The sequence below is a fragment of the Bacteroidota bacterium genome, from assembly GCA_036522515.1.
Classification (GTDB): Bacteria; Bacteroidota; Ignavibacteria; order UBA10030; family SZUA-254; genus VBOC01.
In genome coordinates, this window is sequence record DATDFQ010000049.1 from 1 (window position 1) to 115343 (window position 115343).

Sequence of the window (115343 nt, forward strand, 5' to 3'; positions counted from 1 at the left end):
CCATCACGTCACGCGACCTGAAGGTCGCGCCTACCGATGCCTCGGGCGTGGTAGGCGCAGGCTTTAGCCTGCGTTAGTGTCCCAGTTTCATCTGATCGTCATCCTGAGGGAGCAGAGCGATAAATGTCATTCTGAGCTGAACGAAGTGAAGCGAAGAATCTCCGTTCCCGAGAGTATGAGATCCTTCGCTTCGCTCAGGATGACAAATAAACGCTCAGGATCACAACGCCGAAAGGAGACAGTACGGTCGCGCCGGGGGTGCGGAGGGTCACCCGCCGAGCATATAGATCTGCCACAAATCCCGATTGCTCATGTGAAGGACCGGCGAGAGAGCCATCTGGCCCGTTTTTCCGATACTCTTCTGAAGATACTTCAGTTCGTCGAACTTCTCCTTGACATCGGGACCCAGCGGGGCTTCAAAGCCGGCGCTTCTCATCATGAGGATCCCTTTGGCGCGGATCGCCAGCTCCGTGTGGAGGCGCACCAGGCAAATCATGTCCGCGATGATCTCTCCCTGAAACTGCTGCTGCAGGGTGAGGAAGTATTGGCCGATCTTCGTGAGCGCCATGTCTCCGCCGGTGATCATTTCCAGCAACTGCATATCGGTATCCATCCCTACGCCCAGCCACTTTTTCGTCGATTTTTCACTTTGATGGAACACGACCGGAAGCAGCACCAGCAACACGGCGGTCGGCACCAGCGGGGAGAGGACGAAATGATTATAGAAGGAGTGCATGACGATCGCGACCCCGAGCCCGGGGAGCATGAGGGAGAGCCGGAGATTCGACGCCCGGTCGGTGATGCTCTTGGTGATGAGCGCGAACATCGCGGTCGTCCCTCCGTGCATCACGGCGGTTCCCAGCCCGCGGCTTACCCAGAGCAGGAGATGCTGGTCCGGAAGCGACTCCAGATAATAGAGGTTTTCGATGAACGAGAACCCCGCCCCGACGGCGAATCCGTAGATTGCGGCATCGACCACAAATCCGATCCGCTTCCTCCGCAGGAGGTAGACGACATAGACGGATTTAAGCGCCTCCTCGAGGACCGGGGCGCCGTAGCGGGCCAGTGTAAGCGGATCGACCCCGATCCGGTCGAGGGCGAGGATGTTGAGCAGAAAGGCCGGAACCGTCACGACGCACCCGGCAAGAATCGTCACCAGCACCGACCGGATCGGAACGAGTTTGTAGCTGTCCAGAAAGATCAGCGCCCCGAGGAAGAGAAACACGGGGAGAACGCTCACCAGGATGCTCAGCACGGCGCGCCCCCGGTCAGGAATGGTCGGAGGATTGCGGGGGGCTCACAGGATGGCCGCCGCGCGTCAAAGTATTTTCAGGGAGAACATAAACTCCCTCGTGGTCCGCTGGTCGCGTTCGAAGGCGGCCGCGTAGCCGAATGAGAGGGTCGATTCCAGCCGGGAGAAGACGACCAGCTTGAAATCGATCTGGCCGCCGGCATTCAGCAGCGTCTGTCCTTCCTCCGGCCTGTCCAGGTTCGTGCCGATCGCCGAGGTGAAGAGCGAGAGCTGGGACCAGTTGCAGTAGAGGCTGAGAAACCCGAGCCGCCGGAACCGGAGCGGCGGGAGCACCCATTCGAGCGTCGCTTTCCCGTAGTTCGACCCTCCGATCGAGTTCAGCTCTGTTCCGGGGAAACTGTACGACTCACGGTATCGTTTGACCTCCTGAAAATCGACCCAGTTGTTTCCGAACCCGCCGAAGAAGAAATTCGCGAATGAATTGTCCCGGTCCCCCGTCGACGCCCCCGCGGATCCGCGGAACCAGAGCGATGAATGGTCGAGCGGAAGGAGAAATCCGCAGTCAAGATTGAGGTTCCCGCGGAGAAAGTCGCTTCTGTTGACATAGGTATTCAGGGCATTGAGCTGGATCCGGATCCCCTGCTCCGCTTCCACCCCGCCGAGAGAGCGGCGAAGATACCGGTATGCGAGTTTTCCGCCGAGGGTCGCGAAACGGTCGAAGGAGGCGGCGACATTCTGGAAGTCGGGGAGCCGCTCCAGGTTTCCATACCCGTTGGCGCTGAGGGTGTAATCCAGAACGCGCGGGTTGTCGCTCAGGAGGATCCCGGTATACTGGACTCCGAGCGAGTAGCCCTTGCGACTCTCTTTTGTCGGGCCGAACAGGTCGTAGAAGTCGGCTTTGTTCAGGCTCGCGCTGACCTTCCACTGCCAGAATCGATAGGTCAGGGAGAGGTGAAGCCTCTCGTTCTCGGGCAGCCCCGGACTGGGTGAATAGGTGGCGGTCAGGTCGAGATCGTGGTAGAAGAGCGGATCGAGAAAGTTTAATCGCGGACCGATCGAGGTATAATCTTTATACCCTTCCACGACGGGGTACCCCGAGGTTAATCTGAGGCTCGCCAGTCCGTTATAGGAACCGGAGTCGGTCGCGATCGTATCGAGTTTGACCGTCAGCGGAGACGGCAGGGTCCAGCTCTTCAACACGTCGTACTTGTCGACGACATCCTGGCCGAGGTAGCGGACCGGGCTGACATCCTCGGTCGTCCTGTTCGCGAGCATGACGGGAACAAACCCTTTTCCGGTGTAACGGAACGCGGCGATCGAATCGGCCGAAATCTGGACCGGCCGGAAAAAACCCGTCTCGCAGTTCGAGACCGCCTCCATTTTCTTCTTCTCGAGGTCGTAGCGAAAGACGTTCGAGACCCCCGTGTAGTAGGAGGTGCCGAACAGATATTTCCCATCCCTGGAAAAGACGAAGTTTTCCGGGGAATTATTGACGAACTCGTAGCACACCTCGTAAGCGCTGTTCCCCTTCATCAGCTCATCGATCGGCATCCTGATCAACTGCTGCTTGCCGCTCACCTCGATCGTCGAGGCGCTCAGGGTCGAACCGTCCGGCGAGACGTCGATATCGAACATGTCCCTCCCGTAGGGGAGGTGGAGGACTTCGGACCAGTGATCGTACGGGGGGGCGAACCGGACGAGCGTCGAGAGCCCGTTATGGTGCTGGATGCCCCAGATCGATTTACGCGGGACATCGAACGCCAGATCGCCCGTCCTCGCGCGCCGGAGGAGGACGCGGGATTCATGGGTGTTCACGTTGACCGCGTTCAAGTCCCGCCAGTCCTTGCTGTTGTGGGTCGTATAAAAAAGATCCCCCGTCGCAGGGTCGTAGGCCAGCGCGCAGACGTAGTACATCGCCGGCGACGGCAGATCGCAGATTTGTTCGATCGATCCGTCGTCGATGTTGATCGCGGAGATGTGCGCGAGCTGCCCGGGAAAGTTCGTCGCGGCGTAGAGCCGCCGGGAGCTCGAGTCATAGTAGGCGCGTGAGATCGCGCCGAGGGCGCCCTGGACGATCCGCCGGTACGGGGTGAGCGGGTAGTGCCGGACCGAATCGAGATTCGCCGCCTGCCACCCGTGTTCCCATTCGATCCACCGGGACCATTCGTCATCGAGCGACACCCCGTACACCTGTTCGAACTGCGAGGCAAAATACTGCTTGCTGTCGTCGGTCCGGTTGAACCACGCAAGGAGCTTGTCGATCCCGTACTGATCGGCGAGATACGTGACAAACCGGGTGCCGTACAGGTACGAATTCTGCCCCGTTTGAAAATCGATCGTGGTTCCCTCCGACTCCAGGCCCACCACGTCGAAGAAGTAGCTGCTGTCCCGCACCATCGTTCTGAAGACCATCTCGTCGTAACCTCCGAGCACCCTTCCGATTCCGCCCGCCATCCAGGTCTCCATGAAGACGGCGATTCCTTCATGGTACCAGCGGGGCGAATACTTCCTGGGCACGGTCAGGAAACTGTAAAACATCGAGATCGGGTTGTCGGAGGACGGAGGCACCTTTCCGAGGAAGATCGACCTGTAGAGCCTGTCGGTGTGCGAGGGCTTGTCGGTGGCGACGACGTGCATGAGCTCGTGGCTCATCACCCAATTGAGCCGCTCATTGGTCGGGGAGGTTTCATACACGTACTCATACGGCTCGATTCCGAGGATCATGTAGTTGAACGGGAGGCCTGTCGCCCCGGCGTACCCGTAGTCGTCAAAATCCTGGAGCAGGATCGTGACCTTCTCCGACGGGGTATACCCGTAGGTGCGCCGGTGGAACGCGAGCGAATTTTCGAAGCACCGGCGAAGATGGGGGATGACATAGGCGTGTTGCTCGTCGTAATAGAGCAGGCGCAGATTCGCGGATTCAAGCCGGTGGAACTGGGCGGCCGAGTCCGCGCACGCAAGCAGAGACATCGAACAGAGGAGAGCCGCCCAGAGGCGGTGCGGTCCCCGTGCGGCCGTCAACCTACGATTCATAAATCTCCAGGAGGTTCAATTGATGCGGTGAGCAAGCGAGGCAGTGTAAACACCGAGAGGAGACGGTGTTGCCCGTCTCCTCTCTTTCCTATCATTTCGGCCTCTACGTGTTAGGTCAAACCCGATGAAGCCAACCGCTCTATTGCTGGTCGGAATTCGTCCGTTGATCCTGCGGTACGTTGGTCCGGCTCTCGATGTTATTGAGTCTCGATTCGAGGTTGTTCGTTCTCGAATCCGGGGGGATGTTCAGCCGGCTTTCAAGATTATTGATTCTCGATTCCAGTATCGCGGTCCGAGCTTCCACGGTGGAGCCGATCCTGGATTCCAGATTGTCTATCCGCTGTTCGGCGGGCAGGCTGGCCGTTCTCTGCGATACATACGCTTCAACCTGCTGCAGTCTCGATTCGATCGTCGACGCCGTCCGGTATTCCTGCGGCACGCCGATTCTGCTCTCGAGGTTATTGAGACGCTGTTCCAACGAGCCGGAGGTTCGCTGGTCAGTCGCAGGGGCGGTGCGCTGGTCAGTCGCAGGGGCGGTGCGCTGGTCGGTCGCAGGGGCCGTGCGCTGTTCGGTCACAGGGGCCGTGCGCTGTTCGGTCCACGAGGCTGTCCGCTGTTCGATATTCGCAAGGCGCGCTTCGGCCGGCAAACCTGCTGACCGTTGCATTTCCTGTGCCTCGACCTGTTGGAGCCTGGCTTCGACGGTCGGAGCCGTGCGGGCCTCAACCGGGACGTTCAGGCGGCTCTCAATATTGCTCACCCGTTCCTGGATCACCGGTGTCGCGCGTTGCTCGGCGGGAATCGACAGGCGGGATTCGATGTTGTTTACCCGCTGATCGATCGGGAGGGCCGCTGTCCGTGAAAGTTCGGCCGTTTCCACCTGCTGCAACCTTGAATCGATGGTGTTTGCACGGAACTCCTGGGGGACATTGAGCCGGCTCTCGATGTTGTTCAGCCGCTGCTCGACTGTCGAACCTGTGCGCTGTTCCGCCGGGATCGAAAGCCGTGCTTCCAGGTTGTCTATCCGTTGCTCGGCGGGAAGCGTCGCAGACCTCGCCAGAATCTCGGCTTCGGCCTGTTGAATCCTGCCCTCGATCGTCTCGTTTGGCACCGATCCGGGGGTCTGCGAGATCCGGCTATCGATGTAATCGATTCTCGCCTCTATGATCGAAGTGCGTGCGTCGGGAGCCAATCTTCCTTCCATCGTCTTGATTCGATTCTCAAGCACCGAGAATTGATCCGTGGCGATGTCTGACCCGCCGAGTTTCACGTCCTTATCGGTGAGCTGGCCGGCGTTGTACTTCTTGACGCCGCCGATCGTTCCCTGAATCTGGTCGCCGACCGGCCAGGGATAGAGAAAGGCGAAGTAGACGAGTGCCACCGAGACGGCGGCCAGGACACCAACTTTGACAGCTTTGCTATGCATGGAACCCTCCTGGTTGAGTGATGTTGTGAAAAATCTCGCAACGTTCCGGAACCTGCCCGTTCGTGCTGCTGGCGGCCGGTGAAACTGGATGGAGTTGATAATGGTATTCTTAAGATATCGCGGGGGTTCCACGGGCTTCACCGACTTGAGGATCGATCCCAGCCTGGCCAGATCGTCATACAGTTCCTGTGCCTGAGGATCCATCGCAAGACGCTCCCGGAGAAGAGCACTCTCTTCCGGGGAATTCAACCCGTCAATTTCCCTGTGAATGAGCTCGTTTGTCTGATCGTTCATCATTTAATCCCCTGCCTGCTGAGAAGTTTGTTTTTCAGCGCCTGCCTCGCTGAATAAAGTCTCGACTTCACCGTCTTGTCCGGAATATCGAGCACATAGCCGATCTCCGTGTAGGAGAGATCCTGAAAATGGCTCAAGACGAGAATAATCCGGTCTTCAAGCTTCAATTGCATGAGTCCATCCTCGACGATTCTCTCGAGCCTCTGCCCGTCGATGAGCTGTTCGGTTGTTTGGTCATCGGAGACAATTTCGTGGTCGAGTTCTTCATATCGCTTCTGGTGGTTTCGAAGATTCAAGGACTCGTTGACGGCGATCCGGTACATCCAGCTGAAGAACTTGTAAGAAGGGTTGTACTCGGAGAGGCGCTCGTACGCCTTCAGGAAAACCGTTTGCGTCACATCCTCGGCATCTGCAGCACGGTTGCCGATTCGGATTGCAACGTTGTACACAACCCTGTGGTACTTTTCGACTATCGATTCGAATGCCGCCCTGTTCCCTGCCAGCGTTTCCCGGACCAACAGCCGATCATCGTCAACTATCATAAGTACAAAGCAATCCTCAGAAAGTTGGTTTCAACGGCCCCCTGGAATGGATTAAATCCTGAAAACTCCCCCTCACCCCCGAAAATCAGCGAATTTCGAAGACCCTGTCGAAGCCTGCGTACCCGAAAATATCCTTGATGTGCTTATTCAGGTTGACCAGGGCGAGTTTATGGCCGGATTCGCTCAGCCTTTTTTGGGTCGCCAGGAGCACCCCCATGCCTGCGCTCGATATATACTCCAGTTCCCGGAAATCGATGACGCTGGAGGTGCTGATTTTGTCCAGAACCTCTTTCGCAGCGGCAACCTGCGAGGCGTCGAATCTCCCGACCAGCTGGACCTCGTTGTTGCTTCCAACCTTAGCGCTGAACATCGTCCCGCCCCAAATTCTTCGTGATAATTATTCTCCCCACCCGGTCGGAATACTCGTACCGCATGCCATCCACCATTTTGCGGACAAGGTGAACCCCGAGCCCGCCGATTTTTCTCTCCTCGAGAGGCAGGTCGACCTTTGCATCGGGAACCTTTGTCACATCGAATTCATCGACATCGAAATCCGTCAACTGCACGACGATCGAATCCTGATCCTTGTGGAGGCTCACCGCGATCTCGCTCCGCCCCCCGCGGTTGTACTTCATCAGGTTTGTGAACAGCTCCTCGATGACGAATTGCAACGAATATGCCTCGGAGTTGTCGATCCCGTTCTGGGACATGAATTCCGTGATGTACTCGAACACGGAATCCAACGATGCCATTTCTCTCGGGAAGTGCTTTTCCATTCAAGATCGGGTCGTGCCCGGACCCGTGGGGGCCTGGCGGCCGGCGGTCCCATATCCTGCCAGGGCATGCTCCATCGTGTCGTGAAAATCGAACACCCGTATCAGCTGGGTCATTTCGAACAGGCTCCGGACTCCCGGGTTTGCACAAGCCAGTCGCAAATCCCCCCCGGCCTTGCGCAGCGTCGTCAGCGTGGAGACCAGAGATCCGAGTCCGGAACTGTTGATATGGTGGACTGCCCGGAGATCGACGACAAACCAACGGTTCCCGTCTGCCAGAAGATCCTGAACGTTCGAGGAAAGGTTCGAGCGGTCCATTTCGCCGATGAAATCCCCCTCGAGCGATAAGACCGCGACGCCACTCTGGACCTGCCGGCTAATCTTCATGCTCTACTCGCGATCCCTCGAAAGATTTGGGAATAGTATGAAGATTTACGCGGAAAGTCAAATGATTTGGAAACCGGTGGAAACAACGATTCCCGTTCGTTTTCGGGAGTTTACTCCGCGGTCCCGAACATCCGGTCGCCGGCATCCCCGAGGCCGGGAAGGATATACCCGCGGCCGTTGAGCTGCCTGTCGAGGGCGCACGTATAGACCTTCACATCGGGATGCTTCTTCGAAAGAAGCCGGACCCCCTCCGGTGCCGCGACGAGACTCACAAAACGGATCCGCTTCGCGCCTTTCTTCTTCAGAAGGGTTACCGCCGTAACCGCACTCCCCCCGGTGGCGAGCATGGGATCCAGAACAAGAACGAGAGCATCCCTCAATTTGCGGGGGAACTTCAGATAATAATCGATCGGCTTGAGGGTCGCCTCATCCCTGTAGAGTCCGATGTGTCCCACCCGGGCATCGGGCAGGACTTCGACGAACCCTCCGACCAGCCCGAGGCCGGCGCGGAGGATCGGGACGAGGATCACGGCGTCCGAAACGACATGGCCGGTGGACCGTTCAAGTGGAGTCGCGACGCTCACACGCCGGACCCGCAGGTCGCGCGTCACTTCGAACGCGATCAGGCTGGCTGCCCGCCTGAGAATCGAGCGGAACAGATTGCTCGGTGTGCGTACGTCGCGCAGCAACGTGAGATCCCGCTTTATCAGCGGGTGTTCGATGAACGTCAGGTTCTTCATCGCGTGGGAGAGAGTAGTTGATGGACGCTGTCAGTTGTCGTCATGAATCTTTTTCTTCGCCTGGTTGGCCGCGACGAGGATGGGATCCCAGAGCGGCGCGAAGGGCGGAGCATAGATCAAATCGAGGCCGGCGAGGTCATCCACGGTGAGCTTATGCTGAATCGCGGTCCCGATCGTATTGGCGCGCAGGACCGAACCCTCGGCGCCGTACAGGTTTGCCCCGAGGAGCCTGCCCGACCGCCGGTCCAGGATCAGGCGCACCGTCACCTTCCCGGATCCGGGCATGAGCGCGACCTTCCCGAACGCGGTGATCGATTCGCTGACCGCGTCAAACCCGGCCGCAACCGCCTCCTCGGTGCTCAGCCCGACCTGGGCGACTTCGAGCGAAAACACTTTCACCGCGATTGCGCGGATCGCCCCCTTGAACGACGCGCGGCCCCCCGCGGCGTTTTCGCCCGCCACCCATGCGGCGCGGCTCGCGACGGTCGCGAGGGGGAGATACATGCGCTTTCCGGATACGATGTTCCTGACCTCGCAGCAATCGCCGGCGGCATAGATGGAATCGACATTCGTCTGCTGCATCTCGTCCGTCATGATACCCAGGTGTTCGCCCACGGCGATCCGCGCCCCCTGTGCGAGCCGGACGTTCGGCGCGACCCCGAGGCAGAGGATGACGATATCGGATTCAAACGAGCCGCGGTTGGTGTGAATGTGCCGGACCCGCGTCTCCTTGTCCTGGAGCAACGCCTCGACGGCGACGTTGGTGACAAAATGCACTCCGTTCCGCTCGAGCTCCCCGAGGATCCGCTCCCGGGTTTCCAGCTCGAGGCCCGCCATGGGGAGCCGGCCCCGGTGAAGGAGCGTCACGTCCAGCCCCCGCAGACGCAGGGCCTCGGACATCTCCATGCCGATATACCCGCCGCCGATGATGACCGCGCGTTGCGGCGATTCGGTTTCGAGAGAGGAGAGAATTCTTCGGGTATCGTCGCGGGAGCTGACATGGAAGACGTTCCGCCCTTCCTCCCCCGGCACGTTCAATCGCAGGGGGGTCGCGCCGGTCGCGACGATCAGCTTGTCATACTCGACGTCGGACACGGTCCGGTTCCGGATGTCCCGCACCGAGATCCGGTGTCTGGAGGGATTGATCCCTTCGACGCGGTGAAGGGTCTTTACCCCGAACCCTTTCTCGTCCCGGAGGCGCTCGGGGGTGTAAGAGACGAGCTTCTCCTCGTCCCCGATCACTCCCCCGATCGCGTAGGGAGATTCGCAGATACCGTACGAAACCGTCTCGGTGGCTTCAAAGAGCGTGACCTCCGCGCGAGGGTTTGTCCGGGCCGCCTTTGCCGCCGCACTGGGACCGGCGGCGAGTCCGCCGACCACGAGGATGCGCCGTGTCTTCATCGATAGGGGCCGGATTCCATCAGATATCCTTCATCGAAAAGCCGATCAGCGATTCTTCCGGAAGTAGACCGACACGGGGACGCCGGCGAAGGAAAAGTGTTCCCGCAGTCTTCTCTCCAGAAATCTCCGGTACTTTTCCTGGACTAATTTCGGCTCGTTCGTGAAAAAGGCGAACGCGGCGTGGTCGCTCTTCACCTGGGTGATGTATTTGATCCTGATCTCCTTCCCCGACGAGGATGAAGGCGGCGTTTTTTCAATGTCCTTGAGAAGCAGGTCGTTCAGCTTCTTTGTCGGTATATGCTTCCGCTGTTCGGTGAGGACCGCCTTCGCAACGTCCATCAATTTGTGGATCCGCTGCTTCTCCAGGGCGGAAACGAAGACGATGGGGGCATAATCGTAAATGCGCAGGAGCGCACGGAGCGACCGTTCGTACGCGAGAGCGGTCTGGTCGTTTTTCTCCACAAGGTCCCACTTGTTCGCCGCGATGACCGTCCCCCGGTGCCGTTCCGCGATCCCTTCCATGATGCGGAGGTCCTGCCGGTCCACCCCCGCTTCGGCGTCGACCACCAGAATCGCGACATCGCACCGCTCGATACATTTCAATGACCGGATCGTGCCGAAGAATTCGACGTTTTCCGTGATGCGGCTCCGTCGCCGCAAACCGGCGGTGTCGATCAGGACGATCTCCTCCTTCTGATACCGCAGAACCGTGTCGATGGAGTCGCGGGTCGTCCCCGGAATATTCGTCACGATCTGTCTCGGTTTCCCGATCAGCGCATTCACGATTGACGATTTGCCTACGTTGGGCTTTCCGAGGATCGCAATTTTGAGCCGTTTGTCTTTTTCCTGCTCCTCCCCGTTCTCACCGAGGCCGGAGGTGATCTGATCGAGAAAATCGCCGATCTTTCTCCCCGCGAGCGCAGAGATGGCGATAGGTTCTCCGAGCCCCAGCCGGTAAAACTCCGCGGCATCAGGCTCCCGGAGAGCGCTGTCGACCTTGTTGACCACCAGATAAACCTTTTTCAGGGATTTCCTGAGGATGCGCGCGATCTCTCCGTCGATCGGCGTAATGCCCGAAACGGCGTCGACGAGAAATATGACCGCGTTCGCCTCGCCGAGCGCGATTTCGGCCTGCTCGCGAATCGCCTTCTCAAACAGATCCTCGGAGTTCGGGACGTATCCGCCCGTGTCGATGATCGTGAACCTCTTGCCCGTCCATTCCGCGGTTCCGTAATGGCGGTCGCGCGTCACGCCGGGCTTGTCGTCGACGATCGCCTCCCTCGCACCGAGAATCCGGTTGAAGAGCGTGGACTTCCCGACGTTCGGGCGGCCTATGATGACGACGATGTGGGACATGGTTGATTTCAGGTCACATGACACAAATTTCGGCGCAGAGATTCAAAGCGTTTGAGGCCGCCGGGCGTACTGCGCCACCGATCCGATTTCGGAGTTGAACTTGTCGAAGCCGCCCGACTTGCTGATGTAGGCGACGGCGCCGGTCTGAAACGCGTAGGTGACATCCTCTTCGCGGTCGGACGTGCTCACGATGACGACGGGGATATCCTTGAGGGAAGCATCCTCTTTGATGATCTTCAACACTTCCCTCCCGTCCCGTTTTGGAATGTTCAGGTCGAGGAGAATCAGGTCCGGAACGGGAGATGAAGCCGGATCCCGGTACTTCCGCTCGCGGTAGAGATAATCGAGGGCCTCCTGCCCGTCCCGCACCACGATGAACTTCCCCCCGACGTTGTTCCGCTTCAGGGCATATTCGGTGATCTTCTGGTGCTCGAGATTGTCTTCGACGATGAGGATATGAATGGGGGGAGTTTCCAAACCGGGGGAACTTATCTGTTTGTCGGGGCGACTGGATTTGAACCAGCGACCTCTTGGTCCCGAACCAAGCGCTCTAGCCGGGCTGAGCCACGCCCCGTTGCGAATTGTCGTACTCTATACGAGATAAGCCTCCGTGATCCTTTCTCATTCCATCCGGCGGCAATTCCCCCGATTCGACATAAGATACGAAAAGGGCGCCATTTATCAAAACGATTTAAGCCCCCTCCGAAAAAAACGACGCGATGCGCCCTGCTACGAGTGGAAGGTCCTCTTCGCGCGCCACTTCAAACCACCGGATTCGTTCGTCCCGGCGGAACCAGGTGAGCTGGCGTTTCGCGTACCGGCGGCTGTTCCGTTTGATCAACGGAACCATCTCGTCGAGCGTCAGTTCGCCGGCGAGGTACGCGAAGACTTCCTGGTATCCGGTGGTCTTGAGGGCGTTCGCGCCGAAAGGGCTGCCCGCGGCGATCAGCGCCTTCACCTCCTCGACCAACCCGTTTGCGATCATCGAGTCGACCCGGCGGTTGATCCGCGCGTAGAGTTCCTTCCGGTTCCACTGCAACCCCGCGAAGACCGGCACGAAGGGTATCGCGGCCCTCGACTTCTGAAGCTCGGAGATCGGCGTCCCGGTCAATTTATAGACCTCCAGTGCGCGGATGATCCGCCGGGTATTGGAGGGGAGCATGCGTGATGCGGCCGCGGGATCGATCTTCCTCAATTCCTCGAGGAGCGTTTGCGCCCCCTCGTCTCTGAGGCGGTCGGAGAGCCCGCTCCTGAGCTCGGGATCGGCCGGGACCACCCCCTCGAAGAACCCGTCGACCAGCGCCCGCACGTAGAGCCCCGATCCGCCGACGACCAGAGGCACCTTCCCGCGGAGGAACAGCTTCCCGATCAGCTCCCTCCCCCGGACTCCATATTCTCCGGCGTTGAACTCTTCGCCCGGATTCAACGTATCGACGAAATGATGGTGCACGCGGGCGCGGTCGGCAAGGGAGGGTTTCGCCGTACCGATATCCATGCACCTGAACACCTGGCGGGAATCCGCGGAGATGATTTCGGCGCCGAGCTGCGCGGCGATGAGGAGGGAAACCGAAGTTTTGCCCGATGCCGTCGGGCCGACCAGGACGGGTACCCGGCGGGAAGGATCGCGCGCGGCCGTCACTGCGCGGACCGGATCACTTCCACCCTTTCTTCCCGATGAGCGGAACAAATTTGAACCCCGAAACCACGCGGGTCTCGTAGCGGTCCTTCGTCCGGGTCACGACATGAAGGTGCTGGACATCCAGATCGCCGATCGGGATGACGAGCCTGCCGCCGTCGGCCAGCTGTTCCAGGAGAGGCTGGGGAATGTCGGGCGCGCCGGCCGTCACAAGCACGCCGTCGAACGGGGCGAACTCCTTCCATCCGATCGTGCCGTCGCCGCATTTCGACGCGATGTCATACCCGAGTTTTTCGATGATCCCCCGCGCGCCGGTCAGGAGCGCCATGTGCCTCTCGATGGAGAAGACCCGCGCTCCCATCTCGGCCAGGATCGCCGCCTGGTACCCCGACCCGGTCCCCACCTCCAGCACCTTCTCCCCTTCCCGGAGATCGAGGCACTCCGTCATGAACGCGACGGTGTAGGGCTGCGAGATCGTCTGGGAGCTGCCGATCGGGAGGGCCGAATCGTCGTAGGCGCGGTTGATGAAGGGGTCGGGGACGAACTGCTGCCGGTCGACGACCGACATCGACCGGAGCAACCGCTCGTCGCGGATTCCGCGCTGGCGGAGCAGCTCGATCATTTCGTCCCTCTCCAGATCGAATCTTCGGGAGGGTTTCCGGGCCGCCGGGTCGTCCGGGGATTTCGCGAAGCGGGGCCGGCTATCCATGCGCCCTCAGTATTTTCCAGACCGAGCGCGCCGACTGCGGGGCGGTGACGGTCAGCCGCGACCGCAATTCCGCCCTCAGCTGCTGGGGAGAAAGACCGCGGATCAGAATTCCGTTATCCGCGAGGGAAATCATGCCCGTCTCCTCGGAGACGATGACCGAAACGACGTCCGCCTGTTCCGAGATCCCGAGCCCGGCGCGGTGCCGCATGCCGAGCACGGCGTCCCCGATTCTCGTCGTCTGGGAGAGGGGAAGCGTGACCCGCGCCGCCTCGATCACCCGGTCACGGACGACGACGGCGCCGTCGTGAAGCGGCGCCCGCGGATTAAAGATGGAGACAAGGAGGGGACGGCTGATCCTTGCCTGCAGCGTCAGGCCCGTCTCGACAAAGGTGCGCAGGCCGGTTGCTCGAACCACCACGACGAGCATTCCATGGTGCTTCCGCGCGAGCTCGGAGGCCGCGCTCGCGATCTCCTCGATCGACTCCTCCACGTCAAGCCGGAGAAACATCCGGACGATCCGGTTGCGTCCGACCAGAACGAGAAGGCGGCGGAGTTCCGGCTGAAAGAGGACGATGAACGCGATCACCCAGATGTCGGTGAGGGTGCTCAGGATCCAGTTCATCGCCTTGAAATTGAACGCCTGGGTCACGAATGAAAACGCGATGATCAGCACCAGTCCGACAAAGATCTGGGCCGCGACCGTCCCTCGCATCGCCATGTATAACTTGTAGAAGATAAACGAGACAAGCACGATGTCGATCACGTCGATGAGCCTGACCGGAAGGAATCCTATGTTGAAGAGTTCCACGGGAGGGCTCAGAGGGAGAGAGTCGGGTGGATGATTGCGTCGACGGTCATCGCGACGCGTTTCATTTGCCGCAGATCATGCACACGGACGACGTGGGCTCCGTTCATGATCGCGGCGGCGACGGCGGCTGCGGTTCCTTCCAGCCGTTCGTCGGCGGGAAGATCGAGAATCTTCCCGATAAACGATTTTCGGGAGGGGCCGATCAGGACCGGGTACCCGAGCTCCTGCAGCTCGGCCAGGCGGCGGATGATCTCGGTGTTGTGCGCGACGCTCTTTCCGAAGCCGATGCCGGGGTCGACCAGAATCTGCTCTATCCCCTTCTGCCCGGCCACCCGTGTTTGTTCCCTCAGAAACTCCACGATCGACGCCATCACGTCGACATATTCGGGGTGTTCCTGCATCGTTTTCGGAGTGCCCCCCATGTGCATCAGGACGAGCGAGGCTTGATTCCGTGCAACCACATCTGCGAGGAGGGGATCGAAACGGAGCCCGGAAACGTCGTTGACGACGAGCGCACCGGCATCGAGGGCGCGAGAAGCGACCGCGGACTTCGTGGTGTCGATGGAAATCGGGATGCCGGTCGATTTGGCAAGACTCTCGATCACCGGGATCGTCCGGCGAATCTCCTCCTCGACCGGAACCGGATCCGAGCCGGGTCTGGTCGATTCGCCTCCGACATCGATGAAGTCGGCCCCTTCTTCGACCATCTCGAGCCCTCTCCGTACGGCGAGTTCATGATTGTAGTATTTCCCGCCGTCGGAAAAGGAATCGGGGGTGACGTTGAGGATTCCCATCAGGTGCGTTCGGGCGCCGAGATCGTACTGGACCGACCCAAACCGGTAGGACGATTTGAGGGAAGGGGCCATGCGCAGGTTTTCTTACTTCTTCTTTGCCGCAGCGCGCCCGGCTTTGTTCCTGGCCCTGATTCTGCGGGCGGACTTGCGGTGTTTCTTTTGAACGTTTCTCAGTTTTTTGTTCATGGCATCAGTCCTGGATCTCTCGATTGTTAGAAACCATAATACAAGAATTCCGGTTGGGAATCAATTTTCAGTATCGCTGGGATCGCTGAGTCCGGGCGGGAGAGGCGGGCCTGATGATGGAGGAAAGGAGGTCCGGCCGCGATTCGATCCGCACCAGATGCGGGTACCGCGCGCCGAGGTGGTAGTCGACCATGTACGTCTTGTAGAACTCGCCGTTTGAGGCGAGGAATTCGAGCGGGGACGTGTTCCGAACGCTTTCCCTGATGGCGTCCAGCAGGAGCGCCTTCGAGTATTTCCGGCCTCCGACAGCGATCAGTTTCATGCCCGGTGCGAGCCCGGCCCGGGCCGCGGGTGAATTCGGGATGACGTCCAGCATCCCTCCCTCGAGGTCGAACTGAACGCCGATCGAGAAGCGGAGATCGAACGTCTTCCGGGCGGCCTCTTCGGACTTCTCGAACGGGGTGGGAGTATCGGAATAGACCAATTTCCACCCGGACGATTCGATTCCCCCGAGAGGGGCATGGGATTCGAGGGACTTCAACCTCCCCGTCAGGAACGCCCTCCAGTCAAGCGGGGCGACTCCGTTGAGGGTGGCAACGACATCTTCGAAAGTGTACGGATTCACAGAAGGCCCCGTGTTCTTTCCGCCATGAAAGATACGGCAGAAATCATCCAGCGATTTTCTCCCCTTCGATTCCCTTCGAATCATCACATCCGCTTCGAGCCATATCAGGTCGCTTTCATCGTAGAAATCGACGCCGCGACGGTACGATTCCCAGTCGCTGCGCGCGCCATAGAGCAGCTGCGCCTCGTCGGCGGCATCCTGCAAGGGGCGCCACTGCCGCCCGGGGCGGACATCCAGCCGGGCGGCAAGCAATGCCAGATCTTCGCGGTACACCTCCGGACTCCGGAGGCCCGACCGGGCGGCGAGAACCTTCCCGAGATATTGGGTCAACCCTTCGTAAACCCAGAGGAGATCGCCTTTCATCGGCGTCGAATAGTCTCCCGTGGCGAGTCCCGACGGGCGGCGGTACTTGCCGTTCCACGAATGCACGAATTCATGGGGCAGGAGGCCGGAAGCCATTTTCTTCAGATCGTCGTCCACGAGGGAGCGCTCGGCGACGCGGTTGTCGCTCGATTGGTGGTGTTCCAATCCGAAATGCGCCACCTGATCGCTCAACGTGAGGAGAAAATCGTAATGATTGTAATGGTGGGCACCGAACAGGCTGTTCGCCTCGGCGACAAGATTCCGGTACTGTTCGAGGAGCTGGTCGTCCATCTCGAGAGTCGGTTCTCCGTCGCTTGCGATGTCAAGATAATGGGCAGCCCCGCCTGCGCTTCCAAGCTCGATACGCCGGAAGTGCATTCCGGCCAACACCGGAGAGTCGATCAATTTGGCGAGAGAGACCGGCTTGAAATCTATTGTGTTTCCGGACTGGCGGTCGACTTCCAGCGCGCCCCCGAATTTCCAGCTCTCAGGAAGCTGAAGATTCGCATTGACGATGAGGCTGTCCGGGCTGGCCTCCATGGGATAGAGGACGACCTGATTCCAGCTCAGCACGAGGAGCCGCGCTGTCGATGAGGCCCCCGAGGAGAACCCTGCTGCGTCCGCCGGAAGGACAAAATCGAACGTCAGCTCGGCCCGGTCCTGTCCCCCCGGGAGATCACAATGAATCTCATACATCTCCGAGAGATCGCGGCGCCAGCTCACCGGCGCGCCTCCGGCGGTGATCTTCAGTCCGACAAGATCCAAAACCGGCCCGGTCGGGCCATGCTCGCCCGGAATCCACTTGGGATAAAACAGGGTGAGCGGCCCCGGCGGGTGAGGGATGGACTCTCTTACGTGAAGTATCTTCCCCGCCGCATCGCGCGCATCGACGGCAAGCGAAAGAGTCCGGGGAACTCCCTGTGCGAACGTCGCCCACGCGCAGGAGGCGAGAAGCACGGACAATGCCGGGACGGAACGGAAGAAACGTCCTCGTATCATGGGATTCACTTCGCGGCGAATCGTTTTGCCGCCTCGTCCCAGTTCACGACGTTCCAGAATGCCGCAAGGTAGTCGGCCCTCCGGTTCTGGTACTTCAGGTAATAGGCGTGCTCCCACACGTCGATTCCGAGGATCGGAGTCCCCTTGACATCGGCGATATCCATCATCGGATTATCCTGATTCGGAGTCGAGGTGACGGCAAGCTTGCCGCCCTGCTTGATCAGCCACGCCCAGCCCGATCCGAAGCGGGTCATGCCGGCGGCGGAAAGTTGCTCCTTGAATTTATCGAAGGAGCCGAAATCCCGTGTAATCGCATCGCCGAGGTCTCCCGAAGGAACCCCTCCTCCTTTCGGCTTCATCCAGTTCCAGAACATCGAGTGGTTATAATGCCCGCCTCCGTTGTTGCGGACGGCCACCGGGAGCGTCGAGATGTTGGCAAGGATTTGTTCGATGGTTTTATTTTCCCACTCCGTCCCTTCGATGGCTTTGTTCAGGTTCGTGACATACGCCCCGTGATGCTTGCCGTGATGGATTTCCATCGTCGTCTTGTCGATGTGGGGCTCGAGGGCGTCGTGTGGATAAGGGAGATTGGGCAGTGTGAATGGCATGGTATGTGGCTCCTTAATTGATCTGATCAGTTAGGTTAGGAAATAATTCTGAGGGGCCTCCCGATGAGTAGAGAGGATGCATAGCCGCCGGGACCGAGATGTGCTTTTTCACGCCGGCACCTCCAATCTGTGTGTCGGTAAGGGTCGGGCTAGACTCCGAACGAGCTCCCGCATCCGCAGGTTTTCGTCGCCTGGGGATTGTTGAAGACGAATCCCTTGCCGTTCAGCCCGTCCTGAAAATCGAGCTGGGTTCCCGAGAGGTAGAAGAGGCTCTTCGGATCGATGAAGACCGTAATTCCATGCATCTCGAACACCTTGTCACCCGGTTTCGACTCGGCGTCAAATCCGAGAACATAGCTGAGGCCGGAGCACCCTCCCCCCTTGACTCCGAGGCGCAAGCCGTGACTCTCGGGGATATTGTTCTGTTTTCGGATCGTCGCGATCTGCTCGGCCGCCTTCGCGGTCAACGTGATCTCTTCGTTCAATTTCGGCTTCGTAGCGATTTCCAGTTCAGGCACGTTCGTTCCTTCCTAAGGATTAAAACATTCCAAGTTCCAGTTTTGCCGCCTCGGACATCATGGAGGGGTTCCAGGGCGGATCCCACACCACTTCCACCTTCGCACCCGTCACTCCGGGGACGTTTTTCACTCTCCCTTCCACTTCGGGAGGGAGAGATTGCGCCGCCGGGCAATGGGGGGATGTGAGCGTCATCTTCACGTCCACCAGGCCGTTCTCGTCGATGGCGACCCCGTAAATCAATCCGAGCTCATAAATATTGACGGGAATCTCCGGATCGAAACAGGCCCGCAGGGCTTCGATGACTTGCGCCTCGATAACGCTTTTTTCAATGCTATTTAGCACGGGAGAATCCATTGGTAACCGGAAAATATATAGTCAATTTCCACTTTTGTTGCAAGCCCTCCGGGTAATGGGTGAATTTCAACCCCCGGGCCGAAAACCCGCAGCCTAACGGCTGCGGCTACCAAGCCCGAGAGATCGGTAGCGGACCGGTAGGCAACGAAATTCAGCCAGTACCGCCCAACGGGCGGGGTGCGCCCCTACTCGGTCGAAACGACCGCTTCCTTCGAAGCGAGGGCCGCGTGAAGCGTGTGCCAGGCGAGCATCGCACATTTCACCCGGGCCGGAAATTCTGAGACACCGGAAAATGCGGCAAGCTTTCCGAGATTCTCGAGATGATCGCTCCCATCGAGGGCCCCGGTGACGAGCTTCTGAAATTTATCAAAGAGCAGCTCCGCTTCGGACTTCGACTTCCCTTTCACAGCCTGGCTCATCACGGATGCGGAGGCCTTGGAGATCGCGCATCCGGTCCCTTCAAAGCTCACGTCGGCGATGACGCCCTCTTCCAGCTTCAGGAACACCGTATAGTGATCTCCGCAGAGGGGATTATACCCCTCGACGGTGCGGTTCGCATCCTCCATCTTGCGGAAGTTCCTCGGGCTCTTGTTGTGATCGAGTATGACTTCCTGGTAGAGTTCCCGGAGCGCCGACATCAGATTAACACCTTCCGCACCGAATGAATTCCGCGGACGAGCGCATCGACTTCCCCGAGCGTGTTGTAAAACGCAAAGGAGGCGCGCGCAGTTGCGGGAATCCCGAAACGCTGCATGACCGGCTGGGCGCAGTGATGCCCTGTGCGGATCGCGATTCCGTCGTCGTCGAGGATCGTTCCGATGTCGTGCGGGTGTATGCCGTCGAGGACGAATGAGAGAACGCCCGCTTTTCTCTTCGCCGTCCCGACGATGCGCAGGCCCTCGATTCCCGAGAGGGCCGCGGTCGCATACTTCAGCAGATCCCGTTCATGGGCCATCGCTCCCTCAAAATCGATGCCGTTCAGGTAATCGACGGCGGCGCCGAGCCCGACACCCCCCGATATGTTCGGCGTCCCCGCCTCGAACTTATGGGGAAGGTCGTTATAGGTCGTTTTCTCGAACGTGACCGACCTGATCATGTCTCCGCCCCCCTGGTAGGGAGGAAGCTCCTCGAGGTGCTTTCGTTTTCCGTACAGGATTCCGATCCCCGTCGGGCCGAACATCTTGTGCCCGGAAAAGGCGTAGAAGTCGCAATCGAGCGCGCGCACGTCGACCCGCATATGGGGAACCGCCTGGGCACCGTCGACCAGAACCGGAACGCCGCGGGAGTGGGCCGTCTTGATCATCTCTTCGATGGGATTGATCGTCCCCAGCGCATTCGAGACATGTCCGATCGCGACGAGCTTCGTCCGTTCATTAAGAAGTTTGTCGTACGCTCCGAGATCGAGCTCACCCGCGTCATTGATGGGGATGATTCGGAGCCGGGCGCCCCGTTCGGCGCAAATCAGTTGCCACGGCACGATGTTGGAGTGGTGCTCCATCGCCGAGATGATGACCTCGTCCCCCTCGCGCAAATGCGAGGAGCCGTAACTGCGCGCGACGAGGTTGATCCCCTCGGTCGTACTTCTGACGAAAATAATTTCCCTCCGGTCGGACGCGTTTATAAACTTCTGGATCCGGACACGGGCGTCCTCGTAGGATTGCGTCGCCTTGTCGCTCAGCGTGTGCACTCCGCGGTGGATGTTCGAATTCTCCTCGAGATAGAACCGGTTCATCGCGTCGATGACCGCCTGGGGCTTCTGGCTTGTCGCGGCGTTGTCCAGGTAAACGAGCGGCTTGCCGTTGACCTGCTGTTTCAAAATCGGAAAGTCGGCTCTGATTCTCGCCACATCGAACGAGGTGCCGGCCGGGTGCGGGATCACGATATCGTCCAGGGCTCTCATTTTCGCTCCCGGGTCTTGCGGCCGGTTTCGAGCCGCAGGTGAATGATTTCGTGGAGCCGGTCCCGGACCGGAAGAATCTTGATCCGGTCGACCACATCGCCGGCGAAGGCGTCGATCAGCATGTCGCGGGCATGGTCGCCGCCGATGCCTCGCGACCGGAGATAGAAGACCGCCTCCTCGTCCAGCTGCCCGATCGTCGCGCCGTGTGTGCATTTCACGTCGCTCGCGAAGATTTCAAGCTGGGGCTTGGTGTCGATCGACGCGCCGTCGGAAAGAACGAGGTTCTTGTTCGTTTGCTTCGCGTCGGTTTTTTGCGCGTCTTTGCGAACCATGATTTTCCCGTTGAACACGCCCCTGGAGGTTCCGTCCAGGATCCCTTTGTACAGTTCGTGGCTGTTGCAATGCGGTTTTGCGTGATCGATCAGCGTGTGGTTGTCGACATGCTGGTTTCCGGTCGTCAGGTACAAACCGTTCAGGGTGCACTCCGCGCCCTCGCCGTCCAGCACCGCGACGATGTTGTTCCGGACCAGCGACCCGCCGAGCGAAATCGAGTGGGAGATGAAATTGCTGTTCCGTTCCTGGTGCGCGTGCGTCATCCCGACATGGTAGGACAGGTCGCGCTCGTCCTGGAGCTGGTGGTATTCGAGGACGGAATTTTCCCCGAGCCGGATCTCGCTCACCCCGTTCGTAAAACATGCGCCCGGCGTGAGACTCCTGTGGCTCTCCAGGATGGAAAGCTGGCAATTCCGCCCGATCAGAAAAAGATTTCGGGGGTGAGAAACCATCGGGCCGCCGGCATCCGACGAAACGAAGAGGAGGTGAATCGGATCTTCAAGAACCGTCCCGTCGGGGACCGAGACGAGAGCGCCGTCCTGGAAAAAGGCGGTGCTCAGGGCGGTAAACGCGTTGTCCTGATACGATGCGTACTTCCCGAGGTGCGCCGTCAATTCCGCTCCGCCGCTTTTCATGGCCGCTGCCAGGCTTTCCACCCTGACGCCGTTCGCGGGAGTTCGTGCGAGGACGGAGTGCCTGCCCGAAAAATGACCGTTGATCCAGACCAGCGTGTTCGGCGAAGAGCTTCCGAACAGGAAAGGTTCGAGTTGCTCCGGCGTGACCGAATCAAGTCCGGACGGGGAGGGGAGCCGGAACCGGACGGCGGCCAGCGATGAGACATCGGTATATTTCCACTCCTCGTCATGGGTTGTCGGAAAACCCAGCGCCGCGAAGCGGGCGATCGCCGCCCGCCGGATGGCATGGATGCCCGAGGAGGCTTCCCCGTTGAGCCCCTTCTCGAACGCCTCGAAGGCGGAGAGATACCAGCTCTTTGCGGCCGCCCCGCCGGAAACACGATCTGAAGCCCGCCGGATCGAATCCGGATTCTCCCCGCTCATCTTGCCCTGATTGTTGACTGGTTGGCTCATCGGTCAGCGGCTCTCCTGCGCGGCAAGTTCCACCTTCGACGCTTCGTCCTTTACCCAGTCGTACCCCTTTTCTTCCAGCTCCAGTGCGAGGTCCTTGGTTCCCGATTTGACGATCCGGCCGTCCACCAGAACGTGCACGAAATCCGGAACGACATAGTCGAGGAGGCGCTGATAGTGGGTCACGACGATGATCGAGTTGTCCTTCGCCCGCAATTTGTTGATCCCGGCGGCGACCATTCTGAGAGCGTCGATATCGAGCCCCGAGTCGGTCTCGTCGAGAACCGCGAGTTTCGGTTCAAGCACGGCCATCTGGAATATCTCGTTCCGTTTCTTTTCTCCGCCGGAGAACCCCTGGTTCACCGGACGGTTCAACAGGGTTTCGTCCATGTCGACCGATTTCGCCTTCTCCCTCACGAGCTTGAGAAACTCCATCGCATCGAGCTCTTCAAGACCGCGGTGTTTCCGCACGGCGTTGAGGGCGGCTTTGAGGAAGTAGGTGTTGTTCACGCCGGGTATCTCCACCGGATACTGGAAGGCCATGAAGACCCCTTCCCGCGCCCTGTCTTCCGGTTTCATCGCCAGAAGGTCCTTCCCCAGGTAGAGGACTTCCCCGGCATTCACGCCGTACGTTTCTCTTCCGGCGAGGACCTGCGCGAGCGTGCTCTTGCCCGAGCCGTTCGGGCCCATGATTGCATGCACTTCGCCGAGGCCGACGTTCAAATCCACGCCTCGAAGTATCTCATTCCCCTGGATCCCCGCGTGGAGGTTCTTGATCTCAAGCAGGGGCTGTTTCACGTTGTTGATCATTGGTTGTTCTTTTCCTGTTCGTAGTGTATAAGTTCCATGAACCGTATTACCCGACGCTTCCCTCCAGGCTGATGCCGAGAAGTTTTTGCGCTTCGACGGCAAACTCCATCGGAAGCTCGCGAAACACCTCTCTGCAAAAACCGTTGACGATCATGTTGACGGCGTCCTCGGTCGAAAGCCCCCTCTGCCGGCAGTAAAAGATCTGATCCTCGCCGATTTTGGACGTCGACGCCTCGTGCTCGATTCTCGAAGAGGTGTTTTTCACCTCCATGTAGGGAAAGGTGTGAGCGCCGCAAAGATCGCCGATTAACAGCGAGTCGCACTGCGAAAAATTGCGCGCGCCTGTCGCGTTCTTGGCTATTCTCACGAGCCCCCGGTACGAGTTCTGGGCGCGCCCCGCCGAAATCCCCTTCGAGACGATCGTGCTCCGCGTGTTCTTCCCCAGGTGGATCATTTTCGTTCCCGTGTCGGCCTGCTGGAAGTTATTCACCACCGCCACCGAATAGAACTCGCCGACGGAATTGTCGCCCTGGAGAATGCACCCGGGGTATTTCCAGGTGATCGCGGCGCCCGTCTCGACCTGGGTCCAGGTGATTTTCGAGTTGGCGCCCGCACACTTTCCGCGCTTTGTCACAAAATTGTAGATCCCCCCCTTTCCCTCCTTGTCGCCGGGATACCAGTTCTGGATCGTGGAGTACTTGATGGTGGCATTGTCGTGCGCGACCAGCTCGACGACCGCGGCGTGGAGCTGATTCTCATCCCGCATGGGCGCGGTGCACCCCTCGAGGTAGCTGACCGAGGCGCCTTCATCGGCGATGATGAGCGTGCGCTCGAACTGACCGGTGTTCCGCGCGTTGATGCGGAAATAGGTGGAGAGCTCCATGGGGCAGCGCACGCCCTTTGGAATGTAGGCGAACGACCCGTCGGTGAAGACGGCGGCGTTCAGCGCGGCGAAGAAATTGTCGGTGTAGGGGACCACCGAACCGAGGTATTTCTGCACGAGCGCCGGGTGCTCCCTGATCGCATCCGTCATCGAGCAAAAGATGATCCCGAGTTCTGCCAGCTTTACGCGAAACGTCGTTGCCACGGAAACGCTGTCGAAGACCGCGTCCACCGCCACCCCGGAGAGCAGTTTTTGCTCTTCGAGGGGAATCCCCAGCCGCTCGAACGTGCGGCGGACCTCCGGATCGATCTGGTCGAGGCTCTCGAGCTTGGGCATTTTTTTCGGAGCCGAGTAGTAGCAGATCTTCTGATAGTCGATGGGACCGTAGTGGATGTTCGCCCAGCCGGGCTCTCCGTCCGTTTGTTCGAGCTTCGACCAGTGGCGGTAAGCCTTCAGTCTGAGCTCGAGCATCCAGTCGGGCTCGCCCTTCCGGCGCCAGAGCTCCGTGATGATCTCCTCGTTGAGGCCGCTGGGAACGGAATCATACTCCACCGCCGTCTCGAAACCGTACTTGTAGTCCTGTGTGGCAAGCGACTCTATGGTCTTCTGTTCAGTAGTCATGATGATTGTTTTTCAATGCCGGGTTCTTGATGGATGATTTCGGGTCACTGCGCCGCCGCCGGGGCCTTCTTTTCGACGCGGGGAAGCGCGAATTCCGGATACGTCAGCAGCCACGATTGATGGTCGATCTTTTTGAAGATTCCCTTCCGTTCGAACGCGGCAGCCGCTTCGGCGGCCACCTTTTCGGCGTCGTGATACTTCAGTTTGATCCCCTTCTCCCGGAGAAAGGTCATCACGCCGTAATGAAAATCCCGGAAGAAGATGTTCGACAGGTGGATCAGCGTGAACTTATTCTTCAGGAACTTCAGGAACTCCGATTCGTTCCCGGTGATCACTTCAAGAGATTTCATGCCCGTTCTCCGTTCAAGTATTGTTCAGTTCGATTCGACATTCTGGCGCGCGGTCCGGTAGGCGCCGGAACGCCTTCGCAACTCGTTCACATGCTCCACGACCCGCGCGACGACGTACTCCACTTCTTCTTTGGTGGTGAAGCGGCCGAGCCCGAACCGGATCGCCGAGTGGAGGCGTTCCCCAGGAAGACGGAGCGCCTTCAGCACATGGGACGGCTCCGGATCGGCTGTGCTGCAAGCCGACCCGGTCGACACCGCGACGTCTTTCATGCTCATCATCAGCGCATTGTCGTCGACGGAGAGGAAGCTGATGTTCAGGTTGTTCGGCAGCCGTTTCTCCGGGTGGCCGTTGAGGCAGACTCCCTCCAGTTGCGACGCGAGCGCATCCAGCATGCCGTCCCGCAGGGCCGAGAGCCGGGCGGATTCTTCGTGCAGCGAGGCCAGACAGAGTTCGACGGCCTTCGCCATCCCCACGATTCCGGGCACATTGAGAGTGCCGGATCGCATCCCCCGCTCATGCCCTCCGCCATCCATCTGGCTTACGAGCCTGATACGGGGAGTCGAGCTCCTGACGAATAACACCCCGATCCCCTTCGGCCCGTAGATCTTGTGGGAGGAACAGGAGAGAAGATCGATATGCTGATCCCTCACATGGAGGGGAATCTTTCCGATGGCCTGTGTCGCATCGGTGTGAAAGAGGATCCCCTGCTGGTGACAAATCTTTCCGATCTCGCCGATCTCCTGGATCGTCCCGATTTCGTTATTGGCGGCCATGACCGAAACGAGAATCGTCTTTGGCGTCAGGGCGCCTCGCAACTGTCCGAGGTCCACCACCCCCTGTCCGTCGACCGGAAGGCAGGTCACCCGGTACCCGAGTTTTTCGAGCTTCCTGCAGGAATCGAGCACGGAGCGATGTTCGGTCTGAACCGTCACGATGTGGTCGCCTTTTTGTCTCAGCGCTTCGGCGGCACCCTTGAGAGCCAGATTGTTCGCCTCCGTCGCGCCAGCGGTGAAGATGATTTCCCCCGCATCTGCGCCGATCGATTTTGCGATCATGCTCCGGGAAGATTCTACCGCCTCTTCCGCGACCCATCCGAAGCGGTGCTGCCGGCTTGCCGGGTTTCCGAAGAGATCCGTGAAGTAGGGAAGCATTGCATCCAGAACGCGGGGATCGACCGGAGTGGTGGCGTGGTAGTCCATGTAGACGGGCAGCTTCATCAGACCATCTCCATAATCGTCAAATTCTCGAACACGCTGTTGATCCTGTTCTGAAGCTTCACGAGGGGGTCCTTGATGGTGCAGGTGTGGTGGATGATGCAATCTTCGGGACCATCCGCTTCACACTGAATGATGGTCACCGTGGGCCTCTCCTCGATCGCATTAATGATCGCCGAGACCTTCAGTTCGCAGGGATTCCGGGTGAGAATATATCCGCCGTGGACCCCCTGGTAGGAGGTGATATACCCCTTCCGAACCAGCTTTTGCATCACTTTCGCCAACAATTCGAACGGGATCTGGTATGCATCCGCGATTTCTTTGGCGGTGTGGATCTGCCCCGGGGAACCGGCCGCGATGTGCCGGATCGCGATCAGACCGTATTCAACTTTCTTCGACAGTTGAAACATCTTCTCCTCGTGTAAATCCGACCGGATTAGTCTTGATTACAACCAAAAAAAGATTCCGAACACCGGAATCTTTACCTGACTATAAAATAAGCAAAATAGACTGCGAAATCAAGCGCAGGAGATTCAGTTCATGCTGATTTTCATCCGCTTGTTATCGGCAGTTGACGGGCCATGGAGGCTGACTTCCACTTTATCAAGGTCGATGTGGACGACTTCCTCGCAATAGGCGCAGACCTTCGTCACCTGGCGGTCGAAGTTGATCGGATTTCCACAGCAGGGACAGCTGGTAATGACAATGCCAATGACTTTTGCTTTCTGCTTCACGATTCTCAATCCTTTCGCGTATGCTCGAAACCGTTGATTTTCAAGGATTTGGTAGGGTAGCGGGTTACAATATAGTAACTTTTCCCCGAAAAGCAATCCCCAACCGAAATTAAATTTTTTTCATAGCTTAGCTCTGACAGGACCCTTACATACTCTAACACCGGTTGCCTTCCGATCGTTCAGTCAGCTCCCCCCGGTTGTGTTTGTGCCCTTTTCTGAGTAACTTTAGCCGAGGTTTTATGAATATCGGCATATCTTGCTACCCTACATATGGCGGAAGCGGCGTCATCGCGGCAGAGCTCGGGAAAGCCCTGGCTCAGCGGGGCCATAAGATCCATTTTATCAGTTATGCGGTCCCGATACGGCTCGACGGATTTGTGGGGAATATCCTCTACCACGAGGTCGAAATTTCCACATATCCGCTCTTCGATTTCCCCCTCTACACCCCCGCTCTGGCGAGCAAAATCGTCGAAGTTGCGAAATTCGAAAAACTGGACATCGTCCATGCGCACTATGCCATCCCGCATGCGATCAGCGCCTATCTCGCGAAACAGATCCTGGGGGCCACCGGCCCGAAGATCGTTACCACGCTTCACGGCACCGATATCACGCTGGTCGGGCTCGAACCGAGCTACCTCCCCGTGATGAAATTCAGCATCGAGAAGAGCGATGGCGTCACCGCCGTCTCCCGCTCGCTCAAGGAGAAGACCCTCACGAACTACCATATCGACAAAGAGATCCAGGTCATACCGAATTTTGTCGATACCGAGAAATATCGCCGGATCGATGCCGCCAAGGTCCGGAAAGCCCTCGCCCCGTCAGGGGAAAAGGTGGTCGTCCATGTCTCCAACTTCAGGATGGTCAAGAGGGTGCAGGACGTCGTACGGATTTTCGAAATCGTCCGCCGGAAGATCCCGGCAAAGTTGCTCCTGGTCGGAGACGGGCCCGACCGGTCGAGTTGCGAGCAACTCGTGCGCGAGCTCGGGCTTGTCGAAGATGTGCGGTTCCTGGGCAAACAGATCGAGCTGGTCGAACTCCTCTCCGCTTCAGACCTGTTTCTCATTCCCAGCCAGTCCGAGAGTTTCGGACTCTCCGCGCTTGAGGCGATGGCCTGCGAACTGCCGGTCGTCGGATCGAGCGTCGGCGGGCTTCCCGAGCTCATCGTCCATGGCGAGACCGGCTACATCGCCGAAATCGGGGATGTTGAGCGCATGGCAAAGTATGCGATCGAGCTTCTCACAAACGATGCAAGGTACAAGATCTTCTCCTCGGCAAGCCGGCGCAGAGCAGTCGACACATTCAGGGCGGAAAAGATCATCGACCAGTACGAATCTTACTACGAGCAGGTTCTTGCCGAGAAATCCGCTCTCGTTCTTTAACCACCCCCGGGTTGCGGGCGGGGCATGCGCCGCCCCTGCGACATCTATTATCCGGTTCAGTACCGCCGTCCTCTTCACCCTCACGTTTTCGACTTCCTTCGCGCGCACAGAGCCTCTGGGGGAGCCTCCGGGGCAGCAGCCGGGACGAAACCCGACAGTCGAACGGATCGTTTCGGAGATTTCCGCCGACACTCTCCGCGCGACCATCGACCGCCTCGTGGGGTTCAAGACACGCCACACTCTCTCCGATACGACGAGCGATTCCCGAGGCATCGGTGCGGCGCGCCGCTGGATCAAGGGGGAGTTCCTTCGTCATGCGGGGGCGAGCCACGGGCGCATGACGGTGGAATTCCAGGAGTCGATCGCCCCCCTTTCCAGGCGTGTTCCCCGTCCGGTGAACATCGTGAATGTGATCGCGACTCTCCGGCCCGCCGTTTCGCAGGCCCCGGAAAGGATTTTTCTCATTTCAGGCCACTACGATTCCCGGATCAGCGACGCGCTCGATTCAACGGGCGAGGCGCCGGGTGCGGACGACGACGGCAGCGGCACCGCTCTGGTCCTCGAACTCGCCAGGGTCATGAGCAAGTATCAATTCAGGGCAACGATCGTCTTCGCCGCGTTCGCGGGCGAGGAACAGGGCCTGCTCGGCTCGACCGAGGCGGCAAGGGCCGCCTCATCGGGCGGATGGCGGCTCGAAGGTGTCCTGAATAACGACATCGTCGGAAGCAGCCGGGGAGGAGACGGAAGGATTGAGAGCACGTCGGTCCGGATTTTTTCGGAGGCCTACAGCCCGGCCGATACGGGTGCGGCGTTCCGCCGGCGGAATCAGCTCGGCCTGGAAAATGACGGCGGGTCGCGGGCGCTCGCGCGGTATGTCAAGGAGACAGGGGAACTTTTTGTCCCGAATTTTGCGGTCACGATGATCTACCGGGGGGACCGTTTTCTCCGCGGCGGAGACCATTCGTCCTTCCATGCACGGGGATTTCCCGCCGTCCGGTTGACCGAATCGGCCGAGAATTTCGATCATCAGCACCAGAACGTACGGTCGGAGAGGGACCGTGCCTACGGCGATCTGCCCGAATTTGTCGACGCGGGATATTGCGCACGCGTGGCCAGGGTGAACGCCGCCGCGCTCGCCTCCCTCGCGCTTGCGCCCTCCGCTCCCGACAGTGTTGAGATGGTGACACGCGACCTCGGGTACGACACCCAATTGCGATGGCGAAGGAACAGGGAACCGGACCTCGCCGGCTATGCGATCCGGTACCGGGAGACCACCGCCCCCGTCTGGCAACACAGCCTGTTCACGAAGGACACCACCGCCCTCCTGCCGGTTTCAAAAGACGATTTCATCTTCGGAGTCCAGTCGGTGGACGCCGGTGGAAACCAGAGTATTGTCGTCACCCCGCGCCCGGCCAACCGTTGAACCCCCGGCGCGAGAGCGGGATGGGACGGGGTTTCATCCTGATATTGTCATCCTGGGTCCTCCCATGTCATCCTGAGCGAAGCGAAGGATCTTCCCGGCCGAACGAACGGGATCCTTCGGTCGCTACGCTCCCTCAGGATGACAAGTTCGCCCGGATTGAGGCACGACGCGCGATGGGGGATGTTTTGATTCGAATGGATTTTTTACTATACTTTCCGAATTGTTCCGGTCCCGGTCGGCTCACGATTGAATCACGACTTTCTTGAAAAGGAGTATCTCCATGCGTCCATTGTTCAGGCTCGGTAGCGCCACTCTCCCGCCGGCATCCCTCCGGTTCATGTTCCTCTTAGCGGCGGCGGTCGCCCTTGTGGGGATTCCCGCTTTGCCCGGATGCGGCGGAGGCGGAGGCGACCAGGAGATCCGGATCGGCGAGTATTCCTCGCTCACCGGCACCGCGGCGACATTCGGAACATCGACGGACAAGGGGGCGAAGCTCGTCGTCGAGGAGACGAACGCGGCAGGCGGGGTGCTCGGCAAACAGATCAAGCTGATTGTGGAAGACGACCAATCGAAACCCGAAGAGGCGGCGACGGTCGTGACCAAGCTGATCACACGGGACGGCGTCAAGGCCGTCGTCGGTGAAGTCGCTTCCAGCCGGAGCCTGGCGGCGGCTCCGATCTGCCAGTCGAACGGCGTGCCGATGGTCTCTCCCTCCTCCACCAATCCGAAAGTCACCCAGGTCGGGGATTACATTTTCCGTTGCTGTTTCATCGACGAATTCCAGGGAGATGTCATCGCCCGGTTTGTCAGCGGCAGCATGAAGATGAAAAAGGCGGCGATTCTGAAAGATGTGAAAAACGAGTACAGCGTCGGTCTCGCGCAGTATTTTACCAAGAGTTTTACCAACATGGGCGGCGAGGTCGTGGCCGAACAGGCCTATAGCGAAGGGGACGCCGATTTCAAGGCGCAGCTGACGGCCCTCAAGGCCGCTAAACCCGATATCATCGTCGTGCCGGGTTACTACAACGAAGCTGCTCTGATCGTCAAGCAGGCGCGTGAACTGAATATCACCGTGCCGTTCATGGGAGGGGACGGGTGGGACTCCGCGAAGCTGCTCGAGATCGGCGGGGCGGCGATGGAAGGGACGTTCTATGCCAACCATTACAGCACCGAAGATACACGCGAGGTTGTCCAGAATTTTGTGAAGAAATTCCGCGCCAAGTACAACGAAACTCCCGATGCCATTGCCGCGCTCAGCTACGACGCGGCTAGGATCCTGATCGAGGCGATCCGGCGCGCCGGGACGACCGACGGCCCCAAACTGCGCGATGCGATCGCCGCGACCAAGGACTACGACGGAGTCACCGGAACGATTACGCTGAACAGCGAGCGCAATGCGACGAAATCGGCCGTCATCCTGACGATCAAGGACGGCAAGCTGGTCCTCAAAGAGACGATCCGGCCCTGACCATCCGACTCCGTAACGATCACCGTTCCCGGCGCGCATGAGCGAACTGCTCCAGCAGGTCATCAACGGCATTTCCCTCGGCAGCATCTATGCGCTTATCGCACTCGGCTACACGATGGTCTATGGGGTGTTGCGCTTCATCAATTTCGCGCACGGCGACGTCTTCATGGTGGGCGCGTTCGTAGGGTATTACGCCGCCCCCCACATCATCCCCCTCGTAGGGGGTTCGCTTTTTCTGGCCGGGCCGCTCACCCTTCTTCTCGCCATGCTCGTCTGCTCGATCCTCGGAGTCACGATCGAAAAACTGGCGTATAAGCCTCTCCGGTTCAGGCCGAAGCTCACCATCCTGATCACGGCCATCGGCGTGTCGCTCTTTCTCGAGTTCGGCGGGCAGCTCGTGTTCGGACCGGATCCAAAATCATTCCCCACCCTCCTCCCCTCGACGGTGCTCATTAATACGCCGAACCTCGTCCTGAACTCGACTCCCGTGATCGTGATCGGAACGGCGGTCGTTCTCATGATCCTCCTCCGGTTTGTCGTGCAAAAAACAAGGATGGGGACCGCGATGCGGGCGGTCTCCTACAACCAGACCGCGGCAAGCCTGATGGGAATCAATATCAGCACGGTAATTTCCTTCACGTTCATGCTGGGATCGAGTCTCGCCGCTGCGGCGGGAATCCTCTGCGGGAGCCTCTACCCGAGCATCAATCCCCTCATGGGAGTCTTTCCCGGACTCAAGGCGTTTATCGCCGCCGTCCTCGGGGGGATCGGCAATATCCCGGGCGCAGCCCTGGGTGGATTCATCATCGGGCTGCTTGAGACATTCGTGACCGGATACCTCTCCCCCACCTACAGGGACGCGATCGCGTTCGGGATCCTCATCCTGATTCTTCTCTTCAGGCCTTCAGGCATCTTCGGCCGGTACGAAGCCGAAAAGGTCTGACGATGAAAGACCATTCGACGAAGGCGCTGCTTCTCGGTGCGATAGTCCTCAGCTTCATCATTTCGCTCTACCAGTCCCAGATCAACCCCTATTTCCTGCAGATCATCGTTTACATCGGCATCAATATCATCCTTGCCACGAGCCTCAACCTTATCAACGGATTCACGGGACAGTTTTCACTCGGACACGCCGGGTTCATGGCGATCGGGGGGTACACGGCCGCGCTCATCTCGACGACGCTCGGCGCCTCCCCCGGGGAGGGCGCAAGCCTGGCGATTCTGCCGCTCGCGCTGATCGCAGGCGGTGTGACGGCTGCCCTCGCCGGATTGACGGTCGGAATCCCGAGCCTTCGGCTCCGCGGCGATTATCTCGCCATCACGACGCTCGGCTTCGGGGAGATCATCCGCGTCGTCATTCAAAATCTTGATTTCCTGGGGGGCGCCCGGGGGTTCACGGGGATCCCGAAACTGAGTAATTTTTTCTGGGTCTACGGCGGAGTCGCCCTGGTGGTCTTCATCATTTCAAACCTGGTGAATTCCTCCTACGGGAAGGGGTTCCTCGCGGTCCGGGACGACGAAATCGCCGCGCAGGCGATGGGGATCAACACCACAAAGTACAAGGTGATCGCCTTCGTCACCGGGGCGTTTTTCGCGGGGATCGCCGGCGGCCTCTACGCCCACTTCGTTTCCTACATCAATCCCCAGCAGTTCAGTTTCCTCCGTTCGATCGAAATCGTCGTGATGGTGATCGTCGGGGGAATGGGCAACACCATCGGCGTGATCATCGCCGCAGTCCTGCTGACAATCCTTCCGGAAGCCCTCCGCTCCATCGCGGAGTACCGGATGGTGATTTATTCCCTTTCCCTGATCATCATCATGATCACCCGGCCGCAGGGGCTCTTCGGGAAGCGCCTTTCCCTGAAGAACCTGGTCCGGCGGTTCCGGAAGAGGACCGTTCCCGCGTAACGATGGCTCCGGATGAACATTCTTGAACTGAAAACCTGTTCCATGAAGTTCGGAGGCCTGACCGCGGTCTCCGTCCTGGATATCGCCATCGGCCCGAGGGACCTTTTGGGAATGATCGGCCCCAACGGCGCCGGGAAAACCACGGTCTTTAACATGATCACGGGAGTCTACCGGCCGACCTCCGGGAGCCTGACGTTCGACGGGAAGGACATCGCCGGCCTGAAACCGTACCAGATCGCATCGATCGGCATCGGAAGGACCTTCCAGAACATCCGTCTCTTTCCGAGTTTGACCGTGCTTCAGAACATTCAGGTTTCCCTCGTCAAGAATCTCCGGCACGGATTCCGCGACTCCATCCTGCAGTTGAAGAGTTTTCATGAGGAGGAGCGGGCGATACGCGAGTACATTACGGAGATCCTCGAGCTCTTCAACCTCCGCTCGGTCATGAACGAGCCTGCGACCTCCCTCCCCTACGGCGACCAGCGGCGGGCGGAGATCGTCCGGGCGCTCGCCACCAAGCCGAAACTCCTGCTGCTCGACGAACCGGCCGCGGGGATGAATGCCACGGAAAAAATCGACCTCATGAGGCTCATCCGGCTTGTGAAGGAGCGGTACGATATCGCCATCCTTCTGATCGAGCACGACATGAAGGTCGTGATGGGCATTTGCGAACACATCATCGTGCTCGACTACGGGGTCAAGATCGCGGAGGGGAGTCCGGATGAGATCAGAAAGAATCCGGCCGTGATCGAGGCGTACCTCGGGGAGCAGGTCGATTCATGAGCTCTCTCCCGGCTCCTGGGGATCCCTATGCTGCATATTGAAAAGCTTCACGTCCATTACGGCGCGATTCATGCGATCAAGGGGATCTCGCTCTCGATCGGCAAGGGTCAGATCGTCACGATGCTCGGCGCAAACGGGGCGGGGAAGACCACCACGCTCCGCACGATCTCCGGTCTTGTCAGGGCGTCCGGAGGGGCGGTACGGTTCGAAGATTCCGACGTCACGAACAAACCCCCTCATGAAATCGTCATTCTCGGGATCGGGCACGCTCCGGAAGGAAGGATGATTTTTGCCAACCTGACGGTGAAGGAGAATCTGGAAATGGGGGCGTACCTCCGGCGAGACCGGGCGGAAATTCAGAAGGACATCGATTACGTGTTCTCGATATTTCCGCGCCTGAAGGAGCGACTCAAGCAGGCCGGGGGGACTCTTTCCGGCGGGGAACAGCAGATGCTCGCCATCGGCAGGGCGCTGATGACACGGCCCCGGCTTCTCCTGCTCGACGAACCCTCCCTCGGCATCGCCCCGATCCTCGTCAAGACGATTTTCGAGAGGATCGTCGAGATCAACCGCGAACTCGGAATGACGATCCTTCTCGTCGAGCAGAACGCGCACCTTGCGCTCCAGATAGCCCACTACGCCTACGTGATCGAAACGGGACAGGTCGTGATCGAGGGAAAAGCGGCCGATATCGCGAAGAACGAGGAAGTCCGGAAGGCCTACCTCGGCGAAACGTAACCTCCCTGCTTTGTCGTCCCGGCAAGGAGTCGGTAGCCGCAGCCTTTAGGCTGCGTCCATGACACCGCGATCTGAAGATCGCGGCTACCAATACCTCGAGCGAACCGGGATCCTTCGTCGCTACGCTCCTCAGGATGACACTAGAGTGAATCCTTTCGAAGCAGGCTCTTCTTGAATCCGTAGAGGAAGTAGATCACCATCCCGATTGCCAGCCAGATGAGGAAGCGCATGATCGTGATGGTGGGCAAACCGAGCACAAGGTAGAGGCAGGAAAGGATCCCCAGGATCGGTATGACCGGAACCCATGGGGTCCGGAATCCTCTCGGCCTGTGCGGATCCCGCACGCGCAGTATCAGAATCCCGACACAGACCAGGATAAACGCGAACAGCGTCCCGATATTCGTCAGGTCGACCATCTCGTCGATACTGGTGAACATCGCGCAGACCCCCACGGCGACGCCGGTGAGGATCGTTGTGACGTGAGGGGTCCGGTATTTCGGGTGCACCTTTGCGAACGTGGGGGGAAGGAGCCCGTCGCGCGCCATGGAGAAGAAAATTCTCGGCTGCCCGAGTTGGAACACGAGGAGCACCGCCGTATGCGCGACGACGGAACCGAACGCGACGATCCCCACAATCAGACTCTCCCAGTTTTCGATGTGCGCATACCGGAGCGCAAGGATCAGCGGCTCGGCCTGCTGCGTCGCGAGGGTCTTCACCAGTGCGGGATACGGAATGATTCCGGTGAAGACTGCGGCGACGATGATGTAGATCACCGTACAGACGATCAGCGAACCGATGATGCCGATCGGAAGGTCGCGCTTGGGGTTGCGGACCTCCTCCGCCACCGTCGAAACGGCGTCGAAGCCGATATACGCGAAAAAAACCACAGCCGCACCCGCCTGAACCCCTTCCCAGCCGTTCGGAGCGAACGGATGCCAGTTTTCGGGCTTCACATACTTCCATCCGACCAGGACGAAAAATCCGAGGACGAGCAGCTTCAGGAGAACCATGCCGGTATTGGCCCTCGCGCTCTCCCGTATCCCGATGACGAGGACGATCGTGATGGCGGCCACGATTCCAAACGCGAGGATGTTGAAGACGATCGGGATGCCGAAGACATGGGGGGCGTTCTCGAACAGGCCCGGAATTCTCGCAGCCGTCCGGTAGTCGGTCGACAGCCAATCCGGGACGAGGAGTCCGAAGCCGCCGATAAAGGTCTTGAAATAATTGGCCCAGCTGATGGCGACCGCGACATTTCCCACGGCATATTCGATGATCAGGTCCCAGCCGATGATCCAGGCGATGAATTCGCCGAGAGTCAGATACGAATAGGTGTAGGCGCTTCCGGAGATGGGAACCATCGCGGCAAATTCGGCGTAGCATAATGCCGCGAATCCGCAGGCGACAGCGGTGAGGACGAACGACAGCATAAGCGCCGGGCCCGCCCCGAGCCGGGCGGCGTCTCCCGCCGCCGCAGTGCCGACGGTCGCAAAGATGCCCGCTCCGATAATCGCCCCGATGCCGAGCATCACCACGTCGAAGGCGCCAAGCGCCCGCTTCAGCTGATGCTGAGGGGTCTCGCTCTCGTGGAGAAGCGCGTCGAGGCCCTTCCTCCGGAACAGTTGTTTAAGCATCGGCGATGCCGGGGATCGGTGACACGGGGAGGCGGTTCCGTCCGGGAGTGGGTTAGAGGGGGGGTTGAGTGTCGGTCGGCTCGGTTGCCTGATCGTTCAGGACGGCCTGAGCCTCGACGAGGTGTTTTTCGTCCACCAGGACCTGGATCCCCTCGCTCTCCTGGAGGGAAGGGAGCATCCCGCCGATATCTTCGAATTTCAGGAACGACTCGATACCCGCAGCGGCCAGAGTAGCCTGTGCGAGTTCCGCTTCGACTTCATTCACGAATGTCGCCGCTGCAACGTAGCGATCCATGGTAAGACCCGTCCTGGTGAGGTTAAAATCCGAACTTGCGACAACTTAGTAAAGTCCTGCGACAGATGCAACGCCTGGTACTGCCCCAATTTCACCCAACATGTCATCCTGAGGGAGCGTAGCGACCGAAGGATCTCGTCTTTCCGACCTGCAAGATCCTTCGCTTCGCTCAGGATGACAAAATAAGACCCTACCCAACCCCCCCCTCCGCAAGACTCAATCTTCAGTCGTCGTTCCCGCGACTTCCTCCGTCGTCGTGATCCCCTTTCGCAACAGGTCGAACGCGGCGTCCCGGAGCGTCTTCATCCCCTCCTGCATTGCGGTCTGCCTGATCGCGCCCTCGTTGATCGTGTTCCCGGCTTCGAGTATCAGGCGCCGGATTTCAGGCGTGAAGTAGAGCACTTCATGGATGGCGATGCGGCCCTTGTAGCCGCCATGGCAATGGATGCAGCCCACGGGCCGGAAAAATACTGTGGACTCGATATCAGCCTTCGGAAAACCGAGCTTCTCGAGGCTGATCGGCAGCACCTCCCTGTCGACAAGTTTGCATCGGTCACAAAGCTTTCTGAGGAGCCGCTGGGCCACGATAATGTTGAGGGAGTAGGCGAGGAGGAACGGTTCAAGCCCCATCTTGTACAACCGGGCGATCGCGCTCGGCGCGTCGTTTGTGTGAAGGGTCGAGAAGGTAAGGTGGCCGGTATTGGCAAGTTTGATCGCCATGTCGGCCGTCGTCTTGTCGCGGATCTCCCCTACCATCACGATATCCGGATCGTGGCGCAGGATCGCCCTCAGGGCTCCTTCGAAATCGAGCTTGGGGTTCAGCTTCACCTGGCGGGCACCGTCGATGAAGTATTCCACCGGGTCCTCCACGGTGATGACATTCAGCGTCGGATCCATCACCGCCCTGATCGCCGCCAGAAGCGTCGTGCTCTTGCCGCTGCCGGTCGGGCCGGTCAGGATCACAATCCCGTACGGTTTGTCGATCGCCTTCTTGAACCGCTCGAGGGCCTCCGGCTGGAATCCGATGTTGTCGACGGTGATCGACGCTTCCGGGTCGCGGAGCACCCGGATGACGATCGACTCAAACTTGACGCGCAATTCCTTCCCGACCATCGGGATGATCGACACGCGGAAGCGGACGATCTTATTGTCGATCGTCTTCTGGATGAAGCCGTCCTGAGCCATGTTTCGCTCGAACCGGTCGGTCCCTTTCGCCACGTCCTTGATCACGGCGGATACGGCGTCCGCGCGCAGATCGTCGATCGTCTGCCAGAGGGTCAAATGGCCGTCGATCCGGAAGTGGACTTCCGTCTTCCGCGCGGCCCTCGGAATGACGTGGAGGTCGCTCGCATTGATGCGAACGGCATCGGCAAGGAGGTTATCGACCAGCTCGCCGAGGTGGCCCTTGCGGATCTCCTCCTCGAGCTCGTCGATGACGTTTTGCTGGTCTTCGTCGATGTAATCGACCGATTTCTCGCTCGGGCGACTCTGCTGCTCGACAATGAGCTGCCTGGCCAGTTCCTCGAAATCGTTCGAGGGAACGTAATAGATCTCATACTTCGAGTAGGGAAATCCGCGGGCAATCTGGGAAATATCGGCATTGGCCGGATTCGGGGTGATGACCTGGAGTTTGGAGGGGTCCCCTTCCGCCACCTGAAGCGGAAGAACCTTGTTCGCCGTCGCGGATTCCCGGAGCCTCTGGGGAAGCTGCTCGAGCGTCCGGTTGATGAACAGGAGCTTGTCTCCGTCGATCCCGAGCGCGGAGAGGTCGATCCGCTTGAAGGAATAGTACCTCGCGAACTCGTCGTAGACCCGTTCACGGTCGGCCGCGAAATCCTCGATGAGAACCTGAAACAGCCGGCGCTTGTCCGTATCGCCCTGCAGCTTCTTCCTCGTCAGGGCGTCGTTGACCATTTTTCGGGAGACGATTCCCTTGTTGACAAGAGACTCCACGAATCCGGAAACCCCCTGGGCCGTGCTCGCTATGCGGGCTTCCCTCTGGCTCTCAATCTTGTCCGTGCCCGGCTTCCCCTCCTCTCCGGTGGGGATGCGGTTGTCCTGCTCAGGGTGAGATGGCTTGTGAGAATCCATGGTGTTCTTAAAACGTACGAATTTTCCGCTTTGCAATCAAGACTCAGATAATCCTGAGCCGGGCGTACTTCAGGAGAAGGTTTTTCCTCCCGACCGACTGGAACCGGATGACCGCCTTGAGAGAATCGCCCGACCCTGACAGCCCCTCCACCCGGCCCCTGCCGAACACTTCATGATCCACCAGGCCTCCGACCCTCAGGGGGAGGGCGTCGTCTCCTCCGCCGGCGCCGAAACCGCCCGGCTCCGGGGCCGCCGGATCAGGCCCGGGAGGATCCGGAAAGAAGCGGTCGCCCTCATCGGCGGCATCGTTCCGCGAAAAACGGTCGCGCGCAGCGCGGTTCCGGAAACCGGCCGGATGCGGAACCCTGTACCCCCCGCCGTGAACAATTTCGAGCAAAGCGGGGTCGACCTCCTCGAGAAACCGGGAAGGCGACTGCGAGGACGCCTCGCCGAACCTGAAACGGACCCTGGCATGACTCAGGTAAAGCTTGCGCATCGCCCGCGTCACGCCGACATAATAGAGCCGCCGCTCTTCCTCGATCTCTTTTCTGTCCGATGTCGGGCTGTAGAACGGAAGCAGCCCCTCCTCGAGCCCCGTGATGAACACGACGGGGAACTCAAGGCCCTTCGCGCTGTGGAGCGTCAGGAGCGTGACGGCGTTGTGCGAATCGTCCCACTGGTCGATGTCCGAGAGGAGGGAGACCTCCTGCAGGAATTCCTCGAGTGAACGCTTCCCTCCGGCGCCGAACTCGGTGATCGCGGAAAGGAGCTCCTGCACGTTCTCCCACCGGGCCATCGCTTCCGGAGTTCCCTCCGCCTTGAGGAGCGGCAGGATCCCCAGTTCGTCGATCATCGAGCGGACGAGCTCGCTCGGGGAGATTTCCTGCTTGAGTCCGGCGTACTTCCGGAAGAGGGCTGCGACTCCCGCCATCGCCGCCCGGGCGGAAGCGGAAAGTCCGGAAATTTCTCCCGCCCTCGCCGCGGCCCCAAGAAGTCCGATCCCGGCGGCCTTCGCAAACTCGACCAGCCGCTTCACGGCGACGTCGCCAAGCCCCCTGGCGGGGTAGTTGAGGATTCGCAGCAGGCTGTCGTTATCGGAGGCGTTGACCAGGACCCGGAGGTATGCCAGGACGTCCTTGATCTCCTTCCTCTGGTAAAACTCCACCCCGCCGACGATGACGTACGGGATGCTGTTCCGCCGGAGCGCGTCTTCGAGGGAACGGGATTGGGCGTTTGTCCGGTACATGACCGCTACCTGGGAGAGGTCGGCCTTCGACTTCCGGCATTCCCCGACGATCGAGGAGGCGACCGCCGCGGCCTCGTGGCGGTCGTCTTCGCATTCCAGGACCGTGATCAATTCGCCGGCGGGGTTCGCGGTCCAGAGGTCCTTTGACAACTGGTCGACATTCTTTTTGATGATCTGGTCCGCCGCCGCCAGGATGGTCTTTGTCGAGCGGTAGTTTTGTTCGAGGCGGATGATTTTGGCCTCCGGATAATCCCGTCCGAAATCGAGGATATTGCGGATGTCGGCGCCGCGGAAGGCGTAAATGCTCTGCGCGTCGTCCCCGACGGCGCAGACGTTCCTGTGGCGCTCGCCGAGTTGCTTCACCAGCGAGTACTGGGCATGGTTCGTATCCTGGTACTCGTCGACGAGGATGAACCGGAACCGGTCCTGGTACTTCAGCAGGGTCTTGCGATGGCCGCTGAATAACTCGATCGGACGCACGAGCAGGTCGTCGAAGTCCATGGCGTTATTGCGCTTCAACCCGGCCTGGTACTCCTCATAGACGGACGCGGTGTTCTCCTCGAAGACGTCCGAGGCGAGACGCCGGTACTCCACGGGGGAAATGAACTCGTTCTTGGCCCCGCTGATTCGCGACCTGATCGCCTGGGGGTTGAATTGTTGCGAGGGAATCCCCAGCGAGTTCATGATGCGCTTGATCAGCGCCTGGCTGTCCTGGGAATCGTAAATAGTGAAGTTGCTGGTGAATCCGATCTGTTCGCATTCGATTCGCAGCAGCCGCGCGAGGAGGGAATGAAACGTCCCCATCCAGAGCTGGGCGCTCTTCGCCCCGACCAGCCTCGTGATCCGCTCTTTCATCTCGCTCGCGGCCTTGTTGGTGAACGTGAGCGCAAGAATCGAATAGGCGGGGACTCCCATGCCGATCAAATGGGCGATCCTGTAGGAGAGGACGCGCGTCTTGCCGCTTCCGGGGCCCGCGACAACCATGAGGGGACCTTCGACGGTTCTGACAGCCTCCTGCTGCCTCGGATTCAACTCGTCAAGCGGGATCGTCATCGTGTTGAGCTACGGGGGATGGTGTACCGGAAGACCGGCGTTGTGAAGAGGAGGACGGACGGGATGGACGGTACGGCCGTGCGGGCGGCGGACGCCGTGCGCGTCACGAGGCCGGGCCCCTACAGGATAATCGCGCCCTCCAGGCGAAGGAGGAACTCCTTGGTTTTGATCCCGCACGAGTAACCGACAAGCGCCCCATCCGTGCCGAGGACCCGGTGGCACGGTACGATGATCGGGAGCGGGTTTGCTCCGTTCGCCCGGCCCACCGCCTGAAAGGCCTTCGGAGCGCTGACCCGTTTTGCAAGGTGTTTATAGGTGATCGTGCTGCCGTAGGGAATCTTCGAGAGCTCTTTCCAGATCCGGATCTGGAAGGGGGTGCCGATCAGATCGACCGAACAGGTGAATTTTGCCAGCTTTCCGTTGAAGTACCGTGTCAGCTGGTCGATGACCTCCTTGTTGCGGGCCCTGTTGTCGATGACGCTCTCGACGTCGCAGTGTTCCTTCAGCCATTCAAAAAAATCTTTCCGCGATTCCCGCGGCACGCTGATCTTGCAAACACCTCTCTCCGTCGACGCCACATAAATTCTTCCGATGCGCGAATCGAACGACGTGCAGTACACTTTCGTTCGCGACTCCGGGGCTCCCTGCTCGCCGTTTCTGTCTCTCTCTCCCTCAACCTTGCCCTTCTTCTTCAGCGCGTTTGCAACCCTTGCACTTTCGAGCGTTGCAATATCTTCAAGCATAAATTGTCATCGTCCAAGAATCGTGGTCTGTGGAACTACCTCAGGAATTGTCGTGCGTGTGAAGTACAACGGCGATGATGATGTCACATCCCCCTCCAGGATTTCCTCACTACTGATGAACGACCTGATCGGTAAGCGATTGCGACGGCGCGTGTCCGAGAGGACAGCGTGGACTAATAATAGACATATTGGAAAAGAAAAGCAAGGCAAAAATGACGCTCGAAAAAAATTTTCCGCGACGCGACACGGCGTCCCCGCGAAAATTCCCGCGCGTGCGATCCCGGCGGCTCCGCGTGTGAAACCTCGTGGAACATTTTTCCGGGAACGGAAGCGGTCCCGCGTTCCGCGAATTCCCCGGGTGAAAGGAATCACCTTAGAAGAATGCTCTAACTTCTGCTTTCATTGTATGCACGGGAGAAGATCCGCCTTCGCTCCGGCCGTCGTACGAGATCGTGCTCTGGATGAACTGCGTCAACCGGTAATCCATTCCCACATGCCAGAGCCACGACTGCCCGCCGACTTTTCCCCCGGTGAGTTCGAACGGGAGGATCCCTCCTGCCCGGGCCAGCGTCACCTCCTCTCTCGTGAATTCAGCCCGGACCTGCCCTTTTCCGGCGAGCGAGTAGACACCCCGGATCGATTCGGTGTTAAGACTCGCGCGCGACGTGTCAAAATTGAGAGCTTCGCCCGTCGTGACTTTTATCCCCATTTCAACGCTCTGTTCGGGCCGGTAGGTCCAGTCGGTCTCTATACTACGGGAGAGGATGCTGCGAACCCGGTAGTCGGATTGAGGGGAACTGAGAAGGTCCTTCTTTTGAATCAGGTCGGTCTGGTTGGAAAACTCCCTCACCGGCTGCCACCGGACCCGCACCGAGCGCTCGTCCGAAAAGGTGTTTTCATCCGCCAGAGCGTACTTTGTCAATCCTCTCCGCTGGCTGTACCGCAACCGGAGAGAATACTCCGGGTTGTTCTCCCAAAGATAGAGATCCTGGGAGAAGAGGTTGCTCCCCGCGATGGTGGTCCGGTCGTCGAGGAAGCGGCTGAAGTGGAGAAGGTAAATTTGTTTCCTGTCGGGTTCGCTGCTTTTTTCGTCCACGCGGGCATACGTTTCGGAGGAGAGGGCGGCGAGGATCTTCCCCGGCCAGTCGCCGCCTGCGAAGAGACGGCTGCCGTTCAGCCGCAAGCGCGTGCCCGCTTTCAGGTCGATGACCGGGAGAAGCTCGTCTGCGGGCACCGTCACGCTGATATAGTCGCCGTCGAATCTCGCCAGGCGGAAATCCGCATCGTCGACCAGATGATTGCCGTTCACGTCTCCGAGGTAGACATAACTCCCTTGCCCCTTCTGCACCTGCTGATAGACCCGTTCGAGCTTCGCCGATTGCTCGGTGGCAAGCTCATAGAGAATGTCGGCCTCGATCCCCCTCCGGAAAGGAGCGGCCGAGGTGTGGGAGCGAATGAGGATGTCCTGGAAATCGGATTGACCGGGCCGGCGAAAGGGCTCGAGAGACACCTTCTTCCGGAGGGTCAGATCGAGCGACGTGGAAAGCGAGTTCCATTCCTGCAACCCCCAGCCGACGCGCTCCGTCAACGACGTCGACGCGGGCCGGAGGGCCCCGGAGGAAATCGAGTCCTCCCATCGCCAGGCGATCTCTCCCCGAAGCGACATCCTGCCGAGGCTGTCGATCCGGAAACGCGGCGCGATTTCCTGAAACCGGAAACTGGCATGTTTCAACGTATCCGCAGAGAGGGGGGTGCTGCGCAGAACCTCGCCGTTGTACGCGATCCCCGGCGTGAACAATCCGATCGTCTGCTCCGCAAGGGCCTTGTGACGGAACCACTCGCCCCGGTCGTCCAGGGATCCGTCCCGGCTTCTGATGAGTTCAAGATCGTAGCTCGCACGCGGTGCTCCCTCCCCGGACAGGTTCGCCGATGCGGTGATGCGCCTCGACAGGAACGGCTCCCCCCTTTTCATCCAACCGAGCCCGCCCGAGAATGAGAGCGCCTGTCCCGGCCGGTAGACGATCGCGCCCTCGCGCAGTTCCTCGTCCAGGCGCGAGGAGTCGACGATGTTCCATTTGCGGTTGAATTCGATTTCGTTGACGCGGTCGGCCGGGACAAATCGCCTGTCGACATAGCGCTCTTTCAGAGTGAGATCGAGAGCTCCCAGATCGCGCCCGGCCAGGCGAAGGTTTTTCGAGCCGAAGCGCAGATTGAACGCCGCCGCAGGGCCCCGGTTCTCCCCGTCTGAGATCGGCGAGAACCGGTTCGCATCGTAGTCCGAGAGCGCATACTCCGCCCCGATGGTGAGCTCGTCGGTCACCTTCGCCCCGAGGCCGAAGTCCGCCAGGCGGTGTGCCGCCGGCATGGGAAGAAACCTGATGGGGGAATAGCTTCCCTGGCGGAGTCCGGCAAATTGAAACCGGCCGAGCGAGAGGATCGCATAGTCGCCGTTTCCCGCCCCCACATAACTGAAGGCGACGCTGTAGACCGCGTTCAGCGAATCCGAAGGCGCGAACCGGTAGAAGAAGATCGAACTATCGGCGCCGGAGCCGGTCGTGACGACCGTGTCGACCCGGACGTACTGCCCCTTGCCCGGTCCCGCGAACGTCACGCCGCTGCGCACCGCCTTGTTCCTGTCGTTGCCGGCGTCGCGGAGAACCGCCCTGTCCGAATCGCCGAGAGTCACGTCGACCGGCGAATCCTGGTTGTCGTTTTCGACGAGCACCTCCGCCCCGAACGTCAGGCGGCGATCCAAAAAGCTCGCGCCGGATTTACCCGCGACGAGCGTCCTGCTGAACTGGCGGTCGGTGAACTCGAAATCGACCACGATGCGGGAGATGCGCGATATGAAGCGCCTCGGAGTAAACGTCACCTCCCCGGTCGCATAATCGATCACATAGTCGCCGGTTTCCCCCCGCGCCATCCGCTCGCCGTTGACATAGACGCGTTCGGTTCCCGCCAGCACGAGGATGTCGCGCTCGTTGTTCTGCCCGGCCAGCCGGTAGGGACCCTGGACGCCGTCCGCACCGTCGAACTGATTGGTTGTGAACTTCCCCCTCGGTACCGCCCCGGCGAGCAGGAGCTCCCCTTCTGTGCCGCCCGTCCGGTAGGAGGCCGTCCCTTTCGCTCCCTGCAATTTCCGGTTGAGACCGCCGAATTCATTTCCGGCCAGCCCCAGGCTGAAATCGCCCAGGGTGGCGGAGAGATCGGTTCCGCGAAGCTCCACAAACACTTTGTCCACCTCCTGGAGCGTCCTGGTCGTTCCTTCGGGCTGGATCGGCGAATTTTCATCCGTCAACGCGGCGACAACCTCCAGGTCGCGCGAAAGATTTCCCGCCATCTGCATCCGGAAACCGGAGTTGAGCGAAAGATCCCGGTTGGTGCCGACCGTCAGGCCCCGGACGATGCTGCCGCTCTTCTGGAGGTTTGCGCCGAACAGATCGTCGATCGAAAATCCTCCGGGAGGCCTTGTGGTCCTGACCTGTCGGCCCGCGGAAGAGTCGCTTTTCACGACAATCTCGCGATGGGAGTAGGATGGTTTGAACGCCAGAGGGAGCGCCCGGTAGCGGACCAACAGGGTCCGCCGCGAGAGTGTATCCGCCGCTCCGGACCGAATTCGACCGCGGTGCAGTGTCAGCCTGCCCGGCCGGGACTCCAGCGTATAATCGAGCCTGTTTCGGAGCCGCAGGGAATCGAGGAAGACCCGTTCGGAACCGGAGACCACAAACTCATGACTGAGGAGCACGACCGAGTCGCGTGGGGCGAGCATGAACCGGTCGAGGAAGTATTGTTCCACAGGAGCCGGGGGAGCCGGGGCCGGTTCCTGGCTTCTGGAGGCTGCGCACAGAGTGAAGAGGCCGGCCGCGATGAGCAACCGGAAATGATCAGGAAGAGTGACGGATCGCATTCAATGGAAGAGGGAGAACTTCGGGCACGTCAGTAACGATGATCCATCAATCTCCTTTCACTGGTGGTTCGGGTGACCTATGGTACTGAATTTCAACCCGAATTCCAAGGCAGATCCCAAAGCGGCAGTGGGTGAATATCAACACCCGAGCCGAAAACCCGCAGCCTAAAGGCTGCGGCTACCAAGCCCGAGGCATCGATAGCCGCGACCTTCAGGTCGCGGGACAAGAAGGCAACGGAAATCAGCCAGTACCCGCAAAGCGGGCGGCGTCTTATTTTGTCATCCTGAGCGAAGCGAAGGATCTCGCAGATCGGAAAGGTGAGATCCTTCGGTCGCTACGCTCCCTCAGGATGACGTGTTATGCATATTGATTTTTAGGGGCTTTGTTGCTATCTTCTCATCGACACTCTTCTGAAATCGATAACCGGATAGATGCCTCTCGTTCCCTCATACATTGAAACACTCCAACCCTACAAGCCCGGACGGTCGATCGCGGAGGTAAAACGCGAATTCGGCGTGAATCGTGTCATCAAGCTGGCGTCGAACGAGAACCCGCTCGGACCTTCCCCCCTGGCCCTCCGGGGAATCGGCGAGTTCATGACGGAGCTTCATCGCTACCCCACCGGAGGCTCCGACCTCAGGCAGGTCCTTGCGAAAAACTTCAAGCTCAAGATCGAGAATGTGATCACCGGCGCAGGCTCCGAGGGGATCATGTCGGATATCATCAGAACGTTCCTGTGCGACGACGACGAAGTCCTGACCACCGAGGCCGCATTTATCGGATTCCAGGTGCTCTCGAGGTCGCGCGGCGTCGTGTACCGGTCCGTCCCCTACCGGGACTGGCATTACGACCTGGCGGCGCTCGCGGAGAATATCAATCCGCACACGAAAATCATTTATCTCGCGAACCCCAACAACCCGACCGGCACCATCTTCACCAGGGATGAGTTCGACGAATTTTACCGGAAGGTCCCGGAGCGGGTCCTGATCATTCTGGACGAAGCCTATTTCGAGTATGCCCGGCATAATCCGATCTATCCCGATTCCATGCAGTACCGTTACGACAATGTCATCACGCTCCGGACCTTTTCGAAAGCCTACGGCCTCGCAGGGATCCGGATCGGATACGGGTTCGCCCACGAAGACCTGATCAGGAACCTCCTCAAGGTGAAGCTTCCGTTCGAGCCGAGTACGCTGGCGCAGGCAGCCGGAATTTCCGCCCTTGAGGACGCCGACTTCCTTCGCAAATCGCTTGAGATGAACGCCCGCGGCCTGGAATACCTGATGAGAGGTTTCTCCGAGCTCGAGCTGACCGTGGTTCCCTCCGAGGCGAATTTTGTCATGCTCGTCTTCGGAAGCGAGTCCGAGGCGGAGTTTCTCGCCCGCGAACTCCTGAAGCTCGGAATCATCATCCGCCCCCTGCGCGCGTTCGGGCTTCCGAACTGCGTCCGGATCACGGTCGGAACCGACGACGAGAACGGGATCCTTCTTGCGGCGATGAAACAGATTTTTTCGACAGCCCCTGCCTCCGCACGACAGGCGTATCCAGGGTAACCCAGAGAGAGGAGAGCTCCGATGGCACCTGAGATCCGGCCCGGGACAAGCCCGGTCATTGAAAAAGATTTCCTCCCGATCAACGGGACCGATTACATCGAGTTCTACGTCGGCAACGCGAAACAGTCCTCGCACTACTACCGCTCTGCGTGGGGATTCAAACAGGTCGCCTATGCCGGCCTCGAAACCGGCATGCGGGACCGGTCCTCCTACGTGCTGCAGCAGAACAAGATCCGCCTCGTGCTCACCACCCCCCTGCATCCGGATCACCCGATCAGCGAGCACATCAGGCTGCACGGCGACGGGGTGAAGGACCTCGCCCTCTGGGTCGACGACGCGGAATCCGCGTACCGGGAGACGACGAAACGTGGCGCGCGCGGCGTCATGGAGCCGGCTGTGTTCCGGGACGAATTCGGAGAGGTAAAAAAAGCGGCGATCGGGATCTACGGCGACACGATCCACACCTTCGTGGAGCGCAAGAATTACAACGGGGTCTTCATGCCGGGGTACCGTCCCAGCGGAGGGGAGGAACCGGCCGGAGGAGGCGCCGGCCTCGAGTATGTCGACCACTGCGTCGGAAACGTCGAACTGGGCGCCATGAACAAATGGGTCGATTTCTACATCGGAGTGATGGGGTTCAAACTCTACCAGCACTTCGACGACAAGGACATCTCGACGGAATATTCTGCGCTCATGTCGAAGGTTCTTTCCAACGGCAACGAACGGATCAAGTTTCCCATCAACGAACCGGCAGCAGGCCGGCGCAAATCTCAAATCGAAGAGTTCCTCGAGTATTACCGGTCCCCGGGCGTGCAGCATATCGCCATGGCGACGCAAAACATCATCGCGACGGTGGAACTGCTCCATTCGCGGGGGGTGGAGTTTTTGCGCGTCCCTTCATCGTACTACGACGAGCTCGAGCGGCGCGTCGGGACGATCGACGAGCCGGTCGCGGAGCTGAAGAAACTGGGAATCCTGGTCGACAGGGACGAGGATGGATACATGCTTCAGATTTTTACCAAGCCCGTCGAAGACCGGCCGACGCTCTTTTTCGAGTGCATCCAGCGGAAGGGGAGCCGGAGCTTCGGCAAGGGAAACTTCAAGGCGCTCTTCGAGGCCATCGAGAGAGAGCAGGCGATCAGGGGAAACCTCTGAGATTGCGGCCGCACCCCTAACTTTTCCGCAAGCGAACAGTGCAATTCTGTACATTCGAAGTAAGGACCAGCCTCGGAAGGCAGGAGCGGCTGGGGAGCGTGATCCCGGAGGGTATCGTCGATCTGAATTCCGCCTGCGCCTGGCATCTTGCGGGCAAGGGGGAACCTCAGCCGAAACGCCTCGCCGCCGCGCTCGTTCCCGGCTCGATGCTCGAATTCCTTCAGGGCGGGGCGACCGCGATGACCTTCGCCCAGGCCACCCTCGAGCATGTGCGGGAGGCCGTCAAGGCCGGATCGCTCGCCGCGGGTCCGGACGGAGAGACGCTTCTCTTCCGGCCCGAAGCGGTGCGTCTGATGGCGCCTCTTCCCCGCCCCGCCTCAATGCGCGACTTCTACGCGTTCGAGGCGCATGTCAGGAGGGGGTTCGAAAAGCGCGGGGAGCCGATGCCGCAGGAATGGTACGAGATGCCGGTCTACTACAAGGGGAATCACCAGAGCATCATCGGGCCCGGCGAGGATGTCCTCTGGCCCCCGTTCACCGAACGGTTCGACTACGAGCTGGAACTTGCGATCATCGTCGGCAAGGGAGGCAGGGACATCGCCGAATCGGAAGCGCGCCAGCACATCGCCGGATTTACAATACTAAACGATTTCAGCGCGCGGGACATCCAGCGACGGGAAATGAAGGTCCGACTCGGGCCTGCCAAGGGAAAGGATTTCGCCACGTCGATCGGGCCGGTGCTGGTGACTCCGGACGAAATCGGAGACCCGTATAACCTGAAGATGACCGCCAGGATCAACGGCGAGGTGTGGTCCGAGGGAAACTCCGGAAGCATCCACTACACGTTTGAAAAGATGATCGCCTTCGCATCGATGGGCGAGATGCTCCACCCCGGGGACCTGATCGGCTCCGGCACCGTCGGCGGCGGATGCGGTCTGGAACTCGACCGGTGGGTGAAGGCGGGGGACGTGATCGAACTTGAGATAGAGAACATAGGAGTCTTGCGAAACAAAGTCCGCCAGGGCTGAGCGCCCGGCGTCGAATGTTCAATCGTCCATCAGGAGCCACGTATGTTTCCACTACAAAAAGGGAAGACCGCGAAACAGGCCCATGTCGGATTGCCCGCCGGGACGTTCGAGGAGGAGCACGGCAGGCAGGGGTTCTACGGAAAATCGTCGCACCTCTATCACGCGCATGCGCCCACAGACTGGATACGGATCGTGGGAGACGTCCGCCCGCGCGCGATCGACTGCAACAAGCTCGCTCCGACCGACCAGACTGATCCGTGCGGTTCACCGGTCGCGTTCCTGAAGAATCATGAGATCGCCATGTATGTTTCACGGCGGTCGCAGCCGATGCCGTTTTACTACCGGAACGCCGACGGAGACGAGCTCCACTTCGTCCACCGGGGAAAGGGAGTGATCCAGTCCGATTGGGGGCCCGTCGAATTCGAAGCAGGAGACTACATCAGCATTCCGAGGGCGTCCACCTATAGAGTCCTCCCGGAGACGAGCGACAATTTCTTCCTGATTATCCAGTCTTCCGGCGAATTCGATCCTCCGAACAAGGGGCTTCTCGGCCAGCACGCACTGTACGATCCGGCTGTGCTCGTCACCCCCGAGCCTTCCCCGATTCTCGACGACAACCGGGAGTGGGAGGTCAGAATAAAGTTCCAGGATAAATTCTCGTCGATATTTTATCCGTTCAATCCGATGGACGTGGTCGGCTGGAAAGGCGACCTCACGGTCTGGAAACTCCGGATGACGGATATCCGGCCGGTGGTCAGCCCGCGCGCCCACCTCGCGCCCAGCGTCCATACCTCGTTCGTCACTCCCGGCGCCACGGTCTGCAGTTTCGTTCCCCGCCCCATCGAGGAGGATCCGGACGCGCTGAAGGTCCCGTTTTTTCATCGCAACACCGACTCCGACGAGTTCATTTTTTACCACGCCGGCGACTTCATCAGCCGGCAGGACATCAAACCCGGGATGGTGACCCTTCACCCCCGGGGGATCCACCACGGGCCTCATCCGAAAGCCCTGGCCAACCAGGGGAAAAAGAAATATACCGATGAATACGCAGTCATGGTCGATACGGTGAACCCGATTTTCCTCACGCCCGAGGGGGAAGGCGCCCAGTGGAACGACTACTGGAAGAGCTGGATGGAGAAGTAATTGATCATCAACCCCGCCGAACAGGACTTCCGCGACGTCTACAAGCTGTTGATCGGCACCATCGTGCCCCGCCCGATCGCCTTCGTCTCTTCGATCGACCCGGCCGGCGTCCGCAACCTCGCACCCTTCAGCTTTTTTACCGCCGTCAGCGCCAATCCGCCTGTCGTCTGTTTTGCGCCGATGGTCCGGTCGGCCGACGGGACCCAGAAAGATACTCTCAGGAACATCGAAGCGACGAAGGAATTCGTTGTCAATGTCGTTTCCGAAAGCATCGCCGAGCGGATGAACATCTGTTCGACCGATTTTCCTCCCGGGGTCGATGAGTTCAAGGAATCGGGGCTGACCCCGGTCGCGAGCGATCTCGTGAAGCCGGCCCGGGTGGGAGAGTCTCCCGTCAGCATGGAATGCGCGTTGCTTCAGATCGTCAGCGTGAGCTCGAAGCCGCTCGGAGGAAGCCTCGTCCTCGGCGAGGTCCTCCGGTTCCATATCCGGGACGAACTCTTCAATAATTTTAGGATCGATCCTGACCTGCTCCGCGCCGTCGGACGCATGGGAGGACCCACCTATACGCGAACAGCCGACCGGTTCGACCTCATCAGGCCGAAGGCCGGGGAGCTCAAGAACCCGTGAAGATCGTCTCCCTTCCGGGGGCGGCCCTCCTCCTTGCGCTCCTTTTTGCGCTCTGGCGGCCTTCCGCGGAGGCCCAGGCGAAAAAAACCGCCGCGCCCAACTCCGATCTCGTCACGTTTTACTCCCTCGCGGCCGCCGATGCGCGCGTCGTTATCGCAGCCGGAAAGCCCGGGGTGATCGCCCGCTCCACCGATGCCGGGGCGACGTGGAACCTGTCGTTTCATCCGGGCGGGACCGGGGGGGATCTTTACGGGGTTGAGTTTGCAGACAGCCTTCACGGAGTGGTCGTGGGCGAGAAGGGAACAATCCTCCGGACCTCCGACGCGGGGAGCACATGGGAACGGAGTACGGGCGGAACCGGGCAAAACCTGGTCGGAGTCCATTTTGCAAACCCCTCCACCGGATGGATCTGCGGTTTCGAGGGAACGATCCTCGGGACCGCCGACGGCGGGAACACCTGGTCGGCGCAGCCGAGCGGTGTGAGGAGCAACCTCTGGTCTGTGTCCTCCTCGGATCCGGCAAATTGCTGGGTGGTCGGCGGAAGCGGAACGGTCCTCAGGAGCTCGAACGGGGGAAAGAGTTGGGCGGCGGAATCAAGCGGCATCCAGCAGTTCCTCTACTCCACGGCGTTTATCGACCGGATGACGGGATGGGCGGTCGGCGGATACGGGGCCATCCTGAAAACGACGGACGGCGGCGAATCGTGGTCCAAACAACATTTGAAACGGTACCTGAGCGTCTTCGAGTCGAAAGCCTTCCATTATTCCGTCCACGCCTTCGACCGCAACTCGGGCCTCCTCGCCGGCACCGGGGGAACGATGCTGGTGACACACGACGGTGGGGAAACCTGGAGCCAGGCGAAAACGGGCAGCGACGCGGTACTCTTCGCGGTGGGGTTTGCAAACAGGCAGACCGGCTGGGCCGCGGGAACGCTGGGAACGATCCTCAAGACCACCGACGGCGGCAAGACGTGGAAGCGATCCTACGGGAGGAAATCGACCCGCTGAAGGTTCGGCCCGCCCCTCGCCGGGGCCGGAGCTCAGGTACGCATCTTTTCGATGGAACTGATCTCGCGGAGCAGATCTTTTTTGGTAAACCGGGATTTACTCATGATGGTGGAGATAAACCCCTGCATCTGCGACTTCGTCTCGTCATCGACCTCCATCGAGGTCAGAATGATGATCGGTGTCTTCCTCGTGCTCACCTGCTGCTTGAGCTGATACGCCACATTGAACCCGGAGATGTCGGGCATGATCAGATCGAGGATGATGAGATCCGGCGCCTCGGCGGAGGCGATACGCACCCCCTCCTTCCCGTTCATCGACTTGATCACTTCGTAGCCTTCCGCTTCGAGGATGACGTGGATCAGATCGGCCGCGTTGCGGTCGTCGTCGATAATGAGAACCTTCGGATGCTGTTTGTGGTTGTTCACCCTGATCGGGATTTTCTGCATCACCTTGAGCAGCTCTTCGCGGTTCACCGGCTTGACAAAATAATCCACCGCCCCCATGCTGAACCCGAGCTTTTTTTCGTCCGTGATGGAAATAATGACGATCGGAATGTTCTTGCAGATCGGGTGCCGCTTGAGCTCTTTCAACACCTGCCAGCCGTCCTTGATCGGCATGATCATGTCGAGCGTGATGATATTCGGCTTCAGCCGTTTTGCCTTTTCCAGACCCTCCGCGCCGTCCCGGGCGAATTCCGTGCGGTAGCCCGCTTCCTGGAGGTAGACCTGGATCAGTTGCGCCGCCTGCTGGTTGTCTTCTATAATCAGCACGAGAGGCTTTTCGCCTTCGGGAAGCGCGGAAAGCTGCTCCCGGGCCGCATGGACCAGCTGATCCGCCGATTCGATCACCTCGCCGGCCAGCACCATCGGTATGCGGAAGCAGAACGTGCTCCCCTTCCCCCATTCGCTCTCGACCCAGATTCGCCCGCCATGCAATTCCACCAGCCGTTTTGAAATCACGAGGCCGAGACCGGTCCCTTCCGCCGATCCGCGGGCGTTCTTCCCCTGCTGGAACGCGTTGAAGAGCTTCGCGAGGTCCTCCGGCTTGATGCCGAGGCCCTGATCCCGGACCTCCACTTCGATCTCATTCACGAAGCGCCGGAGAGCGACGGTAACGACGCCTTCCTTGTTGCTGTACTTGATCGCGTTGGAAACGAGGTTCACGAGAATTTGCTTGAACCGCGTCTGGTCCACGACGAGTTGCTCGATCTCGGGGGAGATCTCGAAGAGAAGCCTGGCGTTCTTCTGTTGCAGGGCGGCTTGCATGACGCGCTCCACGCTTTCGACGAAATATGAAACCGGATAGGCGTCGAGGTGAAGTTCCATCTTCCCCGCCTCGATCTTCGAGAGGTCGAGGATGTCGTTGATCAGCCCCTGCAGATGCTTCCCGCTCTCGTTGATATTCCTCATGAAATCGCTCACCTTTTCGGGAGGGAGCGCGTTCAGATCGGCGGTGAGGATTTCCGAAAACCCGACGATCGCATTCAGGGGGGCGCGCAGCTCATGGCTGAAGGTCGCCAAAAACCGTTTCAGGGTCTCGTTCGCATCGTCCGTGCGCTTCTTCTCGTTCTCGAGCTCGATATTTTTTACGGTGATCTCGTCCATCAGCCGCTTCCGGCTCATGCCGATGGCGAGTTCGTTCGAGATGATCGAAAGGAGCTTCAGCTCCTCCTGGACATACTTATCGACCTTCGGGGAGAGGATTTCGAGCACTCCCTGCAGCTCGTTCTGCACCATGAGAGGTATGGAGATAAGCGTCTTCAATTTGAGGGCGTTCGTCTCGCTCAGAAAATAGGCGGCGATCGAGCTCCGTGAAAGTTCATCGGTGACGACGGTCTTCCGGCTCAGGACAGTCTGGACGGCGATGGTGTTCGTTTTCTCGTGAACGATCTGGTGTTCGACTTCGGGGTCCACCCTGACATCGATCAGCGACGGCGCCATCAGGTGCAGGAGCGAAGAACGCTGGTCATACCGGTAGATGCAGACGAACTTGCTCGGGATCGCCATGAACGCCGCGATCCGCTCTCCGGCGCTCAGGCACAAATCATCGAGGTGAGGAGCAACGTTGATGACATGGGAGACCTCCATCAGCATCTCTTTTTGCTGCTGCTGCTGCTTCTGCTGAGTGATGTCCTGGAAAAAAACCGAAAGTCCGCTTTCGGTGGGGTAAATGCGGATATCGTACCATGCCTCGAACCGCTCGTCGCGGTAGGATGTTTCGAAGCTCTGGAATGCCCTTTTTTCCATGGCGACCCGGTACTTCTCACCCAGTTCGGCATCGCGCGCATTCGGGAAGACTTCGAACACGTTTTTTCCGAGAACCTGCTCCCGGTTCAATCCCGTCCCTTCCTCGGCAGCCCTATTCCAATAGGTGAACCGGTAGTCACTGTCGAGTGCGAAAAAACCCCCGGAGATACCTTCGAGGATTTCTTCAAATTGCTGAGTTGGCTTCATAATTGACCTGCGAACATGTGTCATTTTAGAGTCCCGGGATAGAACCTGCGAAACGGTTAAATCTTAAGCAATTATATAATAAGATGCAAGATGTTTTTTAAGGAAGGCTTGAGGTAAGTTCACAAAGACCATGTCAATTCAGTCAATCACGGTTTTCCACAGATTTTCAAGCCCGAAAGCGTGGAAAATCACCGTTTTCAGAGGCATGTCAACAGGATGTCCACATCCGCTGAAAGAGGTTAATTCTGACGGGTAGGCCGGGAATCCGGCCGGGTGGGGCCTATCGAATCGAAGTGTGCTCCGGGATAAGACATTTTCCCCCCTCATAGTACGTGCAACTCCGGCAAAGCTCGATTCTCCTTTCGAAGTTTCCTGCTTTGATGCGGTTGATGCAGCCCCGGAGTACCTCTTCAAAACTGGTCAGTTCGGCTTCTCCAAAGGTGAAGTGAACGGGCGAATCGGGATGCCGCAGGAAAACGACTGTTCCCCGAACCTCCGCTTCGCCGTAGACACGGTGAATCAACCACGCATAAAGGGCCAGCTGCGGCTTGTACAATTCCGCACGCTCGCGTATCTCCCCGCCGGAAACCCTCTCTGTCTTGTAGTCGAGAAGATTCCATTTTCCCGCCGCGGTCCTGTAAAGTCGATCGATCGTGCCGGTCAAATAATCGTCCTCGAACACGGCGCTGACAGGGAGCTCGGTCCTCGACTCGGGAGACTTGAGGACCTCCGTCCCGAAGGGTGAACGGACAAAATTCATCACGTTTCCGACAATTGCGGCGACTCTCGCCTCCCGGTCCACTTCTTCCGGCATGTTGCCGGCATAGATTACCGCACGTGCGCTCTCTTCGACCTCCCTCTCCGCGACCGGCGTGGAGAGGTCTTTCAGTATTCGGTGTGTGAGAGACCCTTCGAGTTCCCCGTCGCCCGTTTCATCCAGATCCTGATCGATGTCCGGGTGCCGGGGGAGGGTGTTCACTTCCGGAAGGCCGAGAACATATCTGAGGAAGTACTTGGTGGGACACTCGAGAAAGATCCTGATCTGAGTGGCGGAGAAAAACTCGCCGCGTGCCCGCCCCGTGACCGGCTCTATCAGCAATTCGGGCCACAATTCGGAAGGCGCGGGATTCGGCTTCCCGGCAACAGTCGCCAGTCTCATCTCCTCCGGGAGCCGATCGGGGGTGGCCACCGATACGCGCAACGGATGCATGATGCTCCCCGCCTTTCCGCCGCGGTCATCCCAGTCGATGATCCTGACCGGAGCTTCGGGCAGGATGAGATCTCCGCTCCGGAGCGGCTCGCCGCCCATCCCCACGGCATCCAGGACCCACCGGAGGGATGATCGCTGCCGTGAGGCCTCCGGTACCCGCCCGGAAAGGACGAGAAGGTCCCGGGCCCGGGTGCAGGCCACGTAGAAGATCCTTTTCTCCTCCGCCTCGCGATTTGAATCGCTCGCGCGCTTCAACACCTCGAGAAAGGGGGTCCGGATCGTCTCTCCCGGCTTCGACGGATGGGGGGCTGCGAACGCTATCCCCGCGGAAGCATCCATGTAGGGAGGAGTGTCGTACCGGAATTTCTGGTCAAGGAATGGAAGGAAGGCGACGGGAAATTCCAGCCCTTTTGAGCCGTGGACGGTCATCACCTGAACGCAATTCTCGTCGAGTTCCGGGACGGCCTGCCCCTCCCGTGGCTCGCGCTCGGTGAGAATTTTCAGCCGTTCGACAAAATCGAAGAGCGAATGGAATCCCTTCCCCTCGAAATCCCGCGCGATCCGAAGGAGCTTTTGAACATTGGCGACATGCTGGCCCCCGAAAGGGAGTCCGGAAACGATTCCGTGCCAGCCGGTCTGGAGCATGATGTGTTGGACAAGAAAGGGTATCGGGAGCCTGTTGGCGAGCTCCAGAACCCGGGAGAGAATGCCGATCGCCCGGAGCAACCCGGTGTCCTTTCTCCCTGCCGCATACCGCCTCGCCTTGGCCCAGAGAGTCGGAGGCCGCTCACGCGAAATCTCGTACAAAGAGGCGTCGGAGATCGAGAAAAAGGGAGACCGGAGAAGGGCCGCGAGGGCGACGTCGTCCTCCCGGTTCAATAAAAACTTGAAAAAGGAGAGAAAGTCGAGAATCTCCTGCGTCTGATAGAACCCGATCCCTCCCGAGAGAACATAGGGAATCTTCTGCCCGATGAGAGCGCGTTCGAGCTCGGCAAGGTGCGTGCGGCCCCGGAGCAGAACGGCCACGTCGTGAAACTGCAACGGCCTCGGGGTTTCGCTCCGGGGATCGAAGACCGGGTAACCCGAGGCGGCCAGCTCCGCGATCCGCTGCGCCACCATCCCGCACTCGATGGCGAGGGAAGACGCGCTTTCTTCGCTCTCCGGCTCCGCCGGCACGAGAAGCAGCTCGACTCTCCCCTCGGCGGAGTTCGGACGCCCACGGACCAATTCCTCCCCCCCCGGCTCGAAGGGGGAGCGCGTTCCTTCCGAGGGACGGAAGAAGACCCGGTTGATGAAATCGAGCGGGCCGATCAGCAACCGGAAACTCTCCGCCAGGGAGATGCTGCTTGCCCCCTCTCCCCCGCCCGAAGCCGCCTCGATCGCGAGCCGGGTTTCATCGAATATCCTTACTTCCGCGTTCCGGAAGCTGAAGATCGATTGCTTCGGGTCTCCGACGATGAAAAGGTTTCCCGATTTGAAATCGGAGATCAGCAGCCTGATGATGTCAAACTGGAGCTGGTCGGTATCCTGGTATTCGTCGATCATGATGAACCGGAATTTCGCCGCGACCTGCTTCCGGATCTCCTCCCGCTGCAGAAGATCGCGCACCCTGATCTGCAGATCGTCGAAATCGACTTGTCCGAATTCGTCTTTTCTCCTCGAGTAGGATTCGAGCGTCCGGCGATAGACCCTCAACAGCACCCGGACGCACCGTAACAGGACCGCCTCTCCATCCGCCGCCGCGGGGTCCGACACGGCATCGAGAAGAGCCGCCAGCCCCTCCCGATGCCGGGCGAGTAAGGCGATATCTTTCTCCGATTGCGGAGAACCCTCCACCGGTTCGACCACCGCCTTCCGAAGCGAGCCGGTGCTCGTGAAGAGGAGCGGGGAAAGTTCGCGGTACCACGCGACTCGTTCCTCCATCGAATGGAGCGTTCCCCAGCGGGAGAGTCTGGCGGCGGCCTCACCCACCTTCTTGCCGGGAGAGGAGAAGAGCAATCTCCCGAGCGCCTCCCGCCAGGAAGGGTCTTCCAGCGAATCCCGCACGGCGGCTTCGACCGACGTCCGGTGACGGGCGAGCACCTCCTCGTCGGAATGGTCTTCCGAAAGGCACCCCCCGGGACGGACCATCCGGTCGATCACCTCCCTCTTCCCCAGCCAAGCCTCGAGGTAGCGGAAGATCCGTTTCCGGCCAAGGAGCCGGACCGTTTCCTCGAATTCTTCCGCCCCCCGGCCCCCCTCCTCCTTCGTGAGAAACGATTCCAGCGTCTCCCGAAGGACATCGTGCAGGAGGATTTCCCGGTCGACTCCCTCGATCACGCTGAATGCCGCGTCCACTCCGGCCTCCACCGGATATTCCCTCAACAGTTGCGCGCAGAACGAGTGGATGGTCCCGATATTCGCCGACGAGAGCTCCTCCCGTGCGCGCTCGAGGATTTGCATCCGCCCGGGCGTGGCTTCCCCCTTGATCCGCGCATCGATGACCTCGGCGATCCTCCTTCGCAGCTGGCCGGCGGCGTTTTCTGTGAAGGTGATCGCAACCAGCCTGCTGATCGGCTCCCCCGTCTCCAGCAGGATTTCAATGAACCGGCGGACCAGAACGGTCGTCTTCCCGGCACCCGCATTCGCCGTCACCGACAAATGCGAGGTGTACCCGAGCGCTTTTTTCTGATGTTCTGTGAGCACGTTGGTTGGACCGGTCAGCCTTCCGTCACTGCTGGGGTCAGCGGGTTCGATCCCTTCCCGGAGATCAGAGGGGCGGCCCGATCGAAAAGTAGAGGAGGACCGGACCGAAGCTCATCGAAGAGTTTGGCGTTCCGGGTTTTACATAAAAGCTGAGTCCCGCTCCGAATGCCGCTTCCCCGAGGGGCGTATCGAGCGCTATTTCACCCCCGAGTCCGTGGCGGAAGCTGTTGATCTTCAACTCCTCGGGAATCAGCGAAATGGTGCCGAGATCGTACCGGGCCTTGAAATAGGTATCGAAGATGACCCTGAACGGAAGAGAGAACCGGTATTCCATGTTCACCAGGAAAAGCTGCCTGCCGTAGCTGTCGTCTTCGCGGAGCCCGAGCATGGAACGGAACCCGCCCAGCGTGTACTGTTCCGCGATCGGGAGCGTCGCATCCGCAAAGCCGAATGTCACGCGGGGGCGGAGCGTGTGCCGGGGGAGGAAGGTGAAAAACGTTTCGTAGGTCGCCTCCACCTTTCCGAATCCGACCTCGCTCCCGAGATTCCTGATCGCCGTCTCATAGGAGAGGGCAAGAAACATCCCCGAGGTCGGAAAAAGAAATTTGTCTTCCGTGTCGACGATGCTCCTCAGCTTCAACGAAACGAAACGGTATCGCTCGGGCGTGTATCCCTCTCCGCTGATCGCGCTGATCTGCTGGTTTTCAACGCGCAGCTCCGCATTGACGTCGCCGAACCGCTCGAACTGGCTTCCGAAGTCCATGATCCAGCCATACTTGCTCTCCTTGAACCTGCCGTTTTCAATCCGGTCCCAATCCCCGGACCGGAGCGCCGGATCGTCCCGGTAGGTGATCACATCCCTCGAAGTGAAGTAGACTCCCGTGTTAAACGTGAAGTAGGTGTTGAAGATTCTGCTGATCGTGTACGCCATCCGGGCCCCCCGGTCGCGGAAGCCGTACCGCATCGTGATGCTGAGGTCCTCCCCCGCCCCGCGGGAGTTCGCATCCCGGATGTCGACCGTGCCGACGAGGCTGTGCTCGTTGTCCGCATGGAGCCCGAGGCGGACGATCGAGGAGCTTTTCTCCTTGACCTTCAGGACGATGACGGGCTTGTTGCCGCTGTACCGGACGTCGAGCAGGACATAATCGAACAATCCGGTGCTCTTGATGTTGACGATCCCCTGATAGGCCGTTTCTATCTTAAAAATGTCCCCTTCGTCGAGAGGGAACTCCCGGCGTATGACATAATCGCGGGTTCGTTCATTCCCTTCAAACCTGATCTGGGCGATGGCGCCCTCTTTAATAGTGAAGCTCAGGACCGCCCGGGCGGTATCGATCAAAACGGAATCGATCCGGGCCAGGGAATATCCTTTTCCCCGGTACATCGCGACGATCCGCTCGAGTGATTGCTGGATCAGGCCGGCGTCGACGGGCTTTCCCAGGAGCGGAGAGAGCTCGGCCATGATCGATTCATCGCTCACCCCCCGGTTCCCCGAAAATTCGAAGTTCCGGAGAGGCGGGTAACTCTTCAGATGAAATTCCACGATCGCGGGGGTTGCGTCTGCGGTGACTTCCGCATAGACGCGCTCGTACCGGCCCAACGCGGCAAGGCTGTTGACATACTCTTCCACGCCGTGGGGCGAGAGCGTATGGTCGTCCGTTTCCTGCGCCAGATCCCGGTCCAGAGCGGCCGGGAGCGAGTCGCCCAGGATGCGGATGCGGGCCGACGGGAACGGTAGCGCGGAGAGCGCGGAGACGTGGCGGTCCCGCCGCCGGAGCGCTTCGCGGATGGAAGGGACGCTTCGCTCGCCGGCGAGATCGCCTGCGGCGATCAGGGAATCGACGCCGGAAAAATCGGACACGAGCCTGTCCCGCGTCTGGGGAGTCACCACTACGTCGGCAAGCTCCAGCTCCCTCCTGTTCATCTCCTGCATCATGATCGTCATGATCTGATCCGCGATCTCCCACGGGGCGCTGAGCTGGCTGGCATTGCGCATCGAGCTCGTGGAATTCACCGCGATGACGATGTCACACCCCGCCGCGCGCGCGATATCGACGGGGATGTTCGAGGTGAGTCCTCCGTCCACCATGACCATCGAGTCGCGTTCGAGGGGGGAATAGAGGAGCGGCACCGTGGCGCTGGCCCGCATCGCTTCGGAGAGCGAACCGTGGTCCAGTATGACGCGTTTTCCCGAGATGAGGTCGGTGGCGGTGGCGCGAAAAGGTATTTTCAGGCCGTCGAAGCCGGGATCGGGATGGTAGAGCGCCTGGAGGGTGAGGTAGGAAAAAAAGTTCGAGAACCGCTGGCCCCCCGATATCGAGGATGGGATGATCGGGGAGAGCCCGTCGAACCGGATCAGGAGGTATCCCACCTCTTCGCTCTGCTTCTGCCCGACGAACAGGTCTGTCCGTTTCGTATCCTCGGAAAACGAGAGCAGCTCGCTCCAGTCGGTGTGGGTGACGATGCTCTCCAGCTGGGTCGTGGAATAGCCGGCGGCATAGAGCCCCCCGACGACCGCGCCGAGGCTGTTACCGACTATGAAATCGACCGGTATGTGGTTCCGCTCGAGCGCCCGGAGAACGCCGACCTGGGCGAGCCCCCTCCCTCCCCCTCCGCTGAGGACAAGCCCCACCTTCGGACGTCCCGCATGCTCGTTGCGATGGACTGAAATTCCGCGGAACGGACCGGATGAATCGCTGGGAGGAATGAGGTACTTGGTCTGCGCGAAGACGGAGAGAGAGATAAAGGGGAGCGCGAGCAGGAAGATGAAGCGCCGCGCAACCCTGGCCCGATAATCAGTCAAAAATTTTTCCCGGAAGAATTCTCTCGCCTAAAGTAGATATTTTCGCATGGAAAATCAAGAAACTCACACCTCCCCGCACACTCCGGCGAGGTATGATTCAAGCCTGCTCTTGCAGAGTTCTCTTGAGAAACCGGACGCGTGGTTCCGGATCGAAACCGCGTCGAAGTTCATCCGCTCGAACCGCTCGACCGCTTCCATGAGCGAACGGCTGTTCTGCCCGTCGAAAAAGACGCCCGTCGTTCCGGTGACGGTTTCGAGCGCACCGCCCGCCGCGAAAGCGATGACGGGCTTGCCGCACGACATCGCCTCGACCGGCGCGATACCGAAATCCTCCTCCGACGGAAAGACCAGCGCCCGGCAACGCGCAAAGTAGCCGGCCAGCTCCGCATCCGGCGCCCACCCTTTAAACTCCACGTTCCCTCCGGCGAGCGACCGGAGCCTCTTCTCCTCGGGCCCCGCCCCGACCACCACCAGCCGCCTCCCCAGGTTCGTAAACGCCTCCACGGCGACATCGATCCTCTTGTACGGAACGAGCGCGGAAACGATCAGATAAAACCCCTCGTCCTCGCGTGAGAGCGGGAATCGCCGGAGGTCCACCGGGGGATAAATGACCGCGGCATCCCGGTTGTAGATCCGTCTGATCCTCTCCTGCACGTTTCTCGAGTTCGCGATGAAATGGCCGACATTGCCGGCAGTTTCGACATCCCAGCGGCGAAGATAACCGAGCACCAGCTTCATCCCCGCCCTGACGGCGAAGGGCGCCCTTCCCGGGCCGAAGTAGTTGGGATATTGATCCCAGATGTACCTCATGGGAGTGTGGCAATAACAAATATGTATGGCGCCGGAGCCAACGCGCACTCCTTTTGCCGCCGCGTGGCTGCTCGATATCACCACATCGAAGCCTCTGGCGTCGAGCCCCCGCGAGGCCGAAGGGAAGAGAGGCAGGAAATACCTGTAGTGGCGGAGGCCGAACGGCAGGCGCTGGATGTAAGACGTCCTGATGGGCAACCGCTCGATGGCGGGAGACACCGTCCCCGGGCGGTGGACGAGAGTGAACAGGGTGGCATCCGGAAAGAGTTCGCAGAGCAACTCGAGCACTTTTTCGCCTCCCCTCATGCCGACAAGCCAATCGTGCACGAGAGCGACCTTTCGGTTGGATCCCATTCCGGAAAATATACGAAGATTGTGCGTGAGATGTGATCTCATGCGGTTGCATCCCGGGGACGCGCTTCCTATATTATTCAGATTCCTTTGCAGTACGCCGGAAAACGCAAATATTCCCCCTTCCAAAAGAGAGCATGACCCTGCTCGTGCCCCTCGGGGCAGTCGTCCTTCTTTTCCTCGCGAGCGCCACCGTTCTCCTGCTCATGACCGGTCCGACCCTCCTGCTGAAGCCGCGGCGCCGTTCGGCGGAATTCTATCGTGCTCTCGGGCAACCCACGACACCGGGAGAGGCGCGCCTTGAATATGAAGAGATCGGCGTCGAGGTGGAGACCGGGTTGAAACTCGATTGCTGGCTCATCAAAGCGGATGCCCCGGTCAAGGGCACGGTGCTCTACCTGCATGGTGTATCGGACTGCAAGATCGACGGGCTCCGGCTCGCGAGGCTCCTCCACGACGACCATTTCAACGTGTTTCTCTACGATTCCAGGCGCCATGGAAGGAGCGGCGGAAAATTTTGCACGTACGGGTTTTACGAGAAATTCGACGTCGTCAAGATCATCGATTACCTGGCGCAGCGGAAGGATGTTGCGGCCGGGAAGATCGCCGCGTTCGGCACGTCGATGGGCGCTGCGGTCGCGATACAGGCGGCGGCGATCGATGTGCGGATCGGCGCGGTGATCGCGGAGAACTCGTTCGCCACGCTCCGCTCGATCTTCGATGACTACCAGAAAAGGATGTTCAAGCTTCCGTTCCACTACCTCCGGAATCTCGTGATTGTCCGTTCCGAGCGGATCGCGAGGTTCAAGGCAAGCGACGTCTCGCCGCTCGAGGCAGTGCGGAAACTCGAGATACCGATTCTCTTCATTTACGGAACGAACGACCACCTCATCGACCATGAGTACTCCGTCATGCTCTATGAGAACACGCGCGGAAAGAAGGATCTCTTCCCGGTCGAGCACGCCTCGCACAACGACACCTGGAAGGTCGCGGGAAGGTCGTACGAAACCAAGGTTCTCGGATTCCTCGAAAGGAATCTGGCGTGAGGGTTGGAGCGGGGCTCTTGCTGTTGCTCCTCCTCCAGAACGGGCTCTCCGCGCAGACCGAATTTTCGGAGGAGAATGCCGTCCGGATCCTCAGGCACCTGGTCCTCGACATCGGCCCGAGACCGATGGGATCCCCCGCCGAGCGCCGCGCCCTCGAATTCGCGGCTTCGTCGCTCAGGGAATCGGGTTGTGAAATATCCTATGTCATGCCGTTCGACCGCACCGGGAGGGTCAACACCTCCAGCGGCATCGCCGTCGGGATCAAGCGCGGAGCCACCGGACGCATGATTCTGATCGGCGGGCATATCGATTCGGCGGGTCCCGAGATTCCCGGGGCCGACGACGACGGATCGGGGAGCGCAACCGTCCTTGAGCTTGCGCGGTTGTTCGGACACAGGCCCACTCGCTCGACGCTCGTCTTCTGCTGTTTTGGAGGCGAGGAACAGGGGTTGGAGGGTTCGAAACATTTTGCGGGCACCTTCCCGGAACTCGACAGCATCGACCTCATGCTTCAGGCCGATATGGCAAACGGGCTCGGCACGATCGACCTCGATCCCGATTCGCACACCGCCAGCGCCCCGCCGTGGCTCGTGCGGGCTGCCGTCGAGGAATTCTATTCCCTGGGCTACGACCATCTCCGCTACCCAACCCATTTCTTCTCGCTCAACTACGCGTTCGGAGCGGGGTCGGGGTCGGATCATGAATCGTTTCTGGAGCGCGGGATACCGGCGATCGACCTCTCGACCGATGTCGGCAAGCCGATTCACACCCCCCGGGATAATTTCGAGAACCTCGATCCGCGCGGCATGAAGAGAACCGGGGACCTCTTCGCGAGGCTGATCACCAGGTTTGACGGCGGCATCCCCCGACGTTCGACCGGCAGCTACTGGCTCTACCTCCTGTTCCGGACCCCTCTCTTCGTGCCCCTCTGGATGCTCCGGGTGTTCGAGGGATGTGCGCTCCTCCTGGCGGCAATCGCGCTCGTCGCCACGCGGCGCAGGCGGGAGGCACCCGATCCGGCACAACGTGTCCGATGGACATCGCTGAAAATGTTCCTTGCCGCGCTGATCATCGCTTCCTGCGCCTGGCTCTCGCCTGATGTTCTAGCTCTCTTCCGGGGCTTCCGTCACCCGTGGCTCACCACGATCCCCCTGTACGAGCTTCTCGCCCTGGTCGCGGCGGCTCTCGGTGCGTGGATCTCGGTCCGGCTCATGCGAACATTGAGGCTTCCCCAATGCCCCTATCAGTTCTTCAAGCGCGCTGTGATCGTGCTTGCGATTCTTCTGATACCCCCCTCCCTCTTCGCAGTCAAACTCACGGTCGAGCCCGCTGCGGCCCTCTTCCTGGTGAGCGCGGCCGCTCTCGTCCGCAACGCGCCGTTGAAGCTCTTCCTGACCGCAATTTCCCCCTGGTGGCTCCTCCGAGTCCTCTTCTCAGAATGGGACGAGCTTCTCTTCCGGACCGTTGCAGCGGGTCTTCCCGCCGGGCCGGTTGCATGGGCGACCTTCAACGGAGGTCTCATTCTATTGCTCAGCGTCCTGATCGTGCCCTTTCTCTTTGCGGCCGCGGCGGTGCTCCGCGACCTCCCGCGCCTCCGGCCGCTCATCACCGCCGCCGGGTCGCGCGCGATGCTGGCAATGCTTCTCCTTTTTTTTCTGGCCCTCGGGGGATACCTGGCGGCGCAGCCGGTCTTCAACCAGTACTGGTACAGGGACCTTCACATAGACGAGAGATTCGACGGTACAAACCATTCCCGGGAGGTGAAGATCCGGAGTTCGGAGTACCTCGACGGGATCACCTTTACGCACGGCCTCAAGGACACAACCACCGGCCCGGGAACCATGGCTGTCCAACTGGGGCCGTCGGCGACGTTCGATACGACATGGCTCTCGGTCGAACGCGAGGAACAACGGCGCCAATCCGGGGATGCCACCCTCTACGATGTGACGCTGCGGCTGAACTCGAAACTGCGGCCGTTGAGAATCTCGGTATCGTACGAGAGCGGGGGTGCCGGGCTCCGGGCCTTCGATACCCCTTATCAATTTCATGAGACACGGGGAAGCAGCATGATCGAGTGGTATTCCTTCCCCGATTCCGCGCTCACGATCCCGGTGAAGTTCTCGACAACCGGCGGCAAGGCCGTCACCGAGCGAATCGAGGTCACGTTCGACCGCCTCGCCGACCCCGTCAGCTGCCGCGGAGAGATGGTCTATGTGATACCGCGGACCACCTACAGTTCGACCCGGAGGTACGAATGAGCCGCGACGATCCCGATTATTCGCCGGAGACCGGGCCTCTCATCCTTCAGGCGCGCTCGCCGCGCGGGAATCCCGCCGCCGGGCTCGTCCCGTTCGCGAATATCGGGACGCTCCTCCGCACAAGAGCCGGGGAGCACCCCGGCAAGGTCTGGCTCATCCATGAGCCTGATCAGCCGGATGAAAAGGGCCGGGGGTACACTTACGAAGAGTTCTACGGACTGGCGGCCAGGACGGCGAACTATCTTGCGGGCCTTGGGATCGGCCGCGGGGACCGGGTTGCAACGATTTCCTACAACCACTTCGATACCGTGGTCCAGTACTTCGCGATATTCCTGATCGGCGCCGTCGCGGTTCCGGTCAACGTGGGCGAAGACGACAGAAGAATCGGTTACATCCTCCGGGACTCCCGCGCGAAGCTCGCGTTCGTCAGGGACCTGTTCGTGGACCGGGTGAGAAAGATCCCGGAAGCGGCTGGAATCAGGACGATCGTCAGAGTCTCACCCGGCCCGCAGGGACCCGGCGAGGGGCTTCCCGAGTTTCACAGGGAGATCGCGAAGCAACTCCCTGAGATCCGCCCGCAGGAAGAGGCCCGCCCGGAGGACGAAGCCCTTCTGGTCTATACCTCCGGGACGACCGGAAACCCGAAGGGGGTTGTCCTCACGCAGTATAATCTCCTGATCGACGCCCGGGCGATCGCGGAATGGCACGGGATGACCCCCGATCAGCGGATGATGTGCGTCCTTCCCATTCACCACGTCAACGGTATCGTCGTCACCCTGATGACTCCCCTGTACTACGGCGGGAGCGTTGTGTTAAACCGGAAGTTTCACACGGAGAGTTTCTTCCCGAGGATCGCCGCAGCCGGGGTGCATGTTGTGAGCGTGGTCCCCACCTTGCTGCAATTCCTCCTCCGCGAAAGCCCCGGCGCCGGCGGGCAGGACCTCTCGCATTTCCGCCACATCATTTGCGGCGCGGGGCCGCTTACGGTGGAACTGGCGAAGCGGTTTGAGGATCGTTTCAAGATCCCGGTGATCCACGGGTACGGGCTCTCGGAAACGACCTGCTACTCCTGCTTCCTTCCGGTCGGGTTGACTCCCGCGGAACACGGCCATTGGATGAACGACTTTGGGTTCCCTTCGATCGGGGTTCCCCTGCCGCCCAATGAAATGGCGATCCATGACGGGAACGGAGTGGAACAGCCGGAAGGAACGAGGGGAGAAATCGTCATCAGGGGACACAATGTGATGAAGTGTTACTACGGAAACCCGGAGGCGAACGCGTCGTCGTTCGCCCACGGCTGGTTCCGCAGCGGCGACGAGGGATTTTACCGGACCGGCCCGGACGGAAGGATGTTTTTTTTCATCACGGGCCGGATAAAGGAGTTGATCATCCGCGGCGGCACGAATATCTCCCCGTTCGAAATCGACGAGGTGCTCATGCAGATGCCGGGTGTGAAGGCGGGTCTTGCGGTCGGTTTTGAGAACGACTGGTACGGGGAAGAGGTGGGCGCCTACATACAACCCGACGGAGTTACACCGTTGTCGGAGAAGGATGTAATCGACTATTGCCGGAGGTTTTTTCCGTTCCAGAAGTGCCCGAAGGTCGTCGTCTTCGGCGACGACATTCCGGTGACCTCAACCGGCAAGTACCAGCGCGGGAAACTCAGGCCACTCTTCGGGAAGTGGAAGGCGGATCAGTTCAGCGAGAGCAAGCGGGATCGGGAGTAGCAGGCTCCTGGCTAGGCTGTCATCCTGAGCGTAGCGAAGGATCTACCCCTGAGTGGGCGGAGATCCTTCGGTCGCTTTGCTCCCTCAGGATGACAAACGGTTAGAACGCGAACGTCCCGAGAAAGACCCCGGCGTTGATCATCCATCCCTTGCCGCTGACGTTATCGGGGACTCCGACGAATTCATACCGGTCGTCGATTTTCCAATCGCTCCCGGCCATCCCGAGGTAGCTCACGCCCGCGCGGAACCCAAGCCAACGCAGCAGCGCGAATTCCACGTTCAAAGAGGGCTCGTAGACAAAGAACGATCCCTCGAGCTTATGCGTGTACTCCTGCGCCGCAACGCCGGTCCCGAAATCGTTCCAGATGTTGTCCCAGCTCTTGACATCCCCTTGATCCCTGGACATTTTGATTTCGAGGCTCCCCCCGCCGATCAGCCCTCCGATCGCCACATCGAGCCGGGGGACCACAGGAATGACATACTCGAAGGTGGCGCCGCTGAATCCGGCCGAGAGATCGACATACCTGCGGGTGTTTCCCTGGACCGAGAGGGAACGCCTGGTCCCGCCCATGTTCATATAACCGATGCGGAGATTCGGAATCACCAGAATATACCCGTATCCGTGCCCGCCGTAGAGTTCCATCCCCTTCGAATCGAACGGCGCTCCGTTCGCGTTCCCGATGACCTTGTTGAGCGGATCCAGGTCGATGAAGAGGTAGCCCGTCGTGAACCCCACTCCGCCGCCGAGTTTTGCGGCTGCGCCGTGGCGCGGGGGAGGGAGCGGTTCCTCGTCATCCTGCTGGGCAACGAGAGTCGACGCGAAGAGTAATAGCATGAGCGCAAAGGCAGCGGGTTGACGCGACATAGTCTTTTCTCCTGCATTGGTTGAAACGGCGACGGAAAAAACTTCACGAATGTAGAGAAATATTCGGAGAGTTCCAAGACTTGATTGACAGCCGCGTCTTTCCTATGTTTGTGTTGAAAGGAAAGCCGCTTGAGATCAAACGTTCATCTGGCGCAACACAGCGACGCGGTTCCCCGGTGGTACCGGACCGGGATGAACGCGTTGTTCATTTCGGCTTTTCTTCTGATCTGCGCCCCGCCCGGCCTGCCTGCCCAGTCGGCCGATCTGAAGTACGAAGTCTATTCTCTCGAACAGGGGCTCTCGCAGAGTTCGGTCCGCTGCATTTTGCGCGACAACAAGGGGTTCCTCTGGTTTGGAACGGGGGACGGTTTGAACCGGTTCGACGGATACAACTTTCAGGTATTCCATCACGACCCTCAGGACTCGGGGAGCCTGGGCGACGACAATGTCTGGACGCTGGCGCAGGACCCGTCGGGAAGGATCTGGATCGGGACCGAACGGGGGCTGAATGCCTATGATCCCGGGACGGACCGGTTCACGCGACCCGAGAACCTCGGGGAATTCCGCCACCCGTGGATGGGCGGCAGGATCTTGCGGCTGGTCGTGCGCCGCTCCAACCGGCTCTGGGTTGCCGCCTCGAAGGGGACGCTCGTCCTCGACCTGACCGCACGGCGCATCCAGACAAGCTTCGCGAGCCTCCGCGGCACGTATCCTGTCTATCCCCTCGCCGAACTCTCCGATGAAACCCTCTGGATCTCGAGCTTCGATTCGATCTACCGCGCGCCGCGGGGCCGCGACTCGCTCGAGCCCGCACGCCTCCCGTTTCAATCCAACAGCCTCGTCATCTCGGTCAACGAAGACAGGAGCGGGGTTCTCTGGTTCGGGACCATCGGGGACGGGCTCTTCGAGTTCGATCCCAAAACCGGACATTCGGCCCGCCACCTCTACTACTCCACCCAGCCGAAATTATTCGACAACCAGGTGCGGGGAGCGATCGAAGATCCCAACGGCAGGCTCTGGGTGGGGACGCGGAATATCGGTCTGACGCTGTTCGACCGCGACAGGCATACGTTCTCCCGGTTCACTCCGCGGGTGAATGAACAGGCAAACCTGCGCTTTGAGACCATCACCTCGATGTACATGGACCCCTCGGGGGTCTTGTGGGCCGGTTACGACGGATCGGGAATCGTCAGGATCAGTACGAAGCCGAAGAAGTTTGAGCACGTCCTCCTCCCCTCCTCGGGCAGCGAGGGGTCCGGCGAGAGTTTCCTGAAGCCCCTCATGGTCGACCGGAGCGGGGCGATCTGGGCGGGGACGTACGACAAGGGGCTCGTCGTCATGGACCGGGGGTACAAGTTGCTCCGGCGTTACCTGCATACGCCCGAAGATCCTTCCGGGATTTCAAGCAACACAATTCTCTCCCTTCTCGAGGACCGCGCCGGAACACTCTTCGTGGGGACGGCCGAAGGGCTCGACGAGCTGGATCCCGGGAGCGATCGTATTGGGCACCCCGGGCCCGCCGGGTCCGGGAAGAACCGGTTGAATTCGATCATCACCGCCCTCTGCCGGGATTCGGGCGGGGCCGTATGGGTCGGAACAGCGTCGGGACTCTTCACGCTCGACCGGTCTGCAGGGACACTGGTCCCCGAAGCCGGTTTTACGGGCGAAATCAAATGCCTCACGGCTTCTCCGGACGGAACTCTTTGGGTCGGAACCGCCGGCCGGGGATTGGCGCATCTCGACCCGCGACGGCACACGCTCACGGCATACGTCCACGACCCTTCCGCCGCCAACTCGCTGAGCTACGATATCGTCAAATGTATCACGCCGGGAGAAGACGGCGCTCTCTGGATCGGGACCGAATCCGGTCTGAACAGGTTCGACCCCCGGACGGGAAACTGGAAGCGATACTATACGAAAGACGGACTGCCGAACGATTTTATTTACGGCATCCTCACCGGCAGGGACGGAAGGCTCTGGATCAGCACCAACGGCGGTTTGTCGAGGATGGATCCGAAAGAGACCGATCATCCCGGATTCCGCAACTACACCCCGGGCGACGGCCTGCAATCGTTCGAGTTCAACACGAATTGCTATTTCAAGACGCCGGACGGCCGCCTCTTCTTCGGCGGAGTGAACGGGTTTAATGTCTTCGATCCCGACTCGGTGCGCGATAATCCGGTCATCCCCCCTGTGGTCATCACCGGGTTCAAAAAGTTCGACCAGCCGGTCGTGGCCGGCTTCGTCCCGGGCGAGACGCGCGAAGTGACGCTGGAGTATACCGAGTCGGTCTTCTCCTTCGAATTTGCAGGGCTCGAATTCACCAATCCCGGCGGGAACCGGTATGCTTACGCCATGGAAGGGTTCGACAGGGAATGGATGCAATCGGGCACCCGGCGCGAGGCCCGTTATACGAACCTCGATCCGGGGACCTATACCTTCAGGGTGAAGGCGTCGAACAACGACGGAGTTTGGAACGAAGCCGGGACCTCGATGCGGGTCGTCATCCTCCCCCCGTTCTGGCGGCGGGGATGGTTCATCGCCATGAGCGTTGCGCTCGTCGCCGGGGGATTCGGCGGCGCCGTCCGCTACGTTTCCGTCCGGAAGCTCAAGACAAAACTTCGTGAGATGGAATACCAGCGGCATCTGGAGGAGGAGCGCGAGCGCATCTCCCGCGATCTCCACGACAACGTCGGGGCGCAGCTCGTCAGCATCCTCTCGGGCCTCGACCTGGTGAGAAAGTATTCCCACCCCGCGGATGAGCGGACAGACCGTTTGCTCACCTCGCTCCATGAGGACGCCCGCTCGAGCATCTCCCAGCTCCGCGAGACGATCTGGGCCTTGAAATCGGGCGGTCTGAATCTGCCGCAATTCGCGGAGTTTGTCGAGTCGTACGCGCGGCGCCAGACTGACTTCAGCCATGATCTCGAGTTGACCGTCCGCCTCGCCGACAACTTGCCTTTCGTTCTCAGTCCGATGCAGGCCTTGAATTGCTTCCGGATCGTCCAGGAGGCGCTGACGAACTGCCTGAAACACGCCGGGGCGACCAGGGTGGATATTTCCATGGTCTCGCTCACCAACGGGAGGTTCTCCATGACCATCGCCGATAACGGGATAGGAGCGGGAAACGGACAACCGGAACTGTTCTCCGGAAACGGATTGAATAACATGAGGCAGCGTGCCGGCGAGCTGGGCGGCACGGCGGACTTTGGGGCGCCTCCGGGGGGCGGATTCGAAGTGCGCGTCAACCTCCCGATCCTGCATCCCGATGGAACGGCGTAACAACCCTCGCAAAAAATATGTTGTGTCTTATTTTGTCATCCTGAGCGAAGCGAAGGATCTTGCAGATCGGAAAAACGAGATCCTTCGGTCGCTACGCTCCCTCAGGATGACATGTTCGGTGAAATTGAAACACTACCGGAAAATACCTCGTTTGGGGTATTGAGCGGAAAGAGTTTAATTCTGAATCTGTAGAGCATGGCAATTAGAATCGCCTACATAGAAGACAATTCCTCGCTGCGAAAACGTCTCCAGGAGCAGCTCGCCTTTTTTGAGGATATCGAGCTCGTAGCCGCATATGCCTCCGGCGCGACCGCGCTCAACGACCTCCCCCGTCTGAAGCCGAGCGAGTTTCCCGAGATTATACTGATGGATATCGGGATGCCGGGCATGACAGGGATCGAGGCGACGATCTCCATCAAGGAGCTCTTTCCGGAGATCGAAATCATGATGTATACGGTCTTCGAGGATGCGCCGAAAATATTTCAGGCAATCCAGGCGGGGGCCTCGGGGTACCTCCTGAAGGACGATCCGATGGAATCGGTCGTCGAAGCGATCCGGGAATTGAAAAGCGGAGGCGCGCCGATGTCCCAGACGATTGCGCGGAAGGTTCTGACCTTCTTCCGGCCTCTTTCCCCGCCTTCCGAACGGAAACATGAGAATCCGCCGCCGCTTCGCGAACCGTCGAACATGAACCTTTCAGAGCGTGAGCTCGAGCTCCTCGAAGGCCTCGTCCATGGCGAAACGTACGCGACTCTTGCCCGGAAACTTTCGATCAGCCCCCACACCGTGAAGACCCACATCAAGAATATCTACCGCAAGCTCCACGTCCATTCCCGCGCGCTGGCCGTCCGCGTAGCCCTCGAAAGAGGCCTCGTTTAGTCGTTTTTCCTCCTTTTCCCCCTTTCTAACGCCAAAATACCTCTAAGGGGGTATTGCAACACCCCGGGGCATTCCTATTTTTCAGGATGAATGCTTCGGTCACCTTGTCGAACTATGAGGAATCTATTATGAAAGCTTGGCACCTTCTTCCACTCTTGTTGCTGACACTCGCGGTTACCCCCGCAGAAGCCCAATGGGTGCAAACCTCCGGCCCCGAGGGGGGCGCCATCTTTGCCATCTTTGCAGACGGCGCAAATCTCTATGCCGGTACTCAGGATGCCGGCGTCTTCCGCTCCACGGACGGGGGCGGAAGCTGGGAACAGAAAATCTCCGGCATGGGCTATCAGGCGACGACAGTGATCGGCAAGAGCGGACCAAATCTCCTGGCCAGCGGTACCGTTGGACTCTACCTTTCCACCGACAACGGCGATTCGTGGACTGCTGCGACAGGATTGCCCGGAGCCAACGGCGTGAGTTGCATGGCGACGATCGGCGCCAACGTATTTGCCGGGACGATGGGAAAGGGAGTGTTCGCCTCGACAGACAATGGAGCCACCTGGTCCGCCTCAAATTCAGGCCTGCCCGGCGCCGGTGTAAACACCGGAGTCCAGGGTATTGCCGCAGTCGGCTCAACACTCCTGGCAAGCGCCACCAATAACAGCATTCTGGGGCCGATGTACCGGTCGACAGACATGGGGGCCTCCTGGACGATTGCGAATACAGGACTCCCTTCGGAATATAATTTATACAATCTCTATTCCGATGGCACTACCCTCTATGCCGGCGGCACGCATCTGTATAAGTCAACGAACGGAGGCGGCAACTGGACAGCGGCGGATAATGGCATCCCCTCGTTCTCCGGAATATCCGGCGTCAGGGTGAGCGGGTTAAACATGTTCGCCTCAGCGGCCTACTATATGTACCGGAGCACGGATGGGGGCGGGTCGTGGGCGCCTCTCGCCGGAGGGCTTCCGTTCGAGGACGTGGCTTCGGTGGAGATTGCGGGGTCCGCCATCTATGCCGGGACGATCGCAGACGGGGTGTACAAGTCGACGGATAACGGAACTTCCTGGGTCGCCAGTAATACACGCCTCAAAGCGCGCGACATGAACAATTTCCTCTCCGACGCAGCCACGCTCTACGCGAACGGGAACAGCATCTTCAAGACCACGGACGACGGAAGCAGCTGGATTACCGTCCGTGGAAATCTCAAGGACTCGTCGAGCCAGCCGACGGCCCTCTACGTGAGCGACCCGGTTCTCCTCGAGCGCGATTACCCGGTGGCCGGGCTGGAACGCTCGGGCGATAATGGGGCGTCCTGGACCGGGGCGGGGGGCGGACTCTCGTCGTTCAGCACCGTCGGCGCGATTGTTTCAAGCGGAAGCGCTCTCCTGGCGGCGGACGGGAGAGTCCAGAAGAGCACCGACGGGGGAGCCACGTGGAGCCAGGTGGACACCGCTGTGACCGGGTTCGTGAGTTTCGGAGGTCTGGAAAGAGTCGGCTCCACCGTCTATGCGTATGGCTTGGGAATCATCAAATCGACGGACGATGGCGCGACGTGGATCAGAGCAGACTCCGGAATAGCGGCGTTCTTCGGGATCGCAGGGTTTACATCCGTTGGATCGAACCTGTTCATAGGTGGCGGTTACCCCAACGCCGTGTACAAGTCGACAGACGCCGGAGGACACTGGTCGAAGGTGACGGCCCTTCCCTCAAGCGGCGCGACTTCCCAGCTGCTCGGTCTGGGGAACAATCTCTTCGCGTGCAGCCCGAATAACGGGATCTTCATCAGCACAAATCTCGGCACCTCCTGGACCAAGATTTCCACCGGACTTCCCTACTCGAACTATCAATACTCACTCTCCATCCAGAATGGATGGATGTTCGCCGGCACAAGCGGCAACAGCGTCTGGAAACGACCGCTTTCCGATGTCTCGGGAGTCGAAGAGGTGGCGGGGCTTCTTCCGGCGAATTTCTCGCTCGAGCAGAACTATCCGAACCCGTTCAATCCTTCGACCAGGTTCAGGTTCCGGTTGGCGGAACCGGGATTCGTGAAGCTCTCGGTCGTTGACGTGCTGGGACGGGAAGTCGCAACGCTGGTGCACGAACAACTCCACGCCGGGACCTATCAGGCTGATTGGAACGCGGGCGCCCTTTCCACCGGGGTCTATTATTACCGCCTCGAGCAGGGGCCGTCCAGTGCCGTCAGGAAAATGCTGCTCACCAAATAAGTTTCTTCCAAAAGGAGCGATTCCATGAAGCACCTTGTTATGCTGATGTTTATCCTCTGTCTCACCGGACACCTCGCCGCCCAGTGGACGAAAACGAACGGGCCCGAGGGGGGATCAGTTTCCGTGATCTTTAACGATCCTTCGAGCGGCCGCATCTTCGCCGGGGGAAACGGATTTTACCGCTCGGGCGATAACGGCGCTTCGTGGACCGAGTCGTCCGCCGGGATGGACGCCGCAGCGAGCCCGGTCGCCGTCATCCGGTCGGGGTCAAATCTCTTTGCGGCATCGCTCGACAGGGTCTATCGATCGACCGACAACGGCGACTCCTGGACGGGCGCGACTGTGCCGGCGCAAGTCCTGTCGTTGGGGGTCATCGGGAATATCGTCATCGCAGGGACGAATGTCTACGGCATCTACCGTTCCACCGATGACGGCACAAGCTGGACGGCGGCCACCGGCTTTCCACCCTCAAATAATATTGTTCTGACAATCGCCACCGTCGGGACGAAGCTTCTTGCCGGCCTCGGGGGCAAAAGGGTGTGGGCATCGAACGACAGCGGCAAGACATGGGCGCAGTTCGGCACCGGCACCGCGTTCGGCACCGGGCACACCGTAAACAGCCTTGCCGTCCACGGCTCAAAGATCTTTGCGGGTTCATCCGACTCGGCACTCTTCGTCTCCACGAATGCCGGGTCGACATGGAGTCAGAGTGCGGCAGGAATGAATCCAAGGGCCCAGGTCCCGAGGGTCGCTTCCAATGGAACGGTGCTCTACGCGCAAGTCCCCGGTGCGTATTCCGGAACCGACACAGGTGTCGTCTACCGGTCGACAAACGACGGAGCGTCGTGGGTTTCGGTCAAATCGGACTTGTACTCGACGATCGGGGGCGCGATCGGTTTCGGGACCGGGAAGGTCTTCTATGCGAACGCTGCAGGCATCTATGCGAGCACCAACGATGGAGGCCATTGGTTTCCGTCCAATTCGGGCCTGAGGAATGTCAATGCCCTTGCGCTCGCGGCAAGCGGAACGACACTCTTCGCGGGGCATTCGGGAGGTATCGCCAGGACCGACGACGGAGGTGCGACCTGGACGGTGGCGAACAACGGCGTTCCGGGGAACACGGGCGTCGACGCCATGACGGCGCATGATTCCTATCTCTTTGCCGGCTCAGGTTCAGGGATCCTCCGGTCCGGCGATAATGGCGCGAGCTGGGCGCCGATGAACAACGGCCTGAGCGGGTTCTCACTCCTTGTCGGCGCCCTCGCCTCCGGGACGAGTTCGGTGTATGCCGGCGTCTTCGGAGGAGTCTATGTTTCTTCCGATAACGGCGCTAGCTGGAACGGACCCGGCACGGGCCTCCCGGCCTTCGGAGGAGTGAGCCCCGTCTATGCCGATGGCACCGATCTCTGGGCCGGAGCCGGAAGCGGGATTTACCATTCCACGGATAACGGAGCGACATGGTCGGACGCAAGCACAGGCCTGCCTCCGTTCGGCGGAAGCGTCACCGCGGTGACGCGGAGCGGCTCAACATTGTTTGTCGGACTCTTCTCCACCAGCTCGATTTACAAGTCGAGCGATAACGGGGCGCATTGGTCGCCCTCGAGTAATGGGGTTCCCGCGGGAAGCTGGTGCGCCGCGCTCCTCTCTGTCGGCCAGTTTGTGTTTGCAGGATTCAATTACTCCGGAAACGGGCTGGCCGACGGAGTCTATCGCTCCAGCGACGATGGAGCGAACTGGTCTCCCGTCAGCGACGGGCTCCCCGGTCTCTCAACGGTCAACCAGCTTGCGGTGGTCGGAACGGATCTGTACGGGAGCTACCTCGGGGTGTGGAAGAGGCCGCTCTCGCAGATTACGGGAGTGCGAGAGACCGGTGCACCGCTCCCCGCGAAGTTCGCATTGGAGCAAAACTACCCCAATCCATTCAATCCTTCGACGAACTTCAACTTTCAAATTTCGGAGCCCGGATTTGTGAATCTCACGGTGTATGATCTGCTCGGAAGGGAGATTTCGGCGCTCGTGCGTCAACCCCTCCGCCGTGGATCATATTCCGTCACGTGGGACGCAAGCGGCGAGCCAAGCGGAGTCTACTATTACCGGCTCCAGTCGGGAAACCTGCGGGAAGTCAGGAAAATGATACTCTCGAAATAAGGAGGCGGTCCATCCCGCATGGAGCGCTGCGGGAAGGAAGTGGTCAGTAGCGGGCCATCGCGGGATCGATGCGCTCCGCCCAGGCGTCGATCCCCCCGGCCAGGTTTTTCACCTTTCGAAATCCGGCGCTCCGGAGGAATTCAACCGCCTTGCCGCTCCGGCTCCCCATTTTGCAGTAAACCACGATCTCGCGCGCGGAGTCGAGTTCGTGGATCCGCGCGGGCAAGTCATTGAGCGGAATCAGCGTGCCTCCCAGATTCGCAATCTCCCGTTCGTGCGGTTCGCGGACGTCGAGAATAAAGAGATCCTCCCTCCGGTCGAGGCGCTCCTTGAGTTCTTCGGGCGAAATCCGGAACTGATCGCCGGCGCCGCCTTCCTCCGATTCGATGCCGCTCCCGCAGAACTGTTCGTAATCGATCAACTCGTGGATCGTCGGGTGTTCGCCGCAGACCGGGCATCCCGGATCTTTTTTCACCTTCAGCTCCCTGAAGGTAAGCCCCAGTCCGTCGAAGAGGAGCAATCGTCCGGTCAGCGGATTCCCCCTGCCGAGAATCAGCTTGATCGCCTCGAGCGCCTGGAGCGATCCGATCACCCCCGGCAACACGCCGAGCACTCCCCCCTCTGCGCAGCTCGGAACGAGTCCGGGGGGCGGCGGTTCGGGATAGAGACACCGGTAGCAGGGACCGGTCTTCGCATCGAAGACGCTCACCTGACCTTCGAAGCGGAAGATGCTTCCGTAGACATTCGGCTTTCCCAGGAGGACGCACGCGTCGTTGACCAGGTACCGGGTCGGGAAATTATCAGTCCCGTCGACGATCAGGTCATATTGACGCAGGATGTCAAGCGCGTTGTCGGACGCCAGGCGCGCACGGTAGGTCTCGATCCGGAGGTGGGGGTTGAGTCCGGAGAGCCGTTCCTTCGCAGAGTCGATTTTCGGGCGGCCGATATCGGCCGTGGAGTGAAGAAGTTGCCGCTGGAGATTGGTCGCATCCACGACGTCGGAGTCGACGATTCCGATCGTCCCGACTCCAGCCGCGGCGAGATAGAGTCCGAGCGGAGATCCCAGGCCTCCGGCTCCGATCATCAGGACCCTGGCAGCCTTCAGTTTCTTCTGGCCGGCGAGCCCGACTTCAGGCATGAGCAGGTGCCGGCTGTACCGGAGAATCTCGTCGCGGGAAAGATCGGGCTCCATTAAAGCCCCAGATCGCCGGAGATCGACTTCATCGCGTCGATCACGAAGCGGATGTGTTCGTCGAGCGGGACCCCGAATTCCTCGCAGCCCTTCGTAATGTCGTCCCTGCTGACGTTGCGTGCGAACCCCTTGTCTTTCAATTTCTTTTTCACCGACGAGACTTCCAGGTCGGCGATCTTGTTCGGCCGGATCACCGAGCAGGCCATCACGAATCCGCACAACTCATCGCACGCGAAGAGGGCTTTTGCCATCCTGCTCTCCCGGGGAACGCCGGTATAGGAGGCATGGCCGAGAATCGCCTGCCGGACGTCCTCCGGATATCCCTTTTCGGCGAGGATCGCCGACCCTTTCAGGGGATGGTCCGGCGCGTTCGGGTAGAGTTCATAATCGAAATCGTGCAGGAGTCCGGCGATCGCCCATTGCTCCTCGTCTGCATGCTCTTTTTTCGCGTAGGCGCGCATCGCCGCCTCGACGGCGTACATGTGCTTCAGGAGGGCGTCGCTCTTCGTGTACTCTTTAAGAAGGGCCAATGCATCGGTGCGGTTCATTCTCTTCAATCGAATGTGGCGGTTGTGGCGATACGCGGAATTGCCGGGGAGCGACGGACATCGCCCGACTACATAATAGGAAAATACGGGAAAGATGCAAAAGCACGGCCCGCGCGGCGTAGTGCCGCAGTTTCACCTTCTCTCGTCATCCCGACATGTTTTAGGTCGGGATCTTTATAAAAGAGTTGAAAGATGCTGACCAGGAGCATGTCAGCATGACGAGTTGGAGAGACGTTCGGCCAAATTGAGACACCACTTCCGCCCGAGGGCATTGGACTTTCGGGAGAAACTTTCTATATTTCGGGAATGGATATCGTCAATGCGAACATCGCCGAGTATCTCCTGAACGTCACCCCGGACCGGGATGAAGTCCTCGAAGATATGGAACAGTACGCGCTGGCGAGAAAGTTTCCGATCGTGGGACCGCTGGTGGGAAGGCTCCTCTTCATGCTGGCCCAGTCGACGAGGGCGGCGAGGATCCTCGAGCTCGGCTCCGGATTCGGATATTCGGCGTACTGGTTCGCGAAGGCCCTCCCGGGCGGCGGCCGCGTGATTTGCACCGAGGGGAGCGAAGCGAACGCCGAGCACGCCAATATCTATTTTCGACGCGGAAAGCTCTCCCGAAAGATCACGTTCCTGGTGGGAGACGCGCTCACGCTCATCGACAAGGTCGAGGGGCAGTTCGATATCATCTTCAACGACATCGACAAGCATCAGTATCCCAGGGCGTTCCGGAAAGCCCTCCCCCGCCTCCGGAAAGGGGGACTCCTGATCAGCGACAACGTCCTCTGGAGCGGGAAGGTCCTCAACCAAAAGCCCGACCGGGATACGGCCGGCATACTCACCTACAACCGGCTGATTTATTCCTCGCGCGACCTGTTTTCGACGATCATTCCCCTTCGTGACGGGGTCTCGGTCAGCGTGAAGCGCTAGGGACCGGGGGGAACCGGGAGCCTGCCATGGCAGTGACCATCCTTGCAGTCGCCTTTCTTGTGCTCATGACTGCGATCGCGTTTGCGGGATTCAGGATGTTCGGAAGAAGAAGAGCGCCGCAAACGGGCCCCGATATGCAAAAATGTTCTCTCTGCCTCCGGCCGTTCGAAACACATCTTCTGGTGGAGCGGCAGGTGGGGGATTACAGGCAGCTGCGCTTCTGCCGGGAGTGCATCCTCGGTCTCGCCTCGGACCTCGGCCTGAAAAACTGAACGGTTACCAGTCTTCCTTTTCGAACCTGATACGGTTCGCATCCGCGATCACTTTGATGTCCTCCATGACTCCGGGACTTCCGCAGGTGATGATCACGGTCCGTTCCGCGTCCATCCGGTCGAGAACCCGCTCCCGCGCGATGTGTTTCGGCAGGACCGGTCTCACCGTTTTTGCAAGGGCCGCCCGTGCCGCGGACGGATCCCCGCCGGCGGCAATCGCTTCCTGAAGGTCCTGTTCCTCCTTGAGGGACATCCCGAGGATGCTTCTGAGCACGTTGTTCGCCCGGCCCTTTCCGAGGGCCGGATCCCCCTCGTCCCGCGGCGCCGGACGGCTTACCGAGGGGAGATAGAGAAAGTCGAATTTCCGCCTCCCTTCGATCGCCAGGAGCTCTTCGTGATACCCCAGCTCAGCGAACGTCCGGTTCGCATGGATCAGCGTGAACCTCGCGGGGCTCGTTGACCCGTTGCGGGCCTCAAAATCGAGCTGCTTGATCATCGATGCGAAGGGAGCCAGGCCGGTCCCGGTCCCGACCATCACCACGTTTTGGAAACCCGACGCCCTCTTCTCAAGCGTGAACTCTCCGGTGATCTTATTCACGTAGGAAAGCTTGTTGTCCACCTCCGGATCGATCTTGAAGAGCGACTCGGAGAGTCTCCCCGGTGTTCCGGTCTCGATCATCTCGAGCACCACATAGAACTCGAGATCGCCGCGTTCCAGCGTTTCGAAGGGGGCCGAGGAGATGGAGTAGGAGTGGGTGACGGAACCCCATTTGGGATTTCCCTGATCGTCCAGGTCGTAGGCGTACCGGGTCTCTCCGCCGGGCCCGGTGATTTTCTTCGTCAGCCTGCAGTTATCGCGGGAGAGGGCGATGTACTGGCCGGCCTTGTACTCGGGGAACGCGCTTCCGGGGGCGGGGGCGAGGCGAAAAATCTCGAGGATATCGGAGAGAGCGCGCCGGTGGACGACACGCCCGACTTTACGTTCTGCCATAGTCTGCCATGAACGACGGTTCGAAGGAGTGGATTCAGTGCTTGGGGTTCGTGGGCCGGATATCCACCTCACTCACCATGACATGCCGCGGCATCACAAGGGTCGATGTGACAACCCGCGCGATATCGTCGGCGGTCGGAATCTCCCCGGCGCTCCTCTGACCGGATTGCGAGTCTCCCCCGAATCCCGTCTCGACCGAACCCGGACAGAGGGTGATCACGCGGATGTCGTGGGCCCTGACCTCGAGCATGACGCAGCGGGCGAATCCGATGAGCCCCCATTTCGTCGAACAATAGGCCGCCCCTCCGACGAACGCATTTCTCCCGGCAAGCGAAGAGATGTTGACGATGTCCCCGGAATTCTGATTGACCATGGCCGGCAGGACGGCCTTGGTCGCGAGGAACACCCCCCGCAGGTTTACGCGCCACATCTTGTCGAACTCCGCCGAGGGGAGATCCGTAACTTTTGCGAACGATCCGACTCCCGCATTATTGACGAGGATGTGGACTGTGCCGAACCGCTGGATGGTTTTCGAAACCATCGTATTGACGTCGAATTCCTGCGAGATATCGGTCCGGATTCCGAGCGCCTGCCTGCCGAGTCCCTCGATCTCCTTCGCGGTCGCGTTCACTTCCCCCAGCGTCCGCGCGGCGACGACGACCCGGGCCCCCTGTTTCGCAAGCGCCAGGGCAATCGCCTTGCCGATTCCCCTTCCGCCTCCGGTAACGATTGCAACCTTGTCAGTCAGGTCCATGGCAGTTGTGCGTTCCACGCGCGCCCGGGGCAGTCAATCGATGTCGCCCGCAAGCGGACGGATCACCAGTTCATCGACGACGACATCGCCTGGCATGCGGTACACCGACAGGACCGCCTCCCCGACGCTCTTGGCCTTCATCATCCGGTGCGAATATTTTTTTCGCATTCCGTTGCTCCACATCTTCGTTTCGGTGGCTCCGGGAAGGACGTTGACCACCTTCACCCGGCGCGGCCGCAACTCCTCCCGGAGAACCCGGCCCAGGCCGAGCATCCCCGCTTTTGTCGCGGTGTACGCGGCCGATCCCTCGAACGTCTTGATCGCCGCATTCGAGAGTATGTTGAAGATCCACCCCTCCCTGCGCCTCGACATCGAGGGCAATACCGCCTTGATGCAGGCGATCTGCCCGCGGAGGTTTGTGGCGATGATCGCGTCGAATTCCTTCAGAGAGGTGTCGAGGAAGGACTTGAACACCGTGATGCCGGCGCAGACGACGAGCACTTCAATTTCGCCGTGGTCCCGCCGGATCCGGCCCGCGGCCAGGCGGACCGCGGCGTCCCTGCTGATATCGCAAGGATAGGATTGCGCCCTGCCGCCGGAGTCCGTAATCTCGCGGACCGCCGAACGAAGGTCCCTCTTGTTTCGCGAAGAGAGGCAGACCACGCATCCGATCGAGGCGAATTGCTTCGCGATTTCCCGCCCGATGCCGCGCGAGGCCCCGGCTATCCAGACGACCGGGCGATGAAACACGATTCCCTCGCGCCGCGGCGGCATCTCAGGCGAGTTTAGCCGAAATCAGGTTCAGAAACTCGCTGCGCGTCCGGTTATCCTCCCGGAACGAGCCGAGCATCGCGCTCGTTGTCGCCGCCGAGTTCTGCTTCTCCACTCCCCGCATGATCATGCAGAGGTGACGGGCCTCGATCACGACTCCGACCCCGGCGGGCTCAAGGACTTCGAACAGGGTGTCCGCGATCTGCTGCGTGAGCCGCTCCTGCACCTGCAGCCGCCTGCTGAACACCTCGACGATCCTGGGGAGTTTGCTCAGGCCGAGTATCTTGCCGTTCGGCAGGTACGCGACGTGCACTTTCCCGTAGAAGGGAAGGAGATGATGTTCGCAAAGGCTGAAAAAATCGATGTCCTTGACGATCACCATCTCGTTGTATTTTTCCGAGAAGATAGCTCCGTTCAGGACGGCCTGGATGTCCTGGCGATAACCGCTGGTCAGAAACTCAAGCTCCTTCGCAACGCGGCGCGGAGTCCGGAGGAGACCCTCTCGCCCGGGATCTTCACCGATCCGGTTCAGGATCCTGCGAACGGCGTCTTCAACTTCGGTCAGTTGCAGCAGATCTTCTTCCATTTCTAGCCCTTATATTCCGCAAAATTATCGGGAGTTTCATACACCTTGATCGAATACAACGTGCCCGCGGGTATCTTCGGGCGGAGCACCTTCCAGAACGCGACGGCGATGTTCTCCGCCGTGGGGATAATGCCCTTCAAAAAATCGACGTCGAAGTTCAGGTGGCGGTGGTCGACCTTCGAAAGGATTTCGGTCTCGATGAGATCCGAGAGCTTTTTCAGGTCCATGATCATCCCGGTGCTCCGCTCGGGTTCTCCGCCGACAGTCACCTCGAGCTCATAATTATGCCCGTGCCCGTTCGGGAACGCGCATTTGCCGTAGATCGCGAGGTTTTCCTCGTCGGAAAAATCCGGATTGAATAACCGGTGGGAGGCCGCAAAGTGCTCGCGTCTCGTCAGATAGACCATCGCCCGGCTTTCGTGCGCGTCCATTCCTTCAATTCCAGCGTCCGGAGAACCCGCTTCATGCCTCCTGCTTTCCCAGAATTCCCTTGTAGAGGAGCGCGGCCAGCCCGGCGCCAAGCAGCGGACCGATCCAGTAGACGATATGGTTTTCCCAGTACCCTCCAACGAGCGCGGGCCCGAAGGTCCTCGCAGGATTCATCGAGGCCCCCGTGAGGGGTCCGCCAGCGAGAATATCAAGGGTGATCGTCAGGCCGATAAAGAGCCCCGCCATCTTCGGGGCTCGCGCGTCGATCGCGGTGCCATAGATGACGAGCATAAGAAAGAAGGTGAGGATCGTCTCCATGAAGATTCCCGCGCCCACGCCGATATCGGGGGCGAGGAGCGGAGTTCCAAATTTCGCCAATTCCACACTGGAGGCGGGAAAGATGGCCTTCACGGCGAGAGCGCCGAAGACTCCGCCCGCGAGCTGGCTGATCGCGTATAATCCGGCGGTCTTCGAGCTGATTTTTCCCCCCACCCATGCCCCGAACGTCACGGCCGGATTAAAAAATCCCCCCGAGAGATACCCCATCGCCGAGACCATGACCGCGATCGTGAGCCCGTGCGCGAGCGCCACGCCGGCCAATCCCGCATTTACGCAAATGGACGATACGCCGATGAAAATCAGCGCAAACGTTCCAATGAACTCAGCTGTGAGCTTTTGAGCCATGGTTCCGGTTCCTCCTTATTTTTGATTTCTTCACCGTTAATCCGCTGATCGCCGCCCGAGAAGCTCAAGCACCTCCTCCGTGTGGCCGTCCACCTTCACATTCTCGAAGACGTGCGAGACCTTCCCCCGCTCGTCGATGATCACCGTCGTCCGCACGATCCCCATATACTTGCGGCCCATAAACGACTTTTCCTTCCAGACCCCGTACGCCTTCAGCATCTCTTTGCTTTCGTCGCTCAGAAGGGGAAACGTCAACTCGTATTTCTTCGAAAACTTCCGGTGCGATGCGAGAGAGTCCGCACTCACCCCGAAAATCAAAGCCCCCTTCCTCGTCACCCGGCTGAGGTTTTCCTGAAAGGAGCAAGCTTCCCTGGTGCATCCGGGGGTGTCGTCCTTCGGGTAAAAATAAAGGACGACCCGCTTGCCCCGGAGGGCCTTCAGTGAAATGGTCTCTCCAAGGCTCGAAGGCAATGAGAAATCAGGAGCCTTCTCCCCCACCTTCAGGGACATCAGTTACTCCTTGTCTCCATGAATTGACCCATTGGATCTGCTGATTGAGAGGGAATTTGTGCCGTTTGGTGGCGGAGGCGTGATTTGAACTTACGCAATAGGGGTCTAAAAGTCAAGGAATGTCCCGGAGGGGAACGTCTCAGTTTCATCCACTTCGGTCAACCGGTTCACGTTTTTGTAGGGGCGGGGCATGCCCCGCCCGGCATCTCGGGCATCACAATCATTCCGGGCGACGCATGCGTCGCCCCTACGTCAGGCGACCTACCATACCGAACAAACGCAGGCTAAAGCCTGCGCCTACCAAGTCCAAGGCATCGGTAGGCGCGGCCTTTAGGCCGCGTTTACATTCCTCCGTCCCGATCGACGCAAGCTAAAGCTTGCGGCTACCGATGCCTCTGCCGATACCTTAAATCAACCGCTGCACTCTCCATCTCGGTAGCCGCAGCCTTCAGGCTGCGTCAAACGGCGCGCAAGCTAAAGCTTGCGGCTACCGATGCCTCGAGGGTCAAAAATACAATCCATACCAGATCGTCGAGCGGGAGAATTGGACGGCCGGAAGCGGAAAATGGATGAAGTTTAAGAGTTCGCCGAGCGACTTCAGGAGGGCCGATTCGCGCGGGATGATTCGCGTCATATCCAGATCGAGCGCCAGAAAGTAAACCCGGTACGGGTCGGGCCCGGCCACCTCCCGGGCGCCGTACCCGAGGGCAAGGCAGAGAAACTCAGGCCAGACGCGGCGGACCGGTTCCGGGGCCAGATCGTGGATCCTGAAGCTCAACCAGAACGTCTGACCTTCATAGTCGTCGATCACAAGATGTTTTTGCCCTTTAAACCCGATTCCCCCCGGATTCCCGAGGAGATCGGACGGGTGATAACTGAGCTTCAGGTCGACGGCGCGAAGCGCGGGGAGGTAGTAACGGCCGATCGGCCACGCGGCTCCCGCGACGTCGGAGGCGAAATCGACCCGGTCGAACCCCCAGGCGGAAAACCCGTCTTCAATCTCCACATAGGTCTGAAAGAGCAGCGCGCCCCCCGATCCGTACCAGAGCGCGGTCTCGTCAGGGACGTTCGCCCAGCGCACACTGCGGTCGATCAGATACGCAAGAAGAGACGCTCCGTAAAAATGCCCCACCTTGTCGACGCTCAACCCGTAAACAAGATCTTCCTGAAAGTGAAACGGGGTCCGGTTGTCCTTCCACCACCCGCTTTGCTGGTAAAGGTGGATGGCCACGATCGAGCCCAGAAGAGTCCCGCCTACGATTGCGAGGCGGCCGTGATTAATTCCGGAATCGGGGGAGCTTGCGTGGGGAGATGGGACGAGTGAATCAGCGCGCAGCGGGCTTCCCCCGGCGAGGCCCTCATAAAACAATCTGGTATCGAGGCCCTGAACCCGCCGGCCGCTACCGCGAGCCGCCGCACCGGCGGCGGGCAAGAACATCAGAACACCGAGCGCAAGGATCACCGGCAGGGACGCAGATATCGGACGCCGCACCATGCGCGTGGCGGCTCTACGTACCTTGTTTCCGCGCGTTGATTTTCTTCAGAAAGTAGGCGTGGGTCTTCGCCAACCCCTCGGCCCTGCTCACCTTCGGCTCCCACCCGAGGAGCGTACGTGCCCTGGAGATGTCGGGCTGCCGGACCTTCGGATCGTCTTCCGGCAACGGGTGAAACGCGATGCCTCGCTTCCCGCCGGCCAGGCGCCGAATCTCCTCCGCGAGCTGGAGGACCGTGATTTCTTCGGGATTCCCGATGTTGACGGGTTCCGTGACATCCGAGATGAGTAAACGGTAGATCCCTTCGATGAGATCGTCCACGTAGCAGACGCTCCGTGTCTGGCTCCCCTCGCCAAATACCGTGATCTCCTCTCCACGGATCGCCTGGGAGAGGAAGGCGGGGATCGCCCGCCCGTCATCGATGCGCATGCGCGGGCCGTAGGTGTTGAAGATTCGGACGATGCGGGTATCGACATTATGGGTGCGGTGGTAAGCCATCGTCATGGCCTCGGCGAACCGTTTTGCTTCGTCATACACTCCGCGCACGCCGATCGGGTTGACATTTCCCCAGTAGGATTCTTTCTGGGGGTGTTCGAGCGGATCTCCGTACACTTCCGAAGTCGAGGCAAGAAGAATTTTCGCGTTCTTCGCCTTGGCCAGGCCGAGCGCCTTATGGGTGCCGAGCGACCCCACCTTGAGAGTCTGGATCGGAACCTTCAGATAATCGATGGGGCTTGCCGGTGAGGCGAAGTGGAGAATATTGTGGACCGGGCCGTCGATATAGGTAAAATTGGTGACGTCGTGATGAATGAAACGAAAGCGGTCGTTTCCGATTAGATGAGCGATGTTGGACGGGTCGCCCGTAATGAGGCTGTCGACACAGATGACTTGATGTCCCTCGGACAGGAGCCGGTCGCAGAGGTGCGACCCGAGGAAGCCTGCGCCGCCGGTGACGACCGAGACGACCTCAGATACCGCCACGATGAGAGCCCCTTCCGACGCCGAAATAGTCAAAGCCTTTTTCCGCGAGGACTCGCGGATCGTAAATGTTCCTGCCGTCGAAGATCACCTGCCCGCGCATGAGCGATTTCATCCGGTCAAAATCGGGCCGGCGAAACTCATTCCATTCGGTGAGGACGAGGAGCGCGTCCGCGCCCCGGAGAGCCGCGTAGCTGTCCTTGAAATAGCGGGCCGAGCCGCCGAGATGTTTCCGGGCCTCCTCCATGGCGACCGGGTCGTGGACCCGCACCACCGCGCCGCGTTTTCGGAGTTCTCTGACGATCGTCACGCTCGGCGCCTCCCGCATATCGTCGGTATTCGGCTTGAACGCCAAACCCCAGACCGCCACGATTTTCTTCGAAAGGCGGTTGTGGAAGTAGCGAAGGATGTTCTGCACAATCCTCATCCGCTGCCGCCGGTTTACCGATTCGACGGCCGCCAGAATCTTGAAATCGTACCGGCAATCCCGGGCCGTCGTTGCGAGGGCCTTGATATCCTTCGGGAAGCACGACCCCCCGTATCCCGCCCCCGCGAAGAGGAACTGGGCCCCGATCCTCGGATCCGTCCCTATTCCCTTTCTGACCATATCCACGTCCGCGCCGAGCAGATCGCACAGATTGGCAATCTCATTGATATAGGAGATCTTGGTCGCCAGGAATGCATTTGCCGCGTACTTGGTGAGTTCAGAGCTCGCCTCATCCATGACGATCACCGGATTGCCTGTCCGGACGAAGGGTGCGTAAAGCTCCTGCATGAAGGCAATCGCCCGCGGACTCCTCGACCCGACGACGACGCGATCCGGCTTCATGAAATCGTTCACCGCTGCCCCCTCCTTGAGGAACTCGGGATTGGAGACCACATCGAAATCCAGATCGGTGATCCCGGAGATGATCGACCGGACCTTTTCCGCGGTCCCGACGGGGACTGTGCTCTTATTGACGATGACTTTGTACCCGTTCAGGTGGGTTCCGATCTGCTTCGCCGTTTGAAGCACATGTTTCAGATCCGCGGCCCCATCATGATCGGAGGGGGTGGGGAGGGCCAGAAAGATGACTTCGGAATTAGTAATGGCCTTCCTGATGTCGGTGGTGAATGAGATTCTCTTCGCATCGAGGTTGTTCTTCAGAAGCGCCTCAATCCCCGGCTCGTAAGTGGGCGAGATCCCCTTCCTGAGAAGCCTGAGCTTCCGCTCGTCGATGTCGACGCAAATGACCGAATTGCCCGTTTCCGCGAGACAGGTGCCCACCACCAGGCCCACGTACCCTGTTCCGATAACGCTTATTCGCATCTGTTTGCTCCGAGGGGTTGTTCTACACGATGACCGATCTCATCCTCCCGGATTAGTATAGGGATTTTCCGGAAGAAGTTCAACGGAATCAACGGGTGCACGGTTGCCGGATCAACGGGCGAAAAACGAGCGGACGGACGCGGCAACATGGTCCGCCTGTTCCTGGCTCATCTCCGGATAAAGCGGAAGAGAGATGCATTCTTCGGCAGAGCGTTCGCTCACGGGAAAGTCGCCTCGCTTGTACCCGAGCGAGCGGCACGCCTCCTGAAAATGGAGAGGGATCGGGTAGTGGAGCCCGGTCGCGATCCCCCTGCCGGCAAGGTAGCTCTGCAGCGCGTCGCGCCGCTTCGTACGGACGACGAAGAGGTGATAGACATGCTCGGCGTTCGGCGGTTCAAACGGCAGAACCAGCTCACCGATGCCCGAAAGCCGGTCTTTATAAAAAGCGGCGAGTTCCCTCCGGCGGAGCGTCCATGCGCCGAGATGCCGCATCTTGGCGCCGAGCACGGCGCCCTGAATTCCGTCCATCCGGTAGTTGTGGCCGTAGAATTCGTGCTTGTATTTTTCCGACTGCCCGTGATCGCGCAGCCGCCTGATTCTGCCCGCAAGCGCATCGTCACTCGTCGTGACCGCCCCGGCCTCGCCGTAGGCCCCCAGATTCTTCCCCGGATAAAAACTAAAGCAACCCGACGATCCGAAATTGCCCACAACCTTCCCGCCATACCGGGCGAGATGCGCCTGGCAGGCATCCTCTATGACGTCGGACCCTTCCCGCCGTGCGAGCGTTCCGATGGCATCCATCTCCGCGGGTAACCCGTAGAGATGAACCGGAATGATGGCGCGGACCGTTTTGCTCCTCGGCCGGAGGAGGTACTCCTCGAGCTTTGCGGGATCGAGCGTGTAGGTAGCGGGATCGATATCGACGAAGACCGGCGTCGCGCCGAGGAGAAGGATTGCCTCCACCGTCGCGATGAAGGTGAACGGGGTGGTGACGACTTCATCCCCCCTGCCGGCGCCGCTGGCCCAGAGGGCGAGATGGAGCGCGTCTGTCCCGGAGCCGACCCCGATGCAATGACTGGCGCCGTGCGCCTCCGCAAATGCCTGCTCAAAGGAAGCCACAGCGCCCCCGAGAATGAACTGGGAGCTGTTGATGACGTCCTGGATGGCGGCATCGATCTCAGGTTTGAGTGTGAGGTACTGGGCGTGAAGATCTGCGAGGGGAACCTTCAGCGTAGAGCCTGTGAGCATTCGACCCGGTCGATAATGACTTTTTGCGGAGGGGGAGAGATTCGAACTCTCGGTAGAGCAAGCCCTACACTGGTTTTCGAGACCAGCCTATTCAACCACTCTAGCACCCCTCCGGCGGAAAATGTATGGAAAAAAGCCCTCAAATACAATAGAATTCAGAGGAGGGTAGTGCGCGTTTTCATCTTTTGCCGTCATCCCGACATGTTTCAGGTCGGGATCTTTCCAAAAGAGTTGGAAGATGCTGACCTAAAGCATGTCAGCATGACGAGCTGGGTAGACAGACCGCCAAACTGATACGCTACACAATGGGGGGTGAAGCCGGAACGTGGGGGGAGTGCTTGCCGGAGCGCCGGCGCTTACGAATTGATGACGAGTTCCTGGCCGATATGAATCTTCGTCCCGTGAATCTTGTTCCACGCGCGGATCGCTTCGATCGAAACTCCGAAGCTCAGGGCGATGGCGTGAAGCGTATCGCCCCGCCGGACGATGTAAGACAATGCTTTCTTGATGCTGCTCGAATCTTTCTGTGCGATCGCCTTTGCCGGAGCACGCGCGGTTGTCGCATCGCCGACGGCGATATCCAAACTCTGGCCCTTCATGATGCCGTCCGATGTTAGATTATTCCATTCCTGGATGTTCGCAACCGAAACTTCAAACCGGGCCGCTATCTTGTAGAGATTGTCTCCGGTGCGGACGCGGTATTTAATCCAGGAGGTCACGGGTCCCGCAGGCCGGTCGGACGACTTTGCTGCAACAACCTGAGCCTGATCCGCCGCCGGCTGGCCGCCGAGCGCGCGGTAATTATCCGCCCTGCCCGAGGGTTCCCAGAGGGCGAGGACGCTGCCGGCCCGGATCGAACTTCCGTACGGGATATCATTCCAGAGCCGCAGGTCGCTCACGCGCACGTCGTACATCTTCGCGATCCCGCCGAGCGTCTCCCCGTTCTTCACCTGGTAGGAGAGTTTCTCCTTGCCCACGATCGCGGCGGCGTAACGCTTCGTCCGTGATTTTTGCGTCTGCCTTCCGCCCGAGGTTTCGTCATCCACCGGGTTGGCGGCAAACGACTTCGAGGAGGCGGAGACTGGGATCAACAACGATTTTCCGGCCGGGAGCCGCCGTTTTCCCGTCAGATGGTTCACCTCGGCGAGCACAGCGGAAGAGACCCCGTATTTTCTCGCGATCGACTGAAGTGTCTGCCCCTTTTTCACGGTGGCGACAAGCCAGTCCTGTTTCTGGTCGTCCGGCACCTCGGCGTAGTTTTTCGCAAACGTCGAGGAAGCGCCCGCCGGAATCCTCAGCCTGTAACCCTTCGTACCCGGAGGAGTGCACCACTGCAGCAATTCCGGATTCAGTTCGCGCATCGTCTCGACATCCGTCCCGGCGCATTTCGCGAGCACGGTAAAATCGACGCAGTCGTCGACCGGCACGGTATCAAAGCTGAGCGGGTCGGAGGGGGTGACATCGAACCCGTAACTTTTCGGATCCATCGCCATGACAGCCGCCGCGATGTACTGCGGCACATAATTCCTTGTTTCGCGCGGCAAGTGGGGACGCATGCTCCAAAAATCGGCCGACTTGCTCCGCTTAATCGCATGATGGACTCTTCCCGCGCCCGAATTATAGGCCGCAAGGACAAGATACCAATCGCCGAATTCCTCGTACAGGTCCTTCAGGTGCCGTGCGGCGGCGTAGGTTTCTTTCTCAAAATCCCTTCGCTCATCGTACCAGAAATTCCCCGTCAACCCGTAGAGCCTTCCGGTCCCCCGGACAAACTGCCAGAGTCCGACCGCCTTCGCCCACGATCGCGCCATCGGGTTCATCCCGCTCTCGATCATCGAGAGGTACATCAGCTCTTCGGGGACACCTTCCTTCCGGAAGGCACGCCGCATGATCGGGCCGTACTTGCCGGAAAGGAACAGCCAATGCTCGAAGTGGCCCCGACCCCTTCCCTGCAGATATTTGATATTTTGGTCGACGTGCCCGTTGATGACCAGCGGAACCGTCGTTGTCGTGATCACTTGCTTGGGAACATCCTGGTCGCCTCCCTGATTGGCGTCGTCGAGCGAGTTCAGTTTATTCCTGAGGGCGAAGATTGATGCCTGAGGCCCCAGACTGTCGATTTTTGCTATGTATCTCTCATAATCCTCGACAACGCTCCTGCTCAAGTCGTTAAAATCACAGTCGCTCTCAATATTGGGGTAGTACCCCAATTCGTTGAGAATTGCGATGGATAATTCAAATTCGGTCGCTGAGCGGGTGGAGTCGGACTGTTGCTCGGCATCGAGCGCCCGCACATAGTGCTGACGCGCCCGTTCAAGCAACTGGGCTGTCATTGCGTCATAACTGGAGTCGGAGACGAGAGAATCCGCCATCGTCGGATCGCCCTCGTACAGGAGGTTCGATTCGCCTGAATTTTCCTGAATTGACGCGGAAATCACGCTCCCGGAGTCCGAACGGGTCGATTTCTCCGAGGAGCAGCCACCCAGGACAAGGGCCGATACGAGTGCAAAAAGGTAGAACTTATTCAATAGATCTCTAATCGCTTAAAATTATTGTCGATTTTCCGCCGAATCCTTTGAGAATATAGAGAATTGAGGAGCGACTGTCAAGCTATTTTTCCCGTAAGGTGATATGAATCATACTTATAGGGGGATATTACCATGCTTCTTTCTCGGATTGCCGTCCACCTTGTTGGCCAGCACCTCGAGGGAATGGGCCAAACGGGGCCTGGTTTCACTCGGTTCGATGACATCGTCTATGTATCCCCGCGCGGCCGCGATGTAGGGGCTCGCAAACTTTTCCTGATACTCATTCACTTTTTGTTCAAGTGCTTTAGCCTTGTTTCGCGCCTTTTCTATATCCCGTTTGAAGATGATTTCCACCGCTCCTTTGGAGCCCATTACCGCTATTTCGGCTGAAGGCCATGCGAAATTGAAGTCGCCCCGGATATGCTTCGAATTCATCACGTCATAGGCGCCTCCGTACGCTTTCCTCGTAATAACGGTGATTTTGGGGACGGTGGCTTCGCAAAAGGCATAGAGCAGCTTTGCCCCGTGCTTGATGATCCCGCGCCACTCCTGCTCGGTTCCCGGAAGAAAACCAGGGACGTCTTCGAATACGATAAGCGGAATATTAAACGCATCACAGAAACGGACAAATCGGGCCCCTTTTAACGACGAGTCGATATCGAGAACGCCTGCAAGAATGGCAGGCTGATTTGCAACGATTCCAACGGTCCTTCCCGCCACTCTCCCGAATCCCACCAGCAAATTTCGGGCATAGAGCTCATGGATTTCAAAGAAATCTCCGTTATCCAGGATCCTGGTGAGGACCTCCTTCATATCGTACGGCTTGCTGGGGTTCGCGGGGACAAGGGAATTCAGGGATGGTTCCCGCCTTTCCGGGTCATCGTCCGACTTGAGGAGCGGCGGGGGATCCAGGTTGTTCTGGGGGAGAAAGCTCATGAGCCTTCGAACCGACTGCAGGCATTCAACCTCGTTTTCACACGCGAAATGTGCGACGCCCGATTTCGTCGCGTGCGTGAGAGCTCCTCCGAGATCTTCAAAGGAGACATCCTCGTGCGTCACGGTCTTTACCACGTTCGGCCCCGTCACGAACATATAGCTTGTGTTTTTGACCATGAAGGTGAAATCGGTGATGGCGGGGGAGTAAACGGCGCCGCCGGCGCACGGGCCGAGTATTGCGGAGATTTGCGGAATGACTCCGGAGGAAAGCGTGTTCCGGAGGAATATCTCCGCGTACCCTCCGAGACTCACCACTCCCTCCTGGATCCGGGCGCCGCCGGAATCGTTCAACCCTATCACGGGAGCGCCGACTTTGACCGCCATATCCATGATCTTGCAGACCTTTTCCGCGTGGGCTTCCGAGAGCGAACCTCCGAACACGGTGAAATCCTGACTGAACACGAAAACAAGTCTTCCGTCGATGCGCCCCGTTCCGGTGACCACGCCGTCTCCGAGATACTTTTGCTTGTCGAGTCCGAAATCGACGCTCCGGTGTTCCACGAGGGCGTCGATCTCTTCGAAGCTGTTCCGGTCCAGGAGGACTTCGAGGCGTTCCCGGGCGGTGAGCTTCCCTTTCCGGTGCTGCTCCTCGATCCGGGCCTCTCCCCCCCCGAGCAACGCCCGGGCTTTCAACGCCCGGAGACGGCCGATCTTATCGAGCTCTTTTTGTTTGGCCATTGCGAGTCATCCTGGATTGTGGAAAATTCAGTGGCGGGATGGGATACGGGAGGGGGTTTGCTACTCTGCAACGCGATCGATCACTCCTCCGCCGGCCAGCCGGTCGCCCTGGTAGAGCACCACGGACTGCCCGGGAGTGATTGCGCGCTTCGCCTGATCGAATACGATCCGGAGCTCGCCGTTTCCGTGCCGGTACACTGTGGCCGGCGAGGCGGCGTCTTTGTACCGGATGGCTGCTTCGACACGCAGACCGTCTTCGATTCCGGAAATGGAGACCAAATTCAGATTTCGCGCGATGAGGCTGCTCCGGTGCAACTCATTCTCCCCCCCGATTTCAATCGTATTCGTGGACGCATCGATACCGGTGACGTAGACCCTCCCGCCGTGCGCGCCGATCCCGCTCCGTTGCCCGATCGTATAATTAACGAACCCCCCGTGTTCTCCGACTTTCATTCCACCCCTGACAATCGGACCCGGGGAAACGGGGGCGGCGGTGCCGGCGCCTCCCTCCCGGATAAACCGCCGGTAATCGTTGTCGGGGATGAAACAGATTTCGAAACTCTCCTCCTTGTGGGCGGTCTTCAATCCGAGGCGCGCCGCAATGGCCCGGACTTCCGGTTTGCGGAGTGACCCGAGCGGGAAAATGGTCTTGCTCAGGGCCTCCTGACTCAGGCCCCAGAGCGCATACGACTGATCCTTGTTACGGTCGGCTGCCCGCATGATAGAGTACCGGCCGGTACGCTCATCCCATTCGGTGCGGGCGTAGTGCCCCGTCGCGACGAAGCCGGCGCCGAGAGCGAGCGCCTTGTCCAGGAACATGCCCCACTTGATCGCCCGGTTGCAGATCACGCAGGGGTTCGGCGTCCTCCCCCGGCCGTATTCCGAAACAAAGTTGTCGATCACCTCGCGGCGGAACGCTTCCGTGAAGTCGACGACATAGTGCGGAATTCCGAGCTTCACCGCGACGATACGGGCGTCGTTGAACGCATCCAGCCCGCAACAGCTCGTTTCGTTCCCGCTGTTTCCGCCGACCCTGTCAAAATCATAGGTCTTCATCGTGACGCCGATGACGTCGTAGCCCCGTTCGAGCAGGAGGGCGGCGGCTACGGAGGAGTCGACTCCTCCGCTCATGCCGACAACAACGACTGGGCGTTTTGTAGAGTAATTCGTCATGTATGAATTGAAAGATACAAAAAACGGGAGGGAGGCGCAATTGGGGGCACGTCTTATTTTGTCATCCTGAGCACGTTCGCTTCGCTCAGTGTAAACTCCGCGAAGGATCTTGCAGATCGGAAAGACGAGATCCTTCGGTCGCTTCGCTCCCTCAGGATGACAACCAGGGGAAATTGAGCCTCTGTCAGAACACGAGATCAAGCTGAAGTCCGATCCGATCGTCGTGATTGCCCGGCAATTCGTCCGGGCCGGTCCCGAGCCGGCGAACATCGTCGCGGGTCGTGCGTGAATACTTGGCAGAAATCCCCGACGATCCGGAAAACCCGTACCGGACGAGAATGTACGATCTCTCCCCCCGGCCCGAGAGGACGGGAAGCGACGCCGCATCCCTGAGATCATCTTCGAATTCGTACAGCCGGGTGTCGTAAGACCCGGTCAGGAAGAAGACGATCCTCATCCCCGCGGAGAGCCCCGGAAGCGGTGAGCATGAGATCTCTTCATAGAGCATCGTTCCCTGCTCCACGCCCGGAACCGCCCGGCTCCGGAGGTAGACCTTCTCGAATCTTCCCCGGACCCGGACTTCGGGCGTCAGCCGGAGGTCGAGATGGGTCCGGATACGGTCGATCGCCTGAACAACGGTATTGCTTCTTGAAAGGCCCCCGGGTGAGAGAGAACGGTCACGTTGGCCGGAGGATTTCCGCTCGAACTGCAGCGACCAATCGAGTCCCTGATGGGGATGGAAGGCCGCCCGGACAAACCATTGACGGCCTCCGTCCGCGAAGGGTCCGGAACCGGAACCTTCCGGGAATCTGTACTGATCGAAGTAAGCCGAAAGGACGGTCCCGCGGGAGAGTTTCAGGCGGAACCCCAGGTAGATACCCTCTTCGTTGAACGTGTCCCCCCGCTCCCCAAAACCGAGCCCGTGCAGGCTCACCATGCGGGCGGGATAGTTGCGGAAGGATCCGATCAAGTCGACGGTGCGCGACGGTGTGAGCGTTGCGCCCCATATTCCCGCCGGGGCGCCGCCGAGGATCGTCCATTCCCCGAAGAGCAGCCCCCGCGGCAGATTGAAATGGTAGTCCACGGCTGCCACGGAATACCCTTCGCCGGAGAATTTCCCCTCGCCACTGAGACGAAGCGGCAGGGAAAAACCGGAACGGTAGCAGGTGAGACCCGCGCTTCCATGGTTCCCGAAGTCGACGGAACACCGGAGGCCGGTGAGGCGCTCCGTCAACCGGTTCCGCCTTGAATCCTCGGAAAGAGTTCGAACAATTCCCGAAGCGGAGATCGACGATACGACTCCCGGGCTGTCGACGGAAGCGGCGAGCGACCGCCGTGAAAAAAAGAGGGCGATGGAGCATGGATCGAACCGGAGGGATGCGGCGGCCCCTCTGAGGAAGGCGTTTTCATCGGATGAACGGTACGGCATGATTCCCCTTCCGCTTCTTCTGACCGCGCTCACGACGTCGGGGCCTTTGCCGTAGTCGAAGCCCCTCCAGAGTGCGATCCCCTGGCCCGCTTCCACGAAATAATCCCCGACGAGAAGAGTCGCAATCGGACCGGCATCCGTGACCATCCCGTATCCGCTCACGAAATCGCCGAGGAGCCGCTCCCCGGCCTTCTTGCTGAGAAGAATCCCGCCGCTGACTCCTCTCTTGTTGCTGAACTCCGCGCGCTGCAGTGACTCATACTCCGATCCGAGAAACTGCCCATCGCTGAATCCGCGGGACCGTTCAAGCCCGACTCTCACCCGGGAACGGATCTTCACGAAATAGTCCCTCTTCCCCGGATTGGGGTCGAACGGGCTGAAGTCGAGAACCGGCGATTCATCCGTCTGCGCGGCCTGCTCCGTTAGCTCATCCCTTTCCAATTCATGGAACCGGCTTTCCGCACCTGAATCAGGGAGGGCCTGAGTCCGGAGCGTTCCATTCCCGGCGAGGAGCAGCAACGGGAGGAAGAGAATCGTTCTGTAACCGGTCATGGCTGTTTCCCCCCTCCCACGGTCAGAGTCACGTCGTGAGTCCAACCAAGTTCCTGATGAACCGTGAGCGCATAGTCGAGTTGCAGGGGTCCGTATCCGACTCCGAGGCCCCCTGCGAATTCGGAGACGGCGTCCGGTATCCCCATCCGGATCGCAATCGCTCCTGCAATCCTGTATTCTAATCCGATCCTGGGGGACGCCTCGTACCCGGACTCCTTCCGGAAATCTGCCGCCAGCAACAACTCCTCCGCCGGGGCGCAGGAGAGCCCGATCGAATAGACCTGCGGAAGGGGCTCTCGCGAGACGCCCAGCGTCGCCGCAGTCGCGTTTTTTACCGACAATCCGAATCGCAGCCCGGCGGGCCCCTCGATCAGGGCCCCGGCATCGACTGCGAGGGCGGCGGCGGAACCGTACCGGGTGATGTTGACCGAATGATAATTCAAGGCGACTCCGAATCCGGCGCGCGGGATCGAAGTTGCGTACGAGATCGTCCCGCTCACTTCGCGGTAGAGCCGGTACCCGAATGCCCTCGCCGCGATGCCGAAGACCCCGAACGGGGACCGGATCCCGGCGGCGCATTCTTTTGTCGAGAGCTCCCGAATTCCGAAGGGCGACGGCGAATAGAAGAACGAAACCTGGTAGCGCTCGAGCAGCGACAGGCCGCCCGGATTGAACGCGATGGACCAGATGTCTCCCCCCACGGCGGTACAGGCGCCCCCCAGGGCGGCCGCCCTGCTTCCCGCTCCGGTCTGATCGACGCGCGCGAGGCAGGACTGGACAAGTGCTAAAATAGAGAGAAGAATGAACCGCATAACGCCTCCCGAATTGGTGGTGAAGAAATTTCAACTGCCGAACTGAACAGACGCAGCCTTCAGGTCGCAGAACGATCAGGCAACGAAATTGAGCCGGCGTCGCCGATCTGGTGGTGTCTCAATTTGGCCGAACATCTCTCCACCTCGTCATGCTGACATGCTCCTGGTCAGCATCTTTCAACTCTTTTATAAAGATCCCGACCTAAAACATGTCGGGATGACGAGAGAAGGTGAAACCGCGGCACTTCCGCCGATTTGAACAAGTTGAAACTAATGCCTATATTGAAAGAACGATGGCAACCTCCCGAACGGGTCTCTTCTTCGTTCTACTCTCCCTCCTGTTCAGCGCTCAGAGCCGGCTCGAGTCGCAGGAGCTCGATTGTGAAATCAAGTACACGAACACCGAGGCGCTCCCCGCGGCCGCCCGGGAAAACCTTTCCGATTTTCTCCCGGAGCTGAACCAGTACGTCAACTCCTACCGGTGGACCAAGGAGGATATGGGAAATCTGAAAATCAAGTGCACGATCGAGTTCGCTTTTCAGGGTTCTCCGCGCAGCAACCATTATGTCGTCCAGGCATTTATCGGAAGCCAGCGGCCCATCTTCAGGCTCGACCGTAACACGACCGTCGTGCGCATCATCGACGGCAACTGGGAGTTCGACTATGTCCGCAACCAGCCGCTGATCCACAATGAGACAAAGTTCGACCCGCTGTTGAGCGTCATCGATTTTTACATGTACATGATCGTCGGGTATGATTTTGAAACATACAAGGCGGGAGACGGTTCACCGTATTTCCAGAAGGCGATGGACATCGCGAATATCGCACGTGCGGGGAGGGGCGCGACCGGGTGGGATAACCCGTCGCCGAACGTCTATTCGCGCGGCGAATTCATAGACGAACTGATGAATGCGAGATTCAGCGATTTTCGGGAGGCGTTCTACCGGTACTACTACAGGGGCCTGGACTTACTCTCCAAGGACGAGGGGCGGGCGCGCAAGAACATGTTCGCGGCACTTGAAAAAATAGGGAAAGTTCAGCAGAAAATCAATTCGCGCACGCTCATCATCAAGGCGTTCTTCGACACGCAGTACGGGGAAATCAAGAACGATTTTCTGAAGGACCCCGACCCGGACATCTACGCGAAGCTGAAACAAATAGATCCTGCCCACCAAACCGAGTACGATGAAGGAGCGAAGGATCCGCGGCGCGCCGGCGCCCGCTGATCACTCGCGGACGACAGAGACGTCGATAATATGGTCATCGACGAGGATCCGGTCGACAACTTCCATCCCTGAGATCACCCTCCCGAACAAGGTGTACCTGCCGTCGAGATGGGGCTGGGGCGATTGAGTAATGAAGAATTGCGAACCTTCCGTATCCCTTCCGGCGCTTGCGATGCCGATCGATCCGGTTTCATACGTCAAAGCCGAAAATTCCGACCGGATGGAATATCCCGGTCCGCCCCAACCGTCACCGCGCGGGTCGCCTCCCTGGATGACGAAATTGGGAACGACACGGTGGAACGTGAGGCCCCGGTAGAAGGCCCGCTTCGAGGCGAGTTTCAGAAAACTCATCACCGTAAAGGGCGCCGCATCCCTGTACAATGCCAGCGTGATGTCCCCCCTGATCGTCTGAATCCGCACCCGTATGGTCTCGGGCAGCCCGTAGAGGTAGTCAAAGTCGAAGTCCGTGTAGAGCGGTTCAAGGAACTCCGGGATGTCGCCCGCATATGCTGTTCCCGTGATCGCCTTGAGCGCGGCAGCGGCGGCGAGCGCGACCGAGCGGTCCGGCCGCGAGAGAAGCCGTTTGAGGGGATCGACCGCCCGCTTGTCGTTGAGCTTGCCGAGTGTGGCGGCGATTTCCTGCAACGCCTCCACATCGTCCGGCACACGGAGCCTTCCCATCGCGTTGACGAGCGGCTCGACCGAGGAGGACCTCCGGAAAAGCGAGTCTCCCAGAATGGAGGCAGCCGTGGTGACGACGGCGACATCCCGGGCGGAGAGCGCCGCGACGGCCGCCTCGCATGTCCGCCGGGTCAACTCCGGGTCGCCCGGATTCTTTCCACCCAGGATCTGATACCCCTCCAGCGCCGAGCGGTAGAGATACGTGTCATCCCCCGCCAGGCGGGGGGAGAGAAGTTTTTCGGCATCGGGCGCCCCTGTGTTGGCAGCGGCGAGAAGCAGGTCGCCCTCAAGAAGACGCTCCCCCCTCTCCGCCCTGACGATGTCCGGCAACGCGCCGGCTCCCTCCAATTTCGCGAGCGCAGTCGCCGCAGGCGCCTGGAGTTGCCAGAGATGCCCTCGTCCGTCGTTGACGGCGATTCTCTCCAGAACGGCGAACGCCGCCGCCGACCCGCTCCCCGAGTCCTTCTGGAGCCCTGTTCCGCCAAAGGCCGAAAGGGCTGTCAGCGCCACATACCTGTTCTCATCGAGGAAGAGGCGCCCGAACGTCCCTATCAGATCGTCCTTCCCCTTCAGGTTGAATTTGCCGAGCGCGATGAGCGCGTTCACCCTCACATGCCAATCCGGGTCGAACTCGGCGAGCTTCTGCAGGGGCGATAGCGAGACCTTCTCATCCCTCGCCTTGCCGAGAAGAACCGCGCAGTTCATTCGAACGAGGGGGTCGTTGTTCGTGCGGAGTTTGACGATTTCCTCCAGGTCGGCCCTGATGCGGGGGTGATCCCCGATCCGCTGGAGCGCATACACTACCTGCCAACGGGCCGAATCGGGGGGAGAAATCATCTTCAGGAGGTACTGAACGGCCTCATCGTTCGTGATGCCCCTGATCGCAAAGCGCGCGACAGAGCGGACCAGGGCATTTGCATGGACGGGGGGATAGAGAGTGGCAAATCTGCGAACAAGGTCCGCAAGCGACTCATCCGGTCCGAATTTTCCGATCTCTTCGATAAGCCGGTCCGCGGGACTTGCGCTGTCTCCCGGTGCTGAGTCTATCTTGTCGAGGCGTGTCCAGATGAGGTCGTGCCCGAGAGTTTGACGGGCGGGCTGGCTCAATTGTCCGGCTGTCTGTCCGATCGCGAACGCCGCCTCGGTCTGTACCGCCCGGCTCTCGTCGTTCGCGAGGCGGTCGACCAGCAAATGGATGACAGATGTATCCTGGATGCTTCCGAAAGCGTGGACGGCCGCCTTCCGGACAGTCTCGTCCCGGTCGGATAAGAGATGGATGAGCGTCCCGTCGTGAATCGTCCTTGTGTCCTGCGACCGGAGAATTATTTCGAGTTTTGACCTGCGCTCTTCCGCCGGCTCCCGTCCGGAAGGTTGCGCCGGAAGCGGGGGGTGCACCAGAATGACGAGGAGAAGGGCGCGAAGAAGCCGGTTCATGAGATTCTCCTTTTCGTGTCGGATTTGGAACCGATGCCGAACAATTTGCGGGCGCCGGTGCTGGTCACCCGTCCGATCTCTTCGACGGGAAGGGCTTTCAGCTCGGCGATCCGTTGTGCGATGATGGGGATGTTCGCCGGCTCGTTTCGCCGGCCCCGCAACGGAACGGGAGACAGGTACGGACTATCGGTCTCCAGGAGGATGTGCTCGAGCGGAATCGTTGCCGCAACTTCCGCCATGACGTTCGGCTTGTTCTGCCTGGTCCCGAACGTCACGGGGCCCGGTATCGAGATATAGAACCCCCACCCGATGACCCGGCGGGCCATCGCCACGTCGCCCGGAAAGCAGTGGAACACCCCTCCCGGGAACCCGCGGTTCCCCCCTGAGCCGGAGAGCCCTCCGTCCGGGGTGAGCGGCTCGCCGAGTTTCTCCTCGACGATGCTCACGGTGTCCTCTTCCGCCTCGCGGCTGTGAATGACGATCGGGAGATTGCGCCGGCGGGCGATGTCGATCTGAATCCTGAAGACTTCGCGCTGCCTCTCCCGCGGCGAATAGTCATAATGGTAGTCGAGGCCGATCTCCCCGATCGCGACCACCTTCTCGTGATGGCTCAGCTTCTCGATCTCCTCGAGGGAGGATGCGTCGGCCCTGCGGGCCTCGTGCGGGTGAAATCCCACGCAGGCATAGACCCCTTCGAACTGTTCCGCGAGCTCGACCGCCTCGCGGCTGGTCTCGAGATCGGTTCCGGGGTTGACAATCAGCTCCACCCCCGCGACGGAGGCCCGGTCGATGACTTCGCGGAGGTCCCCCTCGTAATCCTTGCTGAAGAGGTGCGCATGCGAATCGATGAACATGTTTCCCCGGCAGGCCTACGTCAGGATCTCTTCGAGCCGCTCCACGACGTAGCCGGCATCCTGATCGGTCAGCTGCGGGTAAATCGGAAGCCGGAGAAGTGTGGCGTAGATCCTGTCGGTGACGGGGAGCTCGAGCCCTTCCATCCCGAGCGTCGATTTCGCGTAGGGCGAAGAATGGAGCGGCACATAATGGAACGTCGAGCCGATCCCCGACTCTTTCAATCGCTGCATCACGCGGATCCGCTCGGCCTCGCTCCGGAGGAGGATATAGAAGATGTGATAATTGGATTCGCAGTAAGGCGGGATCACAGGCAAACGAAGCTTCCCGGCCCCTTCCAACCCCTTCAACCCGCCCATATAATAGTCGTGCACTCTCTTTCTCTCCGACTGGATCCGGTCAACGTCTTCCAGCTGGGATTTCAGCACGGCGGCGAGGAGGTCCGAGAGGACATAGCTGCTTCCGTGATCGACCCAGGTGTACTTATCCACCTCCCCGCGGAGAAAAAGGGACCGGTTCGTGCCTTTCTCGCGTGTGATCTCCCCCATCCTGGCGAGCGCGTCATCCTGGGTCACGAAGGCGCCCCCCTCTCCGCTGATGTAGTTCTTGGTGACATGGAAGCTGTATGCACCGGCGTGGCCGATCGTCCCCAGGTATCTCCCCCGGTAACGCGCATGGACTCCCTGCGCGGCATCCTCGAATACCATGAGGTTGTGAGCCTTTGCAATTTCAAGGATTTCGTCCATCTCGGCCGAAACGCCGGCGTAGTGGACCGGGATGATCGCGCGCGTTCTCTTCGTGATCCGGCGTTCGAGATCTCCGGGGTCCAGCGTCAGCGTACGGTCGTTGATTTCGCAGAAGACCGGAAGGCCGCCGCCGCGGATGATCGCGTTGGCGGTCGAGACGAACGTGAAGCTCGGCGTGATCACTTCGTCCCCCGGTTTCAGGCGGAGAAGGATCATCGCCATTTCGAGGGCGTGCGTGCCCGAGGTCGTCAGGAGCACGTTCCGTGCGGAGAGGAGAGTCCGGAGCTTCGCTTCGACAACCTTACAGACCGGGCCGTCTCCCCCGGTTGTCCCCGATTCAAGAACGGACCGTACCTCGTCGAAGAGGCGGCCGTTCAGATAGGGCATGTTGAACGGGATAACGGCCTTGTGGGATTTCCCTTGTGGTATCATCCTTGCTCTGATCGTTCTGTTCCCGCCGGCCGGGGTGCCCAGGGTGCCCAGGGTGCGTAGAGCTCTCTCAGGCAGCCGATTGTCTTTGCCATGTCATGCTTCTGTTCCACCGATTCCCTGGCGGCCCGCCCGTGCCTGCGCCGGAGGCCGGGATCGGATAGATACTGCGTAAGCTTCGCCGCCAGATCCCTGCTGTCCCCCACCCTGTAGAGGAGCCCCGTCACCCCGTCCTCGATCTGTGCGAGATTCCCGCCGGCCGCCGCGGCGACGATCGGCAATTCCATTCCCATCGCGTCGAGAACGACGAGCGAGTATAATTCGTCCCGGCTGGGAAACACGAAGACATCCATTGCGCTCAGGTACCCGGTCAGGTCGTTTTGAAATCCCGCGAGTATCACCTTCCCGCCCAGGTCGTTGGCGGCGATGAACGACTCGAGTTCGCGAAGATACGCCTCTCCCCGCGCTTCGAAGGGGGGCTCGTCCCTGCCTCTGTCGCCCTTCCGTGTCGGTTCTCCGACGATGATATAGACGACGCCGGCCCTCAGGCCCGATTCAATGTAGGGAAAACTCTCCGCAAAATCCATGACACCTTTTCCCGGATCGATCCTGAGCATCGTTCCGACGAGGAGTTCCGACTCTCCCACGCGATGGAACGCCCGAATCTCCGCGCGCCTCTTCCCGTCGCGCCTGTAGCGTGCAAGCAGCCGGCCATACGGCACGAACCGGACCCGCTCTTGCGGCACGGCGTAGAGCTCCGGCAGCCGTCTGTTGAGATCCTCCGAGGAGGTGACGATCGCGTCGACCCTGCTGTAGATCAGACGGTGGAGCGGATCCCGCTTCGGCGGGACGCCCATGTAGATACTGAGAATCAATCGCCGGACGGAATCTCCCATGAGCGCGAGAGAAGCCGGCCAGACGTCACGGTGGTAATGGACATGCACGACGTCAATCTCCCGCTCGCGGACAAGTTTCCGGAGGGTGCGAATGCTGGCGGGGCTCACGGGGCGCAAATTCGGCAGGTGGGCGACCTCCAATCCGTGTTCGAGGAGGAATGTTTCGGCCCTCGACCCGGGCTTGCAGATCGCGACCACCCCGATCCCTGCATTCCGGAGCTCGAGCATCAGCGTGCAGGCGTAGATCTCCAGGCCTCCCCACGCGTCCGAGGTGCAGAGGTGGAGCGAGCGGGGGTTCATCAGATCCGGGTCTCGAGCGTGAAGGCGTAGTTGCGCAGGGGCGCCATGTTCCCGATGAGCTCCACGTAGTAGTACTGGAACAGGTTATTGACGTGAAACCCGGATGTGACGCCGAGGCTCCCCAGCTTCCAGTCGGCGGCGATCCGGACGTCGACGACCGTTATCGGGACCCGTTCCTCCCCCCCGGGAATGATCCCGAGCGTGACGAAAGCGTCATCGATGCGTTCGCTGTTCGAGATAAACCGCGCATCGACCCCGATCCGGACGGGTGGCAGGTTGAGCAGAGTCGAACAATAGAGGAGATGCCGCGGGCGGTACTTGAGGATGTCGCCGGTCGTGAGATCCCGCGGGACCATGTAGGTATAACTGATCTGATGTTCAAGGAGCCGGTCTGCTTCGTTCACGTTGATCGTACATTCCGCCCCGTAGATCAGCGCCCGGGTGATATTTTGAAAGTGGACCACCCCGTCGCTCCCGAACGCCGGCTCGATCAGGTCCCAGAATTCGTTCCGAAAGAGGGAGATGTCGGCCTGGAGAAAGCCTGTGAAGAGGCGCGAGAGGCCTCCTTCGACCGACCAGCTCCGCTCCGGCATCAGGCCGGGATTCGGTCGGATCGCCACGCCTCCCGCAGTGGATGTCGTGAACACCTCGGCAACCGTGGGGGCGCGGAATCCCCGTCCTGCCGATATTCTCGCCGAGAATGAATCGGAGGGGCTGTAGGAGAGCCCGAATTTGGGGTTGAATTGGCCGACCGATCCGAGACCCGAGATGCGCTGCGCGTCGAACCGGCCGCCGGCTGTCAGGCGAAGGGCTCCGGAGATTTTGATCTCGTCCTGAACGTAGACCGCCGCGCCGCGCCCGTCGTGCGTTCCGAAGATCGTGTCCGCGTCGACTTCCTGAAGGCTCCCGGAGAGTCCGGCGATCAGGATCTGGCCGGGCGAAAGCTGGTAATTCGCCTGCACTTCACCCGTCACGACGCCGGAGCGGGAATTGCTTCCGGCGCTGTCGTACACGCTCGGAATATTGTCGTCCCAGCGCGACTTCAACCAGCTGACCTTCGCGGAATAGAAGAGGCGGTCGGAGACCACCTGCCGGTAGCTGCCGCTCAAATTCCACCGGACGGAATAGACCGATTCGAGGAGTTCATCGTCCGGGGGTTCGAACGCGTGCCCGAAATCCTTCCAGTAGAGGAAATTTCCGCGCCTCTGCTCTAAAATACTAAACGAGAGAGAGGCCGACCCGTAGGGGCTGAGCGCATATCCCAGCCGGGCCGAGCCGTTCCATCTTTTCCAGTAATCGTTCCGGCGGTACCCGTCGTTCAACGTGCGGTCCGCCGCGAGCGCCACGCTCAGATCTCCGATACGGTTCAGGTAGCCGGCGTGGATCCCGCTGAACGAGCGCGCATCATCGTTCCATCGCCAGGACTGGTAGCCCGGCTGTGAGTAAAGGCCGCCGTAGAATTTCAGACGGGTTTCCGCCTGATCGCCGGGGACCCTCGTGATAATATTGATGACTCCCCCCAGAGCGCTCGAACCGTAGAGGGCCGAGGAGGCGCCCTTGACGACCTCGATGCGGTCGATCTGGGATGAAGGAATGCTCTCCCAGTTGATCTCTCCCGTATCTCCGGTGATGAACGGAAGCCCGTCGATGAGGAGGAGGACCCTCGTACCCACCCCGAAACTATAGCCTGTCGACCCCCGGATGTTGACCTGTGTTTGTGTGACGGAAACCCCGGGGACATAGCGGAGTGCATCGTCGACCGTAACCGTATTCCGCGCGTTGAGAAGTTCGCCCCCGATGACGCTGACGCTTGCCGGAACCTCCCCGAGCGACTGTTCGCGCCGGCCGGCGGTCACGATGACGGGCGCTGTCTGCACCGGAGAGGGATCGAGCTCGATCAGGACCACCGAGGTGTCCCCGCTTCCGGAGGCGACGGAAGGAAGACGGTTCGCCCGGTATCCGATCAACGATGTGACGAGGGTCTGCCGGCCGGGAGGTACTCGCCGGAGGAGAAATTTGCCGTGGGTATCGCTCGAGGTGCCGAGGAGGGTCCCTTCCACCGCGATGGTCGCTCCGGCGAGCGCTTCGCCATTCTCCCGGCTGACGACTGTTCCGGTGATCGTCGCTCCCCGTTCAATTTGCCCGTGAAGCCCCGAGAGACTGACGAGGAGTAGTATGCCGGCCGGCAGGAGTTTCCTCATCGGCGGGGCGGCGGGGGAGGATGTTGAAAGTCCACATCGATGTCGATTCCGGAAACGATGCTGTCTTCCGGCACGGTGATGGATCCCGGCCCGGAAGTGTCACCGCCGGTCCGGTAGAGGCCGACGGCCCGCCAGTCCGTGTTGACATTCTGGCCGAACTGTTGCGCCACGGCCGTATAGGCGAACGCACCGGCCGGAATCGGAGAGAGGATCAGCGTGTAGGCGATCGAGTCGGCCCCGTAGGGTTGGAGTCTCGGCGTAAATCCGGCTCTCCCCTGCAAAACCTCATCCAGGATGTTTTGCGATGGGAGGTGCTTGAAGGAGACCACTCTCAGATCGACGATGCTGTCCTGGGGCGGCCAGTTCCTGAAGTGAACGGTCCCCTTGATGCCGTACCTGGATGTGGGATGCTGCAGACTCTCGGGAGACAATCCCTGCTCACACGCCGGGGAGAGGAGAAGAACGAAGAAGAATGCGACAAGTATCGATGCGGGAAATCCTGGCCGGTCCATCTGCGTGAAGCGGGCATACAAATTCACCGATTAAGATAATCAACGAGAGGCCGAAATGCAAGGAACAACCGGGCTGCGACTGAATTCGAACGCAGAACTGAAAGCCCGCAGCCTAAAGGCTGCGGCTACCAAGCCCGAGGCATCGGTAGCCGCGACCTTCAGGTCGCGGGACGTTAAGGAAACGAATCTCAGCCGGTTCGACCGTCGGGTCCGGGATGCAATTCTACTTCTGAAGTCTTATATTCCTCCATGAAGATGACGCACATACTTCGAACGACAATTCTTCTCCTTTCGCTGTCCCAGCCGGCGTGTCGAACCCCGCGAGGGAATCCACACGGCATTCAGGTGCTCGAGGAATCCGGCGGGAGAAAACTGATGATCGGCGGCCGGGTCAGGGCGTATGTCGATACGGCGTCGTTGGAATCACGGCTGAGATATGTCTCCGTGATGAATCTTCCGATGAGGTTTTATTCAGCGCCCGGATCTCTCCTCCTGATCGGCGCGGGAGGCGGCTCGATCGCGAGAAATTACCTGAAGGAGGGCTGGAAGGTGGAGTCGGTTGAACCCGACTCCGCCGTCGCCCGAATCGCGCGAAGCACGTTCGGGCTCCGGGAGGACGAGGTGAAGATTCGAGTCGGGAGCGCGGGGCAGTTCCTTGCATCCCAGGCAGGCGCGTACGATCTTATCCTTGAAGATCTTGTCGGTACGCCGGTTCCCGAGGGAGATTTGCTGACGGCCGGCTTTTTCAAGACCGTTCGCACGCACTTGAAAAAAGGAGGAATGTTCGGAATCGCGCTCGAGTGCGCCGGATGGCGAGATGAGGTTGTCCGGGCCGTCGCTTCGACGCTCGGCGAGGCCTTCCCGAACGTCACCGTCCTTCCGATCGCCGAACCCCCGAACCGTTTCGGCAGCATCGTGGTGATCGCCTCAGAGAGAGCGCATGATGAACTCGTCAGGGAAGTCGGCCGGAACGAGGGGCTCGACCCGGAGTGGCGTTTCGGTCCCGGCTACCAGGAGACCCACGCCTGGGACAATCGTTTCGTGATGCAGCCCGATCCCCTGCTGGTCCAGACCGCGGAACAGAACCGGATCGGAAGAATGTTCGAAACGATCGACGATTCCGCCCGCGCCCAACCCCCGGGGTATCTCCCCTAAAGGCGCCGGGCGCCTCACCGCATCGGCTTGATCTTACCCGTCTCCTCGATCCGGACCGGGTACCCCTCCAGCACCGGAGGGATCTTCTCTTCGAGCTCGCGTGTCTTCCTGACGACCATGACTCCGATACACGGTTTTCCGTCGTCGAGGGCGCCGACATACACCCCGACTACTCCCGGTAACGCCATCAGCTCCGCGGAATGAGCCTCTTTCACGAGGTTGATATCGCGCCGGGGAGTCACGCTTCCGGGCCGACCGTCATTGCCGGAGGTCTTGCACCCGGGCGCAAGGTGAAGGATGAATGCGAGTGTGAGGATGGCGCAGAGAACCGTTGACAGGCGTTCATGATAGTGCATGTTGAAATTCCGTCGAATGGGACGCGACCTTCGGGTTGCGCGGAATAAAAAACCCGTCCCGCGCGAGGCGGGACGGGCGATTTCAGACCGGCTCCGGCGTGGTAACGGAACCGCTACTTGTTACTGCCCCACCATCCCGGCGGTTCCGCCGGCGTTCGAACCGATCCAGCTCAGGACATCGCCGATCGGGTTGGCGATCGCCGTCGTCGAGCTGCCGGCGTAGAGAAGGCCGACCGCTTTCGGATTCGTCGACACGTCCTGGACCATGAGCGAGCCGGAATCTCCGGAGATCAGGAAACTCTGGCCGCGGTTTTTATTTTTTATGACGATCTGCCCGGTGAACGTCTTCGTGAAAGCCGCTCCGCCCGCGCACTCGTTATCGTATGCCACACTGATGGTGGCGTTCAGCCCGCTGACGCTGCTCCGGGTCAACCCGCTCGAGCGTCCGCTCTTCTTCACGGCCTGCCCGATGGATGCGCCGACCGTCGTCGCGGAAATTGTTCCGACTTCCAGGATCGCTCCGTCGGTGCGAACCATTCCCGGGATGACCGCGGCATATCCGACATCGACATTTGCGCCCGGCAGGCTCCCCGAACCCGAAAGCGTTGCGACATTCTGCGCGTTCGCGGCGTTGCAGGAAATGTCGACCATGCCCGGCTGAATGACCGGGTCTCCTGCGGTGGCCACCCTGTTGTTGCCGCCGGCGACGATATCGCCCCAGAACACGTGATAGTTACTCAGGACATACTGAGTGGTGCCGACATGGACCAAAGACCCGAGCGTGCCGCTGCAGCAATATCCGTTCGCGAGGTCATACCTCCATCCGCCGGAGGTGCCCAGTTGCACCGGCGGCGTTTGTTTCACCTGGTGGTCGGCGACGCCGGCAAGAGGTCTGATCTTACCGACAACTTCGCTCACCACGGGTACTCCCTCCAGGTTTCGGGGGAGCGCATAGGTTCCGCGGGCATTCTTCGAATCGACCGGGTTTTCCAAAAGGACAAGCACTGCGATCCTTCCGTCTTCCGTCAGGCCTGTTGCGGTCCCGATGACATTCTTATCGGCCATCAAGGCCGCCGTATGACGGTCCTGAACAAGCATGACAGACTTCACCTGGGGATTTTCCTTGCTCAGGGTTTCGGCAGTCTGTGTGGTGATGGGTCCGCTTGAGCTATCCTGCTTTTCGGCGCACCCTCCCAGGAACATTGTCCCGAGCAGAGCAAACACGATGAGAAGAACAAACGGAAGCATCGTCGAGCGATGCGAACGAATTGTCATGGAAACCCTCCTAAGATGAAGTGAGGAGAACGGGTGATTTGATCAGAAATTGTCTTTCGCCGGGAACCAGCCACTGACTAAAGCATTTCAATGGTAAGGAATTAAAGCCGGCTTGTCAAGGGGCTTGGGCCGATTTTCCGCGAAAATCGGTCAAATTGTGACACAGGACATCCGGGGAGCGACTCCGGGGAGGGAAATCGGGCAAATCGGGAGGGGCTACTTTACCTTGCTTCCCGGATCGATCTCTTTCTCGGGGGTAAGAATGGCAAGCTTTCCGTCGGTGTCCGATGCGGCCAGGAGCATTCCCCTCGATTCGACACCCCTGATAGTGGCAGGGGCCAGATTCGCCACCACAACGATGCTTTTCCCTACGAGTTCCTCCGGGGCATAGTGTTCCGCTATACCTGCCACGAGCTGGCGTTCCTCGTCGCCAAGAGAAACGAGAAGCTTCAACAGTTTGTCCGATTTCGGGACCTTCTCCGCCCTGACCACCCTTGCCACGCGCAGATCAAGTTTCCTGAATGTATCGATGTCGATCTGGGAACCGTGATCCGCCCTGGGGACTGCGCCGGCTCCCGCGGCCGGGAGCTGTCCGATGAACCGGGCGATGACCTCGTCCTCAATTTTTGAGAAGAGAATTGCCGGCCGGCCGAGCGGATGACCCGCGGGCAGGGAGTTTACCCCCACGTCGTTCCACCCCGCACCGGAGGGCGATCCCGGGAGGAGCAGCATGTTCCAGATGCCGGCGGAGGTGAAGGGAAGGACCGGCTCGATGAGAATTGCGATCGACCGGACCGCCTGGAGGCAGAGGTTGATCGTCAGGGCACAGCGGTCGGGATCTTCCTTGAGCGACTTCCAGGGCTGGAGATCGTTGAAATATTTGTTGCAGAACCGGACGAGATTCATCACCGCCAGCGCCCCGTCCTTGAACCGGTACTGTTCAAAGAACGCCCCGCCCGTTTCGGCCGCGGAGCGTATTTCTTTCGCAAGCGTCTCGTCGGTCGACCCGGGGCCCCTGGTGAACATCCCGGGGTTCCCCGCGGCGGGAACCTTTCCGCCGAAATTTCTGTGGGCGAAGGTGAGCGTCCGGTTGACAAAATTGCCGAGCGTATCCGCGAGCTCGTTGTTGGTGCGCGCCTGGAAATCCTTCCAGGTGAAATCGGCATCCCGGTACTCGGGAAGGTTCAGGGTCAGGGCGTAGCGCAGCGTGTCGGGGGGAAAGGCGGCGACAAAGTCGTCGACGTCGATTCCCCAGCCGCGGCTCTTCGAGAACTTCTGGCCCTCAAAATTCAGAAATTCGTTCGCCGGGACGTTGGCCGGCAGGACGTACTGTTCCCCCCCACGCTCGTTCCGTGCCATCAGCATCGCCGGAAAGACGATGCAGTGGAAGACGACATTATCCTTTCCGAGGAACGCCACATACTTGGTCCCTGCGTCGAGCCAGTACTGTTTCCAGCGATCCGGCTGCCCGGTCCGTTCCGACCATTCCTTCGTGGAGGAAATATATCCGAGCACCGCCTCGAACCAGACGTAGAGAACTTTTTGTTCAAATCCTTTCAGGGGGACGCGCACGCCCCAGCCCAGGTCCCGGGTGACCGCCCTGTCCTGCAGTCCCTCCCCGAACCAGCCCCGGCAATACTGCAGCACGTTCTCCTTCCAGCCGTCCTCCCTGTCGGCCCGCTCGATGTAGGCTTGGAGTTTCGCCTGGTACTCGCCGAGGGGAAAATAGAGGTGGGTCGTTTCCCGCAGCGTGGGCGTGCCCCCGGTGATCTTGCTCCTGGGATTCAACAGATCCGCCGGATTCAGGTACGTTCCGCAGCGCTCGCACTGGTCGCCGCGCGCCTCGGGGTTCTGGCAGACCGGGCAGGTCCCCTCGACGTACCGGTCGGGCAGAAACATGTTCGCCTTCTCGTCGAAGAACTGCTTCTCTTTTTTTTCCCTCAGCACTCCGGCGGAATAAATCGCGAGGAAGAATTCCTTCACGGTCTCGTGGTGCAGCGGCAGCGTGGTCCGCGAATAATTATCGAAGCTCACTCCGAGCCGGGCGAAGGTGGCCTTGTTGAGCTCATGGTAGCGGTCGACGATCGCCTGGGGAGTCGTGTGCTCCTGCTCCGCGGTGATGGTGATCGGGACCCCGTGCTCGTCGGAGCCGCAGACAAAGGCGACATCGCGCTTCATCGAGCGCTGATACCGGGCGTAGATATCCGCCGGAAGACCCGCCCCGGCCAGATGCCCGAGGTGGAGCTTTCCGTTCGCGTACGGCAGCGCCGCGGTAATGAGTATGCGTTTGAATTTGTCGGCCATGGGTCGCCTATCCGCTCCGCACTTGTCGCTCCCCGAAGGGGGTGCGGAGCTCCGGAGGTCCGGGGGGAACGATGCTCTCCCGCAGTTCGAGGGCAAGATTGAGCAGGACGAGCGGAATATACACATTTTTGCCGACAAGCGAAACCGCCCGATCGACCGCCGCCAGCGCCGATGCGACGTCCATTGCCTTGTAGCGTCCGACGAATTTCCGGAGCGACTCCCGTTCCTCCGGGGGACCTTCCGGGGCCGATCCTTCCTTCAGGACCATCGCGTCGCGGAGCCAATCCTCGAGGAGGACCAGAAACTCCTCCATTTCCTGCTTCTGATACCGGTGGGTGATCCCGTCGATCGACCGGCCGATCTCTTCGCGGGACGGAAGCAACGCGGCGCGCAGGTAGTCGATAGCCTCCTTCCGCCGTTCGGGGAGGTCCGAATGGATGCGATCCAGCGCCCGGCCGTAGCTCCCGTTCGACAACCGTGCGATCACCAGCGCGTCTTCGCGCGGGATCCCGGCGCGCCGTTCCAGGGCTTCCGCGATCTGCCCGACCGTCAGCGGCGCAAGCCGGATCTGCTGGCACCGGGAGACGAGCGTCGGGAGCAGGAGGTCCTGCGCGGATGTCGTGAGCAACAGGACCGTTTCACCGGGAGGCTCTTCCAGCGTTTTCAAAAGGGCGTTGGCGGAGTTTTCGCTCAAGTCCTCCGCCTCCAGGATGATGAAGACCTTCCGGCCCGGTTCAAAGCCGGCAAGGGAGGCTCCTTTCCGGATTTCGCGCACGCTGTTAATCTTGATCGCGTTCGACCTGGGGACGGAGATGGTATGATACGGGTTTTCCGCCTTCAACCGCTGCTGCTCTCGCACCATCCCGATCTCGGCGTCGGATAATTTCGAGAGAGGACCGTCCCCCTCCTTCTCGTTCCGGCCGGCCGGGAGCGCGAAGACGAGCGCCAGGTTGGGATGCCGGAGCTCCCGGGTCTTCGCGCAGCTCCGGCACTCGCCGCATGCTTCGTTCCCGCCCCGTTCGCAGAGGAGAGCCCGCGCGAACTCGATCGCCACCGGATCCTGGCCCGCCCCGTCCGGGCCCGAAAAGAGGTAGGCATGGGCAACCCGCCCCGAACCGAGCATGCCGGCGAGGATCGTTTTCGCCCGTTCCTGTCCGATGATCGAGTCCCAGCTCACCGGAGGCCGTTCGATTTAGAAGGCATGGCCGATCCCGAAGTGAAAAACGCCGTTCGACAGAGTCTCCGCAAGGAACCGCCGTTTAAAAATCGTCTGACTTCCGGCCTGTTCCTTCGGATCATACATCCGCAGGCCGTAGTCGATCCTGAACGGCCCGAAATATGTTTCATACCTGAAACCGATACCCGCCGCGACGGCGACGTCGCGCATCCTGAAATCCGAGATGTCGCTCCAGAGGTTGCCGACGTCTACAAAGTAAACCCCCCAGATGTTGTCGAGCCGCAGGTAGAGCAGCTTTCCGAATCCCCGGAAATGGTTCACCCTCAGTTCGGCGCTCCCCTCGAAGATGAAATTGCCTCCGAACGGAAGAAGCGCCTCGGGCATCGCTCCGAGCTCGCGGGCTCTCCATCCCCTGATGCTCCCGCTTCCTCCCGCAAAGAATCTCCTGTTCAGCGGGATGCTGACCGGCAGGGAGCGGCTCTCGCCGTATTTATCCTGGTACCCCGTTCTGAGTTTCAGCGCCAGCACGTTGAAACCCGTGCTCGTAAGGTCCCGGTACCAGCGCCCCAGGAGCGTGGCCTTATAATATTGAGTGAACGGGAGGCCGGAAACGATCCCGGGGAGAAGCTTGGGAAGAATCCCCGATTCTTCCAGTGTCATGCCGGTGAAAAAACCGGCCGTGGGGGAGAAAATATCGTTGGTTTTATCCCGCTGAAGCGCGAGGGTGAGGATCGAATTGAATTGCGACTGGTCCGCCTCTCCCAGCGCGGCGATGATCTTCTCCGGCTGAGGGGTCCCGGGCACGATCTCCGGCCTCACACGCTCCAGGGTCCATTCGGCCGACCCGTAGGTGTATGTCGCGAATTGTTTCGTCAGGCCGATCTTGTTCTTAAGGATTGAGAGGATATAGAATTTCTGTTTTTCCGCCGTGAGCGCCATCGTCCAGGAGCCGCTCAGGGTCCGGGTGAACAGATAGGGCTGCAGAATCTGGAACTGGAGCTCCGCGGCGCCGACCATCACCGTATCCCGGAAATTCCCGCCCGCGAACAGCTGGCTGATCGACTGGGTCCGGACGCGGGATCGGGCCGTGAACATCCGGCCGTCGCCGAGGAAGTTTCGGTTCGTGAACGCGAGGCCCACACCGAGGTTGAACTCGTTGTTCTCATCGGAGACCAGGATCTCCGGCGAGAGTTCGTTCCGGGACCTGGGGCGCACAAGCACCTCCATCGGAATGCGCGAAGAGCCCGCGCTGTCGGAGAGCGGGGCGTGATCGACGCTGGCCGTTTCATACAAACCGAGTCTGTTGAGGTTGCGTTCGCTCGAAAGCTGCTTCTCCCGGCTGTAGAGGTCTCCCGGTTGAAAATCGAGCTGCCGGAGGGCCAGGTTGTCCGTGAGATCGTCGCGGGGGGGTTCGACCCGGACCGTGACCTCCCCGAACGCATACCGCCTCCCGGTCACGAACGTGAACTTGAGCTGAAAATTGCCGGTCGAAAGGACGCGGAAGGCGCCCGAGCTGTCGTAATCGAACCTCGCCGCGGGATACCCGTTGTTCGCAAGAATATCCAGCACCCGGCGTATCTCCGCGGAGCCGGTCGCGCGCTCGTAGGGCATTCCTTTCTGGATCAGCGGCTCCTTGAAGATCTTCTCCGCGACCTCCGTTGAGACGCCGGAGAGGCCCAGCATCCTGACGCTTTCGACGAGCGAGCGTTTTTTCTCCTCGATCGTAAATGTAACATTCATCCGCGCCTCGGCGGAATCGAAGCGGGCCTGGGCGGAGACCGCCGCGTCGTAAAAGCCCTTTCCCAGGTAGAAATCGGCGATCCGCGCCTGGTCGGCTTCAAGCCGCTCCGCGTCATAATATTCGGGCTTCGAGCCGAATTTTTCTCCGAGCGTCCGGTAGAGGAATTTCGAGAAACCGCCCGGCGTCGGCCTGGTCTGGACGAGATCCTTGAAGGTCCCGGCGGGGAAGGTGGCGTTGCCGGTGAAATTGACCTGCCCGATTTCGGCAGCCGGCTGGTCCGCCGGGGCAAGTTGAGAGAGCGCGCGTGAAGGTAGAAGGGCTACCGCAAGCAGCGCGAAGATCAGGAGAGGGTGTATCCGGTTCTCAGTATCGCAGGTCCGGATGGTCAGTATTCGTTTTCATCTTCGAAGAAGAAATCTCCTTCGGTCGGATAATCCGGCCAGATCTCTTCCATGTTTTCGTAGGGCTCATCCGCGTCTTCCAATTCCTGCAGGTTTTCGATCAGTTCGGAAGGCGCCCCGGT

General features: G+C 59.9%; 93 protein-coding genes and 2 tRNA genes (1 of these 95 running past the window's edge). 24 read left to right on the forward strand and 71 right to left on the reverse strand.

What is annotated here, in order from left to right; genetic code table 11:
• Window positions 1-268: 268 nt before the first annotated feature.
• The 29 genes from VI215_08900 to VI215_09040 form a co-directional block, all read right to left on the reverse strand.
• On the reverse strand, window positions 269-1255 hold the full coding sequence (locus tag VI215_08900; GenBank protein HEY6192424.1) for a PrsW family glutamic-type intramembrane protease: 987 nt from the start codon (window positions 1253-1255) through the stop codon (window positions 269-271).
• Between the two features lie 63 nt (window positions 1256-1318).
• Complete coding sequence (locus VI215_08905) at window positions 1319-4285, reverse strand: hypothetical protein (GenBank protein HEY6192425.1); 2967 nt, start codon at window positions 4283-4285, stop codon at window positions 1319-1321.
• A gap of 139 nt (window positions 4286-4424) precedes the next feature.
• Window positions 4425-6005, reverse strand: coding sequence for a hypothetical protein (locus VI215_08910; protein ID HEY6192426.1), 1581 nt, complete (start codon window positions 6003-6005; stop codon window positions 4425-4427).
• Window positions 6005-6523, reverse strand: coding sequence for a sigma-70 family RNA polymerase sigma factor (locus VI215_08915; protein ID HEY6192427.1), 519 nt, complete (start codon window positions 6521-6523; stop codon window positions 6005-6007). Before VI215_08915 ends, VI215_08910 begins: the two co-directional genes overlap by 1 nt.
• Window positions 6524-6632: 109 nt before the next feature.
• A complete protein-coding gene (locus tag VI215_08920) occupies window positions 6633-6917 on the reverse strand; it encodes an STAS domain-containing protein (protein ID HEY6192428.1) in 285 nt (94 codons plus the stop codon).
• Window positions 6904-7299, reverse strand: coding sequence for an ATP-binding protein (locus VI215_08925; GenBank protein ID HEY6192429.1), 396 nt, complete (start codon window positions 7297-7299; stop codon window positions 6904-6906). The genes VI215_08920 and VI215_08925 overlap by 14 nt, the downstream gene beginning before the upstream one ends.
• 24 nt (window positions 7300-7323) lie before the next feature.
• Window positions 7324-7707, reverse strand: a complete 384-nt coding sequence (locus tag VI215_08930) for an STAS domain-containing protein (GenBank protein ID HEY6192430.1) — start codon at window positions 7705-7707, stop codon at window positions 7324-7326.
• A 110-nt stretch (window positions 7708-7817) separates the two neighbouring features.
• Window positions 7818-8447, reverse strand: coding sequence for a uracil phosphoribosyltransferase (gene upp, locus VI215_08935; GenBank protein ID HEY6192431.1), 630 nt, complete (start codon window positions 8445-8447; stop codon window positions 7818-7820).
• Window positions 8448-8477: 30 nt separating this feature from the next.
• Entirely contained in the window at window positions 8478-9848 is a 1371-nt protein-coding gene (locus VI215_08940; protein ID HEY6192432.1) for an FAD-dependent oxidoreductase, read from the reverse strand.
• Between the two features lie 45 nt (window positions 9849-9893).
• Window positions 9894-11204, reverse strand: coding sequence for a ribosome biogenesis GTPase Der (gene der / locus VI215_08945; GenBank protein ID HEY6192433.1), 1311 nt, complete (start codon window positions 11202-11204; stop codon window positions 9894-9896).
• Window positions 11205-11246: 42 nt separating this feature from the next.
• Window positions 11247-11681: a response regulator gene (locus VI215_08950; GenBank protein HEY6192434.1), complete on the reverse strand. Its 435-nt coding sequence runs from the start codon at window positions 11679-11681 to the stop codon at window positions 11247-11249.
• A gap of 22 nt (window positions 11682-11703) precedes the next feature.
• A tRNA-Pro gene (locus VI215_08955) sits at window positions 11704-11778 on the reverse strand.
• A gap of 117 nt (window positions 11779-11895) precedes the next feature.
• Window positions 11896-12843, reverse strand: coding sequence for a tRNA (adenosine(37)-N6)-dimethylallyltransferase MiaA (gene miaA / locus VI215_08960; GenBank protein HEY6192435.1), 948 nt, complete (start codon window positions 12841-12843; stop codon window positions 11896-11898).
• Between the two features lie 13 nt (window positions 12844-12856).
• Window positions 12857-13549, reverse strand: a complete 693-nt coding sequence (locus VI215_08965) for a protein-L-isoaspartate(D-aspartate) O-methyltransferase (protein HEY6192436.1) — start codon at window positions 13547-13549, stop codon at window positions 12857-12859.
• Window positions 13542-14357 carry a diadenylate cyclase CdaA gene (cdaA, locus tag VI215_08970; GenBank protein ID HEY6192437.1) on the reverse strand — a complete coding sequence of 272 codons (816 nt, stop codon included), beginning with the start codon at window positions 14355-14357 and terminating at the stop codon, window positions 13542-13544. Before cdaA ends, VI215_08965 begins: the two co-directional genes overlap by 8 nt.
• Window positions 14358-14365: 8 nt before the next feature.
• The gene (gene folP / locus VI215_08975) at window positions 14366-15223 is read right to left on the reverse strand and encodes a dihydropteroate synthase (protein ID HEY6192438.1); all 858 of its coding nucleotides are present in this window, start codon (window positions 15221-15223) and stop codon (window positions 14366-14368) included.
• Window positions 15224-15404: 181 nt separating this feature from the next.
• Window positions 15405-17324, reverse strand: a complete 1920-nt coding sequence (locus VI215_08980) for a M61 family peptidase (protein HEY6192439.1) — start codon at window positions 17322-17324, stop codon at window positions 15405-15407.
• Between the two features lie 5 nt (window positions 17325-17329).
• On the reverse strand, window positions 17330-17932 hold the full coding sequence (locus VI215_08985; GenBank protein ID HEY6192440.1) for a superoxide dismutase: 603 nt from the start codon (window positions 17930-17932) through the stop codon (window positions 17330-17332).
• 149 nt (window positions 17933-18081) lie between these two features.
• The gene (locus tag VI215_08990; GenBank protein ID HEY6192441.1) at window positions 18082-18450 is read right to left on the reverse strand and encodes an iron-sulfur cluster assembly accessory protein; all 369 of its coding nucleotides are present in this window, start codon (window positions 18448-18450) and stop codon (window positions 18082-18084) included.
• 19 nt (window positions 18451-18469) lie between these two features.
• Entirely contained in the window at window positions 18470-18793 is a 324-nt protein-coding gene (locus tag VI215_08995; GenBank protein ID HEY6192442.1) for an SUF system Fe-S cluster assembly protein, read from the reverse strand.
• A gap of 197 nt (window positions 18794-18990) precedes the next feature.
• Complete coding sequence (locus VI215_09000) at window positions 18991-19443, reverse strand: SUF system NifU family Fe-S cluster assembly protein (GenBank protein HEY6192443.1); 453 nt, start codon at window positions 19441-19443, stop codon at window positions 18991-18993.
• On the reverse strand, window positions 19443-20705 hold the full coding sequence (locus tag VI215_09005) for a cysteine desulfurase (protein ID HEY6192444.1): 1263 nt from the start codon (window positions 20703-20705) through the stop codon (window positions 19443-19445). The genes VI215_09000 and VI215_09005 overlap by 1 nt, the downstream gene beginning before the upstream one ends.
• Complete coding sequence (gene sufD / locus VI215_09010; protein ID HEY6192445.1) at window positions 20702-22126, reverse strand: Fe-S cluster assembly protein SufD; 1425 nt, start codon at window positions 22124-22126, stop codon at window positions 20702-20704. The genes VI215_09005 and sufD overlap by 4 nt, the downstream gene beginning before the upstream one ends.
• A 3-nt stretch (window positions 22127-22129) precedes the next feature.
• A complete protein-coding gene (sufC, locus tag VI215_09015; GenBank protein ID HEY6192446.1) occupies window positions 22130-22909 on the reverse strand; it encodes a Fe-S cluster assembly ATPase SufC in 780 nt (259 codons plus the stop codon).
• A 70-nt stretch (window positions 22910-22979) separates the two neighbouring features.
• The gene (gene sufB, locus VI215_09020) at window positions 22980-24437 is read right to left on the reverse strand and encodes a Fe-S cluster assembly protein SufB (protein ID HEY6192447.1); all 1458 of its coding nucleotides are present in this window, start codon (window positions 24435-24437) and stop codon (window positions 22980-22982) included.
• A 44-nt stretch (window positions 24438-24481) separates the two neighbouring features.
• Window positions 24482-24787, reverse strand: coding sequence for a hypothetical protein (locus VI215_09025; protein HEY6192448.1), 306 nt, complete (start codon window positions 24785-24787; stop codon window positions 24482-24484).
• A gap of 24 nt (window positions 24788-24811) precedes the next feature.
• The gene (locus VI215_09030; GenBank protein HEY6192449.1) at window positions 24812-26005 is read right to left on the reverse strand and encodes an IscS subfamily cysteine desulfurase; all 1194 of its coding nucleotides are present in this window, start codon (window positions 26003-26005) and stop codon (window positions 24812-24814) included.
• Entirely contained in the window at window positions 26005-26412 is a 408-nt protein-coding gene (locus VI215_09035; GenBank protein HEY6192450.1) for an Rrf2 family transcriptional regulator, read from the reverse strand. The genes VI215_09030 and VI215_09035 overlap by 1 nt, the downstream gene beginning before the upstream one ends.
• A 123-nt stretch (window positions 26413-26535) precedes the next feature.
• Entirely contained in the window at window positions 26536-26736 is a 201-nt protein-coding gene (locus VI215_09040) for a hypothetical protein (GenBank protein ID HEY6192451.1), read from the reverse strand.
• 239 nt (window positions 26737-26975) lie between these two features.
• Here VI215_09040 and bshA point away from each other — a divergent pair, with 239 nt between their 5' ends.
• The 7 genes from bshA (at window position 26976) to VI215_09075 (ending at window position 34435) form a co-directional block, all read left to right on the forward strand.
• Window positions 26976-28115 (forward strand): N-acetyl-alpha-D-glucosaminyl L-malate synthase BshA, encoded by a 1140-nt coding sequence (bshA, locus tag VI215_09045; GenBank protein ID HEY6192452.1) that lies wholly within the window; start codon window positions 26976-26978, stop codon window positions 28113-28115.
• Complete coding sequence (locus VI215_09050) at window positions 28087-29538, forward strand: M28 family peptidase (protein ID HEY6192453.1); 1452 nt, start codon at window positions 28087-28089, stop codon at window positions 29536-29538. Before bshA ends, VI215_09050 begins: the two co-directional genes overlap by 29 nt.
• A gap of 280 nt (window positions 29539-29818) precedes the next feature.
• Complete coding sequence (locus VI215_09055) at window positions 29819-31006, forward strand: ABC transporter substrate-binding protein (protein HEY6192454.1); 1188 nt, start codon at window positions 29819-29821, stop codon at window positions 31004-31006.
• A gap of 37 nt (window positions 31007-31043) precedes the next feature.
• Complete coding sequence (locus VI215_09060; protein HEY6192455.1) at window positions 31044-31949, forward strand: branched-chain amino acid ABC transporter permease; 906 nt, start codon at window positions 31044-31046, stop codon at window positions 31947-31949.
• 2 nt (window positions 31950-31951) lie between these two features.
• A complete protein-coding gene (locus VI215_09065; GenBank protein ID HEY6192456.1) occupies window positions 31952-32914 on the forward strand; it encodes a branched-chain amino acid ABC transporter permease in 963 nt (320 codons plus the stop codon).
• A 12-nt stretch (window positions 32915-32926) separates the two neighbouring features.
• Window positions 32927-33697 carry an ABC transporter ATP-binding protein gene (locus VI215_09070; GenBank protein HEY6192457.1) on the forward strand — a complete coding sequence of 257 codons (771 nt, stop codon included), beginning with the start codon at window positions 32927-32929 and terminating at the stop codon, window positions 33695-33697.
• 27 nt (window positions 33698-33724) lie between these two features.
• Window positions 33725-34435 (forward strand): ABC transporter ATP-binding protein, encoded by a 711-nt coding sequence (locus VI215_09075; GenBank protein ID HEY6192458.1) that lies wholly within the window; start codon window positions 33725-33727, stop codon window positions 34433-34435.
• Window positions 34436-34575: 140 nt separating this feature from the next.
• Here the strand turns inward: VI215_09075 and VI215_09080 are convergent, their stop codons facing one another.
• The 6 genes from VI215_09080 to VI215_09105 form a co-directional block, all read right to left on the reverse strand.
• Entirely contained in the window at window positions 34576-36069 is a 1494-nt protein-coding gene (locus tag VI215_09080) for an amino acid permease (GenBank protein HEY6192459.1), read from the reverse strand.
• A gap of 52 nt (window positions 36070-36121) precedes the next feature.
• Window positions 36122-36364: a DUF2007 domain-containing protein gene (locus VI215_09085; protein HEY6192460.1), complete on the reverse strand. Its 243-nt coding sequence runs from the start codon at window positions 36362-36364 to the stop codon at window positions 36122-36124.
• Window positions 36365-36580: 216 nt separating this feature from the next.
• Entirely contained in the window at window positions 36581-38455 is a 1875-nt protein-coding gene (locus tag VI215_09090) for a GspE/PulE family protein (GenBank protein HEY6192461.1), read from the reverse strand.
• A 43-nt stretch (window positions 38456-38498) separates the two neighbouring features.
• Window positions 38499-40754, reverse strand: coding sequence for a UvrD-helicase domain-containing protein (locus VI215_09095; protein HEY6192462.1), 2256 nt, complete (start codon window positions 40752-40754; stop codon window positions 38499-38501).
• Window positions 40755-40873: 119 nt separating this feature from the next.
• Window positions 40874-41497 carry a methylated-DNA--[protein]-cysteine S-methyltransferase gene (locus VI215_09100; protein HEY6192463.1) on the reverse strand — a complete coding sequence of 208 codons (624 nt, stop codon included), beginning with the start codon at window positions 41495-41497 and terminating at the stop codon, window positions 40874-40876.
• Window positions 41498-41870: 373 nt separating this feature from the next.
• Window positions 41871-45404, reverse strand: coding sequence for a hypothetical protein (locus VI215_09105; GenBank protein HEY6192464.1), 3534 nt, complete (start codon window positions 45402-45404; stop codon window positions 41871-41873).
• Between the two features lie 432 nt (window positions 45405-45836).
• Here VI215_09105 and hisC point away from each other — a divergent pair, with 432 nt between their 5' ends.
• Genes hisC through VI215_09135 form a run of 6 tightly spaced genes read left to right on the forward strand, consistent with a single transcriptional unit; the run spans window position 45837 to window position 51921 of the window.
• Window positions 45837-46958, forward strand: a complete 1122-nt coding sequence (gene hisC / locus VI215_09110; GenBank protein ID HEY6192465.1) for a histidinol-phosphate transaminase — start codon at window positions 45837-45839, stop codon at window positions 46956-46958.
• Window positions 46959-46979: 21 nt separating this feature from the next.
• Complete coding sequence (gene hppD, locus VI215_09115) at window positions 46980-48113, forward strand: 4-hydroxyphenylpyruvate dioxygenase (GenBank protein HEY6192466.1); 1134 nt, start codon at window positions 46980-46982, stop codon at window positions 48111-48113.
• Between the two features lie 38 nt (window positions 48114-48151).
• A complete protein-coding gene (locus VI215_09120; GenBank protein ID HEY6192467.1) occupies window positions 48152-49141 on the forward strand; it encodes a fumarylacetoacetate hydrolase family protein in 990 nt (329 codons plus the stop codon).
• 42 nt (window positions 49142-49183) lie between these two features.
• On the forward strand, window positions 49184-50284 hold the full coding sequence (locus VI215_09125; protein HEY6192468.1) for a homogentisate 1,2-dioxygenase: 1101 nt from the start codon (window positions 49184-49186) through the stop codon (window positions 50282-50284).
• The gene (locus VI215_09130; protein ID HEY6192469.1) at window positions 50285-50914 is read left to right on the forward strand and encodes a flavin reductase family protein; all 630 of its coding nucleotides are present in this window, start codon (window positions 50285-50287) and stop codon (window positions 50912-50914) included.
• The gene (locus tag VI215_09135; GenBank protein ID HEY6192470.1) at window positions 50911-51921 is read left to right on the forward strand and encodes a YCF48-related protein; all 1011 of its coding nucleotides are present in this window, start codon (window positions 50911-50913) and stop codon (window positions 51919-51921) included. The genes VI215_09130 and VI215_09135 overlap by 4 nt, the downstream gene beginning before the upstream one ends.
• Window positions 51922-51953: 32 nt before the next feature.
• On the opposite strand, the gene VI215_09140 is transcribed toward VI215_09135, so the two are convergent.
• From VI215_09140 to VI215_09155, 4 genes are all read right to left on the reverse strand, one after another.
• Window positions 51954-54374, reverse strand: a complete 2421-nt coding sequence (locus VI215_09140; protein HEY6192471.1) for a response regulator — start codon at window positions 54372-54374, stop codon at window positions 51954-51956.
• A 280-nt stretch (window positions 54375-54654) separates the two neighbouring features.
• On the reverse strand, window positions 54655-58269 hold the full coding sequence (locus VI215_09145; protein ID HEY6192472.1) for a UvrD-helicase domain-containing protein: 3615 nt from the start codon (window positions 58267-58269) through the stop codon (window positions 54655-54657).
• A gap of 64 nt (window positions 58270-58333) precedes the next feature.
• A complete protein-coding gene (locus tag VI215_09150; GenBank protein ID HEY6192473.1) occupies window positions 58334-61072 on the reverse strand; it encodes a patatin-like phospholipase family protein in 2739 nt (912 codons plus the stop codon).
• 63 nt (window positions 61073-61135) lie between these two features.
• Window positions 61136-62236, reverse strand: coding sequence for a glycosyltransferase (locus VI215_09155; GenBank protein HEY6192474.1), 1101 nt, complete (start codon window positions 62234-62236; stop codon window positions 61136-61138).
• A gap of 134 nt (window positions 62237-62370) precedes the next feature.
• Between VI215_09155 and VI215_09160 the strand changes: the two genes are divergently transcribed.
• The 3 genes from VI215_09160 to VI215_09170 are packed head-to-tail and all read left to right on the forward strand — an operon-like array spanning window position 62371 to window position 67264.
• Entirely contained in the window at window positions 62371-63279 is a 909-nt protein-coding gene (locus tag VI215_09160) for an alpha/beta hydrolase (GenBank protein HEY6192475.1), read from the forward strand.
• 17 nt (window positions 63280-63296) lie between these two features.
• The gene (locus tag VI215_09165) at window positions 63297-65537 is read left to right on the forward strand and encodes a M28 family metallopeptidase (protein HEY6192476.1); all 2241 of its coding nucleotides are present in this window, start codon (window positions 63297-63299) and stop codon (window positions 65535-65537) included.
• On the forward strand, window positions 65534-67264 hold the full coding sequence (locus VI215_09170; GenBank protein ID HEY6192477.1) for a class I adenylate-forming enzyme family protein: 1731 nt from the start codon (window positions 65534-65536) through the stop codon (window positions 67262-67264). Before VI215_09165 ends, VI215_09170 begins: the two co-directional genes overlap by 4 nt.
• Window positions 67265-67364: 100 nt before the next feature.
• Here the strand turns inward: VI215_09170 and VI215_09175 are convergent, their stop codons facing one another.
• Window positions 67365-68129, reverse strand: coding sequence for a hypothetical protein (locus VI215_09175; GenBank protein HEY6192478.1), 765 nt, complete (start codon window positions 68127-68129; stop codon window positions 67365-67367).
• A gap of 129 nt (window positions 68130-68258) precedes the next feature.
• On the opposite strand from VI215_09175, the gene VI215_09180 reads away from it, so the two are divergent.
• The 4 genes from VI215_09180 (at window position 68259) to VI215_09195 (ending at window position 76669) form a co-directional block, all read left to right on the forward strand.
• Window positions 68259-71411: a two-component regulator propeller domain-containing protein gene (locus tag VI215_09180; protein HEY6192479.1), complete on the forward strand. Its 3153-nt coding sequence runs from the start codon at window positions 68259-68261 to the stop codon at window positions 71409-71411.
• A gap of 195 nt (window positions 71412-71606) precedes the next feature.
• A complete protein-coding gene (locus tag VI215_09185; GenBank protein ID HEY6192480.1) occupies window positions 71607-72290 on the forward strand; it encodes a response regulator transcription factor in 684 nt (227 codons plus the stop codon).
• 128 nt (window positions 72291-72418) lie between these two features.
• Window positions 72419-74521 carry a T9SS type A sorting domain-containing protein gene (locus tag VI215_09190; protein HEY6192481.1) on the forward strand — a complete coding sequence of 701 codons (2103 nt, stop codon included), beginning with the start codon at window positions 72419-72421 and terminating at the stop codon, window positions 74519-74521.
• A gap of 24 nt (window positions 74522-74545) precedes the next feature.
• On the forward strand, window positions 74546-76669 hold the full coding sequence (locus VI215_09195) for a T9SS type A sorting domain-containing protein (GenBank protein HEY6192482.1): 2124 nt from the start codon (window positions 74546-74548) through the stop codon (window positions 76667-76669).
• A gap of 43 nt (window positions 76670-76712) precedes the next feature.
• On the opposite strand, the gene moeB is transcribed toward VI215_09195, so the two are convergent.
• Window positions 76713-77861: a molybdopterin-synthase adenylyltransferase MoeB gene (gene moeB / locus VI215_09200; protein HEY6192483.1), complete on the reverse strand. Its 1149-nt coding sequence runs from the start codon at window positions 77859-77861 to the stop codon at window positions 76713-76715.
• Window positions 77861-78409, reverse strand: a complete 549-nt coding sequence (locus tag VI215_09205; GenBank protein ID HEY6192484.1) for an HD domain-containing protein — start codon at window positions 78407-78409, stop codon at window positions 77861-77863. The genes moeB and VI215_09205 overlap by 1 nt, the downstream gene beginning before the upstream one ends.
• Before the next feature lie 306 nt (window positions 78410-78715).
• Between VI215_09205 and VI215_09210 the strand changes: the two genes are divergently transcribed.
• Window positions 78716-79342: an O-methyltransferase gene (locus VI215_09210; protein ID HEY6192485.1), complete on the forward strand. Its 627-nt coding sequence runs from the start codon at window positions 78716-78718 to the stop codon at window positions 79340-79342.
• Window positions 79343-79368: 26 nt separating this feature from the next.
• Complete coding sequence (locus VI215_09215) at window positions 79369-79614, forward strand: hypothetical protein (protein HEY6192486.1); 246 nt, start codon at window positions 79369-79371, stop codon at window positions 79612-79614.
• 4 nt (window positions 79615-79618) lie between these two features.
• Here the strand turns inward: VI215_09215 and VI215_09220 are convergent, their stop codons facing one another.
• The 17 genes from VI215_09220 to VI215_09300 form a co-directional block, all read right to left on the reverse strand.
• Window positions 79619-80605 (reverse strand): hypothetical protein, encoded by a 987-nt coding sequence (locus VI215_09220; protein HEY6192487.1) that lies wholly within the window; start codon window positions 80603-80605, stop codon window positions 79619-79621.
• Window positions 80606-80639: 34 nt separating this feature from the next.
• Window positions 80640-81377: an SDR family NAD(P)-dependent oxidoreductase gene (locus VI215_09225; protein HEY6192488.1), complete on the reverse strand. Its 738-nt coding sequence runs from the start codon at window positions 81375-81377 to the stop codon at window positions 80640-80642.
• Window positions 81378-81392: 15 nt separating this feature from the next.
• Window positions 81393-82133: an SDR family oxidoreductase gene (locus VI215_09230; protein ID HEY6192489.1), complete on the reverse strand. Its 741-nt coding sequence runs from the start codon at window positions 82131-82133 to the stop codon at window positions 81393-81395.
• 1 nt (window position 82134) lies between these two features.
• Complete coding sequence (gene folE, locus VI215_09235; GenBank protein HEY6192490.1) at window positions 82135-82716, reverse strand: GTP cyclohydrolase I FolE; 582 nt, start codon at window positions 82714-82716, stop codon at window positions 82135-82137.
• A gap of 2 nt (window positions 82717-82718) precedes the next feature.
• Window positions 82719-83123 (reverse strand): 6-carboxytetrahydropterin synthase, encoded by a 405-nt coding sequence (locus VI215_09240; GenBank protein ID HEY6192491.1) that lies wholly within the window; start codon window positions 83121-83123, stop codon window positions 82719-82721.
• A 55-nt stretch (window positions 83124-83178) separates the two neighbouring features.
• Window positions 83179-83829 (reverse strand): aquaporin, encoded by a 651-nt coding sequence (locus tag VI215_09245; GenBank protein ID HEY6192492.1) that lies wholly within the window; start codon window positions 83827-83829, stop codon window positions 83179-83181.
• 36 nt (window positions 83830-83865) lie between these two features.
• On the reverse strand, window positions 83866-84339 hold the full coding sequence (gene bcp / locus VI215_09250; protein HEY6192493.1) for a thioredoxin-dependent thiol peroxidase: 474 nt from the start codon (window positions 84337-84339) through the stop codon (window positions 83866-83868).
• A gap of 505 nt (window positions 84340-84844) precedes the next feature.
• Window positions 84845-85777 carry a DUF2279 domain-containing protein gene (locus VI215_09255; GenBank protein HEY6192494.1) on the reverse strand — a complete coding sequence of 311 codons (933 nt, stop codon included), beginning with the start codon at window positions 85775-85777 and terminating at the stop codon, window positions 84845-84847.
• Between the two features lie 70 nt (window positions 85778-85847).
• Window positions 85848-86813 carry a UDP-glucuronic acid decarboxylase family protein gene (locus VI215_09260; GenBank protein HEY6192495.1) on the reverse strand — a complete coding sequence of 322 codons (966 nt, stop codon included), beginning with the start codon at window positions 86811-86813 and terminating at the stop codon, window positions 85848-85850.
• A complete protein-coding gene (locus VI215_09265) occupies window positions 86800-88119 on the reverse strand; it encodes a UDP-glucose/GDP-mannose dehydrogenase family protein (GenBank protein ID HEY6192496.1) in 1320 nt (439 codons plus the stop codon). Before VI215_09265 ends, VI215_09260 begins: the two co-directional genes overlap by 14 nt.
• A gap of 111 nt (window positions 88120-88230) precedes the next feature.
• Complete coding sequence (locus VI215_09270; GenBank protein HEY6192497.1) at window positions 88231-89367, reverse strand: DegT/DnrJ/EryC1/StrS family aminotransferase; 1137 nt, start codon at window positions 89365-89367, stop codon at window positions 88231-88233.
• Window positions 89368-89393: 26 nt separating this feature from the next.
• Window positions 89394-89480, reverse strand: a tRNA-Ser gene (locus tag VI215_09275).
• A 243-nt stretch (window positions 89481-89723) separates the two neighbouring features.
• Complete coding sequence (locus tag VI215_09280) at window positions 89724-91895, reverse strand: LysM peptidoglycan-binding domain-containing protein (GenBank protein HEY6192498.1); 2172 nt, start codon at window positions 91893-91895, stop codon at window positions 89724-89726.
• Between the two features lie 114 nt (window positions 91896-92009).
• The gene (locus VI215_09285) at window positions 92010-93569 is read right to left on the reverse strand and encodes an acyl-CoA carboxylase subunit beta (protein ID HEY6192499.1); all 1560 of its coding nucleotides are present in this window, start codon (window positions 93567-93569) and stop codon (window positions 92010-92012) included.
• 60 nt (window positions 93570-93629) lie between these two features.
• Window positions 93630-94742 carry a tRNA 2-thiouridine(34) synthase MnmA gene (mnmA, locus tag VI215_09290; protein HEY6192500.1) on the reverse strand — a complete coding sequence of 371 codons (1113 nt, stop codon included), beginning with the start codon at window positions 94740-94742 and terminating at the stop codon, window positions 93630-93632.
• Between the two features lie 184 nt (window positions 94743-94926).
• Window positions 94927-96723, reverse strand: a complete 1797-nt coding sequence (locus tag VI215_09295) for a hypothetical protein (GenBank protein HEY6192501.1) — start codon at window positions 96721-96723, stop codon at window positions 94927-94929.
• On the reverse strand, window positions 96720-97535 hold the full coding sequence (locus tag VI215_09300; protein HEY6192502.1) for a hypothetical protein: 816 nt from the start codon (window positions 97533-97535) through the stop codon (window positions 96720-96722). The genes VI215_09295 and VI215_09300 overlap by 4 nt, the downstream gene beginning before the upstream one ends.
• Window positions 97536-97828: 293 nt before the next feature.
• Between VI215_09300 and VI215_09305 the strand changes: the two genes are divergently transcribed.
• Window positions 97829-98761 carry a DUF4835 family protein gene (locus tag VI215_09305; protein ID HEY6192503.1) on the forward strand — a complete coding sequence of 311 codons (933 nt, stop codon included), beginning with the start codon at window positions 97829-97831 and terminating at the stop codon, window positions 98759-98761.
• Here VI215_09305 and VI215_09310 read toward each other — a convergent pair whose 3' ends face one another.
• The 6 genes from VI215_09310 to VI215_09335 are packed head-to-tail and all read right to left on the reverse strand — an operon-like array spanning window position 98762 to window position 106812.
• A complete protein-coding gene (locus tag VI215_09310; GenBank protein ID HEY6192504.1) occupies window positions 98762-100876 on the reverse strand; it encodes a peptidylprolyl isomerase in 2115 nt (704 codons plus the stop codon).
• Window positions 100873-101730: a TatD family hydrolase gene (locus tag VI215_09315; protein HEY6192505.1), complete on the reverse strand. Its 858-nt coding sequence runs from the start codon at window positions 101728-101730 to the stop codon at window positions 100873-100875. Before VI215_09315 ends, VI215_09310 begins: the two co-directional genes overlap by 4 nt.
• A gap of 15 nt (window positions 101731-101745) precedes the next feature.
• Window positions 101746-102906 carry a dTDP-4-amino-4,6-dideoxygalactose transaminase gene (rffA, locus tag VI215_09320; GenBank protein ID HEY6192506.1) on the reverse strand — a complete coding sequence of 387 codons (1161 nt, stop codon included), beginning with the start codon at window positions 102904-102906 and terminating at the stop codon, window positions 101746-101748.
• Entirely contained in the window at window positions 102903-104099 is a 1197-nt protein-coding gene (locus VI215_09325) for a glycosyltransferase family 4 protein (protein ID HEY6192507.1), read from the reverse strand. The genes rffA and VI215_09325 overlap by 4 nt, the downstream gene beginning before the upstream one ends.
• Complete coding sequence (locus tag VI215_09330; protein ID HEY6192508.1) at window positions 104099-106300, reverse strand: TonB-dependent receptor; 2202 nt, start codon at window positions 106298-106300, stop codon at window positions 104099-104101. The genes VI215_09325 and VI215_09330 overlap by 1 nt, the downstream gene beginning before the upstream one ends.
• Entirely contained in the window at window positions 106297-106812 is a 516-nt protein-coding gene (locus VI215_09335; GenBank protein HEY6192509.1) for a hypothetical protein, read from the reverse strand. Before VI215_09335 ends, VI215_09330 begins: the two co-directional genes overlap by 4 nt.
• 375 nt (window positions 106813-107187) lie before the next feature.
• Here VI215_09335 and VI215_09340 point away from each other — a divergent pair, with 375 nt between their 5' ends.
• A complete protein-coding gene (locus VI215_09340) occupies window positions 107188-107967 on the forward strand; it encodes a fused MFS/spermidine synthase (protein ID HEY6192510.1) in 780 nt (259 codons plus the stop codon).
• 14 nt (window positions 107968-107981) lie between these two features.
• On the opposite strand, the gene VI215_09345 is transcribed toward VI215_09340, so the two are convergent.
• The 6 genes from VI215_09345 to VI215_09370 all read right to left on the reverse strand — a co-directional run.
• Window positions 107982-108323, reverse strand: a complete 342-nt coding sequence (locus VI215_09345) for a hypothetical protein (GenBank protein ID HEY6192511.1) — start codon at window positions 108321-108323, stop codon at window positions 107982-107984.
• A gap of 120 nt (window positions 108324-108443) precedes the next feature.
• On the reverse strand, window positions 108444-109598 hold the full coding sequence (locus tag VI215_09350) for a hypothetical protein (protein ID HEY6192512.1): 1155 nt from the start codon (window positions 109596-109598) through the stop codon (window positions 108444-108446).
• Window positions 109599-109814: 216 nt separating this feature from the next.
• Complete coding sequence (gene metG, locus VI215_09355; protein ID HEY6192513.1) at window positions 109815-111902, reverse strand: methionine--tRNA ligase; 2088 nt, start codon at window positions 111900-111902, stop codon at window positions 109815-109817.
• A gap of 7 nt (window positions 111903-111909) precedes the next feature.
• Window positions 111910-113079 carry a DNA polymerase III subunit gene (locus VI215_09360; GenBank protein HEY6192514.1) on the reverse strand — a complete coding sequence of 390 codons (1170 nt, stop codon included), beginning with the start codon at window positions 113077-113079 and terminating at the stop codon, window positions 111910-111912.
• Between the two features lie 15 nt (window positions 113080-113094).
• Complete coding sequence (locus VI215_09365) at window positions 113095-115212, reverse strand: BamA/TamA family outer membrane protein (protein ID HEY6192515.1); 2118 nt, start codon at window positions 115210-115212, stop codon at window positions 113095-113097.
• Window positions 115206-115343: the 3' portion of a DUF2795 domain-containing protein gene (locus VI215_09370; protein HEY6192516.1), read on the reverse strand. 87 nt of this gene lie beyond the right edge of the window; the window shows 138 of its 225 coding nt (coding positions 88-225); its start codon lies off the right edge, out of view; its stop codon occupies window positions 115206-115208. Before VI215_09370 ends, VI215_09365 begins: the two co-directional genes overlap by 7 nt.

What these genes read in the sequence shown, in the direction of transcription:
- VI215_09065 (HEY6192456.1), top strand. Translation starts at nt 31,952, where the DNA reads ATGAAAGACCATTCGACGAAGGCGCTGCTTCTCGGTGCGATAGTCCTC.
- VI215_09305 (HEY6192503.1), top strand. Translation starts at nt 97,829, where the DNA reads ATGGCAACCTCCCGAACGGGTCTCTTCTTCGTTCTACTCTCCCTCCTG.
- VI215_09095 (HEY6192462.1), bottom strand. Translation starts at nt 40,754, where the DNA reads ATGACGATCCCGCTTGACGAGTTGAATCCGAGGCAGCAGGAGGCTGTC.
- VI215_09350 (HEY6192512.1), bottom strand. Translation starts at nt 109,598, where the DNA reads ATGACAATTCGTTCGCATCGCTCGACGATGCTTCCGTTTGTTCTTCTC.
- hisC (HEY6192465.1), top strand. Translation starts at nt 45,837, where the DNA reads ATGCCTCTCGTTCCCTCATACATTGAAACACTCCAACCCTACAAGCCC.
- VI215_09025 (HEY6192448.1), bottom strand. Translation starts at nt 24,787, where the DNA reads ATGAAATCTCTTGAAGTGATCACCGGGAACGAATCGGAGTTCCTGAAG.
- VI215_09000 (HEY6192443.1), bottom strand. Translation starts at nt 19,443, where the DNA reads ATGTCGGCGCTCCGGGAACTCTACCAGGAAGTCATACTCGATCACAAC.
- VI215_09205 (HEY6192484.1), bottom strand. Translation starts at nt 78,409, where the DNA reads ATGAACCGCACCGATGCATTGGCCCTTCTTAAAGAGTACACGAAGAGC.
- rffA (HEY6192506.1), bottom strand. Translation starts at nt 102,906, where the DNA reads ATGATACCACAAGGGAAATCCCACAAGGCCGTTATCCCGTTCAACATG.
- bcp (HEY6192493.1), bottom strand. Translation starts at nt 84,339, where the DNA reads ATGTCCCTGAAGGTGGGGGAGAAGGCTCCTGATTTCTCATTGCCTTCG.
- VI215_09085 (HEY6192460.1), bottom strand. Translation starts at nt 36,364, where the DNA reads ATGGATCGCTACGTTGCAGCGGCGACATTCGTGAATGAAGTCGAAGCG.
- VI215_09100 (HEY6192463.1), bottom strand. Translation starts at nt 41,497, where the DNA reads ATGCTTGAAGATATTGCAACGCTCGAAAGTGCAAGGGTTGCAAACGCG.
- VI215_09340 (HEY6192510.1), top strand. Translation starts at nt 107,188, where the DNA reads ATGATCGGCGGCCGGGTCAGGGCGTATGTCGATACGGCGTCGTTGGAA.
- VI215_09030 (HEY6192449.1), bottom strand. Translation starts at nt 26,005, where the DNA reads ATGAAGCTGCCCGTCTACATGGACTACCACGCCACCACTCCGGTCGAT.
- moeB (HEY6192483.1), bottom strand. Translation starts at nt 77,861, where the DNA reads ATGGAGCCCGATCTTTCCCGCGACGAGATTCTCCGGTACAGCCGGCAC.
- VI215_09070 (HEY6192457.1), top strand. Translation starts at nt 32,927, where the DNA reads ATGAACATTCTTGAACTGAAAACCTGTTCCATGAAGTTCGGAGGCCTG.
- VI215_09245 (HEY6192492.1), bottom strand. Translation starts at nt 83,829, where the DNA reads ATGGCTCAAAAGCTCACAGCTGAGTTCATTGGAACGTTTGCGCTGATT.
- VI215_09155 (HEY6192474.1), bottom strand. Translation starts at nt 62,236, where the DNA reads ATGGGATCCAACCGAAAGGTCGCTCTCGTGCACGATTGGCTTGTCGGC.
- folE (HEY6192490.1), bottom strand. Translation starts at nt 82,716, where the DNA reads ATGGAAGAAGATCTGCTGCAACTGACCGAAGTTGAAGACGCCGTTCGC.
- VI215_09140 (HEY6192471.1), bottom strand. Translation starts at nt 54,374, where the DNA reads ATGAAGCCAACTCAGCAATTTGAAGAAATCCTCGAAGGTATCTCCGGG.
- mnmA (HEY6192500.1), bottom strand. Translation starts at nt 94,742, where the DNA reads ATGACGAATTACTCTACAAAACGCCCAGTCGTTGTTGTCGGCATGAGC.
- VI215_09295 (HEY6192501.1), bottom strand. Translation starts at nt 96,723, where the DNA reads ATGACCGGTTACAGAACGATTCTCTTCCTCCCGTTGCTGCTCCTCGCC.
- VI215_09315 (HEY6192505.1), bottom strand. Translation starts at nt 101,730, where the DNA reads ATGTTCATCGATTCGCATGCGCACCTCTTCAGCAAGGATTACGAGGGG.
- VI215_09060 (HEY6192455.1), top strand. Translation starts at nt 31,044, where the DNA reads ATGAGCGAACTGCTCCAGCAGGTCATCAACGGCATTTCCCTCGGCAGC.
- VI215_08940 (HEY6192432.1), bottom strand. Translation starts at nt 9,848, where the DNA reads ATGAAGACACGGCGCATCCTCGTGGTCGGCGGACTCGCCGCCGGTCCC.
- VI215_09125 (HEY6192468.1), top strand. Translation starts at nt 49,184, where the DNA reads ATGTTTCCACTACAAAAAGGGAAGACCGCGAAACAGGCCCATGTCGGA.
- VI215_09215 (HEY6192486.1), top strand. Translation starts at nt 79,369, where the DNA reads ATGGCAGTGACCATCCTTGCAGTCGCCTTTCTTGTGCTCATGACTGCG.
- VI215_09090 (HEY6192461.1), bottom strand. Translation starts at nt 38,455, where the DNA reads ATGGATTCTCACAAGCCATCTCACCCTGAGCAGGACAACCGCATCCCC.
- VI215_09185 (HEY6192480.1), top strand. Translation starts at nt 71,607, where the DNA reads ATGGCAATTAGAATCGCCTACATAGAAGACAATTCCTCGCTGCGAAAA.
- VI215_09265 (HEY6192496.1), bottom strand. Translation starts at nt 88,119, where the DNA reads ATGCGAATAAGCGTTATCGGAACAGGGTACGTGGGCCTGGTGGTGGGC.
- VI215_09335 (HEY6192509.1), bottom strand. Translation starts at nt 106,812, where the DNA reads ATGGACCGGCCAGGATTTCCCGCATCGATACTTGTCGCATTCTTCTTC.
- VI215_09080 (HEY6192459.1), bottom strand. Translation starts at nt 36,069, where the DNA reads ATGCTTAAACAACTGTTCCGGAGGAAGGGCCTCGACGCGCTTCTCCAC.
- VI215_08925 (HEY6192429.1), bottom strand. Translation starts at nt 7,299, where the DNA reads ATGGCATCGTTGGATTCCGTGTTCGAGTACATCACGGAATTCATGTCC.
- VI215_08930 (HEY6192430.1), bottom strand. Translation starts at nt 7,707, where the DNA reads ATGAAGATTAGCCGGCAGGTCCAGAGTGGCGTCGCGGTCTTATCGCTC.
- hppD (HEY6192466.1), top strand. Translation starts at nt 46,980, where the DNA reads ATGGCACCTGAGATCCGGCCCGGGACAAGCCCGGTCATTGAAAAAGAT.
- VI215_09055 (HEY6192454.1), top strand. Translation starts at nt 29,819, where the DNA reads ATGCGTCCATTGTTCAGGCTCGGTAGCGCCACTCTCCCGCCGGCATCC.
- VI215_09325 (HEY6192507.1), bottom strand. Translation starts at nt 104,099, where the DNA reads ATGAACCCCCGCTCGCTCCACCTCTGCACCTCGGACGCGTGGGGAGGC.
- VI215_09310 (HEY6192504.1), bottom strand. Translation starts at nt 100,876, where the DNA reads ATGAACCGGCTTCTTCGCGCCCTTCTCCTCGTCATTCTGGTGCACCCC.
- VI215_09005 (HEY6192444.1), bottom strand. Translation starts at nt 20,705, where the DNA reads ATGAGAGCCCTGGACGATATCGTGATCCCGCACCCGGCCGGCACCTCG.
- VI215_09270 (HEY6192497.1), bottom strand. Translation starts at nt 89,367, where the DNA reads ATGCTCACAGGCTCTACGCTGAAGGTTCCCCTCGCAGATCTTCACGCC.
- VI215_08980 (HEY6192439.1), bottom strand. Translation starts at nt 17,324, where the DNA reads ATGATACGAGGACGTTTCTTCCGTTCCGTCCCGGCATTGTCCGTGCTT.
- VI215_09190 (HEY6192481.1), top strand. Translation starts at nt 72,419, where the DNA reads ATGAAAGCTTGGCACCTTCTTCCACTCTTGTTGCTGACACTCGCGGTT.
- VI215_08920 (HEY6192428.1), bottom strand. Translation starts at nt 6,917, where the DNA reads ATGTTCAGCGCTAAGGTTGGAAGCAACAACGAGGTCCAGCTGGTCGGG.
- VI215_09075 (HEY6192458.1), top strand. Translation starts at nt 33,725, where the DNA reads ATGCTGCATATTGAAAAGCTTCACGTCCATTACGGCGCGATTCATGCG.
- metG (HEY6192513.1), bottom strand. Translation starts at nt 111,902, where the DNA reads ATGGCCGACAAATTCAAACGCATACTCATTACCGCGGCGCTGCCGTAC.
- VI215_09255 (HEY6192494.1), bottom strand. Translation starts at nt 85,777, where the DNA reads ATGTTCTTGCCCGCCGCCGGTGCGGCGGCTCGCGGTAGCGGCCGGCGG.
- sufD (HEY6192445.1), bottom strand. Translation starts at nt 22,126, where the DNA reads ATGAGCCAACCAGTCAACAATCAGGGCAAGATGAGCGGGGAGAATCCG.
- VI215_09035 (HEY6192450.1), bottom strand. Translation starts at nt 26,412, where the DNA reads ATGTTTCAACTGTCGAAGAAAGTTGAATACGGTCTGATCGCGATCCGG.
- VI215_09240 (HEY6192491.1), bottom strand. Translation starts at nt 83,123, where the DNA reads ATGGTCTATCTGACGAGACGCGAGCACTTTGCGGCCTCCCACCGGTTA.
- VI215_08910 (HEY6192426.1), bottom strand. Translation starts at nt 6,005, where the DNA reads ATGAACGATCAGACAAACGAGCTCATTCACAGGGAAATTGACGGGTTG.
- VI215_09300 (HEY6192502.1), bottom strand. Translation starts at nt 97,535, where the DNA reads ATGCGGTTCATTCTTCTCTCTATTTTAGCACTTGTCCAGTCCTGCCTC.
- VI215_09210 (HEY6192485.1), top strand. Translation starts at nt 78,716, where the DNA reads ATGGATATCGTCAATGCGAACATCGCCGAGTATCTCCTGAACGTCACC.
- upp (HEY6192431.1), bottom strand. Translation starts at nt 8,447, where the DNA reads ATGAAGAACCTGACGTTCATCGAACACCCGCTGATAAAGCGGGATCTC.
- VI215_09175 (HEY6192478.1), bottom strand. Translation starts at nt 68,129, where the DNA reads ATGTCGCGTCAACCCGCTGCCTTTGCGCTCATGCTATTACTCTTCGCG.
- VI215_09195 (HEY6192482.1), top strand. Translation starts at nt 74,546, where the DNA reads ATGAAGCACCTTGTTATGCTGATGTTTATCCTCTGTCTCACCGGACAC.
- VI215_08905 (HEY6192425.1), bottom strand. Translation starts at nt 4,285, where the DNA reads ATGAATCGTAGGTTGACGGCCGCACGGGGACCGCACCGCCTCTGGGCG.
- der (HEY6192433.1), bottom strand. Translation starts at nt 11,204, where the DNA reads ATGTCCCACATCGTCGTCATCATAGGCCGCCCGAACGTCGGGAAGTCC.
- bshA (HEY6192452.1), top strand. Translation starts at nt 26,976, where the DNA reads ATGAATATCGGCATATCTTGCTACCCTACATATGGCGGAAGCGGCGTC.
- sufB (HEY6192447.1), bottom strand. Translation starts at nt 24,437, where the DNA reads ATGACTACTGAACAGAAGACCATAGAGTCGCTTGCCACACAGGACTAC.
- VI215_09220 (HEY6192487.1), bottom strand. Translation starts at nt 80,605, where the DNA reads ATGGCAGAACGTAAAGTCGGGCGTGTCGTCCACCGGCGCGCTCTCTCC.
- VI215_09330 (HEY6192508.1), bottom strand. Translation starts at nt 106,300, where the DNA reads ATGAGGAAACTCCTGCCGGCCGGCATACTACTCCTCGTCAGTCTCTCG.
- VI215_08985 (HEY6192440.1), bottom strand. Translation starts at nt 17,932, where the DNA reads ATGCCATTCACACTGCCCAATCTCCCTTATCCACACGACGCCCTCGAG.
- VI215_09105 (HEY6192464.1), bottom strand. Translation starts at nt 45,404, where the DNA reads ATGCGATCCGTCACTCTTCCTGATCATTTCCGGTTGCTCATCGCGGCC.
- VI215_09285 (HEY6192499.1), bottom strand. Translation starts at nt 93,569, where the DNA reads ATGGCCAAACAAAAAGAGCTCGATAAGATCGGCCGTCTCCGGGCGTTG.
- VI215_09160 (HEY6192475.1), top strand. Translation starts at nt 62,371, where the DNA reads ATGACCCTGCTCGTGCCCCTCGGGGCAGTCGTCCTTCTTTTCCTCGCG.
- VI215_09170 (HEY6192477.1), top strand. Translation starts at nt 65,534, where the DNA reads ATGAGCCGCGACGATCCCGATTATTCGCCGGAGACCGGGCCTCTCATC.
- folP (HEY6192438.1), bottom strand. Translation starts at nt 15,223, where the DNA reads ATGGCCCCTTCCCTCAAATCGTCCTACCGGTTTGGGTCGGTCCAGTAC.
- VI215_08965 (HEY6192436.1), bottom strand. Translation starts at nt 13,549, where the DNA reads ATGGATAGCCGGCCCCGCTTCGCGAAATCCCCGGACGACCCGGCGGCC.
- VI215_09345 (HEY6192511.1), bottom strand. Translation starts at nt 108,323, where the DNA reads ATGCACTATCATGAACGCCTGTCAACGGTTCTCTGCGCCATCCTCACA.
- VI215_09230 (HEY6192489.1), bottom strand. Translation starts at nt 82,133, where the DNA reads ATGCCGCCGCGGCGCGAGGGAATCGTGTTTCATCGCCCGGTCGTCTGG.